At 71.3% G+C, this 104,195-nt stretch carries 92 protein-coding genes; 36 read left to right on the top strand and 56 right to left on the bottom strand.

The genetic code is table 11. The annotated features are described in order from the left end of the window. Positions 1-278: 278 nt before the first annotated feature. The gene (locus ABD333_RS19040; RefSeq protein WP_344542673.1) at positions 279-788 is read right to left on the bottom strand and encodes an NIPSNAP family protein; all 510 of its coding nucleotides are present in this window, start codon (positions 786-788) and stop codon (positions 279-281) included. A 74-nt stretch (positions 789-862) separates the two neighbouring features. Between ABD333_RS19040 and ABD333_RS19045 the strand changes: the two genes are divergently transcribed. Continuing rightward, positions 863-1,792, top strand: a complete 930-nt coding sequence (locus ABD333_RS19045) for a helix-turn-helix domain-containing protein (RefSeq protein WP_344542676.1) — start codon at positions 863-865, stop codon at positions 1,790-1,792. Between the two features lie 35 nt (positions 1,793-1,827). Here ABD333_RS19045 and ABD333_RS19050 read toward each other — a convergent pair whose 3' ends face one another. The 8 genes from ABD333_RS19050 to ABD333_RS19085 all read right to left on the bottom strand — a co-directional run bounded on the left by ABD333_RS19050 (position 1,828) and on the right by ABD333_RS19085 (position 10,814). Continuing rightward, the gene (locus ABD333_RS19050; protein ID WP_344542677.1) at positions 1,828-2,451 is read right to left on the bottom strand and encodes a hypothetical protein; all 624 of its coding nucleotides are present in this window, start codon (positions 2,449-2,451) and stop codon (positions 1,828-1,830) included. 172 nt (positions 2,452-2,623) lie between these two features. Continuing rightward, positions 2,624-4,078, bottom strand: a complete 1,455-nt coding sequence (locus ABD333_RS19055) for an MFS transporter (RefSeq protein ID WP_344542679.1) — start codon at positions 4,076-4,078, stop codon at positions 2,624-2,626. 99 nt (positions 4,079-4,177) lie between these two features. After that, positions 4,178-5,152 (bottom strand): NAD-dependent epimerase/dehydratase family protein, encoded by a 975-nt coding sequence (locus ABD333_RS19060; RefSeq protein WP_344542681.1) that lies wholly within the window; start codon positions 5,150-5,152, stop codon positions 4,178-4,180. Further along, positions 5,149-6,687, bottom strand: a complete 1,539-nt coding sequence (locus tag ABD333_RS19065; protein ID WP_344542682.1) for a class I adenylate-forming enzyme family protein — start codon at positions 6,685-6,687, stop codon at positions 5,149-5,151. Before ABD333_RS19065 ends, ABD333_RS19060 begins: the two co-directional genes overlap by 4 nt. Next, on the bottom strand, positions 6,684-7,847 hold the full coding sequence (locus ABD333_RS19070; RefSeq protein ID WP_344542683.1) for a cytochrome P450: 1,164 nt from the start codon (positions 7,845-7,847) through the stop codon (positions 6,684-6,686). Before ABD333_RS19070 ends, ABD333_RS19065 begins: the two co-directional genes overlap by 4 nt. Beyond that, positions 7,844-8,596 carry a glycosyltransferase family 2 protein gene (locus tag ABD333_RS19075; protein ID WP_344542685.1) on the bottom strand — a complete coding sequence of 251 codons (753 nt, stop codon included), beginning with the start codon at positions 8,594-8,596 and terminating at the stop codon, positions 7,844-7,846. The genes ABD333_RS19070 and ABD333_RS19075 overlap by 4 nt, the downstream gene beginning before the upstream one ends. Positions 8,597-8,598: 2 nt before the next feature. Further along, on the bottom strand, positions 8,599-9,606 hold the full coding sequence (locus tag ABD333_RS19080) for a 3-oxoacyl-ACP synthase III family protein (protein ID WP_344542687.1): 1,008 nt from the start codon (positions 9,604-9,606) through the stop codon (positions 8,599-8,601). Between the two features lie 158 nt (positions 9,607-9,764). Further along, entirely contained in the window at positions 9,765-10,814 is a 1,050-nt protein-coding gene (locus ABD333_RS19085) for an SCO2583/SCO2584 N-terminal domain-containing protein (RefSeq protein WP_344542689.1), read from the bottom strand. A gap of 107 nt (positions 10,815-10,921) precedes the next feature. Between ABD333_RS19085 and ABD333_RS19090 the strand changes: the two genes are divergently transcribed. The 4 genes from ABD333_RS19090 (at position 10,922) to ABD333_RS19105 (ending at position 15,136) form a co-directional block, all read left to right on the top strand. Beyond that, positions 10,922-12,082 (top strand): steroid 3-ketoacyl-CoA thiolase, encoded by a 1,161-nt coding sequence (locus ABD333_RS19090; RefSeq protein WP_344542691.1) that lies wholly within the window; start codon positions 10,922-10,924, stop codon positions 12,080-12,082. Then, complete coding sequence (locus tag ABD333_RS19095; RefSeq protein WP_344542692.1) at positions 12,079-13,074, top strand: MBL fold metallo-hydrolase; 996 nt, start codon at positions 12,079-12,081, stop codon at positions 13,072-13,074. Before ABD333_RS19090 ends, ABD333_RS19095 begins: the two co-directional genes overlap by 4 nt. Before the next feature lie 198 nt (positions 13,075-13,272). Then, entirely contained in the window at positions 13,273-13,761 is a 489-nt protein-coding gene (locus tag ABD333_RS19100) for an SDR family NAD(P)-dependent oxidoreductase (RefSeq protein ID WP_344542694.1), read from the top strand. Between the two features lie 139 nt (positions 13,762-13,900). Continuing rightward, positions 13,901-15,136, top strand: a complete 1,236-nt coding sequence (locus tag ABD333_RS19105; RefSeq protein WP_344542695.1) for a cytochrome P450 — start codon at positions 13,901-13,903, stop codon at positions 15,134-15,136. Here the strand turns inward: ABD333_RS19105 and ABD333_RS19110 are convergent. Both ABD333_RS19110 and ABD333_RS19115 read right to left on the bottom strand, forming a co-directional pair. Continuing rightward, positions 15,133-16,449 (bottom strand): cytochrome P450, encoded by a 1,317-nt coding sequence (locus tag ABD333_RS19110; RefSeq protein WP_344542697.1) that lies wholly within the window; start codon positions 16,447-16,449, stop codon positions 15,133-15,135. The genes ABD333_RS19105 and ABD333_RS19110 overlap by 4 nt on opposite strands. A gap of 184 nt (positions 16,450-16,633) precedes the next feature. Beyond that, on the bottom strand, positions 16,634-17,722 hold the full coding sequence (locus tag ABD333_RS19115; RefSeq protein ID WP_344542698.1) for an alcohol dehydrogenase catalytic domain-containing protein: 1,089 nt from the start codon (positions 17,720-17,722) through the stop codon (positions 16,634-16,636). 295 nt (positions 17,723-18,017) lie between these two features. Here ABD333_RS19115 and ABD333_RS19120 point away from each other — a divergent pair, with 295 nt between their 5' ends. The 3 genes from ABD333_RS19120 (at position 18,018) to ABD333_RS19130 (ending at position 21,280) form a co-directional block, all read left to right on the top strand. After that, positions 18,018-19,313, top strand: coding sequence for a glycosyltransferase family 4 protein (locus tag ABD333_RS19120; protein ID WP_344542699.1), 1,296 nt, complete (start codon positions 18,018-18,020; stop codon positions 19,311-19,313). Positions 19,314-19,392: 79 nt separating this feature from the next. Beyond that, on the top strand, positions 19,393-20,151 hold the full coding sequence (locus ABD333_RS19125; RefSeq protein ID WP_344543725.1) for a class I SAM-dependent methyltransferase: 759 nt from the start codon (positions 19,393-19,395) through the stop codon (positions 20,149-20,151). Continuing rightward, positions 20,141-21,280 (top strand): prenyltransferase/squalene oxidase repeat-containing protein, encoded by a 1,140-nt coding sequence (locus ABD333_RS19130; RefSeq protein ID WP_344542700.1) that lies wholly within the window; start codon positions 20,141-20,143, stop codon positions 21,278-21,280. The genes ABD333_RS19125 and ABD333_RS19130 overlap by 11 nt, the downstream gene beginning before the upstream one ends. A 96-nt stretch (positions 21,281-21,376) precedes the next feature. On the opposite strand, the gene ABD333_RS19135 is transcribed toward ABD333_RS19130, so the two are convergent. After that, a complete protein-coding gene (locus ABD333_RS19135; protein ID WP_410556203.1) occupies positions 21,377-22,096 on the bottom strand; it encodes a class I SAM-dependent methyltransferase in 720 nt (239 codons plus the stop codon). A gap of 154 nt (positions 22,097-22,250) precedes the next feature. Here ABD333_RS19135 and ABD333_RS19140 point away from each other — a divergent pair, with 154 nt between their 5' ends. The 5 genes from ABD333_RS19140 (at position 22,251) to ABD333_RS19160 (ending at position 26,342) form a co-directional block, all read left to right on the top strand. Continuing rightward, entirely contained in the window at positions 22,251-22,721 is a 471-nt protein-coding gene (locus tag ABD333_RS19140) for a pyridoxamine 5'-phosphate oxidase family protein (RefSeq protein ID WP_344542701.1), read from the top strand. A gap of 15 nt (positions 22,722-22,736) precedes the next feature. Continuing rightward, positions 22,737-22,931 carry a ferredoxin gene (locus ABD333_RS19145; protein WP_344542702.1) on the top strand — a complete coding sequence of 65 codons (195 nt, stop codon included), beginning with the start codon at positions 22,737-22,739 and terminating at the stop codon, positions 22,929-22,931. 102 nt (positions 22,932-23,033) lie between these two features. Next, positions 23,034-24,119 carry a Zn-dependent alcohol dehydrogenase gene (locus ABD333_RS19150; protein WP_344542704.1) on the top strand — a complete coding sequence of 362 codons (1,086 nt, stop codon included), beginning with the start codon at positions 23,034-23,036 and terminating at the stop codon, positions 24,117-24,119. Positions 24,120-24,206: 87 nt separating this feature from the next. Further along, positions 24,207-26,027 (top strand): endonuclease/exonuclease/phosphatase, encoded by a 1,821-nt coding sequence (locus ABD333_RS19155; protein WP_344542706.1) that lies wholly within the window; start codon positions 24,207-24,209, stop codon positions 26,025-26,027. Between the two features lie 126 nt (positions 26,028-26,153). Continuing rightward, on the top strand, positions 26,154-26,342 hold the full coding sequence (locus ABD333_RS19160; RefSeq protein WP_344542707.1) for a hypothetical protein: 189 nt from the start codon (positions 26,154-26,156) through the stop codon (positions 26,340-26,342). A 248-nt stretch (positions 26,343-26,590) separates the two neighbouring features. Here the strand turns inward: ABD333_RS19160 and ABD333_RS19165 are convergent, their stop codons facing one another. Beyond that, complete coding sequence (locus tag ABD333_RS19165) at positions 26,591-28,366, bottom strand: hypothetical protein (RefSeq protein ID WP_344542708.1); 1,776 nt, start codon at positions 28,364-28,366, stop codon at positions 26,591-26,593. 1,063 nt (positions 28,367-29,429) lie between these two features. After that, positions 29,430-29,990: a DUF1707 SHOCT-like domain-containing protein gene (locus ABD333_RS19170; RefSeq protein WP_344542709.1), complete on the bottom strand. Its 561-nt coding sequence runs from the start codon at positions 29,988-29,990 to the stop codon at positions 29,430-29,432. Between the two features lie 185 nt (positions 29,991-30,175). Between ABD333_RS19170 and ABD333_RS19175 the strand changes: the two genes are divergently transcribed. Continuing rightward, positions 30,176-30,763 carry a Uma2 family endonuclease gene (locus ABD333_RS19175; RefSeq protein ID WP_344542710.1) on the top strand — a complete coding sequence of 196 codons (588 nt, stop codon included), beginning with the start codon at positions 30,176-30,178 and terminating at the stop codon, positions 30,761-30,763. Here ABD333_RS19175 and ABD333_RS19180 read toward each other — a convergent pair. Then, positions 30,664-31,215 carry a hypothetical protein gene (locus ABD333_RS19180; RefSeq protein WP_344542712.1) on the bottom strand — a complete coding sequence of 184 codons (552 nt, stop codon included), beginning with the start codon at positions 31,213-31,215 and terminating at the stop codon, positions 30,664-30,666. The genes ABD333_RS19175 and ABD333_RS19180 overlap by 100 nt on opposite strands. 137 nt (positions 31,216-31,352) lie before the next feature. Here ABD333_RS19180 and ABD333_RS19185 point away from each other — a divergent pair, with 137 nt between their 5' ends. Next, positions 31,353-32,027: a cupin domain-containing protein gene (locus ABD333_RS19185; protein WP_344542713.1), complete on the top strand. Its 675-nt coding sequence runs from the start codon at positions 31,353-31,355 to the stop codon at positions 32,025-32,027. A 10-nt stretch (positions 32,028-32,037) separates the two neighbouring features. On the opposite strand, the gene ABD333_RS19190 is transcribed toward ABD333_RS19185, so the two are convergent. The 17 genes from ABD333_RS19190 to ABD333_RS19270 all read right to left on the bottom strand — a co-directional run bounded on the left by ABD333_RS19190 (position 32,038) and on the right by ABD333_RS19270 (position 51,196). Beyond that, positions 32,038-33,060: a sugar phosphate isomerase/epimerase family protein gene (locus tag ABD333_RS19190; RefSeq protein ID WP_344542715.1), complete on the bottom strand. Its 1,023-nt coding sequence runs from the start codon at positions 33,058-33,060 to the stop codon at positions 32,038-32,040. Continuing rightward, complete coding sequence (locus ABD333_RS19195) at positions 33,057-34,271, bottom strand: Gfo/Idh/MocA family protein (protein ID WP_344542717.1); 1,215 nt, start codon at positions 34,269-34,271, stop codon at positions 33,057-33,059. The genes ABD333_RS19190 and ABD333_RS19195 overlap by 4 nt, the downstream gene beginning before the upstream one ends. Before the next feature lie 42 nt (positions 34,272-34,313). Next, entirely contained in the window at positions 34,314-35,369 is a 1,056-nt protein-coding gene (locus ABD333_RS19200) for an ABC transporter substrate-binding protein (protein WP_344542718.1), read from the bottom strand. 43 nt (positions 35,370-35,412) lie between these two features. Continuing rightward, positions 35,413-36,417, bottom strand: coding sequence for an ABC transporter permease (locus tag ABD333_RS19205; protein ID WP_344542719.1), 1,005 nt, complete (start codon positions 36,415-36,417; stop codon positions 35,413-35,415). Beyond that, a complete protein-coding gene (locus tag ABD333_RS19210) occupies positions 36,414-38,012 on the bottom strand; it encodes a sugar ABC transporter ATP-binding protein (RefSeq protein ID WP_344542720.1) in 1,599 nt (532 codons plus the stop codon). The genes ABD333_RS19205 and ABD333_RS19210 overlap by 4 nt, the downstream gene beginning before the upstream one ends. Before the next feature lie 9 nt (positions 38,013-38,021). Beyond that, complete coding sequence (locus ABD333_RS19215) at positions 38,022-39,209, bottom strand: ROK family transcriptional regulator (protein ID WP_344542722.1); 1,188 nt, start codon at positions 39,207-39,209, stop codon at positions 38,022-38,024. Between the two features lie 342 nt (positions 39,210-39,551). Further along, positions 39,552-40,223 carry a GTP-binding protein gene (locus tag ABD333_RS19220; RefSeq protein ID WP_344542724.1) on the bottom strand — a complete coding sequence of 224 codons (672 nt, stop codon included), beginning with the start codon at positions 40,221-40,223 and terminating at the stop codon, positions 39,552-39,554. Further along, positions 40,204-40,653: a DUF742 domain-containing protein gene (locus tag ABD333_RS19225; protein WP_344542725.1), complete on the bottom strand. Its 450-nt coding sequence runs from the start codon at positions 40,651-40,653 to the stop codon at positions 40,204-40,206. The genes ABD333_RS19220 and ABD333_RS19225 overlap by 20 nt, the downstream gene beginning before the upstream one ends. A gap of 13 nt (positions 40,654-40,666) precedes the next feature. Beyond that, positions 40,667-41,110: a roadblock/LC7 domain-containing protein gene (locus ABD333_RS19230; protein WP_344542726.1), complete on the bottom strand. Its 444-nt coding sequence runs from the start codon at positions 41,108-41,110 to the stop codon at positions 40,667-40,669. After that, on the bottom strand, positions 41,107-43,647 hold the full coding sequence (locus ABD333_RS19235; RefSeq protein ID WP_344542728.1) for a sensor histidine kinase: 2,541 nt from the start codon (positions 43,645-43,647) through the stop codon (positions 41,107-41,109). The genes ABD333_RS19230 and ABD333_RS19235 overlap by 4 nt, the downstream gene beginning before the upstream one ends. 143 nt (positions 43,648-43,790) lie before the next feature. Beyond that, entirely contained in the window at positions 43,791-44,405 is a 615-nt protein-coding gene (locus ABD333_RS19240; RefSeq protein WP_344542729.1) for a GTP-binding protein, read from the bottom strand. Then, positions 44,386-44,763, bottom strand: a complete 378-nt coding sequence (locus tag ABD333_RS19245) for a DUF742 domain-containing protein (RefSeq protein ID WP_344542731.1) — start codon at positions 44,761-44,763, stop codon at positions 44,386-44,388. The genes ABD333_RS19240 and ABD333_RS19245 overlap by 20 nt, the downstream gene beginning before the upstream one ends. 6 nt (positions 44,764-44,769) lie before the next feature. Next, on the bottom strand, positions 44,770-45,228 hold the full coding sequence (locus ABD333_RS19250) for a roadblock/LC7 domain-containing protein (protein ID WP_344542732.1): 459 nt from the start codon (positions 45,226-45,228) through the stop codon (positions 44,770-44,772). Further along, positions 45,225-48,020: a sensor histidine kinase gene (locus tag ABD333_RS19255; RefSeq protein WP_344542734.1), complete on the bottom strand. Its 2,796-nt coding sequence runs from the start codon at positions 48,018-48,020 to the stop codon at positions 45,225-45,227. Before ABD333_RS19255 ends, ABD333_RS19250 begins: the two co-directional genes overlap by 4 nt. Before the next feature lie 118 nt (positions 48,021-48,138). After that, positions 48,139-48,507 (bottom strand): DUF742 domain-containing protein, encoded by a 369-nt coding sequence (locus ABD333_RS19260; RefSeq protein WP_344542735.1) that lies wholly within the window; start codon positions 48,505-48,507, stop codon positions 48,139-48,141. Beyond that, complete coding sequence (locus ABD333_RS19265) at positions 48,504-48,905, bottom strand: roadblock/LC7 domain-containing protein (RefSeq protein ID WP_344542737.1); 402 nt, start codon at positions 48,903-48,905, stop codon at positions 48,504-48,506. The genes ABD333_RS19260 and ABD333_RS19265 overlap by 4 nt, the downstream gene beginning before the upstream one ends. Continuing rightward, positions 48,902-51,196, bottom strand: coding sequence for a sensor histidine kinase (locus tag ABD333_RS19270; RefSeq protein WP_344542739.1), 2,295 nt, complete (start codon positions 51,194-51,196; stop codon positions 48,902-48,904). Before ABD333_RS19270 ends, ABD333_RS19265 begins: the two co-directional genes overlap by 4 nt. A gap of 364 nt (positions 51,197-51,560) precedes the next feature. Between ABD333_RS19270 and ABD333_RS19275 the strand changes: the two genes are divergently transcribed. Further along, positions 51,561-52,400, top strand: coding sequence for a sirohydrochlorin chelatase (locus tag ABD333_RS19275; RefSeq protein WP_344542740.1), 840 nt, complete (start codon positions 51,561-51,563; stop codon positions 52,398-52,400). A 27-nt stretch (positions 52,401-52,427) separates the two neighbouring features. Here the strand turns inward: ABD333_RS19275 and ABD333_RS19280 are convergent, their stop codons facing one another. The 3 genes from ABD333_RS19280 to ABD333_RS19290 are packed head-to-tail and all read right to left on the bottom strand — an operon-like array spanning position 52,428 to position 54,874. Then, complete coding sequence (locus tag ABD333_RS19280) at positions 52,428-53,162, bottom strand: tyrosine-protein phosphatase (RefSeq protein ID WP_344542741.1); 735 nt, start codon at positions 53,160-53,162, stop codon at positions 52,428-52,430. 11 nt (positions 53,163-53,173) lie between these two features. Next, positions 53,174-53,968: an enoyl-CoA hydratase/isomerase family protein gene (locus tag ABD333_RS19285; protein ID WP_344542742.1), complete on the bottom strand. Its 795-nt coding sequence runs from the start codon at positions 53,966-53,968 to the stop codon at positions 53,174-53,176. Between the two features lie 3 nt (positions 53,969-53,971). Further along, a complete protein-coding gene (locus tag ABD333_RS19290; RefSeq protein ID WP_344542744.1) occupies positions 53,972-54,874 on the bottom strand; it encodes an SDR family oxidoreductase in 903 nt (300 codons plus the stop codon). Positions 54,875-55,062: 188 nt separating this feature from the next. Here ABD333_RS19290 and ABD333_RS19295 point away from each other — a divergent pair, with 188 nt between their 5' ends. Further along, positions 55,063-55,983: a glutathione S-transferase family protein gene (locus tag ABD333_RS19295; RefSeq protein ID WP_344542746.1), complete on the top strand. Its 921-nt coding sequence runs from the start codon at positions 55,063-55,065 to the stop codon at positions 55,981-55,983. On the opposite strand, the gene ABD333_RS19300 is transcribed toward ABD333_RS19295, so the two are convergent. Beyond that, on the bottom strand, positions 55,970-57,031 hold the full coding sequence (locus ABD333_RS19300) for a serine/threonine-protein kinase (protein ID WP_344542748.1): 1,062 nt from the start codon (positions 57,029-57,031) through the stop codon (positions 55,970-55,972). The genes ABD333_RS19295 and ABD333_RS19300 overlap by 14 nt on opposite strands. 118 nt (positions 57,032-57,149) lie before the next feature. Here ABD333_RS19300 and ABD333_RS19305 point away from each other — a divergent pair, with 118 nt between their 5' ends. From ABD333_RS19305 to ABD333_RS19325, 5 genes are all read left to right on the top strand, one after another. Then, a complete protein-coding gene (locus tag ABD333_RS19305) occupies positions 57,150-57,848 on the top strand; it encodes an AIM24 family protein (RefSeq protein WP_344543728.1) in 699 nt (232 codons plus the stop codon). Positions 57,849-58,045: 197 nt separating this feature from the next. Then, positions 58,046-61,768 carry a multifunctional oxoglutarate decarboxylase/oxoglutarate dehydrogenase thiamine pyrophosphate-binding subunit/dihydrolipoyllysine-residue succinyltransferase subunit gene (locus tag ABD333_RS19310; protein ID WP_344542750.1) on the top strand — a complete coding sequence of 1,241 codons (3,723 nt, stop codon included), beginning with the start codon at positions 58,046-58,048 and terminating at the stop codon, positions 61,766-61,768. A 222-nt stretch (positions 61,769-61,990) separates the two neighbouring features. Continuing rightward, on the top strand, positions 61,991-62,170 hold the full coding sequence (locus tag ABD333_RS19315) for a DUF6104 family protein (RefSeq protein ID WP_151566124.1): 180 nt from the start codon (positions 61,991-61,993) through the stop codon (positions 62,168-62,170). Positions 62,171-62,256: 86 nt separating this feature from the next. After that, positions 62,257-63,087: a DUF4097 family beta strand repeat-containing protein gene (locus ABD333_RS19320; protein WP_344542754.1), complete on the top strand. Its 831-nt coding sequence runs from the start codon at positions 62,257-62,259 to the stop codon at positions 63,085-63,087. A 1-nt stretch (position 63,088) separates the two neighbouring features. Further along, positions 63,089-63,805 carry a PadR family transcriptional regulator gene (locus ABD333_RS19325; protein ID WP_344542756.1) on the top strand — a complete coding sequence of 239 codons (717 nt, stop codon included), beginning with the start codon at positions 63,089-63,091 and terminating at the stop codon, positions 63,803-63,805. 3 nt (positions 63,806-63,808) lie between these two features. Here the strand turns inward: ABD333_RS19325 and ABD333_RS19330 are convergent, their stop codons facing one another. Further along, positions 63,809-65,020: an esterase/lipase family protein gene (locus ABD333_RS19330; protein ID WP_344542758.1), complete on the bottom strand. Its 1,212-nt coding sequence runs from the start codon at positions 65,018-65,020 to the stop codon at positions 63,809-63,811. Between the two features lie 273 nt (positions 65,021-65,293). Between ABD333_RS19330 and ABD333_RS19335 the strand changes: the two genes are divergently transcribed. Beyond that, positions 65,294-66,550, top strand: coding sequence for a cytochrome P450 (locus ABD333_RS19335; RefSeq protein WP_344542760.1), 1,257 nt, complete (start codon positions 65,294-65,296; stop codon positions 66,548-66,550). A 32-nt stretch (positions 66,551-66,582) separates the two neighbouring features. Beyond that, positions 66,583-66,780 carry a ferredoxin gene (locus tag ABD333_RS19340; RefSeq protein ID WP_344542762.1) on the top strand — a complete coding sequence of 66 codons (198 nt, stop codon included), beginning with the start codon at positions 66,583-66,585 and terminating at the stop codon, positions 66,778-66,780. Positions 66,781-66,802: 22 nt separating this feature from the next. Here ABD333_RS19340 and ABD333_RS19345 read toward each other — a convergent pair whose 3' ends face one another. From ABD333_RS19345 to ABD333_RS19355, 3 genes are all read right to left on the bottom strand, one after another. Next, positions 66,803-68,062 carry an RNA polymerase sigma factor gene (locus tag ABD333_RS19345; RefSeq protein ID WP_344542764.1) on the bottom strand — a complete coding sequence of 420 codons (1,260 nt, stop codon included), beginning with the start codon at positions 68,060-68,062 and terminating at the stop codon, positions 66,803-66,805. Positions 68,063-68,287: 225 nt separating this feature from the next. Continuing rightward, positions 68,288-69,907, bottom strand: a complete 1,620-nt coding sequence (locus ABD333_RS19350; protein WP_344542766.1) for an FAD-binding oxidoreductase — start codon at positions 69,905-69,907, stop codon at positions 68,288-68,290. Positions 69,908-69,913: 6 nt separating this feature from the next. Beyond that, positions 69,914-71,611, bottom strand: a complete 1,698-nt coding sequence (locus tag ABD333_RS19355; RefSeq protein WP_344542767.1) for a (2,3-dihydroxybenzoyl)adenylate synthase — start codon at positions 71,609-71,611, stop codon at positions 69,914-69,916. A gap of 201 nt (positions 71,612-71,812) precedes the next feature. Between ABD333_RS19355 and ABD333_RS19360 the strand changes: the two genes are divergently transcribed. The 6 genes from ABD333_RS19360 (at position 71,813) to ABD333_RS19385 (ending at position 81,713) form a co-directional block, all read left to right on the top strand. Continuing rightward, entirely contained in the window at positions 71,813-77,158 is a 5,346-nt protein-coding gene (locus ABD333_RS19360) for a type I polyketide synthase (protein ID WP_344542769.1), read from the top strand. A 110-nt stretch (positions 77,159-77,268) separates the two neighbouring features. Further along, the gene (locus ABD333_RS19365; RefSeq protein ID WP_344542771.1) at positions 77,269-77,748 is read left to right on the top strand and encodes an SgcJ/EcaC family oxidoreductase; all 480 of its coding nucleotides are present in this window, start codon (positions 77,269-77,271) and stop codon (positions 77,746-77,748) included. A 43-nt stretch (positions 77,749-77,791) separates the two neighbouring features. Then, complete coding sequence (locus ABD333_RS19370; RefSeq protein ID WP_344542773.1) at positions 77,792-78,247, top strand: SgcJ/EcaC family oxidoreductase; 456 nt, start codon at positions 77,792-77,794, stop codon at positions 78,245-78,247. A gap of 57 nt (positions 78,248-78,304) precedes the next feature. After that, the gene (locus tag ABD333_RS19375; RefSeq protein ID WP_344542774.1) at positions 78,305-78,784 is read left to right on the top strand and encodes an SgcJ/EcaC family oxidoreductase; all 480 of its coding nucleotides are present in this window, start codon (positions 78,305-78,307) and stop codon (positions 78,782-78,784) included. A gap of 123 nt (positions 78,785-78,907) precedes the next feature. Next, complete coding sequence (locus ABD333_RS19380; RefSeq protein WP_344542775.1) at positions 78,908-80,497, top strand: GMC family oxidoreductase; 1,590 nt, start codon at positions 78,908-78,910, stop codon at positions 80,495-80,497. 25 nt (positions 80,498-80,522) lie between these two features. Beyond that, a complete protein-coding gene (locus tag ABD333_RS19385) occupies positions 80,523-81,713 on the top strand; it encodes an acyl-CoA dehydrogenase family protein (protein WP_344542776.1) in 1,191 nt (396 codons plus the stop codon). 77 nt (positions 81,714-81,790) lie between these two features. Here ABD333_RS19385 and ABD333_RS19390 read toward each other — a convergent pair whose 3' ends face one another. Both ABD333_RS19390 and ABD333_RS19395 read right to left on the bottom strand, forming a co-directional pair. Continuing rightward, on the bottom strand, positions 81,791-82,351 hold the full coding sequence (locus ABD333_RS19390; protein ID WP_344542777.1) for a dihydrofolate reductase family protein: 561 nt from the start codon (positions 82,349-82,351) through the stop codon (positions 81,791-81,793). Positions 82,352-82,391: 40 nt separating this feature from the next. After that, the gene (locus tag ABD333_RS19395) at positions 82,392-83,876 is read right to left on the bottom strand and encodes a DHA2 family efflux MFS transporter permease subunit (protein ID WP_344542779.1); all 1,485 of its coding nucleotides are present in this window, start codon (positions 83,874-83,876) and stop codon (positions 82,392-82,394) included. A 108-nt stretch (positions 83,877-83,984) separates the two neighbouring features. On the opposite strand from ABD333_RS19395, the gene ABD333_RS19400 reads away from it, so the two are divergent. Then, complete coding sequence (locus ABD333_RS19400; RefSeq protein WP_344542781.1) at positions 83,985-84,359, top strand: YciI family protein; 375 nt, start codon at positions 83,985-83,987, stop codon at positions 84,357-84,359. A gap of 7 nt (positions 84,360-84,366) precedes the next feature. Here ABD333_RS19400 and ABD333_RS19405 read toward each other — a convergent pair whose 3' ends face one another. Genes ABD333_RS19405 through ABD333_RS19415 form a run of 3 tightly spaced genes read right to left on the bottom strand, consistent with a single transcriptional unit; the run spans position 84,367 to position 87,538 of the window. Further along, complete coding sequence (locus tag ABD333_RS19405; RefSeq protein WP_344542783.1) at positions 84,367-85,251, bottom strand: SAM-dependent methyltransferase; 885 nt, start codon at positions 85,249-85,251, stop codon at positions 84,367-84,369. Beyond that, positions 85,248-86,093 (bottom strand): alpha/beta fold hydrolase, encoded by an 846-nt coding sequence (locus ABD333_RS19410; protein WP_344542785.1) that lies wholly within the window; start codon positions 86,091-86,093, stop codon positions 85,248-85,250. The genes ABD333_RS19405 and ABD333_RS19410 overlap by 4 nt, the downstream gene beginning before the upstream one ends. After that, entirely contained in the window at positions 86,090-87,538 is a 1,449-nt protein-coding gene (locus ABD333_RS19415) for an FAD-dependent oxidoreductase (RefSeq protein ID WP_344542786.1), read from the bottom strand. Before ABD333_RS19415 ends, ABD333_RS19410 begins: the two co-directional genes overlap by 4 nt. Before the next feature lie 256 nt (positions 87,539-87,794). Between ABD333_RS19415 and ABD333_RS19420 the strand changes: the two genes are divergently transcribed. From ABD333_RS19420 to tpx, 3 genes are all read left to right on the top strand, one after another. Beyond that, entirely contained in the window at positions 87,795-87,974 is a 180-nt protein-coding gene (locus tag ABD333_RS19420) for a hypothetical protein (protein ID WP_344542788.1), read from the top strand. A gap of 68 nt (positions 87,975-88,042) precedes the next feature. Next, a complete protein-coding gene (locus tag ABD333_RS19425) occupies positions 88,043-90,082 on the top strand; it encodes an acyltransferase family protein (RefSeq protein WP_344542790.1) in 2,040 nt (679 codons plus the stop codon). A 29-nt stretch (positions 90,083-90,111) separates the two neighbouring features. Next, positions 90,112-90,621, top strand: coding sequence for a thiol peroxidase (tpx, locus tag ABD333_RS19430; protein WP_344542792.1), 510 nt, complete (start codon positions 90,112-90,114; stop codon positions 90,619-90,621). Here tpx and ABD333_RS19435 read toward each other — a convergent pair. The 11 genes from ABD333_RS19435 to ABD333_RS19485 all read right to left on the bottom strand — a co-directional run bounded on the left by ABD333_RS19435 (position 90,611) and on the right by ABD333_RS19485 (position 101,475). Beyond that, complete coding sequence (locus tag ABD333_RS19435; protein ID WP_344542793.1) at positions 90,611-91,579, bottom strand: zinc-binding dehydrogenase; 969 nt, start codon at positions 91,577-91,579, stop codon at positions 90,611-90,613. The two genes, tpx and ABD333_RS19435, sit on opposite strands and share 11 nt — an antisense overlap. Before the next feature lie 20 nt (positions 91,580-91,599). Beyond that, positions 91,600-92,238: a maleylpyruvate isomerase N-terminal domain-containing protein gene (locus ABD333_RS19440; RefSeq protein WP_344542794.1), complete on the bottom strand. Its 639-nt coding sequence runs from the start codon at positions 92,236-92,238 to the stop codon at positions 91,600-91,602. 14 nt (positions 92,239-92,252) lie between these two features. Then, positions 92,253-93,494, bottom strand: a complete 1,242-nt coding sequence (locus tag ABD333_RS19445; protein ID WP_344542796.1) for an MFS transporter — start codon at positions 93,492-93,494, stop codon at positions 92,253-92,255. Then, positions 93,491-94,846 (bottom strand): hypothetical protein, encoded by a 1,356-nt coding sequence (locus ABD333_RS19450; protein WP_344542797.1) that lies wholly within the window; start codon positions 94,844-94,846, stop codon positions 93,491-93,493. The genes ABD333_RS19445 and ABD333_RS19450 overlap by 4 nt, the downstream gene beginning before the upstream one ends. Position 94,847: 1 nt before the next feature. Next, positions 94,848-96,128 carry an ATP-grasp domain-containing protein gene (locus tag ABD333_RS19455; RefSeq protein ID WP_344542799.1) on the bottom strand — a complete coding sequence of 427 codons (1,281 nt, stop codon included), beginning with the start codon at positions 96,126-96,128 and terminating at the stop codon, positions 94,848-94,850. Then, entirely contained in the window at positions 96,121-97,380 is a 1,260-nt protein-coding gene (locus tag ABD333_RS19460) for an ATP-grasp domain-containing protein (protein ID WP_344542801.1), read from the bottom strand. Before ABD333_RS19460 ends, ABD333_RS19455 begins: the two co-directional genes overlap by 8 nt. An 18-nt stretch (positions 97,381-97,398) precedes the next feature. Then, positions 97,399-98,187 (bottom strand): GNAT family N-acetyltransferase, encoded by a 789-nt coding sequence (locus ABD333_RS19465; RefSeq protein ID WP_344542802.1) that lies wholly within the window; start codon positions 98,185-98,187, stop codon positions 97,399-97,401. A gap of 12 nt (positions 98,188-98,199) precedes the next feature. Then, positions 98,200-99,231, bottom strand: coding sequence for a glycine amidinotransferase (locus ABD333_RS19470; RefSeq protein ID WP_344542804.1), 1,032 nt, complete (start codon positions 99,229-99,231; stop codon positions 98,200-98,202). Beyond that, a complete protein-coding gene (locus ABD333_RS19475; RefSeq protein ID WP_344542806.1) occupies positions 99,228-99,992 on the bottom strand; it encodes an SDR family NAD(P)-dependent oxidoreductase in 765 nt (254 codons plus the stop codon). Before ABD333_RS19475 ends, ABD333_RS19470 begins: the two co-directional genes overlap by 4 nt. Beyond that, a complete protein-coding gene (gene gntA / locus ABD333_RS19480) occupies positions 99,989-100,660 on the bottom strand; it encodes a guanitoxin biosynthesis heme-dependent pre-guanitoxin N-hydroxylase GntA (RefSeq protein ID WP_344542808.1) in 672 nt (223 codons plus the stop codon). The genes ABD333_RS19475 and gntA overlap by 4 nt, the downstream gene beginning before the upstream one ends. Positions 100,661-100,764: 104 nt before the next feature. Then, positions 100,765-101,475: a heme oxygenase-like domain-containing protein gene (locus tag ABD333_RS19485; protein WP_344542810.1), complete on the bottom strand. Its 711-nt coding sequence runs from the start codon at positions 101,473-101,475 to the stop codon at positions 100,765-100,767. 439 nt (positions 101,476-101,914) lie between these two features. Here ABD333_RS19485 and yczR point away from each other — a divergent pair, with 439 nt between their 5' ends. Further along, the gene (gene yczR / locus ABD333_RS19490) at positions 101,915-103,375 is read left to right on the top strand and encodes a MocR-like transcription factor YczR (RefSeq protein ID WP_344542812.1); all 1,461 of its coding nucleotides are present in this window, start codon (positions 101,915-101,917) and stop codon (positions 103,373-103,375) included. Between the two features lie 23 nt (positions 103,376-103,398). Beyond that, positions 103,399-104,136, top strand: coding sequence for an MOSC domain-containing protein (locus ABD333_RS19495; RefSeq protein ID WP_344542813.1), 738 nt, complete (start codon positions 103,399-103,401; stop codon positions 104,134-104,136). The last annotated feature ends 59 nt before the right edge of the window (positions 104,137-104,195 follow it).

Below are 104,195 nucleotides of genomic sequence, written 5' to 3' on the forward strand. Positions count from 1 at the left end.
GCCCGCCTGCACATCATCGCCGGCGACACCCCGAACGACAAGATCGACCAACAGCAACTCACCGCTTAACCTGCACAAACGGATCACGCGGTGGTCTCCTCTTACACCACTCCGCTGGACGTGACCCGTTGACGTTGGCTATTCACTGCTACGTCGAGCCGACTCCGACGCGGCGCAAAAGGGCGGCGTGACCGGCGGAGGCTGAGTTGCCGGGTGGTTGAGGATCGGGGATCGACTCGGTGTGGAAGGCGCGAGGCGAACGTGGCGGGGCTGGATGTTCATGGGGTTGGGGTCAGTCTCAGGGTTGCCGGCGCGGTGGGTGGGGCGGTGGCGTGTGGGGTGATGGTGACGGTGACCTTGTCGGTGCGGATTGGGAGGCGTGGGAAGTCGTTCGCCTCGGGCAGGGTGACCAGGGCGTTGGGTGTGTTGGTGAGGCCAGGGGTGATCTTGATGGTGACGTATGGGGAGGGTTGTAGGGGGAGGGCTTGGCTCAGCGGGCGGAGTAGGCGGGCGTTGGACGAGTCGAGCATGGTCGCGTTCGCCTGGGGGCCGTGCTTCGCCCAGACCGGGCCGTTGTAGAAGGTCGTGAGGGCCTTGAGGCGGGTGCTCATGTCGCGGAAGCCGCGCAGCCAGACGAAGCGGTCGGGGTCGTCGAGGTCGCGGTACGTGGCGAGGATGGTCATCCCGGCTTGCTGTTGGGGTTCGAGGAGTTCTCGATGGAAGAGGTCGATGAGCTCGTCGCGGCGGCCGGGGCGCAGGGTGTACTGGCGAAGTTCGATCACGTTCACGTGGGACACGATCGCGGACGTGGGGAGACGCGGCGAGTGGCAGGGCTGCCTATCTTCGTGAAAGAACTGTCAGCGTGGGCATTACCGTGGCGCTGGCCGTCACTGAGGGCATCCCCGACTTTGAGATCGCCATCGCCAGTGAGGTCTTCGGCATGTGTCGGGATGATCTTGCCGATCCGTGGTACGACTTCCGGCTCTGCGCGGGGTCTGGTACGCGGACGCAGAGCGGTATGCGAGCCGACACGCCGTACGGGTTCGAGACGCTGGTCGCGGCGGACACCGTGGTCGTTCCGGCGCTGCGTAACGGTTGTACGCTGCCCGATCCTCGGCTGGTGGAGGCGCTGCGGAACGTGAAGGGCCGGGTGGTTTCGCTCTGCACGGGGGCGTTCGCGCTGGCGGAGGCCGGGATTCTGGACGGACGCCGGGCCACCACGCACTGGATGTACACCGACGTGCTTGCTGAACGACATCCTCGCGTGCGGGTCGACAGGGACGTGCTTTATGTCGACGAGGGCGACGTCATGACGAGCGCGGGACGGAGCGCGGGGATCGATCTTTGCCTGCATGTCGTCCGGACGGATTTCGGGCCACGGGTGGCCAACGAGCTCGCCCGGCGGATGGTCGCGCCGCCGCATCGGGCGGGTGGGCAGGCGCAGTTCGTGGTGAGGCCGATGCCGGAGGAGCATGGTGGGTTGGGGGAGGTGCTCGGCTGGGCGACGGAGCGGTTGAGCGAGAGGCTCAGCAGCGGCGACCTGGCCGAACGGGCGGGACTGAGCACGCGGTCCCTGATCCGGCGCTTCCACGAGACGACGGGCACGACCCCGATGAGATGGCTCCACCAGCAGCGGCTGGCGCTGGCGCGGGATTTGCTGGAGACGACGGACCTGCCGATCGAGGAGGTCGGGCGCCGCACCGGCATGGGCAGCGCGGCCAACCTGCGGCACCACTTCACCCGCGCCGTGGGCGTCACTCCGACCGCCTACCGCCGGACGTTCCGTGCGTGAGCCCAGGCGGAGGACGCTTGGGCTCACGCGGACGCTCAGAAGTTGCGGACATCGGTCGGGTGCAGTGACGCGCACATCCGTCCGTCGGTCAGAACGACCCAGGCGTTCGTGACGAGCCCGGAGTACCGGCCGTGCCTAACGATGGCGTGTCTGCCGGGGAACTCCTTCTTGGCCCCGCCAGCGAAACCGGTCCTGGTGTCGCTCCAGCCCACCCGGCCGGGGCCGTCGATGCGCCAGGCCCAGCGGTAGACCGCCACCGGCGCGATCACGCGGTAGCCGGTACGGAACGTGAAGGACTTCGCGTGCGTCCCGTTAGGCGTGGTGAACATGAACCACGAGGAGCCGCACGGCCCCTTGACCTCGTACGGAACGGGGTTCTTGCCCTTCTTGACGATCATCTTCCGGCCGTTGCGGGTGACCAGCCTGTAGCCGTTCCTCTTCCCGCGCGCCTTGTTGTAGCCGGAGACCCGGAGGCCGATCGACAGCCTCGAACCCGTGGTCTCCGCGGCCGGGCTGTAGGCGGTGACCAGCGGGGTCGCCTTCGCCCCGGCCAGCGTTGTCGTCGCCGGCCTGTCGGGCCCGGCCATGGTCACGCCGCCCAGGACGACGGCGCCGCCGAGGGCCGCCGTCGCCAGTGCGTTGATCTTGGTTCTGAACATGAGCGTTCTCCCTGCCTGATCGAACGAATCGATGCAGCGCCGCATAGGAGACGCTAGGGGCGCCGGGGGACCCACCGGCTAGGGCCGATGGGCCCGGAACGGCTCGTCGCGGGCCCCAACGGCGAAGGGCCCGCCTCCCGGAGGAGGCGGGCCCTTCGGCCGCGGGTCGTGGTCAGTGGTCGAGGCGGGCCTGCTTCGGCAGGAAGAACCCGATCACGATGGCGAGCACGGCCAGCCCGGCGGCGATCAGGGTGACCTGCTCGGCTCCGGCCAGCGCGTTGGCGGCGGGCTGACCCTCGACGGTGAACCGGTCGAAGAAGACGGTGCCGAGGATGGCGACGCCCAGCGCGGCGGCGAGCTGCTGGATGGACTCCAGCGAGCCGGCGGCCGAGCCGACCTCGTGGTCGGCGATCTCGCCCATGATGATGCCGAACAGCGGCACGAAGATCATGCCCATCCCGATCCCGAAGACCAGCAGCGGCACGGCCAGGTGCCAGCCGCCGAGGTCGACCCCGGCCGTGCGCAGGACCAGGTAGACGCCGCCCATGCCCGCGGTCATGACGACCAGCCCGATGTGCAGGATCTTGCGGCCGAGCGCGGGCGCCAGCATGCCGCCGCCGGCCGAGCCGATGAACGCGCCCACCGCCATGGTGGCCATCGCGACGCTGGCGCCGATCGGGCTGTAGCCCAGGCCGAGCTGGAGCATGAAGCCCAGCGCCAGCGAGAATCCGATGATCGCCATGAAGAACGCGATGACGAACACGACGCCGGAGGTGTAGGAGCGGCGCAGGAAGACGCTGAGCTGGACGAGCGGGGTCTTGCCCGCGACGCCGCGCCGCAGCTGGTGGACCACGAAACCGGCGAGCACGACCACCGAACCGGCGAGCACGGCCCAGATCCAGGTCGGCCAGCCCTGCTCGCGTCCCTGCACGAGCGGGTAGACCAGCATCCCCATGCCGGCGGCGCCGATGACCGCGCCGGTCACGTCCAGACCGCCGGACCGGTTACCGCTGGAGTCGGGCAGCGCCTTGAGGCCGGCGACGATGGCGAACGCGCCGAGCGGAAGGTTGATCGCGAAGATCATGCGCCAGTCGGTGCCGAACAGATCGAGCTTGATCAGCAGGCCCGCCACGATCGGGCCGAGGATGCTGGCCAGGCCGATCGCCGGGCCGAACACCCCCCACGCCTTGGCCTGGTCCGGGCCGGGGAACAGATCCCGGATCAGCCCGAACGCCTGCGGGATCATGACCGCGCCGAACAGCCCCTGGGCGACCCGCGCGGCGATCAGCGTCTCGGGTGAGAACGCCACCGCGCACAGCAGGGACGCCGCCACGAATCCGGTGGCCCCCACGAGGAGCATCCGCTTGCGGCCGAACATGTCGCCGAGCCGCCCACCGGTCAGCAGCCCGGCCGCCAGCGCCAGCGTGTAGCTCGCCGCGATCCACTGGAGCGCCGCGTACGAGCCGCCGATGTCGGCCTGGATCACCGGGAGCGCCACGTTCACGATGCTCGCGTCCAGGAGGTTCAGCAGCGTCGCGGTCAGGATCGCGAACAGTCCGAGCCACCGCCCGGGAACGGCTCGCGCCTCGGTCTGGACGGCCGCCGGGCCTTCGAGTGTTGCGGTCATCGCGCTTTCCTCTCATGGGAACGGATCGCTTCGTTCTGCTTCTACTTTAGCAGAACGGAATGCTTCATTCCACAAGAGGAAGCCTTGATTTCCAGCCGGTCACCAGTCGGCGGCTCCGGCGAAGGACGTGGGCTTGGGGTCGTAGCCGAGCAGGTCGCGGGCGGCGGTGATGTCGAGGGTCCGCTCCACCGCGAGGTGACTGACGGCGTAACGGGTGAGGCGTGGAGGGCTGGGGCGGCGGGCCAGCAGGAAGGCCCCTTCGATGGCCGTGGCGAACGGGCGGACGGCGCGGGCGGGCAGGAAGACCGGGCGGGCGCGGACGCCGCGTTCGGCCAGGATGTCGCGGAGCGCGTCGCCGAGGGCCACCGGCTCGGCGTCGGTCACGTTGTAGACGCCGGTGCCAGTCGGGCCGCAGGCCGCGAGGAGGCAGGCGTTGACGAGGTTGCCGATCGAGGTGAGGCTGACCAGCGTGCCGTCGCGGCCGGTGGCGGGCAGGACGGGGCCGCGCACCGACGACAGGACGCGGGACAGGAGCGTGGTGTCGCCCGGGCCGTAGACGGCGTGCGGGCGCAGGATGATCGCCTCGCGGCGCGAACGGCCGCGCCGCCACGGCGCCGGACCGTAGCCGCGCATCACGGAGAGGACGGCGCGTTCCGCCGCCATCTTGGAGGCGCCGTAGGCGTTGAGATACCGGGTGACGGGCGCCTCGTCCTCGGTGGCCATCACCGTCGGGCTGTACGGGTCGTACACGCTGGCCGTGCTCACGTGCACGAAACGCGTGCCCGGAAAACTCCGCAGGGCGTTGCGGGTGCCGCCGAGGTTGGTGGCGAAGAACTCCGCGGCAGGCCCCCAGTCGGTGACGGTCCCCGCGGAGTGGACGACCGCATCGACCTCGGGGGCGTCGGTGAGCGGGCCGGAGGTGAGATCCCAGGAACGGTACGCGGCGCCGCCCAGATGCCCCGGGGCGACCTCGGGGCGGCGGCCGAACGCCAGCGTCTCGATGCCGTGGTCCGTGAGCGCCCGGCACACCGCGCCTCCGACGAACCCGGAGGCGCCCGTCACCGCGACCTTCATGCGTTCCCCTCTCGCGCCAGCTCCCGCAGCCGGCCCCGGTCGAGCTTGCGGCCTCGGCCGGATCGGGGCAAATCGGGCAGCACGATGATCCGGTCCGGCAGCGCGTCGTGGTCGATCACCTCCGGGAGCCGCCGGCGCAGCCGTTCAGCCAGATCAGCCGCCGCAGCGCCCGAGACGGCCGGGACGGCGACCACGGCCAGGACGACCTCCTCGTCTCCGGTCTCCGGGTCGGGCAGGCCGATGATCGCCGCCTCCGCCACCCCGTCCAGCGCCGCGATGGCGGGCTCGTACAGCCCCGGATAGAGGTTGAACTTGCCCCGGATCAGCATGTCCTTCTTGCGTCCCATCAGCACGAGCCGGCCCTGCCCGTCCAGCCGTGCCAGGTCTCCGGTCGGGAGCTCCTTCAACGGCTCGTCGCCCAGATAGCCGCGGCACAGGTTGGGGCCTGAGAGCAGGAGTTCCCCGTCTCCGGCGATCGAGATCCCGACCCCCGGCAACGGGCCGCCGAGAAGATCTCCGTCGGCGCCCGCCTCGGTGTGGGCCAGCTTCTCCCCCGCCGACGCGATCGCGACCGGCAGGATCTCGGTCATCGCGTACACCGACAGGACCTCGGCCCCGGGCGCCGCCGCCACCGCGCGGCGCAGCACCCCGGCGGGCGCGGGGGCGGCGCCCAGGAGCACGTACCGCAACGACTCGGGGAGCGCAGGCTCCTCGTCCAGCACCTCCGCCAGGTGCACCGGAACGCAGAAGGTGTGCGTGGCGCCTCGTTCGCGCAGCTGACGGGCGAAGTCGGCGGGCGAGCAGAAGAGCGGCGGCATCGACCACCGCGCGCCCGAGACCAGGGTCGGCAGCCCGAGCATGAGCTGGTCGGTGTGCACGACGTCCCCCGGCCCGAGCGGCAGCCGCGCCCGGAACAGCTCCAGCGCGGCGGCCAGCGACGCCTGCGTGTGCACGACCGCACGCGGCCGAGCGGTCGTCCCCGAAGTGAAGATCACCGCCGCCGGAGCATCCGGATCCCCTATCTCCGCCAGATCGGGCGCCGGGGATTCTCCTCGTACGAGGGTGGCGAACGAGAGTGCTCCGCGCGGCACGCCGGGTAGCCGACGGCCTACGTAGAGGTGGCGCATGGGAAGGTGGGCCAGCTTCGGCAGAAGTAGTCCGCGACGGCGCGCGTACGCTCGTACCGGCGCGAGCCTGCTCGCCGCGTACAGCAACGACTCCGCCGCCGACCAGCGCGGGCGTGCCAGGCGCAGCCGGGCCTCGAACATCTCCGAGCCCGCGCCCGGATCGGCGAAGACCACGACGCCGCCCGCCGCGACGACGCCGAGCGCCAGCACCAGTGACTCCGGCGATGGCCGTACCGAGAACAACATCCCGTCGCCGGGCTCCAGACCGTTCGCCAGGAGCCCGTGGCGGACGGCCAGCACCTGGCGGCGCAGTTCGCCGTAGGTGAGCTCCGCGCCGTCACCGGCCACCAGCGCGACGGCCTCCGGCGTACGTTCGGCCTGGTCGAGCAGCTGCCGCAGGAGACTCACGCCGCCTCCCGCACGAAGCGGACGACCAGGCGGCGGTACGTCGGGATGAGCACGCCGCGCGCCGCCTCCCGCCGCGTGACCTCCAGCGGCGCGGCGACCAGCAACGTCCGGACGACCGCCCGGATCTCCGCCATGGCCAGCGGGTAGCCGAGGCAGAAGTGCGCCCCGGCGCCGAACCACAGCCGCCGCAGTTCGGGTGGATGCGGGCGGTCGAGGTCGAACGGGCCGTACGCGCGGCAGCAGTTGTGCGTGGCGATCAGCACCCGATCGCCGGGCCTCACCGCCACGCCGCCGACCCGGATGGAGCCGTGCACGCTGCGCAACATCACGGGCGTCGGAGTCGTCACGCGCATGGCTTCGTCGATCGCCCGGTCGAGCAACCCAGGATCGGCGGCGACGCGCGCCAGCGAGCCCGAGTCGTGCAGGAGCGCGATCAGGCGCGGCACGAGCGTGGCCACGGTCTCGGTGCCGGTGAGGAAGAACGCCCCCGCGGCACCGCGCGCCTCGGCCTCCGACAGACCGAGCGCACGCATCCGGCCCATCACCGTGCTCTCGTCTCCGGCCGCGTACGCCTTGGCGGCGATGTCACCGAGCGGGTCGAGCACCGCCCGCGCCCGTTCAATCTGCGCGGGCGAGAAGCGCCGTGTCCGCAACGACACCATCGAGACGATCTCTTCCCCCTGCTCGAAGAGCCGCCGGTAGTCATCCTCCGACTCCGCCTCCAAGCCGATGACCTCGCCGATCACCGTGCCCGCGAGCACGCGCATGGTGTCGACGAGATCGACCACGCCGCCCCGCGCGAGGCGGTCGGCCAGCCGCGCCAACGGCTCGGCCAGGATCCGGGCGCACAGGCCGTCGACGTACGAGGGCGTGAACAGCTCGACGAGGCGCCGTCGCAGCGCCCGGTGGCCCTCGCCCTCCATGTTGAGCAGGACGGACGGCCCGAGGATCGGCGTCCACAGGTCACCGGGCGAGCCCGGCCCGTCCTTGCGGAACGTCTCGCCGTCCATGAGGACGTCGCGGGCGAGCCGCGCGTCGTTCACCACCACCCCGAGCCCCGGCACCCGCACGACCGGGCCGCGCCGGGCCAGCCCGCGCAGCAGCGGATAGGCGAACGGATGAGCTGTGAGATAGAGCCTCCGCTCCCAGGTCATCGTCATCGGATGTCCACGACCTCTGGCCTGCAACGGTGGTCGGCGTACCAGCCCAGCGTCCTGACCAGCCCGTACGCGCGCAGCCGCCGCACCGACCCGTACACCGTCATGTCGCCGCGCAGCCCGTAGGCCGTGGTGAGCCTGCGCACCTGGTTGACCAGCGCCCGGTCCTCGTGCACGTCCTCGATCCTGGTGCGCGGGAAACCACCCGCCCGCTCGTACAGCTCGCCGGTGATCGCGACGTTGCAGCCGGGCATCATCACGTACGGCCCGAGGTAGAGCGGGTCCTGGTTGCCGGGCCGGAACCGCCCGAACGTCGCGGCCAGCCCCACCACGGCGGGCAGCAGCCGCCGTTCCCAGAACCTCAGCTCGAACTCGTCCGTGCGCGGACGCAGCGGTCCGCTGACCATGTCGAGCCCGTCGTCGAACGCCCGTTTCACCGCCGCGATCCAGTCGTGGTCCGGCAGGCAGTCGGCGTCGGTACGGGCGATGTGCGTCGCTCCGGCGGCCAGGGCGTGCCGGATGCCGGTGTCGGCCGCCGCACCTGTGCCCTTCTGCCGCTCGTACACGATCCGCAGGTCCAGCTTGGGATGCGCGTCGCCGAACGCCCGGACGACCTCCGCCGTGCCGTCCGTACTGGCGTTGTCGACGACCACGAGGGTGAAGTCGGCGTCGGTCTGCTCGCCGAGCCGCCGCAGCGTGGCGCCGATCGACCGTTCCTCGTCGTACGCGGGGACGATCACCCAGAGATTCATGATCACAGCTCCGCGAACAGGACGCCGAGGCTCACGCCGCCCGCCAGCCCGATGAGCGCGACCCGGTCGCCCGACCCGCACCGGCCCTCCCCCATCGCGGTGGCGAGCTGCAACGGCAGCGTCACGGACGCGACGTTGCCATGCTCGGGCAGCGTCACCACCAGCTTGTCCGCCGGGATCTCCAGAACGCTCCGAAGCACCTCCAGATAGGGCACCGTCACCTGGTGCACCGCGACGATGGCGAAGTCGTCCCAGGTCAGTCCGTTCTTCTCCAGCGCGGTCACGAAGATCTCGGGCCCGTTGGCCATGAACACGTCCTTGAGGCGACGGCCGTCCCCGCTGAAGTAGGAGAACTCGGGGTCGCGCGGATGCATCGACCCGCCCGCCGGAAGCGTGCCGATGTCCCAGGCCGTCGAGACGGCGGCGAAGTCGCGGTAGAAGATCCCTCCGTCCGGCGCGGCCTCGACCAGCATCGCGGCCCCGCCGTCCGAGAGCGTGTAGCCCGCGAACGCGTCCACGAACTGTGCCCTGTCGCGCACGTTCCAGCGGATCGCCCGCGACGGCGTCTCCCCGCCGCACACCAGCACCCGTTCGTGCCGGCCGGTACGGATGAGCGCCTCAGCGATCTGCACCGCGTTCAGGAAGCTGTTGCAGGCGTTCTTGACGTCGAAGACGGGACAGGTCGCGCCGAGCTTGGCCGCGACGATGTGCGCCGTCGCGGGCTCGATCAGGTCCTGCGACGCCGAACCGAAGATCAGCAGGTCAAGATCCCGGGGCGCCGCCCCCCGGTCGGCGAGCAACGTGCGCGCGGCCTCGACCGCGAGATCGGACGCCTGCTGGTCGGCGCGCATGACGTGCCGGGTACGGATCCCGGTCATGCGTTCAACGATCGTGGGCAACGGCCGGAAGCCGTGGTGTGCGCTCTCGGCCGCGACACGGGCCTCGATCTCGGCGCTGGTGACCGTGCGTTCCGGCAGGTAGGCCGTGACTCCGGCGATACGGGCTCGCATAGGCTGATGTCCCCCGGTGTGATTTCCGTGATGTCGGGATTCAGCCTCACCGACCAGCACCCCCGCCGACGAGAGCGCCCATACGCACCCGGAATGAGTACCACCACTCACACCAATTGAGCGATATCTCCCAGTCGATCAGCCCCGGTGACAGCGGGTCAGACGGGTTGTACCTGCTCGCAGCCTTGGTCGTAGGTCGGGGGGCGGGTCAGGTCGTAGGGGTCGACGGGCGCGCCGCTCGGGTTGGTGCCGTCCGCTCCGCGGTCGTCGCGGTAGGACGGGTGGATGTAGCCGTCTTTGGTGTCGCACTTGGCGGGGGCAGGGCTGCGGCCTGACTGGTACTGCCAGAACGTGACCTTGCCGTCCTCGCGGTAGATGAAGATCTCGTGGGTCCGGCGGACGACGACGCGCATGAAGGTGTCCGGCCGGCCCGGCTTGTGGACGGCGTAGACGAAGTTGTGGTCGGACTTGACCAGCACGCCCTTCCTGTCCTGGCGCGTGGCCCTGTCCGCCTTGACGGTGCCGCGGACCTTGATGACCGTGCCGAGCTGCTCGGCGGTGCCGGGCGCGAACATGCTCATCCAGGTGCGCAGGTTGTCGTCGCCCTTGCCCTTGAGGCTCCTGAGGACGTTGGCGCGCTGGTCGGGCTGGAGAAGTTTGGTGAACGGGCCGGTCTCGTTGCCGAAGACGAGCCGCGGATCGAGGTTCGCGGCGGAGATCGCCTGCTTGACGAATCCGTAGGCGGCCCTCAGCTCGTCCTCGGACAGACCGTTCATCGCCGTGGGAACGGGCATCTCGATGCCCGCGTCGCCGTTGGCGTAGCTCGCGGCGGGCGAGTCTCCGAACGGGTCGGCCGGGTTGGCCGAGGGCGGGTCGTCCGGCCGGAGTTCGGAGATCGAGATGTTCGGTTCGCCGCTTCCGTCGCCCTTCAGGGTCTGCTCCCAGACCGCGCCGCCGACCACGCCGACGAGCACCACGCCGATCAGCGCGTAGGCGGCGATCTTCGTGCGGCCGGTGGTGCCGAAGCCGGACGGTCCGCCGTAGAGCAGCTTCTCGGTGCGGCGTTCGGCGCGCCGCGACCGTCGGGCCGCGCGGCGCCGCTCCAGGCGGCCGGGGGCACGGACGCGCTCCCGGGCCGGGGGCTCGGTGAACGCCGCCCCCTTGACGAAGTCCTCGTCGAACACAGGCTGGTCAGGATCGGGAGCCATGCCCCATATGACGCGCGAGTCCCGCGAACGGATCACAGGACGGGGCTTCTCCGTAAAACTAGAACTCGTTATAGTCGCAAGTGAATCACGTTCTAGAAGGAGACCGCATGGGCACCCCGGTGATCGTCGAGGCGGTACGCACGCCCCTCGGCAAACGTAATGGCTGGCTGGCAGGGCTCAAGGCACAGGCCGTACTCGCGCACGCCATGGGCTCCCTGCTGGACCGTGCCGGCACCGACCCCGCCCAAGTGGAACAGGTTTTCGCCGGATGCGTCACCCAGGCGGGTGAGCAGGGCGGCCATGTCGGGCGGTACGCCTGGCTGTACGCGGGCCTCCCGTGGCAGACCGGAGTGACCACGATCGACGCCCAGTGCGGCTCGGCCCAGCAGGCCGTCCACCTGGCCGCGGCACAGATCGCCGCCGGTGTGGTGGACGTCGCGATCGGCTGCGGCGTCGAGGTGATGAGCCGGGCGCCGCTGGGCAGCAACGTCCTCCCGGCCAACCCGCGGCCGGCCGACTGGTCGATCGACATGCCCAACCAGTTCGAGGCCGCCGAACGGATCGCGCGGCGCCGCGGCCTCACCCGCGACGACCTCGACGCGTTCGGCGCCCGCTCGCAGCAGCTGGCCGCCAAGGCCTGGGCCGACGGCCGCTTCGAACGCGAGATCGCCCCCATCCACGCGCCCGTGCTGGACGGGGACGGCGAGCCGACCGGCGAGACCCGCACCGTCACCCGCGACCAGGGCCTGCGCGAGACCACCGCGGAGGGGCTCGGCAAGCTCAAGGCCGTGATGGGCGAGAACGGCCTGCACACGGCGGGCACCTCGTCGCAGATCTCCGACGGCGCGGCGGCCGTGCTCCTGATGTCGGAGGAGAAGGCGGCCGAGCTCGGCCTGCGCCCCCGGGCCCGCATCCGCGCCCAGGCCCTCGTCGGCTCCGAGCCGTACTACCACCTGGACGGCCCGGTCCAGTCGACCGAGCGCGTGCTGGCCCGGGCGGGGATGACGATGAGCGACCTCGACCTCACCGAGATCAACGAGGCGTTCGCGTCCGTCGTGCTCTCCTGGGCGTCCGTTCACCGGCCGGACATGGACAAGGTGAACGTCAACGGCGGCGCCATCGCGCTCGGTCACCCCGTCGGAGCCACCGGCGCCCGCCTGATCACCACGGCCCTGCACGAGCTCGAACGCCGCGACGCGGGCACCGCGCTCGTCACCATGTGCTGCGGCGGCGCGCTCTCCACCGCCACGATCCTCGAACGCGCGTGACCCTCCCCGGCCCCGAGGCTCTCGGCGGGGGGATCTGGAGCGTTCCGGTGCCGATCCCGGGCAACCCGCTCGCGTACACGCTGGTCTACGCCCTCGAAGGCCCGCGCGGGCCGGTGCTGGTGGACGCGGGCTGGGAGCACGAGGACGCCTGGACGGCGCTGCGCGACGGCCTCGCCGCGTTCGGCATGAACGTGGCGGACGTGGCCGGGGTGGTGGTCACGCACTACCACCCCGATCACGCGGGCCTGGCGGGCCGCGTGCGCGAGGCGTCCGGCGCCTGGATCGCGATGCACCACGCCGACGCCGAGATCGTCCGGCTCTTCCGCGGCATGGTCGAGCAGGACGCCGAACGCACCTGGGTCCGGGGCACGCTCGCCCGCGCCGGGGCCGAGGAGGACGAGCTCGCCTCCCACGCGGCGCGCGAGCACATCGACCCGCCCGCCGAGCCCGACCGCGAGCTCGCGGACGGGGAGCTGGTGGACCTGCCGGGGCGCAGGCTCCGGGTGGTGTGGACGCCGGGCCATTCCCCGGGGCACATCTGCCTGCATCTGGAGGACGGCGACCGCATCTTCACGGGCGACCACGTCCTGCCGCGGATCACCCCGCACATCGGGCTCTACCCGTACGACCTGCCGGACGTCGATCCGCTGGGCGACTTCCTCGGCTCGCTGGACCGGGTCGCCGGCCTCACGGCGGGCGAGGTGCTGCCCGCCCACCAGCACCGTTTCCACGGCCTCGCCGAACGCGCGCACGCCATCATCGGCCATCACGAGGACCGGCTCACCGAGGTCACCGAGCTGCTCTCCCGCGAGCCCGCCACGCTCTGGCAGCTCGCGGCGGGCATGCGGTGGCGTCACGGCTGGCACGCCATGAACCTCACCTCGCGCCAGATGGCCGCGGGCGAGGCGGCGGCGCATCTGCGCGTCCTCGAACGCCGCGGCCTGGCCCGCCGGGACGGCGCCGGAGACCCGATCCGCTTCGTCCTCGGCTGAGCCCCGACGAGCCGCGCAAACCCCTGACCCGCCGACTGCGACGCACATCACTCTCGCGTCTAGACCCTTGATGAGACTGGAGTCTCATGTTAGAACTCGTTCTATACAAGAGCGACCAAGCAAGCGCTCAATTCATGACTTGACCACCGGTTATCCGGCGGCACGAGGCGCGACGTGCCGTCCGCGGAGAGGAGACCAGTGATCGATGCGGACGTGAGCCTGGCGGGGCGGGTGGCGGTCGTCACCGGTGCCGGCGCCGGGCTCGGGCGGGCCGAGGCCCTCGCGCTGGCCGCGGCCGGAGCCCGGGTGGTGGTGAACGATCTGCACGCCGGCGCCGCCCGGGCGGTCGCGGCGGAGATCGGCGCCGCGGGCGGAGAGGCGGTCGCGCATCCGGGCGACGTCGCCGACTGGGCGACGGGCGAGGGGCTGCTCACGACCGCGCTGACCGCGTACGGCTCGCTGGACGTCGTCGTCAACAACGCCGGGTTCACCCGCGACCGGATGCTCTTCAACCTGTCCGAGGAGGAGTGGGACGCGGCGGCCCCGACCCGCTCTCGGTGGACCATGTGGCGCCGCTGGTCGCCTACCTCGCCGCACCCGCCGCCGAGCAGGTCACCGGCCGGGTGTTCGTCGTGTACGGCGGCCGGGTCGCGGTCATGGCGCCGCCCTCGGTGGCGCATCGCGTGACGGCCGACGGCGGGTGGACCGCCGCGGCGCTGGCCGAGTCGCTCGGCCCCAAGATCTCGACCGGCTCGGCGGGCTTCAGCGCCGTCGCCGCCCTCACGTTCGACTGACCCGCCCCTTCCCACCCTTGGACGGATCTCCCATGGCCCATGAGATCGACATCATCGACCCGAGCGTCTACGAGCGGGGCGGCATCCCGCACGACCAGTTCACGTGGCTGCGCGACAACGACCCGGTCCACTGGCACCGCGACCTGAACGAGGGGGTGCCCGGCTTCTGGGCGGTCACCCGTCACGAGGACGTGGTCACGGTCTCCCGCAACTCCCAGCTGTACTCCAGCCACGTGCGCACCTCGATGTACGAGGAGTTCACCGATGACGAGGTCCTGCTCTACGGCATGATGATGCTGTTCCAGGACCCGCCGGACCACACCCGCAACCGGTCCAAGGTCAACCGCGGCTTCACGCCCCGGATGATCAAGCAGCTCGAAGGCCATATCCGCGACATCTGCAACGAGCTGATCGACGACGTGGTGGAGAAGGGCGAGGCCGACTTCGTCGAGGACATCGCCGCGCACCTGCCCGCGTACGTGATCTGCGAGCTGCTCGGCGCGCCGGTGGAGGACCGGCAGAAGATCTGCGACTGGTCCAACCACATCATCGGCTTCGCCGACCCGGAGCTGGCCGGGGCCAAGGAGAAGGCCAAGGTCTTCGCGGGCGAGCTCATGGACTACGCCGCCAGGCTGGCCGAGGAGCGCATCGCCGAGCCGCGCGACGACATCGCGAGCACGCTGGTGCAGCCGGACGAGAACGGCGAGCGGCTCGGCATCGAGGAGTTCCAGCTGTTCCTGCTGATGCTGATCATCGCGGGCCACGAGACCACGCGGAACGGCTCGGTCGGCGGCATGCTCGCGTTCTTCGAGAATCCCGAGCAGTGGGAGAGGCTCAGGGCCGACCGGTCGCTCCTGCGGACGGCGCCGGACGAGATCGTGCGCTGGACGAGCCCCATCAACCTGTTCCGCCGCACGGCCACGGCGGACACCGAGCTCGGCGGCAAGCAGATCAGGGCGGGTGACAAGGTCGTCATCTTCTACGGCTCCGCCAACCGCGACGAACGCGTGATCGACGATCCGTTCACGTTCGACATCGCGCGCGACCCCAACCCGCACGTGGGCTTCGGGGGCGGCGGCGCGCACTTCTGCCTGGGCACGCACCTGGCGCGGCTGGAGCTCTCCGTCCTGTTCGAGGCGATCCTCGACCGGATGCCCGACATCGCGCCGGTCGGCGGGCCCCGCCGCCTGCGTTCCAACTTCGTGAACGGCTTCAAGGAGATGCGCGTCCGCTTCACGCCGTCCACGCCGCAGGGCAAGCGAGGCTAGGGCGTGAACTCCACCCGCATCTCCTTGATGCCGTTGATGAAGTTGGAACGCAGCCGCCTCGGCTCGGCGGCCAGGCGGATGTCGGGCATGCGTTCCAGGAGCGCCTCGAAGAGCACGCCCAGCTCCAGGCGCGCCAGGTGGGTGCCCAGGCAGAAGTGCGGGCCTCCCCCGCCGAAGCCGAGGTGCGGGTTCGGGTCGCGGCCGACGTCGAAGGTGAACGGGTCGTCGATCGCCCGTTCGTCGCGGTTGGCCGAACCGTAGAAGACCACGACCTTGTCGCCCCGCCTGATCCGCTTGCCGCCCAGCTCGGTGTCCGCCGTCGCGGTGCGCCGGAACAGGTTGACCGGGCTGGCCCAGCGCACGATCTCGTCCGGCGCGGTCCGCAGCAGCGACCGGTCGTCCAGCAGCCGCCGCCACTGCCCCGGGTGCTCGAAGAACGCGAGCATCCCGCCCGACGAGGCGTTCCGGGTCGTCTCGTTCCCCGCGATGATGAGGATCAGCACGAAGAGCTGGAACTCCTCGTCGGTGAGGGCATGGCCTGAGGCGTCCGACCGCAGCAGTTGCGTCGCTATGTCGTCGCGCGGCTCGGCCCGGCGCAGCGCCGCCAGCTCGCCCGCGTACGCGAAGATCTCGGCGGCGGCCTGCCTGCCGAGTTCCTTGTGGGGGGACGACCCCCCACTCCCCCCGGAGCGTGCTGGGGGCGGCTCCGCCGCCGTGTCGTCAGCGCCGGCCTCGCGCGAGCCGGAGAACTCCGGATCGTCGAAGCCGATCATCTGGTTGGACCAGCGGTAGATCCGGTCGCGGTCCTCGATCGGCGCGCCGAGCAGCTCGCAGATGACGTACGCGGGCAGCGGCGCGGCGATGTCCTCCACGAAGTCGGCCTCGCCCTTGGCCGCCACCGCGTCGATCAGCTGGTGGGCGATGTCGCGGACGTGCTCGGTCAGCTGCTTGATCATGCGCGGCGTGAAGCCCTTGTTGACCATGCTCCGCCGCCGGGTGTGGTCGGGCGGGTCCATGTAGAGGATCATCAGCCGGTAGAGCACCAGGTCGGCGGGCTCGGTCTCGGTGAACATCGCGCCCCGCTCGGCCGAGGAGAACAGCTCCGCGCGCCGCGACACCTCCACCACGTCCGAGTGCCGGGTGACCGCCCAGAAGCCGGGGACGCGCTCGTCCGGGTCGGCGTGCCAGTGCACCGGGTCGTTGTCGCGCAGCCATCCGAACCGGTCGTGCGGGATGCCCCCGCGCTCGTAGAGGCCGGGGTCGACGACGTCGATGGGCGCGGGGCGATCGGGGCGGCCGTCCTGGGATGCCATGCGAGCTCCTCTCGGACCGGCGGGCGGCGGTGCCCGACCGATCGCTTGCTCGGCGCACTTCCTAGAACGGGTTCTAACATGAGACTCCCGTCTCAGCAAGCCTGAGAGGCCGGGCGCGGCCCGTTCCACCAGGTCCGGGCCGCCGCCGCACGCTTCGGACGTCCCGTCGTCGGACGTCCCGCCGTCACTCGTCGAACAGCACCACCTGGCGCAGGGCCGTGCCGCTCCGGAGCGCGTCGACCGCGTCGTTGAGGTCCTCGAAGCGGATGCGGTCGGAGATGACGCCGGCGAGGTCGAGCCGGCCTCGCCGCCACAGGTCGGTCCAGCGGCGGGTGTCGCGTTCGATGTCGGCCGTCCCGTACATCGAGCTGAGCAGGTTCTTGCCGAGGAACAGCAGCGAGAACATGTCGGCCTGCCACTGGTCGTCGGCCGCGCCCGCGCCGACCAGCACCACGTCGCCGCCGCGCCGGGCCGCCTCCCAGGCCGCGGTCAGCGTCGCCGAGCGGCCGACCGCCTCGAAGGCGTAGTCGAAGCCGCGGCCCGCGGTCAGCTCGGCCTGGAGCGCGGCGAGCCCGTCCGGCGTGGTCGCGTGCGTCGCGCCGAAGCGCAGGGCCGTCTCGTGCTTGGCCTCCAGCGGATCGACCGCGACGATGGTGGCCGCCCCGGCGATCTTCGCGCCCTGGACGACCGCCAGCCCGATGCCGCCCGCGCCGATCACCACGACGCTGGAGCCGGGCCGGACCTTCGCGGTGTTGAGCGCCGCGCCCACGCCGGTGGTGATGCCGCAGCTCATCATGGCGGCGAGGTCGAACGGCACGTCCGGGTCGACCTTGATGGCGGCGGTCGCGGGCACCACCGTCTCCTCCGCCCACGCGCCGCAGCCCGCCATCCGGAAGACGTCGGTCTCGGCATAGCGGAACGGCGCCTTGGCGAAGGCGTCTCCAATGCCGGACATGCACAGGTAGGGCTGGCCACCCAGGCAGTCGGGGCAGTGCCGGCACGCCGGAACGAAGCTGATGATGACGTGGTCGCCCGGCGCGACCGACGTCACGCCCTCCCCCACCTCGACGACCTCGCCCGCCGCCTCGTGCCCGAGCACGGCGGGCACGGACGTCGGAAGGATGCCCGCCATCGCCGACAGGTCGGAGTGGCAGACGCCCGCGGCCCGGATGCGGATGCGGACCTCGCCCGCGTCCGGCCCGGCGAGCGTCAGGTCGTCGCGGAGGTCGAGCTTGGCGTCGTCGCCGGGGGTGTGCAGTACTGCGCCTCGCATCAGGGTGTCTCTCGCTTTCTCGGGCCTCTCACCGAACCCGCTCTCCAGCCAAGCGCTTGCTCGGCATGAGAATGTAACATGTTCTAGCACGGTTTCCCTGATGTGAAAGGCTGTCCGCCGGACCCCGCGGCCTGACTTCGGTCATACCGCGGCCAAGGGGGACCCAAGCGGCAAGGGCGGCCATGTCCACATTCAAACCGTCCGGTAACATCCGGGCTGGAGTCCCAAACGGCACGCACGAGATGCAGGTTGGCCCCGGAGGTCACACCAGGCACCGGTCCCGAAGAGGTGGTTCGTGAGCAGGTCCGAGGACGACGCACACCGTGATCGCTTGCGGATCGCCCTGCTCTCCTACCGGAGCAAGCCGCACTGCGGCGGCCAGGGGGTCTACCTGCGGCATCTGAGCCGCGAGCTGGCCGACCTCGGGCACGCGGTCGAGGTGCTCTCCGGTCAGCCCTATCCGGAGCTGGACCGCGACGAGATCGCCCTCACCAAGATCCCGAGCCTGGACCTGTACCGCGACGAGGACCCGTTCCGGACCCCCGCGCTGCGCGAGTTCCGCGACTGGATCGACGTGCTGGAGTTCGCCCACATGAAGACCGGCGGCTTCCCCGAGCCGCTGACGTTCTCCATCCGGGTGCTGCGCGAGCTCAGGAGCCGGCGCCGCGACTTCGACGTGGTGCACGACAACCAGGTGCTCGGCCTCGGCAACCTCGGCATCGGCCGCCTCGGCCTGCCGCTGGTGACCAGCATCCACCACCCCATCAGCGTCGACCGGCGGATCGAGCTGGAGGCGGCCGAGAGCCTCAAGCAGCGCCTCGGCAAGCGCCGCTGGTACGGCTTCGTGGCCATGCAGTCCCAGGTCGCGCGGCGGATCGGCCCGGTGCTCACGGTCTCCTCGTCCTCCAAGGTCGACATCGTCAAGGACTTCAAGGTCGACCCGCGCGACATCGAGATCCTGCCGCTCGGCGTCGACACCCAGATCTTCCATCCGCGCGGCCCGCAGACCGGGCGCGTGCCCGGCCGGATCGTCGCGATGGCCAGCGCCGACGCGCCCATCAAGGGCGTGGACGTGCTGCTGCGCGCCGTCGCCAAGGTCGCCACCGAACGCGACGTCCACGTGATCGTGGTGAGCCGTCCCCAGAAGGACGGGCCCACCGCGCGCCTCATCCGCGAGCTGGCCCTCGGCGAGCGGGTGCGTTTCGTCAGCGGCATCAGCGACGACGAGCTGGGCGAGCTCATGGCCTCCGCCGAGATCGCCGTCGTGCCGTCCCGCTACGAGGGCTTCTCGCTGCCGGCCGTCGAGCACATGGCCTCCGGCACGCCGCTGGTCGCCAGCCGCGCGGGCGCGCTGCCCGAGGTGGTCGGCGACGCGGCGGTGCTCGTCGAACCCGGCGACGTCGAAGAGCTGGCCGCCACGCTGCGCCGCCTGCACGACTCCCCCGAGGAGCGGGCACGGGTCGGCGCGGCCGGGCTGGCCAGGGTGCAGGAACGGTACGCCTGGCGTGCCGTCGCACAGGCCACGGTGGAGCACTACCGTGCCGCGATCGCCCAGCAGGAGTACCTGCGGGCCGCGAGGCCGAGACGCTAGGTCGGGGCTGGTCGATCGCCAACACAGAGCACTGCGGAGGAGTCCGGCGCGACGCCTCCCGTACGGAAGGAGCACGACCCTGCTGACCGTGGATTTCCAGCGGTTCCGCGTCACCCCCGGAGAGCGCGTCCTCGACATGGGGTGCGGCGCCGGACGGCATGCCTTCGAGCTGTACCGGCGGGGTGCGAACGTCGTGGCCTTCGACCTGGACGCCGACGAGCTGGCCGGCGTGGAGAAGATGTTCGGGGCCATGCGCCTGGAGGGCGAGGTCCCCGAGGCCGCGTCCGCCGAGACGGTGCGGGGCGACGCGCTGGCGCTGCCGTTCCCCGACGACCACTTCGACAAGATCATCGCGTCGGAGGTGCTGGAGCACATCCCCGACGACATGCGGGCCATGACCGAGCTGCTGCGGGTGCTCAGGCCCGGCGGGCGACTGGCCGTGACCGTGCCGTCCTGGCTGCCCGAACGGGTCTGCTGGGCGCTGTCGGAGGACTACCACACCGCCCCCGGCGGCCACGTGCGCATCTACACGCGCGCCGAGCTGGAGGCCAAGCTCAAGGCCACCGGCTTCCGCGTGAACGGCCACCACCACGCGCACGGGCTGCACGCCCCGTACTGGTGGATCAAGTGCGCGGTCGGCGTGGACAACGACGACCACCCGCTCGCCAAGGCCTACCACCAGGTGCTCGTCTGGGACATCATGAAGCGCCCGCTGGCCACCCGCCTCGCCGAGCGCGTGATGAACCCGCTCATCGGCAAGAGCGTGGTCGTCTACTTCACCAAGCCCGCCACCCCCGGCAAGCCGGTCGGCGAGCGGGAGACCGCCGATGCCGTCTGACGGCCAGGTACGTTCCCGGCCGCCGGCGGTCCCGGGCGTGGTGAGCTCCGACGACGTCCTCGCCACGGCGCGGAGCATCGTGGCCCAGCAGGAGGAGTCGGGGGCCATCCCCTGGTTCGCGCCCGTCGACGGGGTACCCGGCCACGTCGACGCCTGGAACCACGTCGAGGCCGCCATGGCGCTCACCATCGCGGGGCTCACCGGCCCGGCACGGCGGGCGTACGAGTGGCTGCGCTCCGTCCAGCGCCCGGACGGGTCCTGGCCTGCCAAGTGGATTCTCGGCGAGGTGACCGAGCCCGGCGGCGAGTCCAACCACGCCGCGTACATCGCGGTGGGCGTCTGGCACGAGCTGCTGATGACCGACGACGAGGCGTTCGCCCGCGCGATGTGGCCGACCGTCCGCCGCGCCGTCGACTACGTGCTCACCCTGCAGACCCGGCGCGGCGAGATCCTCTGGATCCGGCACGAGAACGGGGAGAACGCCGACCACGCGCTGCTCACCGGCTGCTCGTCCATCTACCAGGCGCTGCGCTGCGCCGTCGCGCTGGCCGAGCACCTGGGCGAGCCGCAGCCCGACTGGGAGCTGGCCGCCGACCAGCTGGGCCACGTGGTGGCCGCGCACCCGGAGGCCTTCGCCGACAAGAGCCGCTGGTCGATGGACTGGTACTACCCGGTCCTCGCCGGGCCGGTCCGCGGCGAGGCCGCCGCGCGCCGCCTGGCCGCCGGATGGGACACGTTCGTGGTGGAGGGCCTCGGCTGCCGCTGCGTCAGCGACCAGCCCTGGGTCACCGCCGCCGAAAGCTGCGAGCTGGTGATGGCCCTGGACGCCGCCGGTGAGCGTGACCGCGCGCTGGAGCTGTTCCGCACGATCCAGCACCTGCGCCACGACGACGGCTCGTACTGGACGGGCTGGCAGTTCGAGAACGAGCGGCACTTCCCGGGCGACCGCTCCACCTACACCGCCGCGGCCGTCGTCCTGGCCGCCGACGCGCTGGAGGGCACCTCCGCCGGCGCGCACCTCTTCAAGGAGATCGCCGGGCGCCCGCTGGGCCCCTCCGCGGCGGCCGACCCGGTCGCCTGCGGCTGCGCGCTCCTCCCCATCGCCAACCCCGTGCGCACCCGCCTCTGAACCCGCACCGAGCGAACCCGCACCGCGAACCCGCACCGAGCAACGGCGCTCGGCGCGGTACGTCGGTACGTCGGTCGGTCGGTACGCCGGTCCCCGTCAGGCTCGGGTCAGCGGATCATTGTCGTTGACACGTTCCAGCACTCGCAGCGAGCCTTCCACGCGGCGTTCCTCGAACGCGCCGCTCGCCAGCGCCCGCAGGTAGAGGTGGTAGGGCGCCTGGCCGCCGTCGGCCGGGTCGGGGAAGACGTCGTGGATCACCAGCGCGCCGCCGGCCGCCACCCAGGGCGTCCAGCCCTCGTAGTCGGCCTGGGCGTGCTGCTCGGCGTGGCCGCCGTCGATGAACAGCAGGCTGAGGGGCGTCCGCCAGAAGCGCGCCACGGTCCGCGACTGGCCGACGATGGCGACGACGACGTCCTCCAGGTCCGCGGCGCCGATGTTCTTGCGGAACGTCGGGAGCGTGTCCATGCGGCCCGTGCAGGGGTCGACGAGGGACGGATCGTGGTGCTCCCAGCCCGCCTGGTTCTCCTCGGAGCCGTGGTGGTGGTCGACGGTGACGACGGTCGCCCCGACCTGCCGGGCCGCGGCGCCGAGATAGATCGCCGACTTGCCGCAGTAGCTGCCGACCTCCAGGAGCGGGCCGGTCTCACCCAGCCGCGCGCCGTACTCCACGGCCGTCTCGAACAGGGCCTGCCCTTCCGCCGGCGGCATGAAGCCCTTGGCGGACTTCGCGGACCGCACCAGGTCGGCGGGCATGGTCACAGTGTCCACCGTGGGAGCGGTCGTCCCCACGGGGGTGGACGCCATGGTCTCGGTCATTGATCGCCTCCGCCGCGCACTTTATCCGCACTTGTCTTAACTGCTCGCGTCCCCCCTGGAGTTTCCGCGCACGCTCACCTTCTCGCGCCATCTTGATCACTCCGCTGCGAGGCAAGCCTTGCCGGAGCATAGTGGAACGTGTTCTACTTTTTCGATGAGCGAGCGTAGGCGGATCGCGCTGACGCAGGACGAGGTGACCTCCCTGGTCGGCACCCAGCCCAAGCTGCAGCTGGGAACGATCAACCCGGACGGCACTCCCCACCTGGTGACCATGTTCCATGCCGTCGTCGACGGCAAGATCGCGTTCTGGACGTACCGGGCCTCCCAGAAGGCGCGCAACATCGCCCGGGATCCACGGGTGACCTGCCTCATCGAGGCGGGCGACGACTACTTCGAGCTGAGCGGCGCGCTGATTTACGGCAGGGCCGAGGTAGTGACCGAGCCGAACCGTGTTCGGTATGTTGGCACCGAGGTGGTCCGGCGCATGATGGACCCCGCCGGCTCCGGAGACGGGGCCGAAGCGATCGCGCCGTTCGTGGAGGCGACCGCGGCGAAGCGCCATGCCTACCTTGTAGAACCTGTTCGCGTCGCGTCGTGGGACCACCGGAAGCTCGCCGGTAACTGAACGGAGACAACGACGATGCCGAGAGTCCAAGTCGATCCGCTCGTGTGCGAGGCCAACGCGGTCTGCGTGGGGCTGGCGCCCGAGGTCTTCGACCTCAACGACGACGACGAGCTCACCATTCTCCTTCCCGAGCCTCCGGCGGACCGGCTCGACCGGGTGCGGCACGCGGTGCGCTCCTGCCCCAAGGCCGCGCTCACGCTGGACGAATAGCGGACGACCCGCCGGGCCGCCCGTCCTCACGCACCACCCATCCCACCCTTCGGGACGCCGCGCAGCCAGTGCCGGCGTCCACTCCTCGATGTGGAGGCAGCCATGGCACGAGCCGCGGTCCTGCATGCGGTCGGCGACAAGGAACTCGACCTGCGCGACGACGTCACCACCGTCGACACGGGTCCCGACCAGGTCAAGGTGAAGATCAAGGCGACCGGGGTCTGCCATTCCGACCTGTCGGTCATGACCGGGGTCCTGCCGATGCCGATCCCGGTGGTGATCGGCCACGAGGGCGCCGGCGTCGTGACCGAGGTCGGCGACCATGTCACCAACGTCGCGCCGGGCGACCACGTGGTGATCAACTGGAGTCCCGACTGCGGCTCGTGCCCGGAGTGCCTGCGCGGCGAGCCGTTCCTCTGCATGACGTTCATCGGCGCGACGTTCACCGAGCCGCGGTTCCAGAACGAGGCGGGGCCGGTCTTCGGCATGGCGGGCTGCGGCACGTGGGCCGAGGAGGTCGTCGTGCCGTTCCAGGGGGTCGTCAAGGTCGCCGAGGACGTGCCGTTCGAGTACGCGGCGCTGCTCGGCTGCGGCATCCCGACCGGCGTCGGCGCCGTCATCAACACCGCGCGCGTCCGGCCGGGCTCCAGGGTCGCCGTCGTGGGCGCCGGCGGGGTCGGCCTGTCGGTCATCCAGGGCGCCAAGATCGCCGGAGCGGCCACCATCCTGGCGATCGACCCGAACGAGGCCAAGCACCCGATCGCCAAGCAGTTCGGCGCCACGCACACCGCGACGCTGGAGAACCTCGACGAGACCAAGGGGCTGCTCACCGCGGGGCAGGGATTCGACTACGTCTTCGAGGTGGTCGGCAAGTCGGCGGCGATCCAGACTGCCTGGGCGGCGACCCGGCGCGGCGGCGACGTCATCGTGGTCGGCGCGGGCGCGGCCGACGACAACTGGCAGCAGAGCGCGTTCTCGCTGCTGTTCGAGGGCAAGAGCCTCAGGGCGTCGCTGTACGGCGGCTGCGATCTCAAGCGCGACATCCCCCTCTTCGTCGATCTCTGGCGTGCCGGCAAGCTCGACATCGACAGCCTCATCACGCGGCGCATCCGTTTCGAGGACCTCAACGACGCGGTGCAGGCGCTCAACAACGGCGACGTGATCCGCCAGGTCGTGCTCTTCGACTGAGCCCCGCGGTCCCGGCGTTCCGTCCCACGGCCGAAATCGGCCGGATAGGGGGCGCCGGGACATCGTCCGGCATGGCATCCTGCTGCGGTGTTCAATGGGACTCTGACGTTCCGGGCGTTCACGACCGGAATGGTGCTCGCGTTGCCCCTCACCGTCCTGCCCGCGCACACGGCCGCGGCAGCGGGCCAGCGCATCCGGGACGTCCAGGGCGCCGGTCACGAGTCCCCGCTCACGGGACGGACGGTGTCCGGGGTCGCGGGGGTCGTGACCGCCGTGACCGGCAACGGTTTCTGGATGCAGGACCCGCGTCCCGACGGCAAGGACGAGACGTCGGAGGGCGTCTTCGTCTTCACCCGCACCCATCCCACCACCGTGGCCGGCGACTCCGTCCGGGTCGACGGCAAGGTCAGCGAATACCGTCCGGGCGGCTCGTCCTCGGCCAACCTCAGCCGCACCGAGATCGACGCCACGCGGACCACGGTGGACGCCCACGGCGCCGCGCTGCCCGAGCCGGTACGGCTCGGGCCGAAGGGACGCCGGGCGCCCGCCGCCATCACCGGCGCCACCGGCACGTTCGATCCCCGCCGCGACGCGCTCGACTTCTACGAGTCGCTCGAAGGCATGCGCGTACGCGTCGAGGACGCCGTCGCGGTCGGCCCGTCCGGCGACGGAGAGCTGCCCGTGCTGCCCGGCGGCGGCGCGGGCGCGGGCACGCGCGCCGAACGCGGCGGCATCGTGCTGAGGGCCGGCGACGCCAATCCCGAACGAGTGATCCTCGGCGACGCGCTCGCCGCCCTCCCCGCCCTGAACGTCGGCGACCGGCTGCCCGGCGCGAACGACGGCGTGCTCGACTACGGCCACGGCGACTTCAAGCTGCTGCTCACCGCGGCCCCGCGGGCCGAGAGCGGCGGCCTCACGCGCGAGACCACGCGCCCGGCGCGTTCCGCCGAGCTGTCGGTCGCGACCGCGTCCATGGAAGGCCTCAGCCCCGACACCCCGCCGGCCCGGGTCGCGGCGCTGGCGGCCGACATCGTGGACGGGCTCCAGTCCCCCGACCTCGTCACCGTGTCCGGCGTCCAGGACAACAGCGGCACCAAGGACGACGGCACGGTGGTCGCCGACCAGACCCTCGCCGAGCTCATCACGGCGATCAGCGCCGCGGGCGGCCCCGCCTACGACTGGCGGGCGATCTCACCGCGCGACAACGCCGACGGCGGCGAGGCCGGCGGCAACAACCGCGTCGTGTTCCTGTTCCGCGCCGACCGCGGGCTGACGTTCGTCGACCGGCCCGCGCTCGACGGCACCGACACCGGCGACGGCTCGGACGTCGCCACCCGGGTGATCGGCGAGAACGGCCGGGTGCGGCTGTCGCACAGCCCGGGCCGGATCGCACCGTCCGACGCGGCGTGGAGCGGCACGCGCAAGCCGCTCGCCGCCGAGGTGACCTGGCAGGGCAGGCGCCTCATCGTCGTCGCCAACCACTGGTCTCCCCGGTTCAGCGACGACCAGCCGCTGTTCGGCCGCCGGCAACCGCCACTGCGGCCGAGCGAATGGCGGCGCGAGGCGCAGGCGCGCGTCGTGGCGGGCTTCGTCAAGTCGGTGCGGGCCGTCGACAAGAACGCCGGAGTCATCGTCGCGGGCAACCTCAACGAACGCGACTTCGCCGCCCCACCCAAGATCCTCGCCCGGGACGCCGAGCTGACCGACCTGCCCGCGACGCTGCCGCAGCCCGAGCGCTACACCGCGATCGTCGGAGGCAACGCGCAGGCGCTCGACCACATCATGCTGAGCCCGTCACTCCGGCGCGCCAAGCACGAGTTCGACATCGTGCACCGGGCCGCGGAGTTCGCCGACCGCGCGGGCGACCACGACCCCACCGTCGTACGGCTCGAACTGCCCGCCCGTTAGACGCCCCGGCATTTGGGCGGGACCCATAGATCGACACGGAACCGCACCGAAAGCCGCCGCTGTTTCCTTCCGCCCGCCCCGGGCACCGCTCTGGCGTCAGTCAGCACCTTGGAAGGAGACGCCCTCATGGCGTACCGATATCGCGGCCGGGGCATCGGCCTGGTCGGCCTCATCTACATCATCATCGGCATCTTCGTCGCCTGGGACCGCGACTACATCTACCCCGACCTTCTGCGGCGCGTGCTCAGCGCGTTGCTCGCCATATTCCTCTGGTTCCTCATCCTGCTGGGAGTCGACCTGCACATCCGCACGTGAGCGGAACCTCGCGTCGCGGCCATAGTCCGGACGCCGACCCGGAGGTACGTTCCGTCCATGGCACAAGGTGGATGCAGTTGTGGACACGGCGGCGGTTGCTCATGCCCGAAAGGCTGCTCCTGCGGCTGCAACGGCTGACGGCTACCGCCCGGTGAAGGCGTCCGGGTAGACCAAGAGCCCGGGGTGACCCGGGCCAAACCAGTCGTCCCGCACATGGCGCCCACCCGTGCGCGGGACGACACCCACGATCACGGGGCCGTCGTCCGCCACAGCGTCGGCGACCCGCCACGATGATCGGCTGTGACGCCGACCGCGACGAGCTCCGGCCCCAGCGCGGTCATCCCGGTGAGCCGCTGGTCGCCGGGCCCGTCCAGACCCGTGCCCCGGGCCGGCGTGCGCTGCCAGGCGGCCCCGTCCGCCGAGGTCCACAAGACGACGTCCTGACGGCTCGGCGCCCCGGCGACACCCGCCAGCACGAAGCCGTTCGCCGTGGCGGTCAGCGCCGTGAGCGTCGTGGCCCCCGCGGGCACCGCCGTCCGCCACGTACGCCCACCGTCCGCCGAGACGCCGACGAAGCCCTGCCCGGCCGGGTCGGCCCCCATCGCGACGAGCCGTTCACCTCGGACGGCCACCTGCGTCAGCACACCCCCGGTCAGGCCGGACGGCAACGAGAGCCCCGGAACGGCGGCCCATTTCAACCCGTTCGACGACGTCCAGACGACCGGCTGGGCGGTGCCGCCCCGCGCGTCCTGACGGCCGCCGACCGCCACGTAACCCGTGGACGTGGCGACCACGTCCCGCATCCACGTACGCCCGTCCAGGTAGGTGGACCGCGTCCAGATCTTGAGATCGTTCGACCGCCAGGCCGCCGCGGCACCCGACGCCACCCCGACCACCACGTACCCGTGCGCGCCCGAGGTGACGGCGCCGAACGCCCCGTCGCCGGTGACCGTGACCGGCGCCCAGGTCCGGCCGTCCGCCGAGGCCACCGCCATGGCCCTGTCCCGATCGGTCCGGCCGACCGCGACCCAGCCCTTGGGCCCGAACGCGACGTCGGTCAACCGCCCCTTGCCGAACCCCGACCGCGTCCACCCGGCACCTGACCACACCGCGGCCTCAAGGTTGGAGCTGCCGACTGCCACCAACCCGCCGCCCGCCGCGATGGCGGCCACCGACCGTTCCGGCCGCATGACCCCCGGCACCGTGGTCAGGTCGACGGCCCGCCCGGACACCGCCAGGTAAGGATCGTCGCCCCGCCGCCCGACGGCCACGGGACCACCCTCACCCACCGACACCCCGTTCACGTTCCCCTGCACACTTCCCGCAGGCTGCCACGTCCTCCCGTCGCCGCTCCGGAACAACCGCCCACCGGCGAGCGCGGTCAACCCCGCCCCCGACCCCCCAAGCCGGTCAACACGACCGTTGACCCGCCCATAAGGAGCCCACGCCGACCCGTCCGCCGACCCGAAGACCACACCGAAGTGCTCGGTCTTGCGCTTCTTGATGACACGCTTGCCGCCGCGATAGACGAAGAACCCACCCGGCCCCGCGACGAGCCCCTTCGCCGGCCCGTAGGAGCCCTGCCCCTGCCGGATGTTGACCGGCGCCCACAGACGACCGCCGTCCACCGACCGCCAGAACCCCAGCCCCCGCACGGTCGTGGTGACCTTCCGCTTCTTCTGTTTCCTGGTGACCTTCCGGCTGAACGTGCCATGCGCGACGATCACGTTCCCCACCGCGGCCACCTGGTCGAACGCGGTCGCCCCCGGCACGTTCAACCGGTCGTTGCGCTGCCAGGCCCGCCCGTCCACCGAGGTCCAGACGACCGCGCGCCCGTTCCCCCGGCCCACCGCCACGAACCCCGAAGCCGTCCTCGCAAGCCCGTCGACCTGGTCCTTCCCCCCGATCGGCCCCCCGGCCTGCCGCGTCCACGTCTGCGCGTCCGCGCTCGTCCACACGACGCCCTGCCCGAGGGCGACCCAGGCACCCTGCCCACCCGCGACCAACCGCGGCCGGTCACCCAACGTGGGCTCGCCCCCAACCTGAGCAAGCCGCCACGTACGCCCCGCATCGCCGGACACAACGAACTCAGCCCGCGCGGCGCCCTTCTCCCCCTCCGTACCGACCACCACAACGGTCGCCCCCGCCGAAGCGACAGCGGCGAAATCCTGCACCACCCCATCCGGCTTAGCCGGATCGGCAGCGAAGAACCGGTCAGCCAGCACTGCCCCCGGCACCGCAGAGGCACGCCCTTCTTCCTCACCCCCGGTCAGCGCGTAACCCGCCCCACCCACAACCACCACAACCGCAGCCGCCACCGCCACCCCCCGCAAAGGCAGCCGCCGCCCACCCCCCAAAACCGACCCGGAACCAGCAGCACCAGAGTTCCCCCCGGCAACAGACCCACGTGTGACGGCAGGCTCGGACGCGGCAGCAGACCCGACCACCCCAGAGCCCGCCCCGGCAGGCTTCGCCGTGGCACCAGCCCCCTGCACAGCAGCGGCAGGCTCGGACGCGGCAGAGCCCGGACCGGCAGTAGGCCCTGGCACGGCAACAGACCCCGGCGTGACGGCAGGCCTGGACGCGGCGGCGGGCTCGGGCGCGGCAGAGCTCGGCCCGGCAGCAGTCCCTGGCGTGGCAACAGGCCTTGGCGTTGTGGCAGGCCTTGGCGTTGTGGCAGGCCTTGGCGTGGTGGCAGTCTCTGGCGCGGTGGCAGTTTCTGGCGCGGCGGCTGATCCACGGGTGGCGGCAGGACGTGCGGCGGTGAGGTTTACGGGGTTTGGCGTGGCGGTGGGTTTGCGGGGGCGGGTTCGTTTGGGTTTGCGGGGGCTGGTGGGGCCGGAGTCGCCGGACCACGTCAGGGCGGCCGTGCGCCAGGCTTCGTACGCCTGTTGCCAGGGTGAGCCGTCGCCCGTGGCCCGCTGGGGGTCGGTCGTCAGCCGCCGCCGGATCTCCCGGGAGCCTTGCGGGCCCGAAAGGTCGCTCGCAGTCACTCGCGCTCCTCTTGTGATGACTCACATCGGACCGCGCCGCATCCGGCTTCGGTCCGATCACAGCCGATCAGGCTGCGGGAGCGTTCATATCACTTCATGCGTAGCGATGGCGGTGGACATGGTCTTTTGCCGTGATGTGTCCTTTGTAGGCGAGTCCTCGGACGTGGACGACGGGGGCGGTGGGCGAGGCCGTGTCGTGGAGTTCGGCCGAGAGGCCGATGCCGGAGATCTCCACGCGGGCGCCGGGCGGGACGATGATCTCGATGGTGGACTTGTAGGCGACCACGCGGAGGATCGTGATGGCGGGTAGCTCCGCGTCCCGAAGGTCGAGGAGGCAGCCGCCCTTGTAGGCGACGGCCGTGTACTGGTGGGGGACGCGCCAGCGTCCGGCGCGTCTGAGGCTGCTCTTGTAGGCCAGCTGGAAGCGTCCGCCGACGTCGGCGCGCGGTGCGGTGTCGTCCGCGGGGACCGGCCAGGTGGGCAGGTCGGCCGCCAGCCGGTCGAGCTCGCCGTGCGTGCGCGCCGACAGGACCAGGTCGATGCGTTCGTCCAGCTCCACCTCGGTGAGCCTGCCCTCGGCGTACGCGGTGTGCAGCCGGACGAGTACGTCGTCCCTGTCCCGGTCCGAGGCGCGCAGGGCGGGGTCGAGACCCATACGTCCCTCCTTCGTCCGCCTTCGAGCCTGCACCCTGCCACGGTGGGAAGGTCAAGGCGTGAACGAGATGTATCTTAACCTGCGCCTTCTTCGCGTTTCGAGAAAAGGACACATTCCGGCCACGCCGCCGACTCGCCATTCGCACCTACCGCCCTGACCAGGTCTTTTCCACTAGATTCGACCTCGTGACCAGCACCGTCGGCCACCCGCACGGCCCGTACACGCTCTATGACCTGGACGCCATGCCGGAGGACGGCAGGCGCTACGAGCTCGCCGACGGCTGGCTCACCGAGCTGCCCGGCGACCTCTGGCACGACCACGCCGCCGAGCGGCTCAAGGAGATCCTCAAGGAGGCCGCCCGGCACGCGGACGCCGACATGCACGTCGCGGGCCTTCCGCAGGACGTCACCACCCCCGCCGGAGTCCGTAAGCCGGATGTCTTCGTGGTCAGCCGGGACGTGGCCCGGACCGCGCTGGAAAGCCGTACCCGCCGTACCTACTACGGGCCCGACCTGCTGCTCGTCGGAGAGATCGTCTCGCCCCGCACGGGCAGCGAGGTGAACGACCGGGTGATCAAGGTGAACGAGTACGCGGCGATCGGCATCCCGCACTACTGGCTCGTCGATCTGGAGCCCCGGCCCAAGCTGACGGTGCTGAAGCTCACCGAGTCGGGTTATCGCATGGTCCGGAAGGTGAAGGCGGGCGAGTCGTTCTCCACGGACGAGCCGTTCCCGGTGGGCTTCGACCCGGCCAGGCTCTCTGAGATGGAGTGACCTCCGCGCGTACGGCGCAGCAGGTAGTGAACGGTCACGATCGCCAGCAGTGGCCCCCAGGCGAGGAAGGGCAGGTAGCACAGGGTCATCGTTATGCCTTGCGGCGCGTCGGCCCAGCCCAGTGCCCCCACGGCCCCGGCGAACGTGACCGCGACGGCGCCGAGCGACGCGACACTGACCGCGAACAACGTCGGCACGTTGCGCCCGCCCGCGAACGGGATCCAGCGCGGGAACACCTCGCCCCACGGCCGCACTAGGCCGAGCGTCAAGAACGCGAGCAACTCGACGACGAGGCTGAGCACGAGAACGTACGGCGTCAGCATCCATGAGGGGCCGTCCGTGAAGCCCATGGCGCTCTGCCACAGCACCGTCGGCAGAACGGTCAGCGGTACGAGGCGGGCGGCGAGGTCGGCCCAGCGGGGAACGTCCTCCATGGTGCTCTTTCTGCTCACACCCGCCATCGTCGCCTCGGATTCCGTGCCGCCGCTTCCCGCGCGGGTAGTCTCCGGCTCCCCCAAACGGGTGAGGCCGCGCAAAATCGTGCTTGTCGTTGAGGCGGACCGCGATCCTGATCAATAGGCTCGGTTCCGTGCTGCTCCTGACACCGCTGGAAGCCTGGCAAGCCGACGACGATCCCCGCTTCGTCCTGGACGAGGCGGGTGCCGTCTGGGCGCCTGACGATGCCCAGGCCGCGCTGGCCGTCGCCGACGACGTCTTCACCCAAGGCCAGATCGTCGCGGTCGCCATGGACTCTCCGCCGCGCGGCACGGTCGACCGCACGGCCGCGTCCGGCGTCCGCTACCTCCGCCGGGCGCCTGACGGCCGCCACACGGCTCTGCTCGAACGTCCGGCGACCGCCGAGGCCCTCGATCTCCTTCCCCATCCCGAGGGCGGCTGGTTCCGCGAGACCTGGAAGACGGCGCCGCGCTTCACCCCGGACGGCTATCCGGGCGAACGCGCCAGCGCCACCGGCATCTACTTCCTCCTCCCGCCCGGTGAGGAGTCCATGTGGCACGCCGTACGGTCGGACGAGGTCTGGCTGTGGCATCGCGGCGGCCCGCTCACGCTCCTGCTGGGCGGCGACGGCGAACGTCCCGCCGAGGAGACGGCCGTCACCCTCGGCGCCGACCTGGAAACCGGCGAAGTGCCGCAGGCCGTCGTGCCCGCCGGGTTCTGGCAGGCCGCGCGACCCGCGGGCGCCGAAGAGGTCCTGGTGAGCTGTGTCGTCTCGCCCGGCTTCGACTTCGCCGACTTCCGCGTCTAGCCCGGCCGCGCTAGTCGCCGCCGAAGGCCGCGTCGAACGATGTGGCCGGAGGGGTGATGGCGTTGAGGGCGCGCACATAGGCCAGGGCCTCGGGTGCGCCCTGGAGCCGGTCCATGCCGGCGTCCTCCCACTCGATGGAGATCGGGCCGTCGTAACCGATGGCGTTGAGCGCGCGGAAGCAGTCCTCCCAGGGGACGTCGCCGCGCCCCGTCGAGACGAAGTCCCACGCGCGGCGCAGGTCGGCCCACGGCAGGTGCGAGGAGAGACGGCCGCGCCGCCCGTCGCGGGCGCGGACCTTGGTGTCCTTGCAGTCCACGTGGTAGATCCGGTCGCTGAAGTCGGACAGGAAGTTCACCGGGTCGATGTCCTGCCACACCATGTGGGAGGGGTCCCAGTTGAGGCCGAACGCGGGCCGGTGCCCGATCGCCTCCAGCGTGCGGACCGTCGTGTGGTGGTCGTAGGCGATCTCGCTGGGGTGCACCTCGTGGGCGAAGCGCACGCCTTCCGCGTCGAAGACGTCGAGGATCGGGTTCCACCGCTGCGCGAAGTCCTCGTACCCGCGTTCGACCATGCCCGGCGTGACCGGCGGGAACATCGCCACCAGATGCCAGATCGACGAGCCGGTGAAGCCGACGACCGTGCGCACCCCGAGCCGCGCGGCGGCCTTCGCCGTGTTCTTCATCTCCTCCGCGGCCCGCCGGCGGACGCCCTCGGCCTCCCCGTCCCCCCAGACGCGGGCGGGCAGGATCGCCTGGTGCCGTTCGTCGATGGGATGGTCGCAGACCGCCTGGCCGACGAGGTGATTGGAGATCGCCCAGACGTTCAGGTCGTACTTGCGCAGCGTCTCCAGCTTGCGCGGGACGTACGAGTCGTCCGTCAGCGCCTTGTCGACCTCGAAGTGGTCGCCCCAGCAGGCGATCTCCAGCCCGTCGTACCCCCAGTGGCCGGCGAGACGGCAGACCTCCTCGAACGGCAGGTCCGCCCATTGGCCGGTGAAGAGGGTGACCGGCCGTGTCTTCGTTCGTTCGGTCATCCTGCGCTCCGTTCCACACTGCTGCTTACGTGCTCGCCGCCACCTACGTGCTCGCCGCCACCTACGTGCTCGCTGCCACCTACGGATGTCCAGCCGCTGCCGCGCTCGGCGCTCTCCTGCACCGCCGCCAGTACGCGCTGCACCTGGAGCCCGTCGGCGAACGAGGGGCGCGGGTCGGTGCCCTCGCCGATCGCGGCCAGCAGGTCCGCGATCTGATGGGTGAAGGTGTGCTCGTAGCCGAGCACATGCCCGGGCGGCCACCAGGCCCCGGCGTACGGGTGCTCCGGCTCGGTGACCAGGATCCGCCGGAAGCCCGCGGTCTCCGCGTCCTCGCCGCCGTCGTGGAACCAGAGCTCGTTCATCGACTCCAGGTCGAAGGCCAGGCTGCCCGACGTGCCGTTGACCTCGATGCGCAGCGAGTTCTTGCGCCCGGCGGCGACGCGCGTCGCCTCGAACGACGCGGTGGCGCCACGGCTCGTCCGCCCGATGAACAGCGCCGCGTCGTCCACCGTCACCCGGCCGCGGCCCGCGCCGTCCGGGCGGGGACGCTCGGCGACGAAGGTCTCGGTCAGCGCCGACACCCCGGCCAGCGTGTCACCGGCGATGAACTGGGCGGTGTCGATGATGTGCGCGCCGATGTCGCCGAGCGCGCCCGACCCGGCCCGGTCGCGGTCCATGCGCCACGTCCACGGCGCGTCCGGATCGGTGAGCCAGTCCTGCAGGTACTGGGCCCGGACGTGGCGCACCGCGCCGATCCGGCCGTCGGTCACCAGCTTGTGCGCGAGCGTGACGGCGGGTACGCGCCGGTAGTTGAACCCGACCATCGACCGCACGCCGCGCGCCTGCGCCCGCGCTGCCGCCGCCGCCATGGCCTCCGCCTCGGCGACGGTGTTGGCGAGCGGCTTCTCGCACAGCACGTGCTTGCCCGCGTCCAGCGCCGCGATCGCGATCTCGGCGTGGCCGTCGCCCGGCGTGCAGATGTCGATCAGGCCGATGTCGTCGCGGCGCAGCAGTCGCTTCCAGTCCGTCTCGGCCGACGCCCAGCCGAGCTCCGCCGCCGCGGCGCGCACGTTCTCCTCCGTACGGCCCGCCAGCGCGACCATCTCGGGCCGCACCGGCGGATCGAAGAACGGCCCGACGCTGCGCCACGCCTGGGAGTGTGCGCGTCCCATGAACGCGTACCCCACCATCCCGACCCCGACCGTGGTCATTCGTCTCCCATCCTCGAAGGTCCGCTTCTCCGGTGCGCCGCGTCAGGACTCGAAGCCGAGCGGCAGATAGCGGTCCACGTTCTCCTTGGTGATCGTCTCGGACGCCAAGGTGATCGACTGCGGCACCTGCAGCTCGACGAGATCGCCCATGCCCCTGCCCTGGGCGAGCAGGCGGGCGATCTTGATGGCCGAGCCCGCCATCGTCGGGCTGTAGGTGACGGTCGCCTCCAGCAGGCCACCGGACTTGATCTCGCGCATGGCGTTGGCCGAGCCCGCGCCGCCGACCATGAAGAACTCCTTGCGGCCCGCCTGCTTGATGGCGGCGAGCACCCCCACGCCCTGGTCGTCGTCGTGGTTCCAGAGGGCGTCGATCTTCTTGTGCGCCTGGAGCAGGTTGCTGGCGACCTGGTTGCCGCTCTCGACCGTGAACTTGGCGTCCTGCTTGGCGGTCACGCTGAAGCCGTAGGTCTTGAGCGCGTCGGCGAAGCCCTTGCTGCGGTCCTGGGTGAGGGGCAGCGTGGCGATGCCCTGGATCTCGACGATGACCGGCTTGGCCACGCCCTTGTCCTTGAGCCTCTTGCCGACGTAGTGCCCGGCGGCCACGCCCATGCCGTAGTTGTCGCCGCCGATCCACGTCCGGTACGACAGCTTGTCGGGGAAGACGCGGTCGAGGTTGACCACCGGGATGCCCGCGTCCGAGGCCTTGCGCGCCACCTGGTTGAGCTGCTCGCCGTCGTTGGGCAGCAGCACCAGCACGCTGACCTTCGCCGAGATCAGCGACTCGACCGCCGAGATCTGCTGGTTGATGTCGTTGGTGGGCTCGACCGGCTTGAACGTGACGTCGGAGTAGCGTTTCGCGGCGGCCTGCGCGTTCTTGGCGATGGCGCCGATCCAGCCGTGGTCGGCCGCGGGGGCGGAGAACCCGATGGTCACGGCCTTGCCCGGCTTGTCGTTGTCGCCGCCCGCGTTGCCGGTCTGCGCGACGGGCGCGGGCTCCTTCTCGTCGTTGCTGGTGCAGGCGGTCGCGAGGGCGCCCGCGCCGATCATCGCGCCGCCGAACAACACTCCGCGGCGGCTTGGACGGCTGTGCTGGGTCATGAGGTGCTCCAAGGGGGGTGGAGAGCGCGGGGGGTTCGGAGGGTCACGTGGGGGTGCGCAGGCCGCGGCGCTGGAGCAGGACGGCGATCACGATGATCACGCCCTTGGCGACGAGCTGGTCGCTGGTCTGCAGGCCGTTGAGGATGAACAGGTTGGTGATGAGGGTGAACACGAGGACGCCGAGGATCGAGCCCAGCAGCGTGCCGCGTCCCCCGGTGAGCAGCGTGCCGCCGATGATGACGGCGGCGATCGCGTCGAGCTCGTACAGGTCTCCGTGGGTGCTGGAGCCGGTGGTCGTGCGGGCCATGATGATGATCGCGGCGATGCCGCAGCACAGCCCCGACAGCGCGTAGAGCGCCAGGGTGTGGCGCCGGATGTTGATGCCCGCCAGCCGGGCGGCCTCGGGGTTGCCGCCGACCGCGAACGTGCGGCGGCCGAACGTGGTGCGGTTGAGCAGCACCCAGCCCGCCACGGCGACCGCCGCGAAGATGTACACCACCAGGGGCAGGCCGACGACCTTGGTGGTCGACAGCGCCTCGATCGCGTCGTTCTCCGGGCGGATCAGCTGGGTCTTGCGGTCCGACATCCGCTGGGCGAGGCCGCGCGCGGCGACGAGCATGGCGAGCGTGGCGATGAACGGCACCAGCCGCCCGTACGAGACGAGCAGGCCGTTGACCAGCCCGGCGCCGGTGCCGACCAGGACCGCGCACAGCGCCATGACCCACGGCCCGTACGACTGGGTGGCGACCGTCGTCGCCCACACCGAGGCCAGGGCCATCAGCGCGCCGACCGACAGGTCGATGCCGCCGCCGATGATGACGAACGTCATCCCGACCGTGATGACGCCGATCGTGGAGGCCAGCGCGAGGATGCCGACCACGTTGCCGGACGTCGCGAAGTTGTCGGGTTCGGTGATGAGGCCGACGATCGCGAGCAGCACGAGCGCCGCGACCAGGCCGAGATGGCGCACCTCGCCCATTCCCTGCCAGACGCGGCGGGTGCCGTTGACCGGGGCGGGCGCTTTCTTGAGGGAGGTGGCGTCTTTCACAGGGCGCTGCCCTCCATGAGCATGTTGAGAACGCTGGACTCGTCGAGTTCGGAGGCCGGCGCCTCATGGACGAGGTGGCCCTCGCGGACCACCAGGACACGGTCGGCGAGGCCGAGGACCTCGGGAACCTCGCTGGAGACGAGGAGCACCGCGATGCCCTCGCCGGCCAGCCGCCGGACGACGCCGTAGAGCTCGGCCCGGGCGCCGACGTCCACGCCGCGGGTGGGTTCGTCGAGGATGAGAAGGCGCAGATCGGCGGAGCCGCCCCTCCGCCGCGGGGGGCGTGGGGGGTCGTCCCCCCTCGAAAGAGCAGGGTTGCGTCCGTTCAGCAGCCAGCGGGCGAGGACGACCTTCTGCTGGTTGCCGCCCGACAGGGTCTTGACCTGCCGGCGCGGGTCGTCCGGCCGGATGTCGAGCGCCTTGATCTGCGCCTGCGCGTCGGCTTGCTCGCGGCGCCGGTCGAGCCAGCCAGCCCTCGCGTAGCGGCCGAGGCCTGCCAGGCTGATGTTGGCGGCGACGGTCTCGTTCAGCAGCAGCGCCTGGCTCTTGCGTTCCTCGGGCGCCAGCCCCATGCCTCGGCGGACGGCCGCACCGGTGTCGCCGGGCCGGACCGGCCGGCCCTCCATCAGCACCCGGCCGGACGTGGGACGGCGCGCGCCGTAGATCGTCTCAAGGATCTCCGAGCGGCCCGCCCCGACCAGGCCCGCGAGCCCGACGATCTCCCCGGCGCGGACGCCGAACGAGACGTTCTCGAACGAGCCCTTCAGCGAGAGGTTCTCGACCCGCAGCACCTCGGGCCTGTCGTCCTCGCCGGACGGGACCGTGTCCGCCCGGGGCGGGAAGGCGTTCTCGACCTCGCGGCCGGTCATGAGGGAGACGATGAGCGGGGTGGCCGTCGTCCTGGCCGGAAGGTTCCCGGCGACGGAGCGGCCGTCCTTGAGGACGGTCACGCGGTCGCCGATCTCGCGGATCTCCGCCAGCCGGTGCGAAATGTAGACGACGGCCACCCCGGCCCCCGTGAGCTCCCTGATGATGCGGAACAGGTTGTCCACCTCGTCGTGCGCGAGCGCGGCGGACGGCTCGTCCATGACGATCAGCCGGGCGTCGTGGGAGAGGGCGCGGGCCATGCTCACCACCTGCTGCCCCGCCGCCGGGAGCCTGCCCACCTCGCGGCGCGGCGAGATCTCCGGGTGGCCGAGCCGGGTGACCAGGTCGCGGGCGAGCCCCTCGGCCTCGCCGCGCCGGGTGAAGCCGAGCCGGGCGCGTTCGTGGCCGAGGAAGACGTTGTCGGCCACCGAGAGCCCGGCGACCAGGTCCAGCTCCTGGTAGATGGTCGCGATCCCGGCGCGCATCGCGGCGGTCGGGTCGGCGAACCGCCGCGGCACGCCGTCCAGTTCGATCTCGCCCTCGTCCGGCCGGTGGGCTCCGGCCAGCACCTTGATGAGGGTCGACTTGCCCGCGCCGTTCTGGCCCAGCAGGCAGTGCACCTCGCCGGCGCGAACGTCGAGGTCGACGCCGTCCAGCGCGCGCACTCCCGGGAACTGCTTGACGATCCCGCGCATCCGCAACAGCGGAGCCGGTGAGGCCTCGCCCATGAAGGCTCCTCAGGCTGTGGAGAAGACGTGGTCGCTGATAAGCCGGGTGGCGCCGATGACCCCGGCGGTGCCGGAGAGCTCGGACAGCACGATCGGGAGGTTGCCGGTCGCCAGCGGCAGCGAACGGCGGTAGACGACACTGCGGATCTCGGCGAGCAGCGCGTGGCCGAGGCCCGCGACACCGCCCGCGATGATGACCAGACCGGGGTTGAAGAAGCTGACCAGTGACGCGAGCACCTGCCCGACGTGGCGGCCGCCCTCGCGCACGAGCCGGACCGCTTCGGGATCGCCCGCGGCGGCCGCCTCGGCGACGTCGCGGGCGGTGATCTCGGCGCCGCTCTCCAGGAGCCGCGCGAGGTAGGGCGAACGGCCGGACCGCGCGGCGGCGAGGGCGTCACGGGTGAGCGCGGCGCCGCCGAAGTAGGCCTCCAGGCAGCCGGCGTTGCCGCAGGCGCACATGGGACCGCCGTCGTTGATGCGGATGTGCCCGATGTCGCCGGCGCTGCCGGAGACACCGCGGTAGATGGTGCCGTCCACGACGATGCCGCAGCCGATCCCGGTACCGATCTTGACGAGCAGGAAGTCGTCCACCGAACGAGCCAGCCCGGCGTGCAGCTCGCCGAGGGCCATGATGTTCACGTCGTTGTCGACCAGCACCGGGCAGCCGAGCTCCTGGCCGATCGCGTCCCGCACCGGGAAGCGGTCCCAGCCGGTCATGATCGGCGGCACCACCGGCATGCCGTCGCGGAAGCTGACCGGGCCGGGCACCCCGATGCCGGTGCCGTGCACCTGCGGGATCAGTCCCTCGTCGCGCAGCTTGCCGAGCAGGTCGAGCGCCCGGTCGAGCACGGCGGTGGCGCCCTGCCGGACGTCGCACGACTCGGTGACGTGGCCGAGGATCTCCAGCTCGCCGTTGGTGACCGCGACGTCGATCGAGGTGGCTCCTATGTCGAACGCGACGAACCGCAGGTTCGGGGAGAGCCGGACGATGCCCGAGCGCCGCCCGCCGCGCGAGGCCGCCAGGCCCGCGGTCTCGACGAGCCCCGACTCGACGAGCCTGTCGAGCTCCTGGGCCAGCTTCGACCGCGACAACCGGACGACGTCCCCGAGCTCCGCGCGCGACCTCGGGCCGTCATCGCGCAGAAGCCGCAACAGGCGTGCCTGATGCGCGTTCTGGGGCCGAGCCGTCATGCGCATCACGCCGTCCTCTCACACTCCGACGGGTCCGTGGCGAGAACGTAGCGCGCTTTCGCCGACCTGAGAAGACCTTTTCGCCGATATCGTCAAACTTTCCCCACTCACAGAACAAAGCCGCACACACCAACGCCGACCCCGCAGCAACGGAGTCGGCGTGAGGTCTACCTCAGATCGACAACCCCAGCCCGCACGCGAGCGCGCGACCAGGTCGTGAAGCGAGCCGAAGGCGAAGCTTCACGAGAGATCGCGAAGCGATGTCGCCCGCCCGCTACACCCCCCACCCAGCCACCCTTGGCGGTTCGGGGTCCGAGCCGCCAGGCGAGGACCCCGAGGCCGCGAAAGCTAAACAACACGAGCGCTCGGGTCTCGACGGGTGCTCATCGTTCGCATGATGTGCTCGACGAGTGCGATGAGCACCTGCTTGGCCGACTCGCGGTCGCGGACGTCGCAGTTGATGACCGGGATGTCGGCGGGCAGGTCGAGCGCGTCGCGGACCTGGTCCGGCGAGTGCGTCCCGGCGCCGTCGAACCGGTTGACGGCGATGATGAACGGCAGTCCGCGGCGTTCGAAGTAGTCCACCGACTGGAAGCAGTCGGCGAGCCTGCGGGTGTCGACCAGCACGACCGCGCCCAGCGCGCCCTTGGCCAGTTCGTCCCACATGAACCAGAACCGGTCCTGCCCGGGGGTGCCGAACACGAACAGCACCAGCCCGTTCGGCAGGGTGATCCGGCCGAAGTCCATCGCCACCGTCGTGGTCGTCTTGTTGGCCACGGCGCTGGTGTCGTCGATGCCGATGCTCTTCTCGGTGAGCGCCTCCTCGGTGCGCAGCGGCCGGATCTCACTGACCGCGCTCACCAGGGTGGTCTTGCCGACGCCGAAGCCGCCGGCCACGAGAATCTTGACGGTCAGCGCGGATTCGCCCTGCTGGGCGCCCGCGGCGGTCTCGCCCGAGGGGGGACGACCCCCCACGCCCCCCGGGCCGACTTCGTCGGTGTTATAGCGCACGTATTCCATCGATCACTTCCTTGAGTACGCGCTCGCTGGGGAACTGGGCCACCGGCGCTGGACGTCGAACGAGGATGAGCGAGCGGTCGAGCAGGTCGCCGAGCAGCACCCGGACGACCCCGAGGGGCAGTTCGAGCTCCGACGCGACCTCCACCACCGACAGCGGGCCGCGACAGAGCTCCAAGATCATCTCATGTTCGGGGTCCGGCGCCCACCGGTTCGGCGGGGCGCCGAGCGGACCGGGCCGGTCGGGCTCGGCCCCGTCGGCGTCGTCCCGGGTGACGATGAGCGCCACCAGGTCGAAGTCGCCGCCGTCGTAGTGCGTGCGTCCGCCCGTCAGAGCGTACGGCCGGACCACCGGGCCGGCCTCGTCGTCGAACCAGGCCGAGCCACCGCCCGCGGGGCGGTCCTCCGGCTCCAGGCCTTCGGTCGGAGACATCTCGGGCGGCACCTCAGACACCACCCGGCCCCGTCGCGCCCGTCCGCGGCTCGGCGGACAGGTGCTGCCCGACACGCGTGACCAGCATGGCCATCTCGTAGGCGATGACGCCGAGGTCGGCCTCCGCGTCGGCCAGCACCGCCAGGCACGCGCCGCGGCCGGCCGCGGTCACGAACAGGAAGGCGTTCTCCATCTCGACGATGGTCTGCCGGACCGCTCCCCCGCCGAACGACTCGCCCGCGCCGCGCGCCAGGCTCTGGAAGCTGGCGGCCACGGCGGACAGGTGGTCGGACTCCTCCCTGGCCAGCCCCTGCGACGCCGCGATGCGCAGCCCGTCGCTGGACAGCACCGCCGCGTTCTGCACCTGTGCCACCCGCTGCACCAGGCTGTCGAGGAGCCAGTTGAGCTCTCCGTTGGGCGCCGCGGTCTCCAGACCGATCTCCTGGGCTTCCGTCATGGCCTCTCGTCCTCCTGGTCGGCTTGGATCCGGTCGGCGGTGTCCTGGGTGGCGGTCTCGGCCCGCGCGGCCTCGTCCCGGCCGCGCTGCCAGCCTCGCTGCATGGCGCCCATCATCGACCGCATGGCTTCGGGGGAACGCGCCGGATCGTCGGCGGGCACCGCCGGCGGCTCGTCGGCCACGGGCACCGGCGCCGCCAGCGGCATCGGTGGGGCGGGCATACCGTTCGCCTGTCTCTGCGCGGCGAGATCGGCGTCGACCCGTTCCTTCAACTGCGGCGCCAGGTGGGACTGCCGCCGCCGCCGGGGCAGGTCGTCACCCTCCTGCTGCGGCGCGGCCACCGGTGCCGGGGGCGGCGCCGGGGAGGCGGGTTGGGGGGTGGGCGTCGCGGCTTGGCGTACGTTCGGCACCTCGCGCACCGGCAAGGGCCGCTGCGGCTCGGTGACCAGGCGTACGACCCCGCCGGCGGGCTCGCCCTCGGTCAGCGCCTCGCCGTTGTGGGGTAGGGCGCGCATCGGACCGGTGGTGGTGGTGGAACGGCGCGAGGCCGGCTCGGGTTCGTCGACCGAGGTGATGAGCGCGCTGGGGATGAGGGCGATCGCCGTGGTGCCGCCGTAGGGGGACGGGCGGAGCGTGACCGTGATGTCGTGGCGGCGCGCCAGCCGCGCGACCACGAAGAGGCCCAGCTGCGCGCTGTCGGCCGGGTCGAACTCGGGAGGTTCGAGGAGCCGCGCGTTGGCGGCCTCGATCTCCTCGGCCGGCATGCCGAGGCCGCGGTCCTCGACCTCGATGACGAAACCGCTCGCGACGGTGTGGCCCGCGATCTGGACGGGCGCGGTCGGCGGCGAGTACGTCGTCGCGTTCTCGACGATCTCGGCGAGCAGGTGGATGACGTCGGCCACCGCCGCGCCGCGCAGGGCGAGCCGGGGCATCGGCTCGACCCGTACCCGGGTGTAGTCCTCGACCTCGGCGACCGCGCCGCGGACGACGTCGACCAGCGGCACCGGGCGGCGCCAGGCCCGCCCGGCGGACTTGCCCGCCAGGATGACCAGGCCCTCGGCGTGCCGCCGCATCCGGGTGGCGAGGTGGTCGAGGCGGAACAGGTCGCCCAGCTCCGACGGGTCCTCGGTGCGGCGTTCCATCGTGTCGAGCAGGCTGAGCTGGCGGTGCAGCAGCGCCTGGTTGCGCCGGGCCAGGTTGACGAAGACCTCGCTGATGCCCTCGCGTGCGGCGACCTCGCCCGCCGCCGCGACGAGCACGGCGTCGCGGGCGCGGGTGAACGAGTCGGCGATCTGCCGGACCTCGTTGATGCGGTAGTCGTACTCCGGCAGGTCGTCGCCCGGCTCCGCAGGCCGGCCGTCGCGCACCTGCTGGGCCAGCTCGGGCAGGCGCCGCTGGGTGAAGTCGACGACGCGGGACGCGAGCGTGCGGCATTCGCGCAGCAGCCGCCGGGCGATGCGGAACGCGATGTAGGTCGAGGCGACGATCGCGATCAGGCCGAGCCCGCCCGCGATCAGCAGCCGCAGGAACACGCCGATCGCGATGTCGGTGGCGCGTTTGCTGACGCTGTCGAGCTGCGCGTTCTCGAACTCGAAGAGCTTGGAGCTCACGCCGTCGGCCGCGGCGCGCCAGGCCGTTGGGTCGACCGGAGGGGGCGTGCGCGCCGGAGTCTCGACACGGCCGTTGGGGCGCCCGTTCGTGCCGGTGCCAGCGCCGTCGCGCCTGTTGCCGTTGCCGTTGCCGTGCCCGCCGCCGCCCGCCTGCTCCGCCGGGTCGGAGCTGCGGATCGCCTGGTCCTCCAGCGAGCGCAGCTGGGCGAACTGCGGCGACTCGGCGACCGTCCGGTAGCGGGCGAGGTCGGTGTCGGCGAGATGCGGCGCGTTGTCGAGGTGCAGGTACCGCTGCGCGCCCACCATCTGCGCGAACGCGGCGCGTTCCGACGCGGTGAACCGGCCCGCCGCGAGCGCGCCCGTCAGCAGCGCGTCCTCGCGCGACAGGAGCTCGCGCGCCCGGCCGAACGTGGTGAGCGTGCGCGCGTCCATCGCGATGTCGCCGTTGCCCGGCACCACGGCGGAGTAGATCCCGAACCCGGCGTCGATCATCCCCGCGAACTCGTCCAGTGTGCGCGTGCGTTCCGCGACGCCGGCGTCGATCGTCCGCCGCACCGCGTCGAGCGCGCCCATGCGCAGCACGAACGCGTCGATGCGCTGCACGACGCGGGGCAGCAGGTCCTCACGGAGCCCGGAGTCCTTGCTGTTGCGCTGGACCTTCTCGCGCGCCCGGTCGGTCACCCGCCGCTGCGCCTCCAGCGCCCCGCGGTCGGCCTGCCGGGCGGCGCCGGCGCCGATCTGCCACAACGACAGGCGCCGCTCCTTCTGCAGGGCGGCGATGAGGTCCTGCGTGGGCAGCACGGTCTTGTTCTGGAACTCCCTGGCCGCGATCAGCTGACGCGCGTCGCCGTACGTGATGCCGGTGACGAACGCCCAGAGCCCGACGAGGGCGAGCAGCGGGACGAGGATCAGAAGCGTGATCCTCATCCGGATCGATGATGCGATGCGCCGGAACATCACCGCTCGCACCCCGGTCGCGCGAGCGCGGTCGTGGGCGGTCGGTGGAACGCCATGCGGGGAAACCTCCCGGTACGGGGGAAGACGGAGGTCGGGGGATCTGCCGGAGCCTACTACCCGGCGGGGGCCGTCGCGCCCGCAGTACCCGGCTCGGTCTCGGACCAGGACAGCACGTGCTCGACGAGCGAGATCAGCACCTCCTTCGAGGATTCGCGTTCCCGCACGTCGCACAGCAGGACGGGAACGCCGGGGTCGAGATCGAGCGCGATCGCGATGTCCTCGGGCCGGTGCCGGTCGGCGCCGTCGAAGCAGTTGACCGCGACGACGAACGGCGTGCCGCGCCGTTCGAAGTAGTCGATGGACGGGAACGAGTCGGTGAGCCGCCGCGTGTCGGCGAGCACCACCGCGCCCAGCGCGCCGAGCGCCAGCTCGTCCCACATGAACCAGAACCGCTCCTGCCCCGGCGTCCCGAACAGGTAGAGCACGAGCCGGTCGGTCAGCGTGATGCGGCCGAAGTCCATCGCGACCGTGGTCGTGGACTTGCGTTCCACGCCCGACAGGTCGTCCACGCCGACACCGCGGTCGGTCAGCGGCTCCTCGGTCCGCAACGGCCGGATCTCGCTGATCGACCCGACCATGGTGGTCTTCCCGACGCCGAAGCCTCCGGCGATGAGGATCTTCGTGGTGACCAGTGGCGGGTCACCTGGCTCAGAGTGCCCGAAGGCCATTGAGAACCTCCCTCAGCACGCCCACGTTGGGCCGGTCGCCCACGGGTTCGATCGTGGCGACCACGGCGACCAGTCCCTGGTCGCGCAGGTCGCCGAGCAGCACACGTACCACGCCGAGTGGCAGCGCGATCTCGGAGGCCAGGTCGACCACCGAGACCGGGTCCGCGCAGCGGCGCAGCAGCCGCGCGTGTTCCGGGCGATAGCGCAGCCGGTCGCCCGGCCGCTCCCCGGTGGCCGCGACCACGGCGATGAGGTCGAATCCCTCACCGCGCGGGCGGGTGCGCCCGCGGACCATGGCGTACGGCCGCACCACCGGACCGGCCTCCCGGTCCAGCCACCGATCACCCCGCGCGTTCATGACGGGTCAGTTTCCGCCGAATCCGGGGCCGCCCGGCTGCGGGGCCGCGCCGCCGCCCGCCCCCGGCGCGAAGCGCGGATGCGCCTGCAGGTGCTGGCCGACCCGCTTGACCAGCACCGCCATCTCGTACGCGACGAGCCCGGCGTCGGCGTCCGCCTCGCTCAGCACGGCGAGACAGGTGCCGTCACCGGCGGCCGTCACGAACAGCAGCACCGCGTCCATCTCGATGATGGTCTGCCGCACGTTCCCGCCGTTGAAATGCCGCCCCGCACCGCGCGCGAGACTCTGCACCCCCGCCGCCAGCGCCGACAGATGCTCGGCGTCCTCGCGCCCGAGTTCCTGCGACGCCGCGATCGCCAGCCCATCCCTGGACAGGATCACGGCCTGGCGCACCGCCGGTACCCGTCCGCCGAAGTCGTTGAGCAGCCAGTTCAGTTCGCCGCTGGCGGTGGTGTTGTGCATCATCGGGCTTCCTCCCCGGTCAAGTCCGAGTCATCACTGTTGGCGTCTTTGGCGTCGTTGGTTTCCGGGTCACCCGGGTCGCCCGGATCGGTGTCCTCCGGGGAACGATCCCCGGGCCGCTGATCGTCCCGTCCGCGCCGCCATCCCTGCTGGATCGACGACATCAGCGACCGGGCCTCCTCGGGCGAGCGCGCGACCACACCGTGCGCGCTGTCGCCGACCGCCGGAGGGAGCGGCCGGCGGTTCTCGGCGCGGAGCTGCGGGGCCAGGCTCTCCTGACGCCGCCGACGTGGAAGTCCTGCGTGGGTCTCCAAAGGCTTGGCGGCGTCCTCGTCGGACGGCTCCGCGGACGTGCCTTCGCCGGTCCCGTTGGACGCGGGCGGGGATGGAACGGCCGCCAGGCGATCGGGCCCCTTCATCTCATCGAACTTCACCGCGTCGAACCAGGGATTGCCGGTGCCGGTCTCGTCGGTCTCGTCCGTGTCGTCCGTTGGTGTGGCCTCGTCTGGCGCGCTCCACGGGTTTTCCTGCGGCGCGGGTGCGGGTGCCTGGGCAACAGGGGCCGGGGTGACCGGCGGCCGCTCGAACGTCACCTTGGGCGGCGGGGGCGGCTCAGGGTCGGGCACGGGAGCCGCGGGCGTGGCCGGAGGTGCCGGTACGGCCGCGGGAACGGAATCGGCGGTCACCGTCTCCCAGGGCGCGTCGTACAGGCCGGCCCCGATCTGCGGCGCCGACGCGGGCACGGGGTCGGGCTCGCCGTGCTCGGGCTCGTCCTCCGTCTCCGGCGCCGGGTTGGACCGCCGGAGAGCGCCGACGTCGCGCAGCGGCACGACACCCGCGTCCGGCCGGACGTCCGGCTTGGGCTCGGCCGGTTCCTCCTCCGGAGGCACCTTGTCGAAGTCCTCGACCGGCACCACGAGCTCGTGCGGCAGCAGGACGATCGCCGTCGTGCCGCCGTACGGCGAGGGCCGCAGCGAGACGCGGATGTCGTGCCGCGCGGCCAGCCGGGCGACCACGAACAGGCCGAGCTGGTCGGTGTCGACGAGGTCGAACTCCGGTGACGTGGCGAGCCGCCCGTTGATCCGGTCGAGCAGTTCGGGCCGGACGCCGAGGCCGCGGTCCTCGATCTCGACGACGAAGCCGCTGCCCACCCGTTCGGCCATGACCCGCACCTCGGTGGAGGGCGGCGAGAAGGCGCAGGCGTTCTCCACGAGCTCGGCGAGCAGGTGGACCACGTCCGTCACGGCCGCGCCGAGCAGGCCGTCCTCGGACTCGGTCATCACCGAGACCCGGGTGTAGTCCTCGACCTCGGCGACGGCGCCGCGCAGCACGTCCACGATGCGCACCGGCTGCCGCCAGCCGCGGCCGGGCGTCGCGCCGGACAGGATGATGAGGCTCTCGGCGTGCCGCCGCATGCGGGTCGTGAGGTGGTCGAGCCGGAAGAGGTCGTCGAGGTCGTCGGCCTCGGCGCGGCTCTCCAGGGAGTCGAGCATCGCCAGCTGGCGGTGCAGCAGCGACTGGTTGCGGCGCGCGATGTTGAGGAAGATCCGGCTGACGCCGTCGCGCAGGTCGGCCTGGCCGACCGACGCCTCGATCGCGGTGCGCTGCACGGTGCCGAACGCCTCGGCGACCGCGGCGATCTCCGCGGTGCGGCCGGCCGGGATCGGCGGCGCCTCCGCCGCGACGTCGATGCGTTCGCCGCGCACGAGCCGCGCGACCACGTCCGGCAGCCGCCGCTGGGCCAGGTCCTGCGCGGCGGCGCGCAGGCCGACCAGCTCGCTCACCAGGCCGCGGCCGAACCGCACCGACAGCAGGATCGAGCCGAGCACCGCGACCAGCCCGAGCCCGCCGGCGACGACGAGCCGGAGCAGGATGCCCTGGCTGGCCGCGTCCTGGTCGGCGGCGAGCAGCTTGCTGTCCTGGAGGGCCGACTTGGTGAACGCGCCGAGCAGGGCCTTGGAGCTGGCGTCCCACCGCTCGGTGTTGACCTTGATCTCGCCGGTGGCGGCGGCGACCTCCTCCTCCATCGTCTTGAAGCCGGTGTAGGCGGTGGACGAGAAGAGCGGCGCCCAGGACCTGGCGTAGATCTCCGGGTCGAGGCCGGCGCGCAGTTCGGTCCAGAAGGCCTCCTGCTGCGCGACGAGCCCGGCGAAGTGCCGGTGCTCGGCCGCGTTCATGCGGCCGCCGCTGATGGCCGCCCCTGCCACGAGCGCGCTCTCGCGCATGACCATGTCCATCGCACGTGAGCCCGCGACGAGGCCGGACGCCCAGTAGTGCAGGCGCGCGTCGTCGGTCGGCGTCTGCTTGGCGGAGAAGTCGAACAGCGCGTCGATCATGGTGCTGTACGACTCCAGCGCGCGGAGCCGGTTCACCGCGTGCGTCTCCACCGAGGTCCGGGTCGCGGGCAGCGTCTCCAGGCGTTTGAGGGCCTCGCGCAGCAGCCTGATGCGCTGGGAGCCGGGGTCGCCCGCCTCGTCCATCTCCTTCTTGGCCAGCTTGCGCAGCTCGGCCAGCGCGCTGTCGGTACGGCCCCGCACAGCGTCGAACGGCTCCCGGGGCGCCGACTTGCCCGCGCTCAGCAGGGAGACCGCCGCGTGCCGTTCCATCTCCAGCGCGTAGGTGCCCGCCTGCAGCGGTCCGGTGAGGCGCGAGGTCGACGTCTCGCCCCGGCGGTGCTCCAGGGCGTCGCCGAGCGTGAGACCGGCCGCGAACGCCCACAGTGCCACCAGCGACAGCAGCGGAACCAGCAGCAGCACGACGGTTCTCGACCGGATCGATCGCGTGCGAGGACTCATGACACCTCGTGGCAGTACGACCCCCCGTACGGCATATATGCGCCGATCATAGGGCCTTCGTCACATCTCAACCTCAAGTTCCGACAATTCAGGCGCAGCGGTCTCCCTGGTCACCGGCTCAGAGGGCGCGCAGGCCATCGAGCACCTCCCGCAGCACGCCCAGATTCGACCGTTCGCTCGACCGGTCGATGGTCGCGACCACCTGGATCAGGCCCTCGTCGCGCAGGTCACCGAGCACCACCCGCACGACGCCGAGCGGCAGCCCGGTGTCCGAGGCCAGGTCGACCACCGACACCGGCGTGCCGCACCGGCGCAGGATCGCCTGGTGCTCGGGGCTGTAGCGCAGCCGGTCGCCCGCCGGCTCGCCGGTGGCCGCGACCACCGCGATCAGATCGAACGACGCGCCGCTCGGCCGCGTCCGCCCCTGCGTCATGGCGTACGGGCGGACGAGCGGCCCCGCCTCCCGGTCGAGCCACCGGTCCGTCACGGTGCGGACCTCGGGCTCGCCTGGAGGTGCCTCCCCACGCGCTTGACCAGCACCGCCATCTCGTACGCGACGAGCCCGGCGTCCGCGCCCGCCGAGGCGAGGACGGCCAGGCACGTACCATCACCGGCCGCCGTCACGAACAGCAGCACCGCGTCCATCTCGATGATGGTCTGCCGCACGTTCCCGCCGTTGAAATGCCGCCCCGCACCGCGCGCGAGACTCTGCACCCCCGCCGCCAGCGCCGACAGATGCTCGGCGTCCTCGCGCGCCAGTTCCTTGGAGGCCGCGACGGCCAGCCCGTCGCGAGAAAGGATCACCGACTGCCGGACGTCGGGCACGCGGGCGGCGAAGTCGTTGAGCAACCAGTTCAGCTCTCCGGTCACCGTGTTGTGCGTCATCGCTCGTCCTCTCCGTCGAGGTCCGACGCGCGGCCGCGTCGCCACCCTTGCTGCATCGAAGCCATCAGTGAGCGCGCCTCCTCGGGCGACCGCGCGACCGGGCCGGCCGCGAGCTCGGGCGCCGCGGGACGCTCCTCGCGCAACTGCGGAGCGAGGTTCTCCTGCCGAACGCGCCGGGGCAGTCCCGCATGCGTACTCGAAGCCCCACCGTTCGCAGGTGTTTCCACGTCCCCCGGGGCCGAACTCGGGGAATGTTGCGGCAGCTCCGACGCGTCGTCGAACCAAGGATTCCCGACTGATCTCACAGGTGCGGGCGGAGGCGGAGGCGGAGTCTGCTCAGGCGCGGGCTCCGGCGCGGGCTCCGGCGCGGACGCCATGGCGGCGGCCATGTGCTCGGCGGGCACGACGAGTTCGTGCGGCAGGAGGACGATCGCCGTGGTGCCGCCGTACGGGGACGGGTTCAGCGAGACCTTGATGTTGTGGCGGGCGGCCAGCCGGGCGACCACGAACAGGCCCAGCTGGTCGGTGTCGACGAGGTCGAACTCCGGCGGCTCGGCGAGCCGTGCGTTGATGCTCGCGAGCAGTTCGGGCCGGAGGCCGAGCCCGCGGTCCTCGATCTCCACGACGAAGCCGCTGCCCACCCGTTCGGCGAACACGCGCACGTCGGTGTTGGGCGGCGAGAAGGCGACCGCGTTCTCCACCAGCTCGGCGAGCAGGTGCACGACGTCGGTCACGGCGGTGCCGACGAGACCGTCCTCGGACTCGGTCATCACCTTCGCGCGGGTGTACTCCTCGATCTCCGCGACGGCGCCGCGCAGCACGTCCACGATCGGCTGCGGCTGCCGCCAGCCGCGGCCCGGGGTCGCGCCGGACAGGATGATGAGGCTCTCGGCGTGCCGCCGCATGCGCGTGGTCAGGTGGTCGAGCCGGAACAGGTCGTCGAGGTCGTCGGCCTCGGCCCGGCTCTCCAGCGTGTCCAGCATCGTGAGCTGGCGGTGCAGCAGCGACTGGTTGCGGCGCGCGATGTTGAGGAAGATCCGGGCGACGCCGCGGCGCAGCTCCGCCTGGCCCACGGCGGCGTCGACGGCGGTGCGCTGCACCGACGCGAACGCCTCGGAGACCTTGACGACCTCGTCGATCTTGCCCCGGCCGTGCAGCGGCGGGACCTCGGCGGCCACGTCCACGCTCTCGTTGCGGCGCAGCCGCTCGACGACGCCGGGCAGACGCTGCTCGGCCATCTCCTGGGCGGACCGGCGCAGGCCGACCAGCTCGCGGATGAGGCCGCGCCCGAACCTCAGCGACAGCAGGATCGACACGAGGACCGCGAGCAGGCCGACGCCGCCGACGACGCCCACCCGGACGTAGGCGTCGCGGCCGAGGTCGTCCGCGTGCTCACCGGCGCGCTTGGAGTTGCCGAGCACCATCTTGTTGATGTTGAGGACGAGCGGCTGCGCCGTCCCCTGCCACTCGGCCGCCGACACCGGCAGCGCGCTGCGCGCACGGTCGGCGATGCGGTCCTCCATCGACTTGAAGACCTGGTACTGCCGCGAGGCGAAGACCTGGGCCGTGCCGGTGTCGTAGATGGCCGGGTCGAGCAGGGAGCGCTGCTTGACCCACTGCTGGCGCTGCTCGCCGACCATCTCCACGAACATCCGGTGCTCGGCGGAGGTCATCCGGCCCTTGGTGACGAAGGCCCCGGCCACGAGCGCGTTCTCACGCTGGATCAGCTCCAGTGCACGCCCGGCCGCGCGCGTCGAGAGCGTCCAGTTGTAGAGGGACGAGTCGTCGATGACGACGAGCGCGTCGTACAGCCGGTGCATGGCGTCGACCATGCGGTTGTAGCCCTTGACGGACTCCAGCCGGTCCACCGAACGGTCGTCCACGGCCGCCCGCGAGGCGCGCAGCGCGTCCAGCTCGGCGAGCACGTCCGCGACCCGCTCCTCCATGGCGGCGTTGGTCGCGCCGCGCGCCACGTCGCCGGTCGCCTTCGCGCGGAAGAACGCCACCGCCGCGTCGACCTTGGCGCGCTGCGCGCGCAGCTCGGCGGGGACGGCGGACGCCGTCGTGCTGAGGAAGATGGCCGAGGCGAGGCGTTCCTTGCCGAGCTCGATCAGCACTCCCTGGCCGCTCGGCGCGAACTCGCGGTCCAGCGTGTGGTAGCGGCGCTGGGCCAGCGCGTCGCCGACGGTGACGCTCGCCGCGTACCCCCACAGCGCGATCAGGGAGAGCAGCGGCACCAGCAGGAGAACGGCGATCTCGGCGCGGATCGACCGTGCACGGGGGGATGTCAAATGAACCTCGAACGTTCGGACTGGTGTCCTGGCACCCGGCCCCAGGCACCCGCGGGACCAGGGCTCTCGATCATAAAGGCCGCCCCGAATGTCATCGCAACCCCCCTCGCCCGGATTTCCCACGCCTGGTCGCCATTTGCCCTGCCTCGAATAGGGACAGACCGAAACAAGTGGCCCATAGTGATCATGCAGGTCGCCATCGGTGGCAACAAATCACCCACTCCCCCTGCCGCGGACGCGCGGGGTGCGCCATACTCGGCGTTCTTGATCATCCGCCGATCTCGGAGGGAGATCGAAGATCTCTAGCAGCGGTGAAGACGGCTCGGGACCGACAGGGACGCCCAGGAGCGTTAACATTCCGGCCGTGAGTCCCGAAAGCCAGGCATCCGAGGCACTTCCGTCGCGGCGCCGCCGGACCCCGCGGGGTGGGCGGCATCGCGGCGCTGAATCCTATCTGCTGCCCCCCGGCTCCCCCGCCCTCATCCTCGCAGCTCCCGGCCCTGCCACCGCTCCCGGTGCCGCCGTCGCGACCGAGCTCGCGCGGCTCGTCGAGATCGAGCAGACCGGCCAGCCCGCGCTGGTCGGCCACCTCGAAGGCACCGAGCGGCACCTCGGCGCGGTCCTCGCCGGCCTACGCCAGGAGCGGCCCGACCAACCCGCCGCCGTCGTCGTGCCGCTGACGACCGGCCCCGACCCCGAGGTGGACGCCGCGGTCCGCAAGATCGTGGCCGATGCCCGGGCGGTGGCGGCCGATCCGCTCGGCCCGCACCCGCTGATAGCCGAGGCGCTGCACGACCGGCTCGCCGAGGCCGGGCTGGCCCGCGCCGACCGGGTGCGGATGATGACGATGGTGACCGCCGCCAGCGGCGTCATCGTGGTCACGCCGGGCGACCAGGAGGCGGTCCGCCAGGCCGAGGTCACCAGCGTGCTGCTGGCGTCCCGGCTGGCCGCGCCGGTCTTCACCGCCTCGCTCGGCGACGAGGCCGCGATCGCGGCCGCCGCCGCGCAGCTGCGCGCGTCCGGTGCCGCCAGGCTGGCGGTGGCGCCCTACCTGATCGGTCCCGAGACCACCGCCGAACGGCTCGCCGCCGTCTCGGCGGCGGCCGGCGCGGAGCACGCCGCCCCCATCGGCGCGCACCCCGCACTGGCTCAGGTGGCCGCCCTCCGCTACGTCGAGGCCCTGGCCACCGCCCTGGCCGACTAACGCCCCGCCCGACTTGCGCGGCTGGTGTCAGGCGACTGGTACTGGGGCGACCAGGGACGTTCGTAGGCGCTTGATGATGGTGTCGGGGACGCCTTGCGACAGGAGTAGGGATTTCATCGTGCCGTGGCGGGCACGGAGGTCGGCGATGAGGTCGGCCATGGTGGCGGTGTCTGCGGTCATGGCGTCGCGCGGGACGTAGGCGTAGGTCTCGCGGTACGCGGCGTGGCGCGCCAGGCGTTCTCTGATGCCGGTGAGGTTGCGGCCCGTCATGGCGTAGTCGGCGACCACGTCCTCGTCCGCTACGCCGAGGGTGCCCAGGACCGCGGCGCTCACCATGCCTGTGCGGTCTTTGCCCGCGGCGCAGTGGAAGACGGCCGCTCCTGGCGCCTCGGCGATGGCGGTGACCGCGTCGGCCAGGGCGGTTCCGGTGGTCTCCATGATGCGGGCGTAGCGCTGCGCGAGCGTCAGGGAGGTGTCGCCCATGACGTGCGCGTTGTTCTCGTTGATGATCGGTGCGCGGATGAGGTCAACGGCGCCGCTCAGGGGGTGCGGGCCGCCGTCACGGGCCCGTTCGTAGTCGGAGCGCAGGTCGATCACCGTGGTGACGTTGAGCGAGCGGACGGCCGTCACGTCGGCCGGGGTCAGCTCGTGCAGCGCGTCGCTGCGGAACAGCGTGCGCCATCGGATGTGCCCGCCCTCGGCGGTGTAGCCGCCGAGGTCCCGGAAGTTGACGCAGCCCTCCAGGGCGATCTCACGGTCCACGGCGGCTCCCGTCAGCGGTTCTTGAACGTGGGCGGCCGTTTCTCCATGGTGGCCGTCATTCCTTCGACGAGGTCCTCGGTGAAGAAGGCCATGGTCTGGATGCCGGTCTCGACCGCGAGCTGCTGGCGGAGGCCGGGCGCGTCCAGCGACAGGTTGAGAAGCTCCTTGGTGCGGCGGAGGCCGTACGGGGACTTGGTGAGGAGTTCGCCGGCGAGCGTATGGGCGCCTTCGAGGTCCTTGCCCTCGGCGGCGAGTTCGGTGATCAGGCCGAGCTCGTTCGCCTTCGCCGCGTCCAGGCGCTGGGCCCGGTAGAAGATCTCGGCGGCCTTGGCGGGGCCGACGAGGCGCGGCAGCAGCCACGAGAGGCCGCAGTCGCCCGCCGACAGCCCGAGGTCGACGAACGGCACGACGAAGCGGGTGGTGGGGTCGGCCACCCGCAGGTCGCAGGCCAGCGCCCACGAGACGCCCATGCCCGCGACCGGGCCGTGGAGCGCCGCGATGACCGGCTGCGGGATCTCCCGGAGCCGCGCCGTCACCTCGCCGCCGCGCGCGATGCCGCGGTAGATCCGCTGGACGCGGCCCTCGTCGCCGCCGCCCGGTTCGCCGCCCTGCAGGTCCATGCCGGAGCAGAAGCCGCGCCCCTCGCCGGTGAGCACCACGACCCGGGTGCCGGGGTCGCGCATCAGCTCGTTGAGGACGTCGAGCATCTCCTCGGTGACCGCCGCGGTGACGGCGTTGAGCCGCTCCGGGCGGGACAGGGTGATGGTGAGCACCCCGTCCCGCCGGTCGAGCCGTAGGTCACCCATGTGTCAGGAGGTCAGCTGCTGGATCAGCGGGCCCATCTGCTCGCCCACGTTCTTGAAGACGGTGAGCGGGGAGTCGGCGTTGATCGCGGCCCAGTTGTCGCGCACGGCCTCGACCGTGAGCGTCTCCTTCTGGCCGTAGCCCGGCCCCTCCGCGACGAAGATCTTGGCGATCCGGCCGCCGCCGACGGTGTAGACCTCGCCGGAGTCGGCGTTGCTCTCGTGCGCGAGGAAGGCGACCAGCGGGGTGACCTGGTCGACGCCCAGCTTGTCGGCGAAGTCGGCCGGCAGCAGGTCCTCGGTCATGCGGGTCCAGGCGACCGGGGCGATCGCGTTGGCCTTGATGTTGTACTTGGCGCCCTCGTGGGCGAGCGTCTTGGTGAAGCCGACCAGCCCCATCTTGGCGGTGGCGTAGTTGGCCTGGCCGAAGTTGCCGAACAGGCCCGCCGGGGACGAGGTGTTGACGATGCGGCCGTAGCCCTGCTCGCGCAGCGTGGCCCACGCGGCGGACGACACCAGGAACGAGCCGCGCAGGTGGACGGCGATGACCGAGTCGAACTCCTCGACGCTCATGTTCTTGAACGACTTGTCGCGCAGGATGCCCGCGTTGTTGACGACGATGTCGACCTTGCCGAACGTGTCGAGCGCGGTCTGGATGATCGCCTGGGCGCCCTCCGGCGTGGCGACGTTGTCGGGGTTGGCGACGGCCTCGCCGCCGTTCTTCTTGATCTCCTCGACGACCTGCTGGGCGGGGCCGGCGGAGGCGCCGGCGCCGGTGCGGTCACCGCCGAGGTCGTTGACGACGACCTTGGCGCCGCGCGCGGCCAGCTCCAGCGCGTGCTGCCGGCCGAGGCCGTGCCCCGCTCCGGTGACGACCGCGACCCGCCCGTCGTAGCGCAGTTCCGACATCCTGTCTCCTCACATCGCACCGACTGCCACCCCCGGTGAATAACCAGGGGGTTACTTAGTACCACGACGACCGAACGCCGCTCGGATTCGGCCCCTGCGGTTCTGGGGACAGGGTCCAGGGACGGGCTGGATTCCACGGGTCATCGTAGCGACGCACGACGGACCGGCCCACGCGAGGAGGAATACGGATGCTCACCCGGGAGATGGCCGGCGGCCGGTTCGTACGGCAGCCCAACCGGTTCACCGACATGATCACGGCCGACGGTTCCAGCGGGTATCCGGCCGAATCCGGCCGCTACCGGCTCTTCGTCTCCTACGCCTGCCCGTGGGCGCACCGGACACTGATCGTGCGGGCGCTGCTGGGGCTCGACGAGGTGATCGGCCTCGGCGTCGTGGACCCCATCCGGGACGAGCGGGGCTGGCGCTTCCCCGACCGCGACCCGGTCACCGGCGCGGCCTTCCTCTCCGAGCTCTACCTGGCGACGGACGCCTCGTACGAGGGCCGCTACACCGTCCCGTGCCTCTGGGACACGGTGACCGGGCGGCTGGTCACCAACGACTTCCCGGCCATCACGACCATGTTCGAGACGCAGTTCACCGACTACCACCCCACGGGCGCGCCCGACCTCTATCCGGTGCAGCTGCGGGCCGACATCAACGAGCTGAACGAGCTGATCTACACCACGGTCAACAACGGCGTCTACCGCGCGGGCTTCGCCACCGAGCAGGGCGCGTACGAGGAGGCCGTGGACGCCCTCTTCGCGACGCTGGACCGGCTGGAGGAACGCCTCAGCGTCCACCGTTACCTGTTCGGCGACCGGGTGACCGAGGCCGACATCCGCCTCTACCCCACGCTGGCCCGCTTCGACGCCGTCTACCACGGCCACTTCAAGTGCAACCTGCGCCGACTGGTCGACTATCCCAACCTCTGGGCGTACGCGCGGGACCTCTACGAGCAGCCCGCCTTCCGCGACACCACCGACTTCGACCAGATCAAGCGCCACTATTACGTGACCCAGACCAACGTCAACCCGTCCGGCGTCGTCGCCAAGGGCCCGCTGGTCGACTGGACCGAGCCCCACGGCCGCGCCGCGCTCACCGCGAGCTGAGCAGGACGAACAACGACCCGAGCAGCAACAGCGCCATCCCCGCGTACGCCAAGACCCCGCCCAGCCGCCAGGAGAGCTCCCCGTCCCGCTCCGGCACCACCGACAACGCCGTCGTGGCGGCGACCGGCCCGGCGACCGGTCCGGCGATCGGCCCGGCGACCGGGCCGTCCGCGATGGCCGTTGTGGTCTCCGTGCCGCCGCCGGTGGCCTGGGGATGGGCCACCGGCGGCAGCCGGGGTGGGCGATCCTCAAGGATCGCCACGAGGACCGCCTCAGCCACCCCAGCCCGCATGCGCTCACGGGGGTCCTTGCGGAGCAGGCCTTCAAGGACGGGCCGCAGCGCCTGGGCCTGGGGCGGGATGGGCGGTTCCTCGTTCAGGACGGCGCCGAGAACGGCAGCCGGGTCGTCGCGGTGGAAGGGCGGCCGTCCGGATGTGGCCGCGTAGAGGGTGGCGCCCAGTGCCCAAAGGTCGGAGGCGGGCACGGCACGTTCCCCCAGGAAGCGCTCGGGCGCGATGTAGGCCGGCGAGCCGAGCAGGCCGCCGGCCCGGGTCAGGGTGGCGTCGCCCTCCATGAGCGCGATGCCGAAGTCGGTGAGGACCGCGCGGTCGCCCTTGGCCAGCAGGACGTTCCCCGGTTTGACGTCACGGTGCAGGATGCCGGCCCGGTGCGCGGCGTCCAGCGCCGAGAGGAGCTGGCGGCCGACCCGGGCCGCACGCTCCGGCGGCAGCGGGCCGTCCTGCTTGATCACTTCGTGCAGCGACCGGGCCTCGACGTACTCCATCACCACCCAGGGCCGGCCGTCCTCCTCGACCACGTCGAAGACCTTGACGACCGAGGGATGCGACAGCCGGGCGGCCGACCGGGCCTCCCGCATCGCCCGCCGGGCGGCGTCGCCGGAGGGGCTCAGCACCTCCTTGACCGCCACCTGGCGGCCGAGGAAGGTGTCCTCGGCCCGCCAGACGACCCCCATCCCGCCCCGGCCGAGCTCGGCCAGCACGCGGTAGCGTCCGCCGATCACCTGATCAGTGCGCGTCACACGGGTCATTCGCCGGAGGGAACCGTCTGGATTGCCCCGGTCGTCCATTAGTTGGCCCGCCACTATGCTGGCGAGCTCTTCCTCACCACGAACATTCTCACTGAGAAACGAGAAAGGCCCTCCGATGCTGCGCAGCCAGTTCTTCGGCAATCTGGAGCAGGGGCAGGTCCCCGGCCACTTCACCCTGCAGAACTCCAAGATGCTCCGGGTGCACCTGAACGGCGAGGTCCTCGCCCGGCAGGGCTCCATGGTCGCGTTCCAGGGCCAGATGGAGTTCGACTACGAGGGCGCGGGAGGAATGGGCAAGTTCCTCAAGAAGGCCGTCACCGGCGAGGGCGTGCCGCTCATGCGGGTGCGCGGGCAGGGCCTGCTGTTCGTGGCCAACAACGCCGACGACATCCACCTGTTCTACCTGGAGAACGACGGGATCACCGTCAACGGGACCAACATCCTCGCCTACGACCCCCAGCTGCAGTCCGACATCCAGCGGGTGCAGGGCGCGGGCGTCGCGGCGGGCGGGTTGTTCAACACCACGCTGACCGGGACCGGCTGGGTGGCGCTCACCGCCCACGGCACGCCCGTGATGCTGGACTGCGGCCGCGCCCCGACGTTCGCCGACGGCCAGTCCGCGATCGCCTGGAGCACCAGCCTCCAGGTCGGCGTCAACAAGACGTTCAAGGCGGGCGCGCTGATCGGCCGGGGCAGCGGCGAGGCCATGCAGCTGGCCTACCAGGGCCAGGGCTTCGTGCTCGTCCAGGCGAGCGAGGGCCCGCCCGTGATCGGCGAGGGCGGCAAGGGCGGTCTCGGCGGCCTGCTGAGCGGCTGACACCCTCTCGTCCACGGCGCCTTCTCCACACCGGCCGATCTTGACGAAACCGGCTGCCTGGCTTGGGCAAGATCGGCCGGATTGGGGTGTGTCAGGCGGTGGAAGGCACGTCGCTTGCATCTGCGACACGGAAGTGCGAGTAGCCTTGACTCGTCTCAGAACTCACCTGCGAGCTGCGGAAGAGGGCGATCTCCGCCGTGTCGACAGAGTCGTCGCATACAAGTGCCGACCCCAAGAACACAGATTTCGGCGCCAACGAGTGGCTGGTCGACGAGCTGTACCAGAAGTACCTCGAAGACCCCGGCTCCGTTGACGAAGCCTGGTGGAACTTCTTCGCGGACTACCAGCCGGACAGCCGGCCGGCCGCGTCCCCGGGAATGACCCCGGCCACCGACGGCCAGGCCCAGAGGGCCGCGAACGGCACGGCAGCCGCCCCGCCGACAGCACCGCCGACACAGGCTCCCGCCAAACCCGCCGCACCGGCGAAGGCCCCGGCCACGGCCCCCGCGAAGGCCGAGGCCAAGCCGGCCGCGAGCAAGCCCGCCCCGCCCCCCGTGCCCGCGGGCGCCGAGGAGGTACGGCTGCGCGGCGTGGCCGCCCGGACGGCCACCAACATGGAGGCCAGCCTCGCGGTGCCGACCGCGACGAGCGTGCGGGCCGTGCCGGCCAAGCTGTTGATCGACAACCGCATCGTGATCAACAACCATCTCAAGCGCGGCCGCGGCGGCAAGGTGTCGTTCACGCACCTGATCGGCTACGCCATCGTCAAGGCGCTCGCCGCGATGCCGGAGATGAACGCCGCGTTCACCGAGGTCGACGGCAAGCCGGTGCTGATCAGGCCCGAGCACGTCAACTTCGGCCTGGCGATCGACCTGCGCAAGGACGACGGCCAGCGCCAGCTCGTGGTGCCGAGCATCAAGGGCGCCGACACCCTCGACTTCCGCCAGTTCTGGGCCGCCTACGAGGAGATCGTCCGCAAGGCGCGCAACAACAAGCTCACCCTGGAGGACTTCCAGGGCACCACGATCAGCCTGACCAACCCCGGCACGATCGGCACCGTGCACTCGGTGCCGCGCCTGATGCCGGGCCAGGGAACGATCATCGGTGTGGGCGCCATGGAGTACCCGGCCGAGTTCGCCGGCGCCTCCGACGAGGCCCTGGCGCGCATGGGGATCAGCAAGGTCATGACGCTGACCTCCACCTACGACCACCGGATCATCCAGGGCGCGCAGTCCGGCGACTTCCTGCGCCGCATCCACCAGCTGCTGCTGGGCGAGGACGGCTTCTACGACGAGATCTTCGAGGCGCTGCGCATCCCGTACGAGCCGGTGCGCTGGGTCAAGGACATCTCCGCCAGCCACGAGGACGACGTCGCCAAGGTCGCCCGCGTGCACGAGCTGATCCACGCCTACCGGGTCCGCGGCCACCTGATGGCCGACACCGACCCGCTGGAGTACAAGCAGCGCCGCCACCCCGACCTCGACATCCTCAAGCACGGCCTCACCCTGTGGGACCTGGAGCGCGAGTTCGCGACCGGCGGGTTCGGCGGCGAGCCGACCATGAAGCTGCGCGACATCCTCGGCGTGCTGCGCATGGCCTACTGCCGCACGGTCGGCATCGAGTACATGCACATCCAGGACCCCGAGGAGCGCGCCTGGATCCAGGAGCGCGTCGAGGTCCCGCACGTCTCCCCCTCGCGCGACGAGCAGCTGCACGTGCTACGCCGGCTCAACAGCGCCGAGGCGTTCGAGACGTTCCTGCAGACCAAGTTCGTCGGCCAGAAGCGGTTCTCGCTGGAGGGCGGCGAGTCGGTCATCCCGCTGCTCGACTCGGTGATCTCCGCCGCCGCCAAGGCGAACCTCGACGAGGTCGTCATCGGCATGGCGCACCGCGGCCGCCTCAACGTGCTGGCCAACATCGTCGGCAAGTCCTACGCGCAGATCTTCGGTGAGTTCGAGGGCAACCTCGACCCGCGCAGCGCGCAGGGCTCCGGCGACGTGAAGTACCACCTGGGCGCCGAGGGCGACTTCGTCGCCGACGACGGCTCCAAGATCCGCACCGAGCTGGTCGCCAACCCCTCCCACCTGGAGACGGTCGACCCGGTGCTGGAGGGCGTCGTCCGCGCCAAGCAGGACATCCTGGACGTCGGCGAGGCGGGCTTCACCGTGCTGCCGGTCCTGATCCACGGCGACGCCGCGTTCGCCGGGCAGGGCGTGGTGGCCGAGACCCTCAACCTGTCGCAGCTGCGCGGCTACCGCACCGGCGGCACCGTGCACGTGATCATCAACAACCAGGTGGGCTTCACCACCGCGCCGGAGTACTCGCGCTCCAGCGTCTACGCCACCGACGTGGCCCGGATGATCCAGGCGCCGATCTTCCACGTGAACGGCGACGACCCCGAGGCCTGCGCCCGGGTCGCCCGCCTGGCGTTCGAGTACCGCCAGACGTTCAAGAAGGACGTCGTCATCGACATGGTCTGCTACCGGCGCCGGGGCCACAACGAGGGCGAGAACCCCTCGTTCACCCAGCCGCTGATGTACGACCTGATCGACGCCAAGCGGTCGGTGCGCAAGCTCTACACCGAGGCGCTGATCGGCCGTGGCGACATCACGGTCGAGGAGGCCGAGGCCGCGCTCCGCGACTACCAGGAGCAGCTCGAACGGGCCTTCACCGAGACCCGTGAGGCGGTCAAGCAGCCGCCCGCGCCGGGCTCGGTCGTCAAGCCCGACGTCGAGGAGCGCATCCCGATCGACCACGGCTCGGCCGGGACGGCGATCCCGCGGGAGGTCGTCAAGCGGATCATCGAGACGCAGGTCAGCCTGCCCGAGGGCTTCACCGTGCACCCGCGGCTCCAGCCAATCCTGCAGCGCCGCGTGCAGTCCATCGAGGACGACGCGATCGACTGGGCGACCGGCGAGCTGCTGGCGATGGGCTCGCTGCTCATCGACGGCCACCCCGTCCGCCTCGTCGGCCAGGACACCCGGCGCGGCACGTTCGGCCAGCGGCACGCGGTGCTCGTCGACCGCAAGACGGGCGAGGAGTACACCCCGCTCCGCCAGTTCGGCAAGGGCATCTCCAAGTTCTACGCGCACGACTCGCTGCTCAGCGAGTACGCGGCGATGGGCTTCGAGTACGGCTACGCGATGACCCGGCCGGACGCGCTGGTGGCGTGGGAGGCCCAGTTCGGCGACTTCGCCAACGGCGCCCAGTCGATCGTCGACGAGTACATCTCGTCCGGAGAGCAGAAGTGGGGCCAGCGCTCGGGCGTCGTCCTCCTCCTGCCGCACGGCTACGAGGGCCAGGGTCCCGACCACTCGTCCGCCCGCATCGAGCGCTACCTGCAGCTCTGTGCCCAGGACAACATGACCGTGGTCTACCCGACGACGCCGGCCAACTACTTCCACCTGCTGCGCTGGCAGGTGCTGTCCGACCGCCGCAAGCCGCTGATCGTCTTCACGCCCAAGTCGCTGCTGCGGCTCAAGGCGGCGACCTCGTCGGTCGAGCAGATCACCGGCGGCGCGTTCCTCCCGGTCATCCCGGAGAGCGACCCGGCGATCGAGCCGGGCGGCGTCAGGCGGGTGCTGCTCACCACCGGCAAGGTCTACTACGACGTGGTGAACGCCCGCCAGGCCGCCGGCGCCACCGACACCGCGGTGGTCCGGCTGGAGCGGCTCTACCCGCCGCCGATCGACGAGATCAAGGCCGAGCTGGCCAAGTACCCGGCCGACGCCGAGATCGTCTACGTGCAGGACGAGCCGGCCAACATGGGCGCGTGGCCGTTCCTCGCGCTCAAGCTCCAGCCGCACCTGGAAGGACGTGTGCTCAAGCGGGTCTCCCGCCCCGCCTCGTCCTCCCCCGCAGTCGGCTCAGGCAAGATGCACCAAGCCGAGCAAGAAGCCCTGCTGGGCCGCCTCTTTTAATTGCTTTCGCGGCCTCGGGGTCCTCGCCTGGCGGCTCGGACCCCGAACCGCAAAAGCGGCGAACGCGACATCGCTTCGCGATCTCTCGGGAAGCTTCGCCTTCGGCTCGCTTCCCGACCCGTTAGCGCGTTCGCGTGCGGGCTGGGCTCGTCGCAGTGAAAGTCACATAAGGGTCCCGGGCGGTCGCCCGGGACCCTTCATGCTTGATGAGAGGATCACCACGTGTACTTCACCGATCGGGGGATCGAGGAGCTGGTCGAGCGGCGTGGCCAGGAGGAGGTCAGCCTGGTGTGGCTGGCCGACCGGCTGCGCGAGTTCGTCGACCTCAACCCGGAGTTCGAGACGCCGGTCGAGCGCCTGGCGACCTGGCTGGCCCGGCTGGACGACGAGGACGACGAGTGAGGCCGGAACGCGTCATGCCGTGACTTTCACGGTCGCGACATATCGTGTTTACTGGTAGGTGGCCTCCGGACGAAAGGCAAGACGCGATGTCGCGTTGGACGATCGAAGAACCGGCCACCCTCGACTTCGACGGCGTGGTCGCGCTGAAGGCGACCCTGATCGCGGGGAGCATCTCGGTGCTGGCCTCCGACGACCGGCCCTCCCTCCAGGTCGCCGCGATCGACGGACCGCCGCTGGTGGTCACGCATGAGGCGGGCATGCTCAGCGTCAGCCACGAGCGGATGCTGGAGGGCATGCTGAGCTGGCTGCAACGCCAGAAGGTGCGGGCCGACATCACCGTCACTGTTCCCCGGGAGTGCCCCGTCACCATCACCCTGGTCTCCGCCGACGCGGTGATCGCCGGGCTGACCGCCCGGGCCTCGATCAAGAGCGCCACCGGCGACGTCACGCTCGACGGGGTCGTCGGCGACATCGACGCCAACACCGTGTCGGGCGCGATGGAGGCGCAGGGCGTGGACGGCAAGGTCGCGTTCACCTCCGTCTCCGGCGACCTGGCCCTCGCCGGCGGCTCGATCGACCGGCTGGCGGCCCGTACGGTCAGCGGCCGGATCGCCGCCGACGTCGAGCTGGCGGGCGCGAGCCGGGTCGAGGTCAACACCGTCTCCGGCGAGGTCACGCTGCGGGTCCCCGACTCGATCTCGGCCGAGGTCCAGCTCAACTCGGCGGCCGGCCGGCTCGACACCTCGTTCCCCGGACTCGACCGGCAGGACCGGACCGTCGGCAAGAGCCTCGGCGGCACGATCGGGGACGGCTCCGGCAGGCTGTCGGTGACCACGGTCTCGGGCGGGGTCACGCTGCTGAGCCGCCCCGGTGACGGGGACGACCCCGAGATCGACACACCCGGAATGGAGAACTGAGTTGAGCCCCGTCTTCGGCCATGGCCGCCTCCGCCTCTACCTGCTCAAGCTGCTGGAGGAGAGCCCGCGGCACGGCTACGAGGTCATCCGGCTGCTCCAGGACCGGTTCCTCGGGGTCTACTCGCCCTCCCCCGGCACCATCTATCCGCGCCTGGCGCGGCTGGAGTCCGAGGGCCTGGTCAGCCACGAGCTCATCAAGGGCAAGAAGGTCTACTCGCTGACCGACAAGGGCCGCGCGGAGCTCGAACGCCGGATGGACGAGCTGGCCGATCTGGAGGAGGAGATCTCCGCCTCCGCCCAGGAGTTCGCCCGCGAGGTCCAGCAGGATGTACGCCAGACCGTGCGATCGCTGCGGGAAGAGCTCACCCAGGCCGCCCGCGACATGCGCGACCACTCCCGCGCCACGTCCAAGGACGCCTGGAAGGAGACCACCGACCGCCAGCGCGAGGAGTGGCGCCGGCAGATGGACCACTGGCGCGAGCAGAAGCAGGCCTGGGCGGAGGAATGGCGCCAGAACTGGGACGACGCCTGGAAGACCGCGACCGGCTCCAAGGACGACGTCGCCCGCCTCAAGCTGGAACGTCTGCTGCGCAGGTTCGTCGAGGACGTCCGCAAGACCGCCAAGAAGGCGCACCTGGACGACGACGACCTCGCCGCCGTCCAGGCCCTCCTCGACGAGACCCGCGACCGCCTCAAGTCGCAGATCTTCGACCGCTGACCCTCAGTCGAGGCGCTCCAGGAGCCATGCGCACAGTTCCGTGTCTATCTCGGTGTGCCGCTCGTTTCGTGAGGCGCACTTGAATTCGTGCAGCCCGCTATCGGCCGGATCGAGTTTGCTGATGTCGGCGTAAAGGTCCTCATGATGTACGAGGTCCCTGATGGCGACCGCGCTCACCGAGGGCGAGAAACAGATCGTCGAATGGAAGGTCTCCACCTCTCCCAGATACTGGAGCACGCCCGCCAGGATCTCGAAGGAGCTGAGCGTGCCGCCGGGCGCCCCGTCGAACTCCAGCAGCCCGCGGGTCCTGACCATCTCCCTCGGCGTGAGCAGGCCCTTGAACGAGGCCACCAGGGCGTTCTTGCCCGAGTCCTGCGTGTACAGGCGCACCTTCCCGATCGGGCCCCTCGACCGTACGGCCAGCTCGCCCGGCGGGACGCCGTTGCCCGTGCCGTTGCCGCTTCCGTTGGCGACACCGATCCGGTGCGGCCGTTGCGGCCAGCCGCCCACCCGGTCCAGCTTGGCGAGGAAGTCCACGCGCAGGGGGTCCTGGCGCGGTTTCGCGTGGACGGAGCCGATGTGGCGGATCAGCAGCTGCCGTGACGCCGGGCTGTTGACCTGGTTGGAGAAGCCGGGGGCGAGCCGCCTGATCCAGTGCGCGAACGCCTGGAGGCTGATGGGCAGCCACGCGCCGGTGTGCGGGGCGTCGTAGGAGAAGTAGATGCCGGTCTCGTGGTCGAGGCCCTCGTGCTCCATCTCGGCGAGGGCATAACGCATGATCAGGCCGCCCATGCTGAACCCCCCGGCCACCAGCGGGGCGTTCCCGGTGCGCGAGCTGATCGCCCTGCGGACGGCCGCCGACACCGCCTCGGCGTTGCGCAGCAGGGAGGCGGACCGCTCGTCGAAGCCGACGATGATCAGGTCACGGCCGCGGCTCCGCAGCTCGCTGATGAGCTGGAAGCCCTGGTGCTCCAGATGGGCGTACGAGAGGTCCAGGTCGCTGGGGCCCGCGTTGTAGCCGTCCGCCACCAGCACAGGGCGGACGAGGCCGGTGTTGCCCTCGCCGTAGTACACCCAGGCGGTACCGGGGCCGAGGTCCCAGGTCTCGTCCGGTTCGGGCGCCGCGAACTCGATCGTTTCGGGGCCGCCGACGACCCCGAGCGAGCTGAGGACGTGGACGGCCAGCTGTTCGTAATCCTGCAGTTCTCTGTTCATGGCATCCCCTCGTGAGAATCCGCAGGGACGGAAGTATCACGCGGGACCATCAGAACATTTGACAGTTCCCCCCGCAGAACGTCCCTTGATAAAGCATCCCGCGACGTTCCACATAAGCGATACGAATTCGGCACTGAAACCGGTGTCCGATCCCGGTCAGCGGAAGCCTTGTCAAATCCCGGACGCCATGACTCGATCAGGAAGATCTGCGCGGCGTTCAGAGTGAGCAATCGAAGAGACGTGCCTGCGGCGTCGCGCGGACATTCTGGCAGCATGAGCCAGAACACGACGCGGAGCGCGGATCGCACCGCGCAGCCCGGGGCGGCCGCCGCCGAGCCGCCCGAGTTCCCCATGCAGCGCACCTGCCCCTTCGATCCGCCCGCCGAGTACGCCGCGCTGCGCGCCGAACAGCCGGCCGTCCGGGTCCGCGTGCCGACCGGACAGATCGCGTGGCTGGTCACCCGCTACGAGGACGTCCGCCGGCTGCTGGTCGACCCGCGGGTCAGCGCCGACCGCTTCCACGCCGCCATGCCGATGACCGAGGAGGTCACCGCCGAGACCCGGCGCCGGATCGCGGCGTCCGGCCGCTCGCTCATCGGGCTCGACCAGCCGGAGCACGGTCCCCGGCGCCGGATGCTGATCCCCGAGTTCACCCTGCGCCGGGCCCAGGAGCTGCGCCCGCACATCCAGCACACGGTGGACGACTGCGTCGATGAGATCCTCGCCGGGCCCAAGCCGGTCGACCTGGTGACCGCGCTCGCCGAACCGGTGCCGGCCAGGACCCTCACCCAGTTGCTCGGCATGCCGTACGAGGACCGGGAGTTGATCGAGCGGACGGCCACCGCGATGCTGCGGCGCAACGTCACGCCCGAGGAACGCCAGCGGACCGGCGGTGAGATGCGCGCCTACGTCGACCGCCTGGTCTCCGCGAAGGAGGCCGACCCCACCGACGACCTGCTCGGCCGGCTGGTCCTGCGCAACCGCGAGACGCGCATCTACGACCATGACCTGATGGTGGGGGTGACGATGCTGCTCCTCATCGCCGGGTTCGAGACCACGGTCAACATGATCGCTCTCGGGGCGGCCGCGCTGCTCCAGGAGCCGGACCGGCTGCCGGAGATCACCGCCGACCCGGCCGCCGCCGGTCGCGCGGTCGAGGAGCTGCTGCGCTACTTCAGCGTCGTCGACGCGCTTCCCCGGGTGACCACGGCCGACATCGAGGTCGGTGGCGTGACCATCCCGGCCGACAGCGGCCTGCTGCTCTCGTTCGCCTCGGCCAATTGGGACGACACCGTCTTCCCCGACGCGGCCACGATGGATTCCCGCCGTGGTGCCCGGCATCACCTGGCGTTCGGCTACGGCATCCACCAGTGCATCGGCCAGAACCTCGCACGCGCCGAACTGGAGATCGTGTTCCGTACGCTCTTCACCCGCATACCCGGCCTGCGGCTCGCCACCGAACTGGACCGGCTGCCGTTCAAGAGGGATTCCAACATCTACGGCGTCGACGCGCTGCCGGTCACCTGGTGAACGGGCCCGCTCCCGCGCGGAAGGGGAACCTCATGCGGATCGTCATCGATCGCGAACTGTGCATTGGTGCCGGGCAGTGCGTGTTGTCGGCCCCGGAGCTCTTCGAACAGAGCGACGACGACGGGCGGGTGCTGCTACGGGAGTCTTCGGCCAAGCCTGCCGCCGAGGACGGCGCACGCACCGCCGCGCATCTGTGCCCGTCCGGTGCGCTCAGCCTGGCCAGTGAGTAGGCCCGGCTCAGCCGAAGATGGCTCAGCCTGGAGTCCGTGAGCGACGCCTGCCGTGATGGGCGGCCGGCTCGGCTAGCCGGGCGGCGCGCGAGTGGAGGTAGCGCTGCTCCGGGATGCTGAGCGTCCTGCCGGCGGCCAGCTCGTAGGCGACACGTGCGGCCTGGTGGTCGCCCGCGAGTTCGAGCAGGTGCGCCCGGACGGCCTGCGTGCGGTGATGACCGGCGAGCGACGGATCGGCCTCGGCCACGGCGAGCTGCGCCAGCCCGGTCTCGGGACCGTGGACCATGGCGACCGCCACGATCCGGTTGAGGGTGACCATCGGACCTGGCGCGATGGTGGTGAGCACGTCGTACAGCCCGAGGATCTGGCGCCAGTCGGTGTCTTCCACGCGCGCGGCCTCGCAGTGGACGGCGGCGATCGCCGCCTGCACCTGGTAGGGGCCGATCCGCGAATGGGGCAGGGTGCGGCTGATCAGGTCGATGCCCTCCCGGATGGCCGCGGCGTCCCAGCGGCGCCGGTCCTGCTCGGTGAGCGGGACGAGCATGCCGTCCGGGTCGAGCCGGGCCGGGCGGCGGGCGTCGGTGAGAAGCATCAACGCGAGCAGCCCGGTGACCTCCCCGTCCTCGGGGAGCCGTTCGTGCAGCTGCCGGGCCAGCCGGATGGCCTCGGCGGTGAGCTCGACACGGTTGAGCGCGGAGCCCGAGCTGGCCGTGTAACCCTCGTTGAAGATCAGGTAGAGGACCTCCATCACGGCCGCGACGCGCCCGGGCAGCTCGGTGGGCGACGGCATCCGGAACTCCAGGCCGCTGGTCTTGATCCGGTGCTTCGCCCGACTGATCCGCTGGGCCACGGTGGACTCGGGGACCAGGAACGCACGGGCGATCTCGGGCGTGGTCAGCCCGCCGACCGCGCGGAGGGTCAGCGCGACCTGGGAGACCCGGGTCAGTGAGGGATGGCAGCAGAGCAGCAGCAGGGTGAGGGTGTCGTCCACCGCCACCGGCTCGGGATCGACGGGCGCCAGCATGGCGACGGTCTCCTCGCGGCGGCGCCGGGCCGTCTCGTTGCGCCACGACTCGGTCCACCGCCGGTACGCGACCGTGGTCAGCCAGCCCTTCGGGTTGTCCGGCATACCCTGCTCCGGCCACTGGACCGCCGCCGCCAGCAGTGCCTCCTGCACGGCGTCCTCACACGCGGCGAAACCGCCCTGGTTTCGCATCAGCAAGGCGAGGACCTCCGGCGCGTACGCGCGTATCAAGGCCTCGACTTCGGCAGAAGTACTCACATCACCAATCCGCAGAGGATCGACACCGTCGCGTCTCTGGACGACTCGCAGAGTGAACGGTGTGAGTGACCGGTCCCTGACACGGATCTCCATCAGAGGAGAGCCGCCCGGCGACCGACGTTACCACGGGGGTGACGACGCGACCACGAAGCCGTGTCGGCCGCCGGGCGAGCTCCCGGACGGGCTCCCCGGGCGGGCTCGCAGGGGCGGCTTCCGGGGCGTCCCTCAGGACTTCGGCAACGGGATGGACAGCGCGTGGTGGAAGACGTTCCGCGGATCCCATCGCGCCTTGACCTGCTGGAGCCTCGGGTAGTTGTCCTTGTAGTAGAGCCGGTGCCAGGCCACCTGGGAGCCGTTCCATTTCGGGTCGGCGAGATCGGCGTCGGCGTAGTTGATGAAGCACCCGTCGGTACGGTCGCCCGGAACGGGCACCCCGCCGGTGTCCGCGTACACGTCCCGGTAGAAGTCCCGGACCCAGGCCACGTGCTCGTCGTCGCGGGCCTGGTCGGTCCAGAAGCCGATGTAGTTCGCCTTGATCACCGAGTCCCGCTGCGCGACCGCGGTCGCTCCGGGCGCCACGGTGTTGACCTTGCCGCCATGGCTCATGAGCATCACGATCGCCGTCGGGTTGTGATAGTCGGCGCGCGTCAGATGCTTGTGGAAGGCGGCGATCTGCTCGTCCGACAGGCCCTTGCGCAGGTAGGCGGACTTGCCCTTGAAGCGGGTGGTGGTGTCGGTGGCCGCGAAGCCCGGCCACTGCGTCGCGGCGTGCAGCCACGGCAGGCGGCGGCGCTCCAGCACGAGGGTGGGGACTCCCACCCCTTCGTTGACGGCGGCCAGGTAGTCGTCCAGCAGCCGTTCGGCGTTCGGCGTCCGGGCGTCGATCTGGGTGGTGACGGCGAAACCGCCGGCGCTCTTGTGCGTGAGGTTGAACTGGCTGAACATGGCGGCGTACGGCGAACCGGGCGAGCTGTTGCGCTCGTGGAAGGTGCCGAAGTTCTTCAGGAGCCTGGCGAACGACGTCTCGTTCACCGTCGGCCATCCCCAGGCCACCGTACTGACGAGGACCTCCGAGGGAGGCCTCGGCAACAACGACCCGGCATCGTCGCCTGTGGCGCCGGGCGAGCGGAACCAGTACCTGGTGACCACCCCGAAGTTCCCGCCGCCTCCTCCGGTGTGCGCCCACCACAGGTCATGATGGGGGTCGGATGCCGCCCGGGTGGCGAGGACCGTGCGCACGCCGCCGTCCGCGTCCACCACGACCACTTCGACCGCGGCCAGGTGGTCCACGGTCAACCCGAGTGACCTGGAGAGCGGGCCGAAGCCGCCACCGGCGATGTGGCCGCCGACGCCGACGGTCGGGCAGGAGCCACCGGGAATGGTGACGCCCCAGTCCTTGTAGAGGCCCCGGTACACATCGCCCAGGGTGGCGCCGGCCTCGACCGCGAAGGCGCGGCGGCGCGGGTCGTAGGTCACCTCGTCGAGCCGGGACAGATCGAGGACCACCCGGACGGCCGGATCACCGACGAAGTTCTCGTAGCAGTGGCCGCCGCTCCGCACCGCGATCCGGCGGCCCGCGCGGACCGCCGCTCGCACGATCTTGGCCACGTCCCCGGTGGACCCGGCCACATGCACGGCTTCCGGGGCGCCGATCCAGCGCTGGTTGGCGCCCCACACGAGATCGGGGTAGCGAGGGTCGTCAGGGGTCACGACGCGGCCTCCCGGTCCCGCGGCACCGCCGGCGGCTTGCGCCGGCAGGGCGGTCGGCAGGGCGGCTATCGGGGTCGCGCCGAGCGCGGCACCGGCGATGAATCCGCGCCGGGAGGGCTGGAAATGGTTCTTCATCGCCCATCAACCTGCGTGTCCCGCTCGGTCCGTGGCAAGGTCCTGACCGATAGCGGACCGCAGGGCCCGCTTGTCGATCTTCCCGACGTTCGTGGTCGGCAGCTCGTCGACCACGACGAGCCGTTCGGGCAGCTTGAAACGGGCGACCCCGGCGCGTTCCATGAGCGCGCGCACGTCCGCGAGCGTGATCGACGTGCCCGGGCGCACCACGACGCACAGGCAGACCCGCTCGCCGAGCTCGGGATCCGGCAGGGCCACGGCGGCGGCCCGCCGCACGCCGTCGACCTGGTAGGCGAACTCCTCGACCTCCTCCGCCGCGATCTTCTCGCCGCCCCGGTTGATGACGTCCTTGTCCCTGCCCTGGACGATCAGGTTGCCGTCCGGCCGCAGGCTGACGATGTCGCCGGTGCGGTACCAGCCGTCGCCCACGAACGCGTGCCCGTTCAGCTCCCCGCCCCGGTAGTAGCCCCGCGGCGTGTAGGGCCCGCGGGTCAGCAACGTTCCCGGCTGTCCCGGGGCCACCGGCTCGCCCTGCTCGTCGACGATGAGGAGCTCGTCGTCCGGGCAGATCGGCCGGCCCTGCGTCCGGCAGACGACGTGCTCCGGGTCGTCCGGACGGGTGAAGCAGAGCAGCCCCTCCGACATTCCGTACACCTGCTGGAGCGTGCAGCCCAGTGCCGGGCCCACCTCCCGCGCGACCGGGTCGGGGAGGCGGGCGCCGCCCGACTGCAGCAACCGCAGCGAGCCGAGGTCGGTCCCCGCGCCGGGACCGGTCGCCCGGTACTCCAGCCAGCGCTGCACGGCCGCCGGGACGAGCGAGGTCACGGTGATCCGTTCACGTTCGATCGCGGCGAACGCGCGCTCGGGCGCCGGTGACGGGGCGAGCACGACGCGCCCGCCGCTCAGCAGCGTGCCCAGCACACCGGGGCCGGCCATCGGGAAGCCGTGGCCGAGCGGCAGCACGGCGAGCAGGACGGTGTCCGGGCCGAAACCGCAGAGCCGCGCGGCACGCTTGATCATGTACGCGTAGTCGTTGTGGGTGCGGGCGATCAGCTTGGGCAGCCCGGTCGTCCCGCCGGACAGCAGGACCGTCGCCACCGCGGCGCCCTCCGGCGCGTGGTCGTCGAGCTCCCGCCGCGCCGCCGCCGGATCGGCCGCCGGCTCGCACAGCGCCCGCAGGTCGACGCCCGCGCCCCGGACGCCCGGGCCGGCCACCAGAACGTGCTCGACCGCGGCCGTCTCGGCGGCGACCTCCCAGGCCATCGCCTGATGGTCGAAGCCCTTCAGCGCGTCGGGGACGATGAGCGCCCGGGCCTGCGCGAGCGCCGCCACGGCCGAGATCTCCCGCCGCCGGTTCGCGGGCAGGGCCATGACCGGGATCACCCCGAGCCGGAAGCACGCCACGGTCACCACGACGAGCTCCCAGCAGTTCGGCAACTGCACGACGACGCGGTCGTCGGCGCGCAGGCCGAGCGCCCGCAGCCGGACGGCCGCCCCGTCCGCCCGCTCCGTGAACTCGCGGAAGCTCAGCCGCCGCTCGCCGTCGACCAGGCAGATCGCCTCGGGCGCGGCGTCCGCCGCGGTGTACAGATGCTCGCCCAGCGAGCGGCCCTCCCAGTAGCCCTCGGCCGTGTACCTGGCGGCCGCTTCCGCCGGCCAGGGAACGGTGCCCGCGCTGCTCGGCTCTCTCGTCGTCGTGGCCACGCCGGACTCCCCGCGTCGAATACCGCAATTGACCTGATCGCCGCCTGAGAATTACACGCCCAGCCGATCCGGAGCATCTCCTGAATTGCCTTCCTCGGCCGGACCGGGGCGGATACGGAAAGCAGTTCAGGAGATGCCGCGCGCAACCGAATGAGGTGACGATGTTCCAGAAGTCACCGTGAGGTGGATCTTCAGCTGCCCATGGAATTCTGGAGAGGAGCGAATGTGAGTCTGGATGCGGAATCCGATAACGCGATTGCCGTCATCGGGATGAGCTGCCGATTTTCGCCCGACCTCGACTCGCTGGACAAGTTCTGGACGTTTCTCGCCCAGGGCCGGTACTCGGTGCGCGAGATGCCGGACAAGCGGTGGCAGCCCTATGCGTCGAGCAGCCCCCAGGCGACAGCGATCATGCGGGGAACGACCCGGCTCGGGTCGTTCCTCGACGACATCGAGGGGTTCGACGCGGACTTCTTCGGGATCTCACCACGCGAGGCCGACTTCATCGACCCGCAGCAGCGCATCCTGCTTGAGCTGGCGTGGGAGGCGCTGGTGCACGCGGGCGTCCCGCCCCTTTCGCTGCGCGGCACGGAGACCGGCGTGTTCGCCGCGGCCAACTCCAACGACTACGGCCGCCGGCTCCTTGAGGACATTCCGCGCACCGGCGCGTACGCGGTCAACGGCACGACGTACTACGGGATCGCGAACCGGATCTCCTACTTCCTGGACCTTCGGGGGCCGAGTGTGGCGGTGGACACGGCGTGCGCCGGGTCGCTGACCGCCCTGCATTTCGCGTGCCAGAGCCTCCGGCTCGGCGAGACCCCGGTCGCCGTCGTCGGGGGCGTCAACGTCATGGCGACCCCCGCCCTCTTCGTGGCGCTCGACGGGGCCGGCGCGACCTCTCCGGACGGGCGCAGCAAGGCGTTCGACCGGGACGCCGACGGCTACGGGCGCGGCGAAGGCGCGGGCGTGGTGGTGCTCAAGCGCCTGGCGGACGCCCGCCGTGACGGCGATCCCGTGCTCGCGCTGATCGTCGGTAGCGGGGTGTTCCAGGACGGCAGATCCGACGGCATGATGGCGCCGAACAACGAGGCCCAGGAGCACATGCTCCACGAGGTCTACGACCGCGCCGGCATCTCGCCGGCCTCGGTCGGCTATGTCGAGGCGCACGGCACCGGCACTCCCGTCGGCGACCGTGAGGAGGCACTGGCGCTGGCGGCCGTCTTCGGCCGGGACCGTGCTCCGCACGACCCCTGCATGATCGGTTCGCTGAAGCCGAACATCGGTCATATCGAGGGCGGTTCGGGGATCGCCGGGGTGATCAAGGCGGTGCTGGCACTGCGGAACGCGGCCATCCCGCCGAGCCTGCACTCCGAACCCCATCCGGACATCGACTGGGCCGCGTCCGGCCTGCGGCTGGTCGGAGAACTGTCACCCTGGCGGCCGGGATCTGAACCGCGGCGAGCCGGAGTGTCCAGCTACGGAGTCGGTGGCACGATCGCCCACCTCATCCTGGAGGAGGCACCGGCAGAGATCTCGGCGGAGCCGACCGCGAAGGCGCCCGCGGAGGCACCGGCGAAGGCACCTGCGGATATCTCGGTCTTCCCGCTGTCGGCCATGTCGGACGCCGGGCTCCGCGCACTCGCCGGAGCGACGGCGGACTGGCTGGACGACCATCCCGGCTCGTCGTTGTCCTCGGTCGGTCACACTCTCGCCCTCCGCCGCTCGCACCTGTCCCAGCGAGGGGCCGTCGTCGCGGGTTCCACCGGCGAACTGGCGGAGCGGCTGCGGGCGCTCGCCGAGGGGCAACGGGCTCCCGGCGTGGTCAAGGCGTGGACCGGAGGACCGGACGCCGCCGGGCCCGTGTGGGTGTTCTCCGGACACGGCTCCCAGTGGTCGGGCATGGGCCGGGGGCTGCTGCGGGACGAACCGGTGTTCGCCGCGGTCATGGACGACCTGGCGCCGGTCTTCCGCGCGGAGATGGGCTGGACGCCGCGTGAGGCCATCACCACGGGCGGCCCGTGGACGGCCTCGCAGGTGCAGGCGCTGACCTTCGCCATGCAGGCCGGTCTCGCCGAGGTGTGGCGGCGGCACGGGATCGAGCCCGCAGCGATCATCGGTCACTCGGTGGGCGAGATCGCCGCCGCGGTGGCGGCCGGCTGCCTCGACCTGCGGGAGGCGGCCAGGTTCGCCTGCCGCCGCGCGAAGGCGCTCGGCGCCGTCGAGGGAGCGGGCGCCATGGCGATGGTGAGCCTGTCGTGGCAGGAGTGCCGTGACCGTCTCGGCGACCGGGACGACGTCGTCGCGGCGATCGCGGCGAGTCCCACCTCGACGGTGGTCTCCGGCGACCGGGGGGCCGTCGGGCGGCTGGCCGCTCAGTGGCGGGACGACGGCGTGGACGTGCGGAACGTCGACACGAACATCGCCTTCCACAGTCCCCACGTGGACTCCGTCATCGCCGAGGTCCGTGCCGCGGCCGACGAACTGGGCGTACGCCCGCCCCGGGTGCCCCTCTACACCACGGCACTGGCCGACCCGCGGTCTGACCTCGCCAGGGACGGCTCCTACTGGGCGCTCAACCTGCGGGAGCCGGTCCGCTTCGCCCAGGCGGTGGAGGCGGCCGTCGCCGACGGACATCGCCGGTTCCTGGAACTGTCGTCCCATCCGGTGGTGACGCACTCCATCACCGAGACCTTCGCGCACCTCGACGTCGAGGACGGGACGACCGCGCCCAGCATGCGCCGGGACTCCCACGAGATCGAGATCCTGCTCGGCGGCCTCGCCCAGCTGCACTGCGACGGCGTGGCGGTCGACTGGGCGCGGGAGCATCCGGGCGGAGACCTGCTGGCGCTGCCGGCCGCGGCGTGGCAGCACCGGCCTTACTGGATCTTCCCCGCGACGGCGACCGACACCGGTCACGGCGGCGGCCACGATCCGGATCGCCACACGCTGCTCGGCGGGCACTCGACGGTGAGCGGCTCCCCCGTCCGGCAGGTCTGGCAGACCTATCTCGACCTGTCCTGCCGCCCGTACCCGCAGAGTCACGAGGTCGTCGGCGTGGAGATCACTCCTGCCGCCGTTCTCATCGACACGTTCGTGACGGCGGCCTCCCGGGAGGGCGAGACGCCCGCGCTGAGCGACATCGTCCTGCGCACCCCGGTCGCCGTCACACCGCCCCGGGTGGTGCAGATCGTGCTGGAGGAGAACACGGTACGGCTGGCGAGCCGCCTTGCCCTCGACGAGGACACCGGCGCGGACGGCACCGAGCCGGGCACCGAGGAACACGAGTGGCTCACCCACTGCACGGCCAGTGTCGTGCACGGAAAGGAGCCGTCCCGGCAGCCGCTCGACATCGATGCCGTACGGGAACGCTGCTACGAGGAGTCGGACTGGGTCGCGGTCGACGCCATGTTCCGCACCCAGGGCGTCGGCGGGTACGCCTTTCCCTGGGACATCGACGAGCTCCGCCGCAACGACCAGGAACAGCTGGCGCTGCTGACCATCGAGCCGGAGCCCGCCTCGCGCGCCCACAGCTGGGCGCACGTCATCGACGGCGCGCTGACGATCAGCGCCGTCGTGGTGACTCCGCCGGACGCCCGGCGCCTGTGGATGTCCTGCCACATCGACTCGGTCGCGTTCCACGGCGAGCCGCCGGCCCGGATCACCGTGCACAGCGCGCGGTCGGCCGAGTCCCCGCACGACACCGTCGACGTCCGGGTGGCCGACGAACACGGCCGGGTCGTCTGCGAGGTGGGCGGGCTGCGGTTCGCCTCGTTGCAGGACGAGCCCGGTGCCGTCGCCGCGCCGCGCGACCTGGTGCACGAGATCGTGTGGCGTCCCTTCGTCCTCGACGACGAGAGCGATGCCGCCCGTCCGGTGCGGCAGGTGGTCATGATCGGCGCCAACGACGACCTGGCGCGGCTGGCCGGGCAGTTCGAGGGGGCCGGTGTGCTCTGCGAACGGGCGCCCTCGCCGGAGGACCTGCGTCCGGCGTCGCTGGCACTCGCGGACGCCGTCATGGTCGTGCCCGCGAGCGCCGGCCCGGGCGAACGTCCGGAAGAGGTGGCCGAAGAGGCCGTGTGGGCGCTGATCCGCACGGCGCAGCGTCTCACCCACGTCCACAAGGCCGCGGGCGACGAGATCGCACCTCCGCCAAGGCTCTGGTGCCTGACGCGGGGCGTGCGGGACTCCCGCCAGGAGGCGGCGCTCGCGCACGCCCCCGTGTGGGGGGCCTCGCGCATCATCGCCGGTGAGCACCCGGAGCTGTGGGGCGGCACGATCGATGTCGACACGCTGGAGGACGACACCGGCCGCCGGATCCTGCGGCTGCTGCGGCACGCGGCGGGAGCCGAGGACATCATCTCGCTGACCGGCGACGATGCCGCCGTGCCGAGGCTGAGCACGATCGAACGCGCGGCGGAGGGCGGGGCGCTCCAGTGCCACACCTCGGGCACCTACCTGATCACCGGCGGACTGGGGGCCCTCGGGCTCGCGGTGGCGCAGTGGCTGGTGGACCGTGGCGCGCGCCGGCTGCTGCTCGCCGGCCGCCGCGGGCTGCCGCCGCGCTCGGAGTGGGGTCAGGTCCGCGACGCCAGGACCCGGCGCCAGATCGAGGGCGTGCTCGCGCTCGAAGCGCTGGGCGCGACCGTCCGCGTGCTGGCGCTCGACGTCAACGACGCCGACCAGGCCGCCCTGGCACTGGCGCCCGAGAACCACGGGATGCCGCCCATCCGCGGGATCGTGCACGCCGCCGGAGTGGTCCGGGACGCCATGGTCGACAAGGTCGTGCGGAACGACCTGCGTGACGTCCTCGGGCCCAAGGCGACCGGCGCGATGGTGCTGCACCGGCTCTTCCCGCCCGGGTCGCTGGACTTCCTCGTGTTCTTCTCCTCGTGCGGGCAGTTCGCACGGCTCACGGGGCAGACCAGCTACGCGGCGGCCAACTCGTTCCTCGACGCACTGGCGGCGCACCGCCAGAGCGCCGGCGGGACGGGCACGGTGAGCCTCGGGTGGACGGCCTGGCGCGGGATGGGGATGTCGGAAACGATCGCCAGCACCATGCTGGAGGCGAACGCCCGTGGGCTGGACGTCGTCTCCTCCGCCGAGGCCTTCCGGTCCTGGTCGTTCGCCGACCGGTTCCGCGCCCCGTACAAGGCGGTCCTGCGCGTCCTGCCGATGCCGCCGCACAACCAGCGCGTGCCGATGTTCCGCGAGCTGACGTCCGTGGACGCGGGCGGCGACGCCGGTGTCGCGGACGGCTTCAGCCTCGACTGGGACGGCCTGTCGGAGGCGCAGCAGCGCGAGTCGGTGACGGCCGATCTCCTGGAGCAGGTCGCGGCCGAGCTCAACCTGGCCGCGCAGGACATCGAGCAGAAACGTCCGCTGGCCGAACTCGGCGTCGACTCGGTGATGACCGTCGCGCTGCGCGTACGGCTGCAACGCAGGTACGGGCTCGATCTGCCGCCGAACATTCTGTGGAACAAGCCCAATGTGGCCGCACTCGGCGGATATCTCGTCGAATGCCTGCGTCCCTCCGCAGCAACCTAAGAGATGCAGCACGACGAGAGAAAAGACAACATCAGAGAAGGACGAGCCGGCAATCTGTTTCTCCCGGCTCTCCGAGGCCATTCAGCCATCGCACAGGAATGGAGCCGGGCATGACCACCAGCATTTCCGAGGAAACGACCGGTAACAGCCCCGAACTCGACGCCTATTACGGCGAGTTCACCTCTCCGAAGGAGAAGGAGGCGCTGAGCGTGCCGCTGCGGCTGGTGGCCGCGTGGGCGCGCAACGACGCCGCCGGCGTGGCGGACGTCTTCACCGAGGACGGGATCCTGATCCTGCCCGGCGACGTCTACAAGCGCGGCCGGGAAGAGATCCGGTCGTTCATGGCCGCCGCGTACGCGGGCCCGTTCAAGGGCACCGGCGTGACCGGCCGCCCGGTCGACGTGCGGTTCGTGGCCGACGACGTCGCCCTGCTGCGCACCCACGGCGGCATCCTGGCGCCGGGAGCGACCGAGATCGCCCCCGAGCTCGCCGTCCGGTCCACCTGGGTGACCGTCAAGAAGGACGGCCAGTGGCAGCTGGCCGGCTACCAGAACAGCCCGCGGGGTGACGGCGCGACCCTCCGCTGGTGAGGCCGCCGCGGACCGCGCCGTCCCGACACGAGAAGGAGACACCATGACCAAGGAGGCTGCGTCCCTCGTGGCCAACGCCAAGCAATGGGCGACCTATTACGGTGACTTCCCCAATGGGGAGGAAGGCGCCGTTCTCACCGCCCCGCTGCGCGTACGGGCCGCCTGGGACGCCAACGACGCGGACGCCTTCGCCGAGATGTTCATCGAGAACGGCAGCATGCTCGTCGGCGACACGCAGCTGACCAGCCGCGATGACATCCGGTCGTACATGGCGGAGTCGTTCGGCGGGCCCTACCAGGGCTCGCGGCTGTCGGCCACGCCCCAGGAGATCCGCCTGCTGACCGACTCGGTCGCCATCGCGACCTTCCAGGGCGGCGTGCTGCGCGCCGGCGAGGACTCCCTGGCGCCCGGCGCCGCGGTCCGGACCATGTGGGTGGTCGTCAAGCGCGCCGGTGACTGGCGCGTCGCCTCGTACCAGACGAGCCCGATCAAGGGCTGATCCGCGCGGGGCCTCCCCTGGTGCCCGCACCCCTCACTAGCGACAAGGAGCACCGCCATGACCACCCGGACATCGTGGGGAGCCGCTTCGACGATTCTCAGTGCGGCCGGTGTCAGCGAGGACACCTCCTACTACCGCGGTTACACGGGCGAGGACGAGAAGGCCGCGCTCACCGTGCCGATGCGCATCCAGGCGGCGTGGGCGGCCAACGACGCCGACGCCTTCGCCGACGTCTTCGCCGACAACGGCAGCCTGCTCATGCGGGACGACCAGCTGACGAGCCGGGAAGAGATCCGGTCGTACATGGCCAGGGCGTTCCAGGGCCCGCTGGCGGGAGCCCGGGTGAAGGGCTGGCCCGTGGAGATCAAGTTCCTCACCGACGAGGTGGCCGTGGTCATCACGGAGGGCGGAATCATGCTGCCCGAGGACACCGAGGTCTCCGCCGCGAACTTCATCCGGGCCACCTGGGTGATCGCGAGGAGTCCCGACGGCGCCCTGAAGCTCGTCTCTCACCAGAGCAGCCCGATCAAGGCCTGACGCGGGCGGGCCGGTCCGGCGGTCCCCGTGGCGCCGCGTGACACGCGACACGCGGCGCCACGCGGTGTCCACCGGGCCGGCCGGCCACCGCCGGCCATGGTCACGCCGTCCAAGGAGAAGCACATGTACGACTACGTCATCGTCGGCGCCGGGAGCGCCGGCTGTGTCCTCGCCGCGCGCCTGTCGGAGGATCCCGGGACCTCGGTCTGCCTGATCGAGGCGGGCCCGCCGGACACCGCCGAGAGCATCCACGTCCCGGTCGCGTTCGGCAAGCTGTTCCGGACGCATCTGGACTGGGACTACGACACCCATGAGGAACGTTTCCTCGGCCGCCGCCGCGTCTATCTTCCCCGGGGCCGCGTGCTCGGGGGTACCGGCTCCATCAACACCATGGTCTATATCCGGGGCAACCGGCTCGACTTCGACGGCTGGGGCCAGCCCGGGTGGGGCTTCGACGATCTCCTGCCCTATTTCAAGCGCTCGGAGGACAACGAGCGGGGCGAGTCGGCCTACCACGGCGTCGGCGGGCCGCTCGCCGTGTCCGAGGGCCGTTCCAACAACCCGATGTCCGCGGCCTTCGTCGAGGCCGCCGCGCAGGCCGGGTTCGCGCTCAACGACGACTTCAACGGCGCGGAGCAGGACGGATTCGGCTTCTTCCAGCTCACCCAGCGCGACGGCAGGAGGTGCAGCACGTCCACCGCGTTCCTGCATCCCGCGGCGGATCGCCCGAACCTCACCATCGAGACCGACCTCCAGGTGCACCGCGTGCTCATCGAGAACGGTGCCGCCGTCGGGGTCACCGGAACCCGGCTCGGCCGGGAGGCCACGTTCCGCGCGGCCCGCGAGGTCGTCCTGTGTGCCGGGGCGTACAACTCGCCGCAGCTGCTGATGTTGTCGGGCATCGGCCCGGCGCAGCTGCTCGGCGCCTTCGGCATCGACGTGGTGCTCGACCAGCCGCAGGTCGGCCAGAACCTGCAGGACCATGCCCTGGTGCCGCTGGTGTTCACCCACTCGCAGCCGATCAGCCTGACGGCGGCCGGGAGTCCCGAGGACGTGCGGCGGTTCCTTGACGAGGGCCGCGGACCGCTCACCGCGAACGGGCCGGAGGCCGGCGGATTCGTACGGACGAGCGACGACCTCCCCGCCCCCGATGTGGAGTTCCTGGCCGCGCCGGTCATGTTCGCCGACAGCGGGCTCGGCACCCCCACCCAGCATGCGATCTCGTTCGGCCCGTCGATGCTCACGCCCCGGTCCCGCGGCCACGTCACGCTGGCCTCCGACGACCCGACCGCGAAACCGAAGATCTCGCACAACTACTTCGCGGCCGACGGCGATCTCGACGCCGCCGTCGAGGCGACCCGGATCGGGCTGCGCATCGCCCGGCAGAAGGCGCTCAACCCCTTCCGGGAGGCGCAGTTCGAACCGCCCGCCTCGGAGTCCGACGAGGACCTGCGCGCCTATGTCAGGCAGTACACCCACTCGATCTTCCATCCGGCGGGGACCTGCGCGATGGGCGGCGTGGTCGACGCCGAGCTCCGGGTCACCGGCATCGACGGACTGCGCGTCGCCGACGCCTCGGTCATGCCGACGCTCGTCCGGGGCAATCCCAACGCGCCCACGATCGCGATCGCCGAGAAGGCCGCCGACCTGATCCGCGGCTCCGCGCCGCCGCCGCGGACGGCCCTGGCCGCGGCCGACACCCATCGCCCGTGACCCCCAGCGCACAGGAGACAACGAAATGAGCAGTACGACGAAGGCACCGCCCTCAGCCGAGGAACTGGTCCGCCGCGCCACCGAGCTCGTGCCGCTGCTGCGGAAGAACGCCACGTGGACCGAGGAGAACCGGCGGCTGCACGACGAGACGATCGAAGGCCTCGCCGACGCGGGGCTCTTCCGGATGCGGGTCCCCGCCCGCTATGGCGGCTACGAGTCCGACACCCGCACCCTCCACCGGGTCCTGACCGAGCTGGGCCGGGGCGACGGCTCGGTCGCCTGGACGGCCTCGGTCTGGACCATTCCCGGGTGGATGGTGGGCATGTTCCCGGACGAGGTCCAGGACGAGGTGTACTCGACTCCGGACGTCCGGGTGTGCGGCACGCTGAGCCCGTCCGCCGCCGCGACGCCGGCGGACGGCGGCATGGTGGTCAGCGGGCGGTGGAGCTTCATCAGCGGCGCCCTGCACAGCCACTGGCAGGAGGTCATCGCCATGGCCCCGACCCCGGACGGGGCGGGCCAATGGCCGGTCATGGCGCTGATCCCGCTGTCCGATCTGGAGATCATCGACGACTGGTACACCTCCGGACTACAGGGCTCGGGGAGCGTGACCACGGTGGCGAACGACGTGTTCGTCCCGGCGGCGCGCGTCGTGCCGCTGCCGGCCGTGCTGGAGGGGCGGACGGCCTCGGTGCGCAACGCCGAGACGGCCATGTACCGGAACCCGCTGCTCGGCGTGGCCAACGCCTCGTCGGCCGGCACGGTCATCGGCCTGGCCAAGGCCGCCCGGGAGGTGTTCCTGGAGCGGATGGGCGAACGCAAGATCACCTATACGGACTACGCCCGGCAGAGTGATGCGGCGATCACCCATCTGCGCCTGGCCGAGGCGACGATGAAGATCGACGAGGCCGAGTTCCACGCCGACCGGATCACCGCCCTCACCGACGCCAAGGGCGCCGCCGGCGCACCGTGGACGCTGGAGGAACGCGCGCGCACCCGGGCCGACATCGGCGCCATCTGCCGGCTGGGCAAGGACGCGGTGGATCTGCTGAGCCTCGCCAGCGGCGGTTCGTCGATCTACAGCAAGGTGCCCATGCAACGGATCACGCGCGACATGCACGCGGTCAACCTGCACGCCCTGATGGTGCCGGATACCAACTTCGAGCTCTACGGTCGCGTGCTCTGCGGCCTGGAGCCCAACACGGCCTACATCTGAGCCCCCGTACGGACCGCCCGATGCGACGGCCCCGGCAGCTGGCCGAAACCAGCCGCCGGGGCCGTCGCATCATGGGGTCATCCCACCGCGTACCGCAGCATCGTGTTGCCGGACTCGAAGGTGCGCGAGTCGAGCAGCTTGAGGTCCTGGTGCCCGACGCCCTCGAACATCGGCTTGCCCTCGCCGAGGACGACGGGAGTCAGCGCGATCAGGTACTCGTCGATCAGTCCCGCCCTGGCCAGCTCCTGGGCGATGGTGCCGCTGCCGAAGATGACGATGTCGGGACCGTCGCCCTGCTTCAGCTTCTCGACCTCCTTCGCGACGTTGCCGCCGATCAGCTGGGAGTTCTCCCAGGTGACCTCCTTCAGGGTGGTCGAGAAGACCACCTTGGTCATCTTGTTGAGCTCGCCGGCGATCATCCGGGCCCCCTCGGGGGCCTCCGGGTTCTTCGCCACCGCCGGCCAGAAGCTCTCGAACTGCTGGTAGGTCACCCGGCCGAACAGGATCGTGTCCGGGCTCATCATCTCGTGCGAGGCCCGGTCGACCATGGGGTCGTTGATGAACCAGTCGATGTCGCCGTTCGGCCGGGCGTAGAAGCCGTCGAGCGTGACCCGGTTGTACATGACGATCTTTCTCATGATCACTCCTTGTGAGTGGCGTGCGCGTTTCCGCGCCTGACTAGCGAGGGGAGATCTCGGCGACAGGGCTGCGGGGCTCCGCCGAGACACGTTCGAGCAAGAGCAGCACCAGCACGCCGCACACGACCAGGAGGACGGCGGCGACCCGGAAGGACAGCACGAAGCCGTCCGTGGCGGCGACCGCCGGAGCGACGCCCGCGGCCACCTGGTCGCCGGTGTGCCGCAGCGCCAGCGCCGCCAGGAGAGCGAGACCGAGCGCCCCGCCCGCCTGCTGGGTGGTCGCCTGCATGCCGGACGCCAGCCCCGCGTCGTCGCCGGTGACCTTGTGCAGGGCGGCGGACGTCCCGGTCGGCATCACCAGACCCGCGGCCAGGCCGAGCACGACGAGCGAGGGCAGCACGCCGCTCGCGTAGTTCGTGTCGGTCTCCACCCCGGAGGCCAGGGCCATCGATCCCGCGGCGAGGAAGAATCCGAGCGCGAGCAACGGTTTGACGCCGACGCGCGGCATCAGCCCGGTGCCCAGGCCGATGCCGACGCCCATGGCGATCCCGAGCGGGACGTACGACAGCCCGGCCTTGAGCGGCTCGTAGCCGAGGACCTGCTGCAGGTACAGGGTCATGAGGAAGAAGAACGCGACGAACGCGGCCCCGAAGGACAGTCCGACGAAGTACGCGACCCCGCGGGTGCGGTTGGCGAAGAACCGCAGCGGGATCAGCGGCGAGTCCGACCGCGCCTCCACCACGACCATGATCGCCAGCAGTGCCAGGCCCCCGGCCAGCGGCACCAGGACGCGCCCCGACCCCCACGAGTGCTCGGCGGCCTGGAGCAGCCCGTAGACGATCGCCACGAGCCCGCCCGCCGCCGTGGCCGCACCGGTGACATCGATCCGGCCGCTCTGGTCGCGCGACATCCGGCTCTCCGACACCAGGCGCGGCACCATGATCAGCGCGAACAGCGCGATCGGCACGTTGATGAAGAAGATCCAGCGCCACGAGGCCAGATCGGTCAGCGCGCCCGAGATGACCACGCCCGACACGCCGGCGAGCCCCGCGATGCCGCCCCAGATGCCGATCGCCTTGATGCGCTCGGCGGTGTCGGGGAACAGCAGGATGATCAAGCCCAGCGACGCCGGCTGCGCCAGCGCCTCCCCGACGCCCTGGACGAACCGGCCGGAGATCATCATTCCGGGGAACGTCGCCGCGCCGCAGACGACCGACGCCACCGCGAAGACGATCACGCCCAGCAGGAACAGCCGACGGCGGCCGAACAGGTCCGCCAGCCGCCCGCCGAGCAGCAGGAGCCCGCCGGCCATCAGGACATAGCCGTCGACCACCCACGCCAGCCCGGCACGGGAGAACGTCAGCTCGCTCTGGATGCGCGGCAGCGCCACGTTCACGACGGTGATATCGACGACGAGCATGAACTGGACCAGGCCCAGCACCGCCAGCGCCCGCCACCGCCGGGGATCCGCCGGTGGCTGTTCTTCCTGCTCTTTCTGCCTGCTCGGCACCATCTCCGCGCCCATGGTCTCCTCCGATTCCTGGCCTACGGGTGCCTCTCGTAGGTATGTCGAAGCCAAGGCGCGGGATTCGACATAGTGGAGGAGAGCGTTCGGCGAACGGAGGAGCTGCCGGTGAAGTACCTGATCATGATCTACCACAGCCAGCGGTTGCACGAGAGATGGGAGGGCCTGTCCGAGGCCGAGCGCGAGAAGGGCATGCAGGCTCATCTCGCCCTCATCGAGGACCTGGTCGACTCGGGCGAGATGGTCGTCTCCGAGGCGCTGGCCGATCCGTCGATGGCCAAGCGCGTGTCGGTCGACAAGGACCGGACGAGCACCATCGACGGCCCGTTCCCCGAGGTCAAGGAGTATCTCGCCGGGTTCTACCTGATCGAGTGCGACAGCCTGGAGCGGGCCTTGGAACGCGCGGCGCAGATCCCCGAAGCCGCGGTGGGCGGCACGGTCGAAGTGCGGCCGGTGCAGACCAGCACGGGCCTGGAGATGTGAAGCCTTCTCACCGCGTGGCGGTGATCAACCGGGTGTGATTCGCGGCGTCGCTCATCACGCCGGGCACGACGCGGCCATAACGGCCGGCCGCCTCGGCGACGCGCTCGGCGCCGACCGTCCAGCCGCCCGCGCGGAGCAGATCGGCGGGGTCGGGCCGGGGATCGGTCTGCCACAGCGCGGCCACGGACACGCCGATATGGTCCTCAGCCGCGGCGAACCGCGACTTCAGGACCCCATGGCGGTCGTGACCCGGAGCCGCCTCCAGCGCCAGCCTGCTGCCCGGTGCCGACGAGTCCCCGATGCGGCCGAGCAGATCACGTTCGGCCTGGGGCGACAGGAAGGACAGCAGCCCCTCGGCCACCCAGACCGTCGGCTGGGCCGGGTCGAAACCCTCACCCGACAGCGCGGCCGGCCAGTCGTCGCGCAGGTCGACCGGCACCGCATGCCGGGCACAGCGGGAACGCGCGCCCGCCTCGCCCAGCACCTCGTCCTTGAACTTGATCACCAACGGCTGGTCGACTTCGAACAGGTCCGTTCCGGCGGGCCAGTCCAGCCGGTAGGCCCGGCTGTCGAGCCCCGCCGCGATCAGGACGACCTGGCGCACGCCGCCCGCGACCGCGTCGAGCAGGAACTCGTCGAAGAACCGTGCCCGCACCCCCATGTAGAGGGGCATGGAGTCCCACGGCGGGTCGAGGTCACCCGCCGCGGCGTCTGCCCGCGGCCAGTGGGCGTACGGCTCGGGAAGCTCGGACGCGGCGACGAACAGCTCCGCGAACGGGTCCTGGATCAGGCCGCCCGGCCGGCGCGTCTCCATGGCCCGGGCGAGCGCCACCGCCAGCGCCGTGACGCCCAGCCCGGACACGATGTCCCACTGCTCGTGCGTACCGGTCATCGCCCGTGCCTTTCCAGGTGTGCCAGCAGTTCCGTGGAGAGTCTCCGCGCCGCTTCCTCGGGCACCCAGTGCGAGACCCCTTCGAAGCTCTCGAACCGGTAGGGCCCGGACACCCAGTCCTCGGTGGCCAGCGCGGCGGCGGCGCCGACCCCGATGTCCTCGGTGCTCCAGACGTACAACGTCGGCACCGTGATCGGCCCGGCCACGACCTCCTCGGGCCGCGTCGCCCGATACCAGTTCAGCGCGGCGGTCATCGCCCCGGGCTCGGACAGCCGCCGTACGTACTCGTCCAGCTTCTCCGCGGGCACCGAGTGCTGGAGCATCCCCCGCAACCCGGCCGCACCGCCGTCGAGGAAGAACCGTTCCGCCCCGTCCCCCTCCTGCCGGAACATCTCCAGATACCCCGACCGGCGCCGCTGGTCCTCATCGCTCCGGAGCGCCTCCGCGAACGGCCCCGGATGCGGCACCGACACCGCCGTCAGCGTGCGCAGCCGCCCGGGATGCTGATCGGCCAGCGCCCAGGCCACCGCCGCGCCCCAGTCGTGGCCCACCAGGTCGAAGCGCGTCCAGCCGAGCGCGTCGGTGATGCGCAGCACGTCCCCGACGAGCTCCTTCATCTGGTAGCCGGCGACGTCCTCGGGCCGCACGCCGGGCGAGTAACCCCGCTGGTCCGGCGCGACCGCGCGCAGGCCGGCGGCGGCGAGCGCGTCGAGCTGGTGCTCCCATTCGAGGGCGCCTTGCGGGAAGCCGTGGAGCAGCAGCACTTCCCTGCCGTCCTCCGGACCGGCCGCCAGCGCGTCGAAGGCGCCCACCCCGGTCGGGATCTGCAACTGAGCGGTCATGACACTGCGCCTCTCCTTGCGTCAGACGTTCCTGGGGCGTGGACGGATGTCCCTGCGGCGTCGCCCGTACGCCGGGACGAGGCGGGCTTGTCGCGTGACAGCCACAGGACCTTGGCGACGAGACCGGGGCGCCACAGCACCCGGGGCGGATCGATCAGTCCCATGACGCGCATGAGTGCCGTGGTCACCGCGGGATCCTTCGTCGCCGCGTACTGCAGGCGGCCCGTGTAGGCGTTGTGCAGCCGGACGCTGATCGTCCGCGCGCCGGGCACGGCCGGGAAGTCCAGGTCACCGCGGGTGGACAGGCGCCAGGGACGGGTGATGATCCGGGCGAACTCGCCTTGCAGGCCGAGGGAATCGAGCTCACCGCGTCGCCGCAGGTGGGCGCGCAGCGCCATGGCCTCCATCGCGGCGACCGTCATTCCCTGGCCGTAGACCGGGTTGAAGCAGCAGACCGCGTCGCCCATGACCAGGAGCCGTTCCGGGAAGCGGGTCAGCCTCTCGTAGTGCCGCCACACGCTCGACGGGAACTTGAAGGACACCGGGTCGCTGGTGGGGTCGGCGTCACGCACGGCCTCGTAGATGTCGGGCACCGGCAGGGACCTGGTGAATTCGAGGAAGCTCTCCGGATCGGCCGGCGGGTCGTCACCGAGGATGCCGGTCAGCGACAGCCGGCAGTCGCCGGTCATGGCCTGGCCGAAGAAGGCACCACGGGGATGCGCCGGCGAGGCGACCGGATTGATGGCCTGAGGTCCGTCGAAGGTCCCCGGGCGCCTGCGGAAGGTACGCGTGGTGTACGCGAGGCCGATCTTCATGCGTTCTTCGGGGGGCCGCCCATATCCCAGCTCGCCCAGCCAGACGGGCAGCCGCGATCCGCGTCCGGTGGCATCGACGACCAGGTCGGCGTCCACCCGCGTGCCGGGCTCGTCCCCCTCGCCGTCCCGCGCCCGCAGACTGACTCCGGTCACCCGTTCACGGCCCGGCGTGGTGAGCAGTCCGAGCACCTCGGTCCGCTCCCGGTACTCGACGTTGGGAAGGGCGGCGACCCGTGACCGGAGATGGTTCTCCAGCACGGGACGGTTGCCGGCGATCGACTTCAGGCCGGTGTCGGCGGTGCGGATCGGCCGCGCGTCGAAGTACCAGCGCATCCGGCCGAAGTCGCGCACCGGCAGGCCGAGGGCCACCGCCTCGTCGAGCAGGTTCGGGAAGAGCTCGGAGAGGATCAGATAGCCCCGCGCGTGCAGGCCGTGCGCGTGCACGCTGTGCGGGGCGCCGCGCCGTGGACCGTCGACGCCCAGCACCCCGTCCCGGTCGACGACCAGCACCTCCCGGTACAGCTCGGACAGCACGCGGGCGGCGAGCGTCCCGGCGATGCTTCCCCCGACGACGACCGCGCGGTCGCCCAGTGGCCGGGCGAGGCCGTGGCCTCCCGTGTGCTCACCCATGACGGGCCCTCCATCTGCCGCAAACCGAAATGCACGGTGAATTCGCCGGCCGGGCAAATGAATGCCGGACATCAGGCGTGCATTCCATGCAAGCACCGCCCATCGGGCCGGTCATCTCCGACCGTGCCGTCCCCGGAAAGCCGTGGCGCACTTTCGAAGATGCCCGGCGCGCGCCGGGCGTGCCAGCCTCGGATCGGTGCCCGCCGAGCGGCGGCAGCGCATAAAAAAGCGATATCAAGCCGGAGGAGGCACAACCATGCCCAAGGTCACCGACAACGAGGACGGCAGCAAGACTTTCTCCGTCAACTCGCGTGAACTGAGGGAGCTGAAGAGCCTGCTGAACGAGCAGACGCTGAGCTTCAAGAAGGTCGTGCAGATCGCCGATGGCCCCGGCGTCCGGGAGACCCTGAAGTTCGTCAGGTCCGTCGTCTCCTGACCACGTCCTCCCAGGTAGCGCGGGCCGAACGCGGGCGAGGCCGGACAACAACGAGAGGGGATGTACACATGAGCTCTAGCGTCGATGTCACGGCCGGGGCCGGGACCGGGACCGCCAAGCGGGCCGGTGCGAGCAACCGGGATCCCGCGATTTACGGCATTCGGGGAATGGCGGCCCTGGCCCTGCTCACCGTTCATGTGGCGATGTTCTCCGGCCTGTTCGGCACGCGGGCGCTCGGTGAGCCGCGACCGCCGAGCAATTTCGTCGGCGCATTCTTCGTGAGTGGACTGCCTTCGTTCATCGGCGTCTTCTTCGTTCTGCCGGCGCTCTATCTCTACCTGCCGATCGCCCGGGCCATCATTTCCGGCCGGAAACGCCCGCCGCAGCGCAACGCCTTCATTCGCCGGCTGTTCCGGCTGCTGCCCGCCTACTACGTGATGTATCTGGTGGTGCTTCTGGCGCTGAACCGGGAGTCCATCGACGGCGTGGGCTACGTCCTGCGCCCGATCCTGCTGTTGCAGGTCTATCTGCCGAACCCCTTCGTGCCGAACCTGATGAACGGCATGGAGATCACGTGGACCGTCCCCTCCATGGTCCAGTGGTATCTGGCGCTGCCCCTGATCGCCTGGGCCACCCATGGGTACGCCCGGCGCGGGGCGACCCCGGCGAGCCGCGCCCGCCGGCTGATGCTGCCCGTGCCCATCCTGATCGCGGCCGGCGTCGGGTGGCTGTTCTTCGTCAAGGGCCAGGGCTGGGACAACCGCATGGTCTTCTGGTGGCCCCAGGGCTTCGCTCCCACGATCGGGATCGGTATGGCGCTGGCCATCCTGCTGGCGCTGTCCCAGGTCTCGCCCAAGGACACCGCGGGCGTGCTGCGCGTGGCCGCCCGCCGGCCCCCGCTCTTCTGGCTCGGCGCGCTGGCCGTCTACCTGGTGAACTGCGCCCGCCCGTTCAGCGTGATCGGCATGGACGCGATCTACTCGACCAGCGGCCTGCTGGTCACCTATCTCATGGTCGCGATGTTCGGCCTGCTGGCGGCGCTGCCGCTCACCGCGCCCGGGGCACGGTCCCAGGCGACCCAGCTCGTCCTCGGCAACAAGGTCGTGGCCCACCTGGGACGGGTGTCCTACGGCATCTATCTCTGGCACTTCGCCGTCATGCACGTCTACCTGCAGCCCGGCAGCGTCTTCGACGGGAATGCCAGGCCCATCCGTGAGCTCTACGGAACCGCCGGTTTCATAGAGCTGGAACTGGTCACGGTCATCGGCGCCGTGCTCATGGCCACGCTCAGTTACTACCTACTGGAACGGCCGGTCTCAGCATGGGCCGACCAGCGGTTCCGCGATCGGAAAGCAGGCGTCCCGGCGCTTGAGCGGGCCCGGCGCGGCGTCCGTTCCGCCGGTGACCCCACGGCGGCGCTGCCGGCCGCCGACGCGGCCACGGCGGAGCTGGCGCAAGCCGTCGCCGATCGCGACGCCATCCGCTCCAATCTCGTCGATCTCGAAGGCAGCCTCGGCAGGCAGCTGCTCGCCGGCGCCGAACTGACCGGTCAGACCATGCGGCGCTGGCAGACCGCGACCGCCGACCTGACCGCCCTGTGGGAGATGTTCAACGCGTACTCGGCGGTCGTGGACGACGCGGCCGGCGCCGCCAACGGCTCGCGCCGCCCGTCCGTGGACGTCGCCGAGCTGCTCACGGGACCCTCGGTCCTGCTGACCGGTTCCCCCGCGCCCCTGGCCCAGCGCCACATCACCGACAACGGGCAGGCCCGCGTCACGCCGTCCGCCGCCGTCGAGCAGATGAACCGCCTGTTCCGGCGCACCGCCGAACTGGTGACCGCCGCCGAGTGCGCCTGGACCGAGGTGACCGGCCACCTGGAGGGCATCACCGCGGACCTGGCCCGGGTACGGAGGCTGTCACCCGGCGACGACACGGAGCTGGCCTCGGCCGAGGCCGAACTGCGGCGCCTCCTCGCCACGCTCAACAGCGATCCGCTGTCCTTCTGGCACGACGACCGGCTCGACACCGAGGCCCTGGACGAACTGCGCCGGACCACCGCCATGCTGCTCGCGCGCGCTCGGCAGGACGACGGGGCGACCCGGGACTGACAGGCACCCGACCATCCGAGAGGGATCCCATGTCCACTCCGAACAGGACCACGAACTTCCGCGGCCGGCCGGTCACCCTGCTCGGCGACGAGGTGCGGGCGGGCGACCCGGCGCCGGACTTCACCGTCCTGGCCAACGACTTCACGCCGGTCACCCTCGCCTCGTCCAAGGGCCAGGTGCGCATCATCTCGGCGGTGCCCTCACTCGACACCGACGTGTGCGACCAGCAGACCCGCCGCTTCAACGAGGAGGCGGCCAGGGACATCACCGTGCTCACCGTCTCGGTCGACCTGCCGTTCGCCCAGCGACGCTGGTGCGGCGCCGCCGGTCTCGACTCGGTCCTGACCCTGTCCGACCACCGCGACCTGTCGTTCGGCCTCGCCTACGGCGTGGCGGTACGGGAGCTGCGCCTCCTCGCCCGCGCCGTCTTCGTGGTGGACGCCGACGACCAGGTCACCTACGCGGAGTACGTGCCCGAGATCGGCCTGCATCCCGGCTACGAGGCCGCCCTCGCCGCCGCCCGGGCCGCTACGGGGTGAAGACGATCTTGCCGAAGAGCTCGCCCTCGGCCATCGCCGCGAAGCCCTCGGCCGCCCGCGCCAGCGGCAGCGTCCGGTCGATGCGCGGCCGGACGCCGCTCTTGACCAGGAACCGCGCCAGCCGCTCCAGCTGGTCGCGGGTGCCCATCGTGGAGCCGACCACCGACAGCTGCAGGAAGAAGACGCGGTTCAGCTCCGCGAGCGGCACCTGGCCGCTGGTCGCGCCGGAGACCACGATGCGCCCGCCGGGCCGCAGCGACTTCAGCGAGTGCGACCAGGTGGCCTCGCCCACGGTCTCCATGACCGCGTCGACGCGTTCGGGCAGGCGCGCACCCGGCTCGAACGCCTCGTCGGCGCCCAGCTCCAGCGCCCGCTCGCGCTTGCCCTCGCTGCGGCTGGTGACCCAGACGCGGTAGCCCGCGGCGGCGCCCAGCGCGACCAGCGCGGTCGCGACGCCGCCGCCCGCGCCCTGGACGAGCACGGTCGAGCCCGGCAGCAGGCCCGCCTTGTCGAACAACATGCGGTACGCGGTGAGCCAGGCGGTCGGGAGACAGGCCGCCTCCTCGAAGGTCAGCTCCGCCGGCTTGGGCACGAGGTTGCGCCGCGGCACCGCGACCTTCTCGGCGAACGTGCCGTCGCGGGCCTCCGAGAGCAGCGAACGCTTCGGGTCGAGGGTCTCGTCGCCGCCGCCCCGGTCCGGGTCGCCGATCACCGCGTGCACGATGACCTCGTTCCCGTCCTCGTCCACCCCGGCCGCGTCGCAGCCGAGGATGATCGGAAGCTGTTCCGCGCGGAGCCCCACGCCCTTCAGCGACCACAGGTCGTGGTGGTTGAGCGCGGTCGCCTTCACCGTGACCGTGGTCCAGCCCTCGGGTACCGACGGCTCGGGCCGCTCGCCCAAGGTCAGGCCGTTCAAGGGATTGTCTGCGTCGAACTGCGAAGCCGTGACAGCGAACATGCCCGCACCCTATCTACGCCCTAGATTGCCGCGATGGTGGTGGGGGCGCGTTCGGCTCGGCTGAGGGCGCGGACCACGTCCACCGGTCCGTGCCGCTGTACCGCCAGGCGGGCCAGCAGCACGACCACGGTGTCGACGGCCCCGGACGGCAGCGGCGGCGTCGGCAGGCCGACGCTCACGGCCAGGTCGTCGGTGTGGACGACCAGCTCCATCAGGCGGCTGGTCACGAAGTCGTCCAGGCTCAGGGACCAGTCGCCCCACACGGGCAGGTGCACGGCCCTGGGCGGCTCGGCCGGCAGCCGGTCCCGGAGCTCGCCCAGGTCCTTCGCCGTGCGCGAGATCAGGGCCTGCGGCCCGTCCGCCGCCGCCTTCGCCTCGCCGCGCTGGATGCGGAGGTTGAACGGCTCGTCGAGACCGGTGCCGATCCATCCGACCCGTGCGTAGTAGTCGAGGATCTCGATGACCGGCTGCTCCGCGGGCGGTTCCGGGAGCACCAGCGCGACGAACGAGATCTGTCCCGCGAGATGGTTGGCCAGCGCCCCGACGGTGAGCCGGGGAAGGGCGCTCGGCTCGTCCCACGCCCCGGCGACCACCGGATCGTTCACCAGCGCCGCCACGGATTCCGCGACGGCCAGATAGTCCGCTCTGACCTGCGTCAACGCATCCCGCTCCCTCATGAGTCCCAGCGCCGCAGGACGGGCAGCGCGACGACGGCGACCACCAGCGACAGCACGCCTCCGATGATCCACGGTGCCACGAGTCCGTACGACTCGGCCACGAAACCGCCGGCGAGGGCGCCGAGGGGCGTGGCGCCGTAGGCGAGCATCCGGCTGGCACTCGTGACACGGCCCAGCAGCTCGTTGGGGATGAGGCGCTGCCGGACCGACATCGACACCACGTTCCACATCGCCAGGGCGATGGAGAAGACCGTGAAGAGCCCGACCACGACGAACGCGTTGCGGCCGAAGAAGCCGATCGCCAGCCATGCCGCCGGGCTGATGACCTGGACCGCGATGGCCACGTCCCGCGCTCCGAACCTCGCGACGATCCGGCCGCTGACCAGGCCGCCGAGCACGCCGCCCGCCGCCATGGCCGCGAGCAGCAGACCGAAGCCGAAGTCGCCGACGTCCAGTATCTCCTTCGCGAACAGGACCAGCAGCGACAGGGCCATCGCCTCGCAGAAGTTGCCCGCCGCGGAGATGAGGGTGAGCGCGCGCGGCAGTTTGGCGCGGGCCAGGAAGCGCAGGCCCTCGCCGATCTCGGCGAAGACGGCGCGCCTGACGGGTGGTTCGACGGGCGGCGGGATCGGGCGGATGCGGGCGATCAGGATGACCGAGGCCAGGAACGTCACCGAGTCCACCCAGAACGGGGTGGGCATGGCGAACGCGAACAGCGCCGCGCCGATCGGCGGGCCGAGGAACTCGCGCGAGACCGACTCGGCCGCGACGAGCCGTCCGTTGGCCGCCTCCAGATCGGCCGGGCGGACGATCGTCGGCACCAGCGCCTGGCTGGCGCCGGTGAACAGGATGTCCCCGAAGCCGATGCAGAACGCGAAGATGTAGAGCATCCAGATCTCGGACCACTCCAGGGTCGCGACCACGGCGATCAAGGTCACCAGCGACATCTGGGCGGCCTGCGTCCACATCATCAGCCGGCGCCGGTCGAGCCTGTCGATGATCACGCCGCCGAACAGCGCCAGCACCAGCCAGGGCAGCCGCCCGGCGAAGGCGACCCCGGCGACGAGCCGCGGGTCGCTGGTCAGTGCCGCGGCGGCCAGCGGAAGCGCGGCCAGCAGGGCGCCGTCGCCGAGCGTGGAGATCAGGCTCGCCGACCACAGATGCCGGAAGTCGCGGCGCGTGGCCCGGTCCTCCACCTCGTCCGGGGTCTTGCCCGATGCCAGCTCACCGGTGCTCACGGAGCTCGCTCACCACCGTCGTCGTAGTAGTAGACACCGGCGGTGCAGACCTTGCCGCCGGTTCCGATCACGGCGCTCTCCGGTGCCGGCAGGGTCCGCGCGTACGCGCCCGAGTGCCCCAGCGGCGTGTAGAAGAAGCCGTACACCGCGTGCCAGGGCTCCCCCTTGCCGGTGGTCGGATCGATCACCTCTTCGTCGCGCGGGACGACCCGTTCCTGGACGATGCAGCCGTCCGCGGCCTTCTCCCGCAGCAGCCGCGGCCAGTCGCGCTCCGCGACCTCCCAGCCGGCCACGACGCCGATGCCGCCGTACCGGCCGTTGGGCTTGACGATCAGGTCGCGGCGCCGCGCCACGCACTCGTCGACCAGGTCCGGGTCGTCGCGGAACGAGTCCGCCACCAGCTCGCGCGTCCACGGCAGCACCCGGTCGACGAGCGCGCGTTCCGCCGCGGTGAACCGGTCCCTGGCGCCGGGCGCGGACAGCAGCGCCATGCAGGTCTTCTCGCAGTAGATGTTGCTCTCCAGCGGTGTCCAGAGCACCGCGGCGCCCGCCTCGTGGGCACGAAAGATCAGTTCTGCGCGGGCCATGGCGTCGGCGTCACCGACGAGCTGGTCGGCCTCGAACGCGCGGTAGACGACGTCGATCGGCACGCCCCGCAGGTGCAGCCGGTCGCCGCGTTCCTCGATCTCGGTCACCTCGCCCAGGTGGATGTCGATGCCGAGCCAGCGCAGGACGTCCTCCAGCACGCGCCAGCCGTGCCCGCCCGTCACCAGCGCGCCCGGCCCCTCGATGATCGCGACCGCCGGTTCCCGGTCCGGCGCGACCGTGGCGCCGAGCTGCCGCAACAGCCCGGCCAGGTAGCGGCCGTTGTGGATGTAGGAGAGCCGGTGGTCCCCGGCGAACGCCCCGAACTCCTCGTCCGCGAGCAGCGACCGGCAGATCTCGCCGCCCCGCCCCCAGCCGCCGAGCTCGCTGCCGATGCCGAACTCCAGGAGCTTCATCGACGTGCCGTCGTGGTAGACGTCCGCGCGGCCGCAGTGCGGCGCCGAGGGTTCGCCGAGCCGCCGCATCAGCGTCGCGCGCTCGCCCGTCACCCGCACGGCCGCGCAGAACCGGTCGAGGTCGCCGTCGAAGAGCCGGTCCGGCAGCGCGGTGAGCAGGGCGACGAGCCGCTGGAGGTCGGCGGCGAACGCCAGCGTCTCCGCGCGCCCGAGGAACAGCGGCCGGGCGAGGAAGCCGCCCGGCCAGCGTTCGAACGTGGGGTGCTCCTTGAGGCGCCGGGTGAGGGTCGACAGGCCGCTGTCTCGCGAGCGGGCCCGCTCGTTGAACGCCTCGGCGACACGGTCGTTCATGTCAGTCCCCCTTCGGGCCGTGCGCCGGGACCCTCGACCAGGTCGCGCAGCCGGCCCGCCCGATGGGCTCGGCGATCAGCTCGTAGCGCGCCATGACCTCCAGCACGCCGCGCCGCACGGTGGCGTGGTCGGGTCCGCGCAGCCGGAAGCGGCCGCCGATGTGGTCGTAGCCGCCGGTCCCGTCGAAGACCGCCCCGACGTCGGGGATCACCTCGGCGTACACCTCGGGGACCACGCCGAGCATCGAGGTGCGCGAGAGAGCGCGGCTCGGCAGTGGACGCGGCTCGGGCACGCTGACCCAGCCGCCCGCCGCGGCGGGCCGGAACGCCTCGCGCGGCGTCAGCGGCGGCAGCCCGAGCGTCGCCCGGAACGCCTCCCCGAACAGGTCGATCCCGAACAGGTCGCGGTGGATGAACGCGACCTCCGCGCCGCCCGGCCGCAGGCCGATCTCCAGGAAGACCAGCTCGCCGTCCGGCCGCCCGAAGACCTCCAGGTGGAACGGGCCGTCCCGCAGGCCGAGCGCGTCCAGGCAGCGCGACGCGAACGCGATCAGCCGGTCGCGTGTGCCGTCGCCCTCGTCCAGCAGCAGCGAGCCGAGCGGCATGCCGTCCATGAAGTCCAGGCAGGTGTTGACGTAGACCGACGCGCTCACGAAATGGAACAGCCCGCCGCGCCGGATGCCGTCGACGTGGTAGATGTCGCCCGCCACGTACTCCTCGCACTCGTAGCCGTCCGGACCGGCCGGCGAGGAACGCGCGTCGGCCAGGGCCTCCGCCAGCCCGGCCACGGACCGCGCCAGCACCACGCCCTTGGAACCGGCGCCGTCGCGCGGCTTGAGGATGACCGGGAGCCCGAGGTCGGCGACCACCCGCTCCGCCGTGGTGTCCTCGCCGACCGCCTGGAACCGCGGCACGGGCAGGCCGGCGGCGCCGACGATCTCCTTCATCCGCGGCTTGTCGCGGAACGCGCTCACGAACTCGGGCGTCCAGCCCGCAATCCCCAGCGCGGTCCGCAGGCGCGCGGCCGTCAGCACGTCCCGTTCCGAGATGCCCACCACCCCGTCGAACGGGCCGAGGTCGGCGGTGAGGCGCCGGGCCACGGGCAGCACGGTCTCGAACGTGAGATCGTCCACCACCACCGTGTCCAGGGCGCCGTCGGTGTCGAGGATCGGCAGTCCGTGCTGGAGCGTGATGTAGGCGAGCCGGTGGTCCTTCGCCGGGACGAACCGGTGGTACTCCCCGAACTCGTCGTCGAACCGGTTGATGACGAGATACCTAGGCATCGTCCACCCCCAGGATCCGCACCGACTCGGTGATCTCCCGCCACCGCGCGGCGGCCTCGGCGTACGAGTCGGCCGTGTAGATCACGTGTCCCAGCCGGGCCCGGAAGTCCTCCAGCGGCGGCACCGGGTCGCCGGGCGACACGTACAGCTCGGCCTCCAGGATGTCGCCGCCGACACTCCAGGCGTCCCAGCCCGACACGCCGCCCACGGTCTCGACGCCCGGCGCGATCAGCAGCGCGATGCCCGCGTACTTGGCGCGCGGTGCCCGCGGCGGCGCGACCGTCGCGAGGTCGAGACCGGTGTAGGCGGCCAGCATCACGTTCGGCAGCGAGATCCCGGTGGCGAGCTCGACGAGCTCGATGATGTGGCCGCCGGGCAGCCGGGCGCCGATCTCGATGAGCACCGGCTCGCCGTCCACGAGCCGCAGCTCGCAGTGGAACGGGCCGAGCGTCAGGTCGAGCGCCGCGCACAGCCTCCGGACGAACGTCTCGACGGCGTCCCGGGTGGCCCGCGGCAGGTCGGCCTGGGCGATGTGGCCCGTCTCGACGAACGTGGGCTCGGGGCCGAGGAACTTGCCGGTGACCGAGGCGATCACGACCGTGCCGTCCGCGACGTACCCCTCGACCGTGAGCTCCGGGCCGTCGAGATACTCCTCCACGACCGCCCGGCCGTCCATGCGGCGCCCGAGGTCGGTCCGCGGATCGTTCAGCATCCAGTCGTAGGCCCGCCGCAGCCCTGCGTGGTCGTCGGCGCGCGAGACGTGCACGCTGCCCGCCGAGGCGCGCGGCTTGAGCACCAGCGGGAAGCCGACCTTCGCGGCGGCGTCCGCGAGCTGGTCCGCCGACGTGACCGTGGCGAGCCGCGGCACGCGCAGTCCCGCCTCGGCCGCCCTGGCGCGCATCAGCGCCTTGTCGCGCAGCCCGTCGACCGTCGCGGCGGGCAGGCCCGGCAGCCCGAGGCGGCCGGCCAGCCGCGCCACGACGTCCACGTAGAACTCAAAGCCCGGGATCAGCGCGGTCAGCGGCCGTTCGGCGTGCAGCCGCAGCACCGCCTCGGTCAGCAGGTCCTCGTCGTTGGCGTCCAGGACCACCAGCCGGTCGGTCAGCTCGCGCACCCCGTCCGACAGCCGCCGGTCCCCCTCGTCGTACGAGACGACGATCGTCTCCAGACCCAGCTCCCGCGCGCGGAGCAGGATCCCGCCGCAGCCCGGCGTGGGCTCCACCAGCAGGACGCGTCCCTCATACTCCGTCATCTCGCCCTGTTCTTCCTCTCATCGGTCGAGCACCACATCGGTCGCCGGCTGCGAGACGCAGAGCAGCACCTCCCCGTTCTCCGGCTTGGCCTCGGGCGGCATGTGATAGACCACCGACCCCTGCTTGAGCCCGGTCGCGCAGGTACCGCAGACCCCCGCCCAGCACAGCGACTCGGTGTCGATGCCGTGATGCTCGGCGAACCGCAGCAGCGAGTCGTGTTCCCACTCCCACGTGTACTCGCCGCCGGACCGCGCGAACCGCACCTGCGGCGCGGTGAGCGCCTCCAGCACCTCGCCCGAGCCCACCGGCGGGATCGTGCGGCGCAGCATCGTGGAGCCGCGGGACGCGTCGAGCAGCGCCACCCGGTCGGTCGGCAGCGTGGAGGGATCGGCGGGCTCGAAGCCCTGCCGCTCGAACCAGCGGGTCGTCGTCCGCGAGAACAGGATGACCCCGTCGTAGCCCTCGCGCCGGGCGGCGCCGAGCATGCAGGCCAGCAGGATGCGGCCCATGCCGAGCCCCTGCCACTGTTCCGCGACGGCCACGTTGAAGATCTCGGCGATGTCGCCGACCCGGCTCAGGCCGGCGCAGCCCGCGAGCACGCCGCCGACGTCCAGGACGAAGAACTCCTCCGCCCGCTCGTCGAAGAACCCCCGCTCACGGGTGATGAGGGCGCCCGACTTCATGAAGGGCCGCGACAACTCGAACACGCCGTCCACATCGTCCGCCGACGCCGGCCGGAACCGCACGTCGACGATGTCCGGCCCACCGCGGCTCAGCACGATGTCGATGTTCCTCTGACGGGTCATGAACGCGGCCCCCTACAGGTACGACTCAAGGGAGCCACGGCGCCGGACGTCGAGACTGCAGCAGTGGAACCCGCCGCCGAACGTGCGGCCGTGCCGGTAGGGCACCGGGACGACGGTGAGGCCCTCCTTCTCCAGCTGCCGGACCAGCCCGTTCTGCGCGGCCGGGACGATCACGGTCTCCCGGTCCACCGACACGATGTTCATCCCGATCCAGGTCGAGGCGCGGGCCCAGTCCAGGCCGTAGCCGTCGTCGGCCGGGTCGTCGAACCAGAGCGTCTTCCACGACCGCAGCGGCGCCGGGATGTCGTCCTGGCCGAGCCGTCCCGCGTTGGCGAGCAGCAGCCCGGGCCGCAGCAGGTGCAGCGTGGTGCCGACGTGGTCGTCGCAGATCGAGATCTCGTGGACGGTGAACTCGTCGCCGACCGCGCGGGCGAGCCAGCGCGCGCCGAGCCGGTTGCCCGTGTTGCTGACGTTGAAGAACAGGTCCGCGCCGCATCTGATGACGTTGGCGCCGTCGAAGAGCGGCTCGTGCTCGGCGAGGACGGGCCCGTCCGGAGTGAAGAGATAGGTCTCCTCGGGCAGCCGCGGCCGTGGCGCGGCGATCCAGCGCGCGCCGGCCTCGAAGTACTCGGTGAGCAGGCCGCGGTAGGGGAACGTCTCGGCGTAGCGCGCCCGTACCGGCATCGGCGCCTCCACGACCGTGGAGCCGACCACCAGCAGGCAGTCGCGCGGCATGAGGGCGTGGTTGGCCTCGGCCTCCCAGCCGGGCTGCGCCAGCCGTTCGCCGAGGCCGACCGGCTCAGGCCGCCGGACGCGCACGCCGAGGCCGGTGAGGGCTTCGGTGAACGCCGCGAGGTCCTCCTCGGTCTCCTCGATCACCCGGGCGAGCCGCGCCGCGTCCGCCCGATCGGTGCCGGCGCCGTCGAGCTGGAAGAAGTGCCGCAGGGAGGTGTCCACCGGCGGCAGGTGGTAGGCGTTCGCCGTCCCGACGACGATCTCCTCCAGCGGGTCGAAGTCGTTGTAGGAGCTGACGAGGCCGGTCATCTGGCGTCCTTTCGACGGGTCAGAGCGAGGCCGTACGGCTGGTCGAGCGACATGAGCTCGATGTAGTTCACGTTCACGTTCGCCGGACAGCGGTGCGCCCAGACGACCGCGTCCGCCACGTCGTCGGGGGTGAGCGGCTCGATGCCCGAGTAGAGCGCGTCGGCGCGGTCCCGGTCGCCGCCGAAGCGGACCAGGGCGAACTCGCTGCGCACCATGCCGGGAGCCACGCAGGTGACGCGCACGCCGCTGCCCTGCAGGTCGACCCGCAGGTTGGCGGTCAGGTGGTGGACGAACGCCTTGGTGCCGGCGTAGACGTTGCCGCCCATGAACGGATACTCGGCGGCCAGCGACCCGATGTTGACGATGTGGCCGCGCCCGGCCGAGCGCATGCCCGGCAGCACGGCGTGCGTGCAGGCGAGCAGGCCCTCGATGTTGGTCTGCACCATCGTGTGCCAGTCGCCCGCGTCACCGTCGTCCAGGGGCCCGAGGCCCAGGGACAGGCCCGCGTTGTTGACCAGGAGACCGATCTCCGCGCCGTCGCCGGTCAGGTCGGCGACCGCCGCCCGGACGGTGGCCCCGTCCCGCACGTCCACCTGGTTCACCCGGACGCGATCAGCGCCGTAACGTTCCACAAGCCCGGCCAGCCGCTCCTCGCGGCGCGCCCAGGCGGCGACATGGTGACCGTCCTTGAGCAGGTGTTCCGCGACGGCCCAGCCGATGCCCGAGGAGGCACCGGTGACCACCGCCCATGACGCCGTCATCGGGTGCTCCCTTCCCGGACGTGCGGCCGAAAGGGGCATTTCCAGTCGCCGTCCACCGCCATACCGGAATACTGAACGGCTTCCGAGGTCTCTCCGAATTCCGCGAGATTGGGATTCAATGAGCCCTGCAATGTCATCTCCCGAGCGCGCGTCTCGCGCTGGAGCCGTGGATAGATATTGCGTTGCTTGAGCCGGTCGAACTGGACATGTGAATTGAACGCGATCGCCGGACGCTCGAAACGCCGGGTGATCCGGGACGACCGCGGATGAAGTCCGACCACGAAGAACGGATGCTCGCCCACGCTGAACCCGAAGTTCGGCGACGCAGGATCCGAATCCACCCCTTCAGACCAGCCGAATCGCGCCGAATCGAGATCGTGCAGACGCTGCAACTGGTGCCAGAGAACCTCGTCGAACTCCTCCTCGGTCAGGTCGCCCGGACCGTCGAAGGTCGCCACGAAGGACGCCAGCAGAAGGTCGATGTCGTCCTTGGCGGCCGCGAACCCGGCGAGGTCGGCGTGCAGGGCCTCGGTGGTGGCCTCGTCGCCCATCACGCCGTAGTGCCGGTGCACGATGGTTCCGCGCCGCTCGGCGGTCTTGGCCGCGACGCAGGAGAACGAGTCGCCGGCCACCTTGTCGATGAGTGCTTGCCGAACGTCGTCAGGCACCGACGACGCCCCCGTGGTTGGTGCTGTGCTCACACTGAGTCCCGTCTGGTGGTCCACCAGGGACCGGCCGTGGCCGCCGCTGGGCCACGGCCGATCGACCGGTGTCAGACCTCGGCCAGTTCGGGCGTGGCCTCCGCCCGCCGGCCGACGGTCGCCTCGTACAGTTCCTGGAAGTAGTCGCCGATCAGGTCGATGTAGGTCACCAGGTCCTGGTAGGCCTGCTCAGGGTTGCCGAACCCCTCGACCGCGAGCGAGACGGTCTTGAACATCAGCTCGTCGTGGTCGTGGTCCTCGTCGAAGTCCAGGTGCGACTGCGAGCCGCGGGTGAACTCCTTGCCGAACTCCTCGGTGGCCTTGTTGAGGATGATCTGGTTGTAGCGGTCGGAGTACCACTCGACGAACCAGTCCCAGACCGTGGTCGGCGCCGGGCCGCGCGAGTCGGCGGCGAGCCGCAGGTACCCCATCAGCTTGGCGGTCGACGGGAACACCGGCGTGGCGTTGAGCTCGTCCATCGTGAGCCCGAACTTGACCAGGTCCCGGGTGAACATGTTCTCGTGGCCGTACTCCTCGGCCAGGTACTGCGCGAGCTTGGCCGCGAGGGCGTCGTCCTTGGAGCCCACCTTGAACAGCGCGTACGAGTCGACCTCGTTGTTGAGGCGGATCCGCAGCACGGTCTCGGTCTTGTGCCGGACGAAGTACTCGCGGTCGGTCCATTCCCCGGTGTGGAACTCGCGCATCTTGGTCACGCGCTCGAACTGCCGCTCAATGCTTTCCTGGGCGAGTTTCTCCAGCCGTTCCCGATCGAGCTTTGCCACGTGCTCTCCCCTTGCGTTCTGCCTATGCCGAATTGCGTTCTGCCTATGCCGAACGTGCATACGCATCCTTAGGGAGGCCCGGCGGCCGGGCATAGAGCCAATCCGGAACCCTTGGCCCCCTCGGGGCCGGACGGGCTTTGGCCGCTTCCGGCCGCACGGCACCTGACCTGATACGTCGAGCCGAGTGAGCGGCCTGGTCACCCGCCGCCGCTAGGTTGCGGGGACATTACGGACTATCGTGTCGGTGATCAAGCAACGAGGGGCCGGCTGACGAGGGGCCGGCCTACGGTCCGGGCGGCTGATCGACCTTGTCTCCCTTGAACCGGGCTGTCACCATGACCGCGCTCCCAGAGCATGACCGCGCTTCGGACGAGGTCCCTCGCCCCCACAAGGGGCCGAGGGCCCTGCCGGGGCTCTTAGGAACGGGGCACGTGAATCCATGACCCATCCTAGAGTTAACCGATCGTTTAACTCTGTTAATGCCGAGCAACTCGCCAGGGTCCTCGGGCCCTGGTCACGCGAAGGCGTCATCTACGAAGAGCTCGCCGCGGCGATCCGCTACGTGATCAACGACGGACGGCTCCAACCCGACACCCGCATGCCCGCCGAACGCGCCCTGGCCCAGTACCTGGGCGTCAGCCGCAACTCGGTGGCGGCGGCGTACGGCCTGCTGCGCACCGAGGGCTACCTGCACAGCCGCCGCGGCGCCGGCAGCTACATCTCCCTGCCGCCCCGCGCCGACACTCCCCGCGGCGTCACGTGGGCGCCGGACCCCGCGCCCGCGGAGATCGACTTCGCCATGGCCTGCCTGCCGGCACCGGAGCCGCTGCTCACCCAGACCGTCGTGGAGTGCGCGCCGGAGCTGGCCCGGCACACCGACCAGCCCGGTTACGACCTGACCGGCATTCCCTCGCTCCGCAAGGCCATCGCCGACCGCTACTCCCGCCGGGGCCTGCCCACCCTCCCCGAAGAGATCATGGTGACCAACGGCGCCCAGCAGGCCTGGACGCTGCTGCTCCGGCTCTTCGTGGCCAACGGCGACCGCGTCCTCATGGAGTCCCCCGTGCATCCCACGGTGCACAACGCGATCCGCCACGCCGGGGGACGTCCGGTGGCCGTCTCCGTGGGCACGGACGGCTGGGACGTCGACATGGTGCGGACGACCCTGCTTCGGGCGCGCCCGGTGCTCGGCTACCTGATGCCCGACTTCCACAACCCGACCGGGCAGGTGATGCCCGCCCAGGCCCGCCGCGCGATCGCGATCGCCGCCCGCGAGGCGGGCACCCGGCTGGTCGTGGAGGACACCGTCTCCGACCTCAGCGCCGAACCCGGCCGCCTGCCCCTTCCGCTCACCGCGCACGGCAACCCGTCGCGCATCATCACCATCGGCTCGATGAGCAAGGTCTGCTGGGGCGGCCTGCGCATCGGCTGGATCCGCACGACCTCGACCCTGATCGACCGCCTGGTCCGCGTACGGGAGTCGCTGGACGCCGGCAACCCCATCGTCCAGCAGTACATCGCCGCGCGGCTCTTCGAGAGCTACGACGAGCTCGTCATCACGCGCAGGCGCGTCCTGACCGAGCAGCGCGGAACGCTGATCGGCGCCCTGCGCGACCACCTCCCCGGCTGGTCCTTCACCGAGCCGGCCGGCGGCCTGGTCCTGTGGGCCGACATCGGCCGTCCGGCGAGCTCCCGGCTCTGCCGTGCCGCCGCCGCCCACGGGGTACGCATCCCCGCGGGCCCCCGTTTCGGCATGGGCGGCACGCTGGAGAACTACGTGCGCATCCCGTTCGTGCACCCGCCCGAGACGCTGATCGAAGGTGTCCGCCGTCTCGCCGTGGCGCACCAGGAGGTCTGCGACCGGTCCAAGGCAGCGCGATTGGATCTACACACCGTCTGACCTCCGCTGGCACGCTCAGCGGCATGATGTGGGTCTCGGAACTGTGGCGTTACCCGGTGAAGTCCCTGGGCGGCCAGCGAGTGACCGATCTCGAGCTCGGCCCCCGGGGCGTCATCGGCGACCGCGCCTTCGCCCTGGTCGACGCCCGGACCGGCAAGGTCCTCACCGCCAAGCGCATGCCCGTCCTCCTGCGGGCCCGCGCGCGCCTGCAGAGCGGCGGCGCGGAGATCGTCCTGCCCACGGGCATCCGGGTGCACAGCTCCGATCCCGCCGTCGACATGGTCCTGAGCGCCTGGCTCGAACGCCCCGTCCACCTCCTCCACACCCCCGCGCAGGGCGCCCGGATCGAGGAGTACGGCGACGACGACTCGACCTTCGAGCTCCCGCCCTGGGGCTTCGTGGACGATTCCCCCCTCCACCTGCTCAGCCGCGCCACCCTCCGCGCCGCCCGCGAATGGCACCCCGAGGGCGCCTGGGAGGTCCGCCGCTTCCGTCCCAACATCGTCCTCGACGGCGCGGAAGAACCCCCCGTCGACCACCACGTCGACCTCGGCCAAGCCCAGATCCACGTCACCGGCGGCTGCCGCCGCTGCGTGATGATCACCCAGCCCCAGGAAGGGCTCCCGGCCGACCGTGCCATCCTCCGCTCGGTGACCACCCGTTCGGCCGCCAACCTGGGCGTCTACGCCGACGTCACCCACCCGGGCACCGTCTCCCTGGGCGACAAGGCGGCCCTCACGCTCACGGCCTCAGCCCTCTGACCTGCGTCAGAGCCGCACGGGTCCCAAGCACGCGGTGGCCCGCATCCTGGGGATGCGGG

This window comes from Actinomadura fulvescens, from assembly GCF_039533225.1.
GTDB lineage: Bacteria > Actinomycetota > Actinomycetes > Streptosporangiales > Streptosporangiaceae > Spirillospora > Spirillospora fulvescens.

Coding starts and splice junctions, on each gene's coding strand:
- ABD333_RS19410 (WP_344542785.1), bottom strand. CDS start 86,093: ATGACCGCTCAGTTGCAGATCCCGACCGGGGTGGGCGCCTTCGACGCG.
- ABD333_RS19390 (WP_344542777.1), bottom strand. CDS start 82,351: ATGAGAAAGATCGTCATGTACAACCGGGTCACGCTCGACGGCTTCTAC.
- ABD333_RS19330 (WP_344542758.1), bottom strand. CDS start 65,020: ATGAACAGAGAACTGCAGGATTACGAACAGCTGGCCGTCCACGTCCTC.
- ABD333_RS19150 (WP_344542704.1), top strand. CDS start 23,034: ATGGCACGAGCCGCGGTCCTGCATGCGGTCGGCGACAAGGAACTCGAC.
- ABD333_RS19470 (WP_344542804.1), bottom strand. CDS start 99,231: ATGACCGGCCTCGTCAGCTCCTACAACGACTTCGACCCGCTGGAGGAG.
- ABD333_RS19075 (WP_344542685.1), bottom strand. CDS start 8,596: ATGAATCTCTGGGTGATCGTCCCCGCGTACGACGAGGAACGGTCGATC.
- ABD333_RS19055 (WP_344542679.1), bottom strand. CDS start 4,078: ATGACCGCAACACTCGAAGGCCCGGCGGCCGTCCAGACCGAGGCGCGA.
- ABD333_RS19295 (WP_344542746.1), top strand. CDS start 55,063: ATGCTCACCCGGGAGATGGCCGGCGGCCGGTTCGTACGGCAGCCCAAC.
- ABD333_RS19085 (WP_344542689.1), bottom strand. CDS start 10,814: ATGGCTCCCGATCCTGACCAGCCTGTGTTCGACGAGGACTTCGTCAAG.
- ABD333_RS19070 (WP_344542683.1), bottom strand. CDS start 7,847: ATGACGATGACCTGGGAGCGGAGGCTCTATCTCACAGCTCATCCGTTC.
- ABD333_RS19450 (WP_344542797.1), bottom strand. CDS start 94,846: ATGAACGACCGTGTCGCCGAGGCGTTCAACGAGCGGGCCCGCTCGCGA.
- ABD333_RS19365 (WP_344542771.1), top strand. CDS start 77,269: ATGACCACCAGCATTTCCGAGGAAACGACCGGTAACAGCCCCGAACTC.
- ABD333_RS19230 (WP_344542726.1), bottom strand. CDS start 41,110: ATGACGGAAGCCCAGGAGATCGGTCTGGAGACCGCGGCGCCCAACGGA.
- ABD333_RS19465 (WP_344542802.1), bottom strand. CDS start 98,187: ATGACCCGTCAGAGGAACATCGACATCGTGCTGAGCCGCGGTGGGCCG.
- ABD333_RS19370 (WP_344542773.1), top strand. CDS start 77,792: ATGACCAAGGAGGCTGCGTCCCTCGTGGCCAACGCCAAGCAATGGGCG.
- ABD333_RS19160 (WP_344542707.1), top strand. CDS start 26,154: ATGGCGTACCGATATCGCGGCCGGGGCATCGGCCTGGTCGGCCTCATC.
- ABD333_RS19495 (WP_344542813.1), top strand. CDS start 103,399: ATGATGTGGGTCTCGGAACTGTGGCGTTACCCGGTGAAGTCCCTGGGC.
- ABD333_RS19435 (WP_344542793.1), bottom strand. CDS start 91,579: ATGTTCGCTGTCACGGCTTCGCAGTTCGACGCAGACAATCCCTTGAAC.
- ABD333_RS19225 (WP_344542725.1), bottom strand. CDS start 40,653: ATGTCTCCGACCGAAGGCCTGGAGCCGGAGGACCGCCCCGCGGGCGGT.
- ABD333_RS19340 (WP_344542762.1), top strand. CDS start 66,583: ATGCGGATCGTCATCGATCGCGAACTGTGCATTGGTGCCGGGCAGTGC.
- ABD333_RS19245 (WP_344542731.1), bottom strand. CDS start 44,763: ATGAACGCGCGGGGTGATCGGTGGCTGGACCGGGAGGCCGGTCCGGTG.
- ABD333_RS19425 (WP_344542790.1), top strand. CDS start 88,043: ATGAGCTCTAGCGTCGATGTCACGGCCGGGGCCGGGACCGGGACCGCC.
- ABD333_RS19475 (WP_344542806.1), bottom strand. CDS start 99,992: ATGACGGCGTCATGGGCGGTGGTCACCGGTGCCTCCTCGGGCATCGGC.
- ABD333_RS19290 (WP_344542744.1), bottom strand. CDS start 54,874: ATGTCGGAACTGCGCTACGACGGGCGGGTCGCGGTCGTCACCGGAGCG.
- ABD333_RS19320 (WP_344542754.1), top strand. CDS start 62,257: ATGTCGCGTTGGACGATCGAAGAACCGGCCACCCTCGACTTCGACGGC.
- ABD333_RS19415 (WP_344542786.1), bottom strand. CDS start 87,538: ATGGGTGAGCACACGGGAGGCCACGGCCTCGCCCGGCCACTGGGCGAC.
- ABD333_RS19375 (WP_344542774.1), top strand. CDS start 78,305: ATGACCACCCGGACATCGTGGGGAGCCGCTTCGACGATTCTCAGTGCG.
- ABD333_RS19460 (WP_344542801.1), bottom strand. CDS start 97,380: ATGACGGAGTATGAGGGACGCGTCCTGCTGGTGGAGCCCACGCCGGGC.
- ABD333_RS19300 (WP_344542748.1), bottom strand. CDS start 57,031: ATGACCCGTGTGACGCGCACTGATCAGGTGATCGGCGGACGCTACCGC.
- ABD333_RS19145 (WP_344542702.1), top strand. CDS start 22,737: ATGCCGAGAGTCCAAGTCGATCCGCTCGTGTGCGAGGCCAACGCGGTC.
- ABD333_RS19050 (WP_344542677.1), bottom strand. CDS start 2,451: ATGTTCAGAACCAAGATCAACGCACTGGCGACGGCGGCCCTCGGCGGC.
- tpx (WP_344542792.1), top strand. CDS start 90,112: ATGTCCACTCCGAACAGGACCACGAACTTCCGCGGCCGGCCGGTCACC.
- ABD333_RS19200 (WP_344542718.1), bottom strand. CDS start 35,369: ATGACCCAGCACAGCCGTCCAAGCCGCCGCGGAGTGTTGTTCGGCGGC.
- ABD333_RS19110 (WP_344542697.1), bottom strand. CDS start 16,449: ATGGCATCCCAGGACGGCCGCCCCGATCGCCCCGCGCCCATCGACGTC.
- ABD333_RS19360 (WP_344542769.1), top strand. CDS start 71,813: ATGGAATTCTGGAGAGGAGCGAATGTGAGTCTGGATGCGGAATCCGAT.
- ABD333_RS19385 (WP_344542776.1), top strand. CDS start 80,523: ATGAGCAGTACGACGAAGGCACCGCCCTCAGCCGAGGAACTGGTCCGC.
- yczR (WP_344542812.1), top strand. CDS start 101,915: ATGACCCATCCTAGAGTTAACCGATCGTTTAACTCTGTTAATGCCGAG.
- ABD333_RS19250 (WP_344542732.1), bottom strand. CDS start 45,228: ATGATGCACAACACCACCGCCAGCGGCGAACTGAACTGGCTGCTCAAC.
- ABD333_RS19380 (WP_344542775.1), top strand. CDS start 78,908: ATGTACGACTACGTCATCGTCGGCGCCGGGAGCGCCGGCTGTGTCCTC.
- ABD333_RS19255 (WP_344542734.1), bottom strand. CDS start 48,020: ATGAGTCCTCGCACGCGATCGATCCGGTCGAGAACCGTCGTGCTGCTG.
- ABD333_RS19285 (WP_344542742.1), bottom strand. CDS start 53,968: ATGGGTGACCTACGGCTCGACCGGCGGGACGGGGTGCTCACCATCACC.
- ABD333_RS19265 (WP_344542737.1), bottom strand. CDS start 48,905: ATGACGCACAACACGGTGACCGGAGAGCTGAACTGGTTGCTCAACGAC.
- ABD333_RS19170 (WP_344542709.1), bottom strand. CDS start 29,990: ATGGGTCTCGACCCCGCCCTGCGCGCCTCGGACCGGGACAGGGACGAC.
- ABD333_RS19080 (WP_344542687.1), bottom strand. CDS start 9,606: ATGCGAGCCCGTATCGCCGGAGTCACGGCCTACCTGCCGGAACGCACG.
- ABD333_RS19215 (WP_344542722.1), bottom strand. CDS start 39,209: ATGCGCATGACGGCTCGGCCCCAGAACGCGCATCAGGCACGCCTGTTG.
- ABD333_RS19130 (WP_344542700.1), top strand. CDS start 20,141: ATGCCGTCTGACGGCCAGGTACGTTCCCGGCCGCCGGCGGTCCCGGGC.
- ABD333_RS19190 (WP_344542715.1), bottom strand. CDS start 33,060: ATGACCGAACGAACGAAGACACGGCCGGTCACCCTCTTCACCGGCCAA.
- ABD333_RS19060 (WP_344542681.1), bottom strand. CDS start 5,152: ATGAAGGTCGCGGTGACGGGCGCCTCCGGGTTCGTCGGAGGCGCGGTG.
- ABD333_RS19090 (WP_344542691.1), top strand. CDS start 10,922: ATGGGCACCCCGGTGATCGTCGAGGCGGTACGCACGCCCCTCGGCAAA.
- ABD333_RS19350 (WP_344542766.1), bottom strand. CDS start 69,907: ATGAAGAACCATTTCCAGCCCTCCCGGCGCGGATTCATCGCCGGTGCC.
- ABD333_RS19240 (WP_344542729.1), bottom strand. CDS start 44,405: ATGGCCTTCGGGCACTCTGAGCCAGGTGACCCGCCACTGGTCACCACG.
- ABD333_RS19395 (WP_344542779.1), bottom strand. CDS start 83,876: ATGGGCGCGGAGATGGTGCCGAGCAGGCAGAAAGAGCAGGAAGAACAG.
- ABD333_RS19210 (WP_344542720.1), bottom strand. CDS start 38,012: ATGGGCGAGGCCTCACCGGCTCCGCTGTTGCGGATGCGCGGGATCGTC.
- ABD333_RS19220 (WP_344542724.1), bottom strand. CDS start 40,223: ATGGAATACGTGCGCTATAACACCGACGAAGTCGGCCCGGGGGGCGTG.
- ABD333_RS19405 (WP_344542783.1), bottom strand. CDS start 85,251: ATGACCGGTACGCACGAGCAGTGGGACATCGTGTCCGGGCTGGGCGTC.
- ABD333_RS19135 (WP_410556203.1), bottom strand. CDS start 22,096: ATGACCGAGACCATGGCGTCCACCCCCGTGGGGACGACCGCTCCCACG.
- ABD333_RS19420 (WP_344542788.1), top strand. CDS start 87,795: ATGCCCAAGGTCACCGACAACGAGGACGGCAGCAAGACTTTCTCCGTC.
- ABD333_RS19455 (WP_344542799.1), bottom strand. CDS start 96,128: ATGCCTAGGTATCTCGTCATCAACCGGTTCGACGACGAGTTCGGGGAG.
- ABD333_RS19140 (WP_344542701.1), top strand. CDS start 22,251: ATGAGCGAGCGTAGGCGGATCGCGCTGACGCAGGACGAGGTGACCTCC.
- ABD333_RS19195 (WP_344542717.1), bottom strand. CDS start 34,271: ATGACCACGGTCGGGGTCGGGATGGTGGGGTACGCGTTCATGGGACGC.
- ABD333_RS19115 (WP_344542698.1), bottom strand. CDS start 17,722: ATGCGAGGCGCAGTACTGCACACCCCCGGCGACGACGCCAAGCTCGAC.
- ABD333_RS19335 (WP_344542760.1), top strand. CDS start 65,294: ATGAGCCAGAACACGACGCGGAGCGCGGATCGCACCGCGCAGCCCGGG.
- ABD333_RS19235 (WP_344542728.1), bottom strand. CDS start 43,647: ATGAGGATCACGCTTCTGATCCTCGTCCCGCTGCTCGCCCTCGTCGGG.
- ABD333_RS19105 (WP_344542695.1), top strand. CDS start 13,901: ATGGCCCATGAGATCGACATCATCGACCCGAGCGTCTACGAGCGGGGC.